This window comes from Exiguobacterium sp., from assembly GCF_020832205.1.
Classification (GTDB): domain Bacteria; phylum Bacillota; class Bacilli; order Exiguobacteriales; family Exiguobacteriaceae; genus Exiguobacterium.
The window spans coordinates 1-113,815 of the sequence record NZ_JAFIFD010000013.1 but is presented as its reverse complement, the minus strand read 5'-3'; the positions used below and the strand labels follow the sequence as shown (position 1 = coordinate 113,815).

At 52.0% G+C, this 113,815-nt stretch carries 122 protein-coding genes, 3 tRNA genes and 1 other annotated feature (1 of these 126 cut by a window edge); of the genes, 79 read left to right on the top strand and 46 right to left on the bottom strand.

From position 1 onward, the window contains the following. The 6 genes from JJU47_RS02775 to JJU47_RS02750 all read left to right on the top strand — a co-directional run. Positions 1 to 474 carry the 3' portion of a TetR/AcrR family transcriptional regulator gene (locus JJU47_RS02775; protein ID WP_228616011.1) on the top strand. The gene continues 105 nt to the left of window position 1, outside the view, so the window shows 474 of its 579 coding nt (coding positions 106-579); its start codon lies beyond the left edge, outside the window; its stop codon occupies positions 472 to 474. 11 nt (positions 475 to 485) lie between these two features. Continuing rightward, positions 486 to 815, top strand: a complete 330-nt coding sequence (locus tag JJU47_RS02770; RefSeq protein WP_228616111.1) for a DMT family transporter — start codon at positions 486 to 488, stop codon at positions 813 to 815. After that, positions 812 to 1,126, top strand: a complete 315-nt coding sequence (locus JJU47_RS02765; protein WP_228616010.1) for a DMT family transporter — start codon at positions 812 to 814, stop codon at positions 1,124 to 1,126. The genes JJU47_RS02770 and JJU47_RS02765 overlap by 4 nt, the downstream gene beginning before the upstream one ends. 67 nt (positions 1,127 to 1,193) lie before the next feature. Further along, positions 1,194 to 1,751: a GNAT family N-acetyltransferase gene (locus JJU47_RS02760; RefSeq protein ID WP_228616009.1), complete on the top strand. Its 558-nt coding sequence runs from the start codon at positions 1,194 to 1,196 to the stop codon at positions 1,749 to 1,751. Positions 1,752 to 1,837: 86 nt separating this feature from the next. Continuing rightward, positions 1,838 to 1,910, top strand: a tRNA-Val gene (locus JJU47_RS02755). Between the two features lie 159 nt (positions 1,911 to 2,069). Further along, a complete protein-coding gene (locus JJU47_RS02750; protein ID WP_228616008.1) occupies positions 2,070 to 2,774 on the top strand; it encodes a DUF554 domain-containing protein in 705 nt (234 codons plus the stop codon). Between the two features lie 119 nt (positions 2,775 to 2,893). On the opposite strand, the gene JJU47_RS02745 is transcribed toward JJU47_RS02750, so the two are convergent. Continuing rightward, positions 2,894 to 3,691: a pyrroline-5-carboxylate reductase family protein gene (locus tag JJU47_RS02745; RefSeq protein ID WP_228616007.1), complete on the bottom strand. Its 798-nt coding sequence runs from the start codon at positions 3,689 to 3,691 to the stop codon at positions 2,894 to 2,896. 209 nt (positions 3,692 to 3,900) lie between these two features. Between JJU47_RS02745 and yidD the strand changes: the two genes are divergently transcribed. Next, on the top strand, positions 3,901 to 4,170 hold the full coding sequence (gene yidD / locus JJU47_RS02740) for a membrane protein insertion efficiency factor YidD (RefSeq protein ID WP_228616006.1): 270 nt from the start codon (positions 3,901 to 3,903) through the stop codon (positions 4,168 to 4,170). A 130-nt stretch (positions 4,171 to 4,300) separates the two neighbouring features. After that, positions 4,301 to 5,659, top strand: coding sequence for an alanine/glycine:cation symporter family protein (locus tag JJU47_RS02735; RefSeq protein WP_228616005.1), 1,359 nt, complete (start codon positions 4,301 to 4,303; stop codon positions 5,657 to 5,659). 18 nt (positions 5,660 to 5,677) lie between these two features. Here the strand turns inward: JJU47_RS02735 and JJU47_RS02730 are convergent, their stop codons facing one another. Further along, positions 5,678 to 6,037, bottom strand: a complete 360-nt coding sequence (locus JJU47_RS02730; protein ID WP_228616004.1) for a potassium channel family protein — start codon at positions 6,035 to 6,037, stop codon at positions 5,678 to 5,680. Positions 6,038 to 6,120: 83 nt separating this feature from the next. Here JJU47_RS02730 and cypC point away from each other — a divergent pair, with 83 nt between their 5' ends. Further along, a complete protein-coding gene (gene cypC / locus JJU47_RS02725; protein ID WP_228616003.1) occupies positions 6,121 to 7,362 on the top strand; it encodes a CYP152 family fatty-acid peroxygenase CypC in 1,242 nt (413 codons plus the stop codon). A 26-nt stretch (positions 7,363 to 7,388) separates the two neighbouring features. Here the strand turns inward: cypC and JJU47_RS02720 are convergent, their stop codons facing one another. Continuing rightward, positions 7,389 to 8,138 carry a sugar nucleotide-binding protein gene (locus tag JJU47_RS02720; protein ID WP_228616002.1) on the bottom strand — a complete coding sequence of 250 codons (750 nt, stop codon included), beginning with the start codon at positions 8,136 to 8,138 and terminating at the stop codon, positions 7,389 to 7,391. Positions 8,139 to 8,236: 98 nt separating this feature from the next. On the opposite strand from JJU47_RS02720, the gene JJU47_RS02715 reads away from it, so the two are divergent. Together JJU47_RS02715 and JJU47_RS02710 are read left to right on the top strand one after the other, a co-directional pair. Next, positions 8,237 to 8,791 carry a GNAT family N-acetyltransferase gene (locus tag JJU47_RS02715; protein WP_228616001.1) on the top strand — a complete coding sequence of 185 codons (555 nt, stop codon included), beginning with the start codon at positions 8,237 to 8,239 and terminating at the stop codon, positions 8,789 to 8,791. 109 nt (positions 8,792 to 8,900) lie between these two features. Further along, complete coding sequence (locus JJU47_RS02710) at positions 8,901 to 9,710, top strand: DUF368 domain-containing protein (protein ID WP_228616000.1); 810 nt, start codon at positions 8,901 to 8,903, stop codon at positions 9,708 to 9,710. Between the two features lie 48 nt (positions 9,711 to 9,758). Here the strand turns inward: JJU47_RS02710 and JJU47_RS02705 are convergent, their stop codons facing one another. Next, complete coding sequence (locus tag JJU47_RS02705; RefSeq protein WP_228615999.1) at positions 9,759 to 10,313, bottom strand: methyltransferase family protein; 555 nt, start codon at positions 10,311 to 10,313, stop codon at positions 9,759 to 9,761. Positions 10,314 to 10,461: 148 nt separating this feature from the next. Beyond that, positions 10,462 to 11,301, bottom strand: coding sequence for an ABC transporter ATP-binding protein (locus tag JJU47_RS02700; RefSeq protein ID WP_228615998.1), 840 nt, complete (start codon positions 11,299 to 11,301; stop codon positions 10,462 to 10,464). Between the two features lie 186 nt (positions 11,302 to 11,487). Between JJU47_RS02700 and JJU47_RS02695 the strand changes: the two genes are divergently transcribed. Continuing rightward, positions 11,488 to 12,537, top strand: a complete 1,050-nt coding sequence (locus JJU47_RS02695; RefSeq protein ID WP_228615997.1) for an NAD(P)/FAD-dependent oxidoreductase — start codon at positions 11,488 to 11,490, stop codon at positions 12,535 to 12,537. A gap of 9 nt (positions 12,538 to 12,546) precedes the next feature. On the opposite strand, the gene JJU47_RS02690 is transcribed toward JJU47_RS02695, so the two are convergent. Next, positions 12,547 to 12,960 carry a VOC family protein gene (locus tag JJU47_RS02690; RefSeq protein ID WP_228615996.1) on the bottom strand — a complete coding sequence of 138 codons (414 nt, stop codon included), beginning with the start codon at positions 12,958 to 12,960 and terminating at the stop codon, positions 12,547 to 12,549. A gap of 102 nt (positions 12,961 to 13,062) precedes the next feature. Between JJU47_RS02690 and JJU47_RS02685 the strand changes: the two genes are divergently transcribed. Next, positions 13,063 to 13,434, top strand: coding sequence for a hypothetical protein (locus tag JJU47_RS02685; RefSeq protein ID WP_228615995.1), 372 nt, complete (start codon positions 13,063 to 13,065; stop codon positions 13,432 to 13,434). A gap of 61 nt (positions 13,435 to 13,495) precedes the next feature. Here JJU47_RS02685 and JJU47_RS02680 read toward each other — a convergent pair whose 3' ends face one another. Continuing rightward, the gene (locus JJU47_RS02680; RefSeq protein ID WP_228615994.1) at positions 13,496 to 14,371 is read right to left on the bottom strand and encodes a hypothetical protein; all 876 of its coding nucleotides are present in this window, start codon (positions 14,369 to 14,371) and stop codon (positions 13,496 to 13,498) included. A 330-nt stretch (positions 14,372 to 14,701) separates the two neighbouring features. On the opposite strand from JJU47_RS02680, the gene JJU47_RS02675 reads away from it, so the two are divergent. Continuing rightward, a complete protein-coding gene (locus JJU47_RS02675) occupies positions 14,702 to 14,923 on the top strand; it encodes a hypothetical protein (protein WP_228615993.1) in 222 nt (73 codons plus the stop codon). 245 nt (positions 14,924 to 15,168) lie between these two features. Here the strand turns inward: JJU47_RS02675 and JJU47_RS02670 are convergent, their stop codons facing one another. Continuing rightward, positions 15,169 to 16,083 carry a hypothetical protein gene (locus JJU47_RS02670; RefSeq protein WP_228615992.1) on the bottom strand — a complete coding sequence of 305 codons (915 nt, stop codon included), beginning with the start codon at positions 16,081 to 16,083 and terminating at the stop codon, positions 15,169 to 15,171. A 199-nt stretch (positions 16,084 to 16,282) separates the two neighbouring features. Here JJU47_RS02670 and JJU47_RS02665 point away from each other — a divergent pair, with 199 nt between their 5' ends. The 3 genes from JJU47_RS02665 (at position 16,283) to JJU47_RS02655 (ending at position 18,542) form a co-directional block, all read left to right on the top strand. Next, positions 16,283 to 17,521: an LCP family protein gene (locus tag JJU47_RS02665; RefSeq protein ID WP_228615991.1), complete on the top strand. Its 1,239-nt coding sequence runs from the start codon at positions 16,283 to 16,285 to the stop codon at positions 17,519 to 17,521. A 79-nt stretch (positions 17,522 to 17,600) separates the two neighbouring features. Further along, a complete protein-coding gene (locus JJU47_RS02660) occupies positions 17,601 to 18,305 on the top strand; it encodes an SDR family oxidoreductase (RefSeq protein WP_228615990.1) in 705 nt (234 codons plus the stop codon). Between the two features lie 18 nt (positions 18,306 to 18,323). Further along, entirely contained in the window at positions 18,324 to 18,542 is a 219-nt protein-coding gene (locus tag JJU47_RS02655) for a PspC domain-containing protein (RefSeq protein WP_228615989.1), read from the top strand. Between the two features lie 35 nt (positions 18,543 to 18,577). Here JJU47_RS02655 and JJU47_RS02650 read toward each other — a convergent pair whose 3' ends face one another. Continuing rightward, positions 18,578 to 19,435: an aldose 1-epimerase family protein gene (locus JJU47_RS02650; RefSeq protein ID WP_228615988.1), complete on the bottom strand. Its 858-nt coding sequence runs from the start codon at positions 19,433 to 19,435 to the stop codon at positions 18,578 to 18,580. Between the two features lie 73 nt (positions 19,436 to 19,508). On the opposite strand from JJU47_RS02650, the gene JJU47_RS02645 reads away from it, so the two are divergent. Further along, positions 19,509 to 20,060 (top strand): TlpA family protein disulfide reductase, encoded by a 552-nt coding sequence (locus JJU47_RS02645; protein WP_228615987.1) that lies wholly within the window; start codon positions 19,509 to 19,511, stop codon positions 20,058 to 20,060. 41 nt (positions 20,061 to 20,101) lie between these two features. Here JJU47_RS02645 and JJU47_RS02640 read toward each other — a convergent pair whose 3' ends face one another. The 4 genes from JJU47_RS02640 to JJU47_RS02625 all read right to left on the bottom strand — a co-directional run bounded on the left by JJU47_RS02640 (position 20,102) and on the right by JJU47_RS02625 (position 21,829). Next, complete coding sequence (locus JJU47_RS02640; RefSeq protein WP_016508383.1) at positions 20,102 to 20,308, bottom strand: DUF3006 domain-containing protein; 207 nt, start codon at positions 20,306 to 20,308, stop codon at positions 20,102 to 20,104. Positions 20,309 to 20,699: 391 nt separating this feature from the next. Beyond that, on the bottom strand, positions 20,700 to 21,500 hold the full coding sequence (locus JJU47_RS02635) for an MBL fold metallo-hydrolase (protein ID WP_228615986.1): 801 nt from the start codon (positions 21,498 to 21,500) through the stop codon (positions 20,700 to 20,702). 165 nt (positions 21,501 to 21,665) lie between these two features. Then, positions 21,666 to 21,739: transfer RNA gene (locus JJU47_RS02630), tRNA-Gly, on the bottom strand. Between the two features lie 16 nt (positions 21,740 to 21,755). Further along, positions 21,756 to 21,829, bottom strand: a tRNA-Gly gene (locus JJU47_RS02625). A 123-nt stretch (positions 21,830 to 21,952) separates the two neighbouring features. On the opposite strand from JJU47_RS02625, the gene JJU47_RS02620 reads away from it, so the two are divergent. The 3 genes from JJU47_RS02620 to JJU47_RS02610 are packed head-to-tail and all read left to right on the top strand — an operon-like array spanning position 21,953 to position 23,285. Then, positions 21,953 to 22,318, top strand: coding sequence for a hypothetical protein (locus tag JJU47_RS02620; RefSeq protein ID WP_228615985.1), 366 nt, complete (start codon positions 21,953 to 21,955; stop codon positions 22,316 to 22,318). A gap of 2 nt (positions 22,319 to 22,320) precedes the next feature. Continuing rightward, entirely contained in the window at positions 22,321 to 22,875 is a 555-nt protein-coding gene (locus JJU47_RS02615) for a hypothetical protein (protein WP_228615984.1), read from the top strand. Then, positions 22,872 to 23,285 carry a hypothetical protein gene (locus JJU47_RS02610; protein ID WP_228615983.1) on the top strand — a complete coding sequence of 138 codons (414 nt, stop codon included), beginning with the start codon at positions 22,872 to 22,874 and terminating at the stop codon, positions 23,283 to 23,285. Before JJU47_RS02615 ends, JJU47_RS02610 begins: the two co-directional genes overlap by 4 nt. A 39-nt stretch (positions 23,286 to 23,324) precedes the next feature. Here the strand turns inward: JJU47_RS02610 and JJU47_RS02605 are convergent, their stop codons facing one another. The 3 genes from JJU47_RS02605 to JJU47_RS02595 form a co-directional block, all read right to left on the bottom strand. Then, a complete protein-coding gene (locus JJU47_RS02605) occupies positions 23,325 to 25,883 on the bottom strand; it encodes an SH3 domain-containing protein (protein WP_228615982.1) in 2,559 nt (852 codons plus the stop codon). Between the two features lie 168 nt (positions 25,884 to 26,051). After that, positions 26,052 to 26,981 (bottom strand): alpha/beta fold hydrolase, encoded by a 930-nt coding sequence (locus JJU47_RS02600; protein ID WP_228615981.1) that lies wholly within the window; start codon positions 26,979 to 26,981, stop codon positions 26,052 to 26,054. Positions 26,982 to 26,998: 17 nt separating this feature from the next. After that, positions 26,999 to 28,684, bottom strand: coding sequence for a formate--tetrahydrofolate ligase (locus tag JJU47_RS02595; protein WP_228615980.1), 1,686 nt, complete (start codon positions 28,682 to 28,684; stop codon positions 26,999 to 27,001). Between the two features lie 243 nt (positions 28,685 to 28,927). On the opposite strand from JJU47_RS02595, the gene JJU47_RS02590 reads away from it, so the two are divergent. The 25 genes from JJU47_RS02590 to JJU47_RS02470 all read left to right on the top strand — a co-directional run bounded on the left by JJU47_RS02590 (position 28,928) and on the right by JJU47_RS02470 (position 54,157). Beyond that, positions 28,928 to 29,833, top strand: a complete 906-nt coding sequence (locus JJU47_RS02590; protein WP_409630017.1) for a carbohydrate ABC transporter permease — start codon at positions 28,928 to 28,930, stop codon at positions 29,831 to 29,833. Next, positions 29,830 to 30,735, top strand: coding sequence for a carbohydrate ABC transporter permease (locus JJU47_RS02585; RefSeq protein WP_228615979.1), 906 nt, complete (start codon positions 29,830 to 29,832; stop codon positions 30,733 to 30,735). The genes JJU47_RS02590 and JJU47_RS02585 overlap by 4 nt, the downstream gene beginning before the upstream one ends. A gap of 106 nt (positions 30,736 to 30,841) precedes the next feature. Further along, positions 30,842 to 31,083, top strand: a binding site (T-box leader). Positions 31,084 to 31,150: 67 nt separating this feature from the next. Continuing rightward, positions 31,151 to 32,131, top strand: a complete 981-nt coding sequence (asnA, locus tag JJU47_RS02580; protein WP_228615978.1) for an aspartate--ammonia ligase — start codon at positions 31,151 to 31,153, stop codon at positions 32,129 to 32,131. A 191-nt stretch (positions 32,132 to 32,322) separates the two neighbouring features. Beyond that, positions 32,323 to 33,618, top strand: a complete 1,296-nt coding sequence (locus JJU47_RS02575; RefSeq protein WP_228615977.1) for an ABC transporter substrate-binding protein — start codon at positions 32,323 to 32,325, stop codon at positions 33,616 to 33,618. A gap of 146 nt (positions 33,619 to 33,764) precedes the next feature. Continuing rightward, the gene (locus JJU47_RS02570) at positions 33,765 to 34,940 is read left to right on the top strand and encodes a right-handed parallel beta-helix repeat-containing protein (protein WP_228615976.1); all 1,176 of its coding nucleotides are present in this window, start codon (positions 33,765 to 33,767) and stop codon (positions 34,938 to 34,940) included. Beyond that, entirely contained in the window at positions 34,937 to 35,500 is a 564-nt protein-coding gene (locus JJU47_RS02565; protein WP_228615975.1) for a nitrous oxide reductase accessory protein NosL, read from the top strand. Before JJU47_RS02570 ends, JJU47_RS02565 begins: the two co-directional genes overlap by 4 nt. 3 nt (positions 35,501 to 35,503) lie before the next feature. Further along, a complete protein-coding gene (locus JJU47_RS02560; RefSeq protein WP_228615974.1) occupies positions 35,504 to 36,298 on the top strand; it encodes an ABC transporter permease in 795 nt (264 codons plus the stop codon). Further along, the gene (locus tag JJU47_RS02555) at positions 36,291 to 37,007 is read left to right on the top strand and encodes an ABC transporter ATP-binding protein (RefSeq protein WP_228615973.1); all 717 of its coding nucleotides are present in this window, start codon (positions 36,291 to 36,293) and stop codon (positions 37,005 to 37,007) included. Before JJU47_RS02560 ends, JJU47_RS02555 begins: the two co-directional genes overlap by 8 nt. Before the next feature lie 63 nt (positions 37,008 to 37,070). Continuing rightward, entirely contained in the window at positions 37,071 to 38,531 is a 1,461-nt protein-coding gene (locus tag JJU47_RS02550; RefSeq protein WP_228615972.1) for an MDR family MFS transporter, read from the top strand. 36 nt (positions 38,532 to 38,567) lie between these two features. Continuing rightward, positions 38,568 to 39,668, top strand: a complete 1,101-nt coding sequence (locus JJU47_RS02545) for a PQQ-dependent sugar dehydrogenase (RefSeq protein WP_228615971.1) — start codon at positions 38,568 to 38,570, stop codon at positions 39,666 to 39,668. 95 nt (positions 39,669 to 39,763) lie between these two features. Beyond that, entirely contained in the window at positions 39,764 to 40,972 is a 1,209-nt protein-coding gene (locus tag JJU47_RS02540; RefSeq protein WP_228615970.1) for a M48 family metallopeptidase, read from the top strand. Between the two features lie 94 nt (positions 40,973 to 41,066). Beyond that, a complete protein-coding gene (locus JJU47_RS02535; RefSeq protein WP_228615969.1) occupies positions 41,067 to 42,824 on the top strand; it encodes a sensor histidine kinase in 1,758 nt (585 codons plus the stop codon). Further along, on the top strand, positions 42,821 to 43,528 hold the full coding sequence (locus JJU47_RS02530; protein ID WP_228615968.1) for a response regulator transcription factor: 708 nt from the start codon (positions 42,821 to 42,823) through the stop codon (positions 43,526 to 43,528). Before JJU47_RS02535 ends, JJU47_RS02530 begins: the two co-directional genes overlap by 4 nt. Positions 43,529 to 43,543: 15 nt before the next feature. Then, on the top strand, positions 43,544 to 44,257 hold the full coding sequence (gene deoD, locus JJU47_RS02525; RefSeq protein ID WP_024371664.1) for a purine-nucleoside phosphorylase: 714 nt from the start codon (positions 43,544 to 43,546) through the stop codon (positions 44,255 to 44,257). 142 nt (positions 44,258 to 44,399) lie between these two features. After that, positions 44,400 to 45,566 carry an MFS transporter gene (locus JJU47_RS02520; RefSeq protein WP_228615967.1) on the top strand — a complete coding sequence of 389 codons (1,167 nt, stop codon included), beginning with the start codon at positions 44,400 to 44,402 and terminating at the stop codon, positions 45,564 to 45,566. A 103-nt stretch (positions 45,567 to 45,669) separates the two neighbouring features. After that, the gene (locus tag JJU47_RS02515; RefSeq protein ID WP_228615966.1) at positions 45,670 to 47,055 is read left to right on the top strand and encodes an aldehyde dehydrogenase; all 1,386 of its coding nucleotides are present in this window, start codon (positions 45,670 to 45,672) and stop codon (positions 47,053 to 47,055) included. A gap of 164 nt (positions 47,056 to 47,219) precedes the next feature. After that, entirely contained in the window at positions 47,220 to 47,933 is a 714-nt protein-coding gene (locus tag JJU47_RS02510) for a Crp/Fnr family transcriptional regulator (RefSeq protein ID WP_228615965.1), read from the top strand. Between the two features lie 187 nt (positions 47,934 to 48,120). Continuing rightward, entirely contained in the window at positions 48,121 to 48,240 is a 120-nt protein-coding gene (locus JJU47_RS02505) for a cytochrome c oxidase subunit 2A (protein ID WP_228615964.1), read from the top strand. A gap of 24 nt (positions 48,241 to 48,264) precedes the next feature. Next, positions 48,265 to 48,735, top strand: a complete 471-nt coding sequence (locus JJU47_RS02500; protein ID WP_228615963.1) for a cytochrome c oxidase subunit II — start codon at positions 48,265 to 48,267, stop codon at positions 48,733 to 48,735. Between the two features lie 2 nt (positions 48,736 to 48,737). Continuing rightward, positions 48,738 to 50,423, top strand: coding sequence for a b(o/a)3-type cytochrome-c oxidase subunit 1 (locus JJU47_RS02495; protein WP_228615962.1), 1,686 nt, complete (start codon positions 48,738 to 48,740; stop codon positions 50,421 to 50,423). 51 nt (positions 50,424 to 50,474) lie between these two features. Then, positions 50,475 to 51,080: a kinase gene (locus JJU47_RS02490; protein ID WP_228615961.1), complete on the top strand. Its 606-nt coding sequence runs from the start codon at positions 50,475 to 50,477 to the stop codon at positions 51,078 to 51,080. 133 nt (positions 51,081 to 51,213) lie between these two features. Next, positions 51,214 to 51,606: a GntR family transcriptional regulator gene (locus tag JJU47_RS02485; protein WP_228615960.1), complete on the top strand. Its 393-nt coding sequence runs from the start codon at positions 51,214 to 51,216 to the stop codon at positions 51,604 to 51,606. Beyond that, entirely contained in the window at positions 51,584 to 52,264 is a 681-nt protein-coding gene (locus tag JJU47_RS02480) for an ABC transporter ATP-binding protein (RefSeq protein WP_228615959.1), read from the top strand. Before JJU47_RS02485 ends, JJU47_RS02480 begins: the two co-directional genes overlap by 23 nt. Next, complete coding sequence (locus JJU47_RS02475) at positions 52,261 to 53,064, top strand: hypothetical protein (RefSeq protein WP_228615958.1); 804 nt, start codon at positions 52,261 to 52,263, stop codon at positions 53,062 to 53,064. The genes JJU47_RS02480 and JJU47_RS02475 overlap by 4 nt, the downstream gene beginning before the upstream one ends. A 10-nt stretch (positions 53,065 to 53,074) precedes the next feature. Further along, complete coding sequence (locus tag JJU47_RS02470; protein WP_228615957.1) at positions 53,075 to 54,157, top strand: hypothetical protein; 1,083 nt, start codon at positions 53,075 to 53,077, stop codon at positions 54,155 to 54,157. Between the two features lie 31 nt (positions 54,158 to 54,188). Here the strand turns inward: JJU47_RS02470 and JJU47_RS02465 are convergent, their stop codons facing one another. The 3 genes from JJU47_RS02465 to JJU47_RS02455 are packed head-to-tail and all read right to left on the bottom strand — an operon-like array spanning position 54,189 to position 56,470. After that, entirely contained in the window at positions 54,189 to 54,830 is a 642-nt protein-coding gene (locus JJU47_RS02465; RefSeq protein WP_228615956.1) for a hypothetical protein, read from the bottom strand. Then, positions 54,827 to 55,993, bottom strand: coding sequence for a DEAD/DEAH box helicase (locus tag JJU47_RS02460; protein ID WP_228615955.1), 1,167 nt, complete (start codon positions 55,991 to 55,993; stop codon positions 54,827 to 54,829). Before JJU47_RS02460 ends, JJU47_RS02465 begins: the two co-directional genes overlap by 4 nt. Before the next feature lie 54 nt (positions 55,994 to 56,047). Then, the gene (locus tag JJU47_RS02455; RefSeq protein ID WP_228615954.1) at positions 56,048 to 56,470 is read right to left on the bottom strand and encodes a hypothetical protein; all 423 of its coding nucleotides are present in this window, start codon (positions 56,468 to 56,470) and stop codon (positions 56,048 to 56,050) included. Between the two features lie 361 nt (positions 56,471 to 56,831). On the opposite strand from JJU47_RS02455, the gene pflB reads away from it, so the two are divergent. Beyond that, positions 56,832 to 59,078, top strand: a complete 2,247-nt coding sequence (gene pflB, locus JJU47_RS02450) for a formate C-acetyltransferase (protein ID WP_228615953.1) — start codon at positions 56,832 to 56,834, stop codon at positions 59,076 to 59,078. Between the two features lie 59 nt (positions 59,079 to 59,137). Further along, the gene (pflA, locus tag JJU47_RS02445; RefSeq protein ID WP_021067805.1) at positions 59,138 to 59,854 is read left to right on the top strand and encodes a pyruvate formate-lyase-activating protein; all 717 of its coding nucleotides are present in this window, start codon (positions 59,138 to 59,140) and stop codon (positions 59,852 to 59,854) included. Between the two features lie 37 nt (positions 59,855 to 59,891). On the opposite strand, the gene JJU47_RS02440 is transcribed toward pflA, so the two are convergent. Both JJU47_RS02440 and rsgA read right to left on the bottom strand, forming a co-directional pair. Further along, entirely contained in the window at positions 59,892 to 61,118 is a 1,227-nt protein-coding gene (locus JJU47_RS02440) for an NAD(P)-dependent malic enzyme (protein WP_228615952.1), read from the bottom strand. A 208-nt stretch (positions 61,119 to 61,326) separates the two neighbouring features. Further along, positions 61,327 to 62,298 (bottom strand): ribosome small subunit-dependent GTPase A, encoded by a 972-nt coding sequence (gene rsgA / locus JJU47_RS02435; protein WP_228615951.1) that lies wholly within the window; start codon positions 62,296 to 62,298, stop codon positions 61,327 to 61,329. Positions 62,299 to 62,542: 244 nt separating this feature from the next. Here rsgA and JJU47_RS02430 point away from each other — a divergent pair, with 244 nt between their 5' ends. From JJU47_RS02430 to JJU47_RS02405, 6 genes are all read left to right on the top strand, one after another. Beyond that, positions 62,543 to 62,926, top strand: a complete 384-nt coding sequence (locus tag JJU47_RS02430; RefSeq protein ID WP_228615950.1) for a lmo0954 family membrane protein — start codon at positions 62,543 to 62,545, stop codon at positions 62,924 to 62,926. A gap of 22 nt (positions 62,927 to 62,948) precedes the next feature. After that, a complete protein-coding gene (locus tag JJU47_RS02425; protein WP_228615949.1) occupies positions 62,949 to 63,593 on the top strand; it encodes a PspA/IM30 family protein in 645 nt (214 codons plus the stop codon). An 86-nt stretch (positions 63,594 to 63,679) separates the two neighbouring features. Beyond that, entirely contained in the window at positions 63,680 to 64,372 is a 693-nt protein-coding gene (gene liaF, locus JJU47_RS02420; RefSeq protein WP_228615948.1) for a cell wall-active antibiotics response protein LiaF, read from the top strand. After that, a complete protein-coding gene (locus JJU47_RS02415) occupies positions 64,369 to 65,397 on the top strand; it encodes a sensor histidine kinase (RefSeq protein WP_228615947.1) in 1,029 nt (342 codons plus the stop codon). Before liaF ends, JJU47_RS02415 begins: the two co-directional genes overlap by 4 nt. After that, complete coding sequence (locus tag JJU47_RS02410) at positions 65,394 to 66,026, top strand: response regulator (protein ID WP_228615946.1); 633 nt, start codon at positions 65,394 to 65,396, stop codon at positions 66,024 to 66,026. The genes JJU47_RS02415 and JJU47_RS02410 overlap by 4 nt, the downstream gene beginning before the upstream one ends. Before the next feature lie 15 nt (positions 66,027 to 66,041). Then, positions 66,042 to 66,587 carry a GNAT family N-acetyltransferase gene (locus JJU47_RS02405; RefSeq protein ID WP_228615945.1) on the top strand — a complete coding sequence of 182 codons (546 nt, stop codon included), beginning with the start codon at positions 66,042 to 66,044 and terminating at the stop codon, positions 66,585 to 66,587. Between the two features lie 9 nt (positions 66,588 to 66,596). Here the strand turns inward: JJU47_RS02405 and JJU47_RS02400 are convergent, their stop codons facing one another. The 5 genes from JJU47_RS02400 to JJU47_RS02380 form a co-directional block, all read right to left on the bottom strand. Continuing rightward, a complete protein-coding gene (locus JJU47_RS02400) occupies positions 66,597 to 68,486 on the bottom strand; it encodes an ABC-F family ATP-binding cassette domain-containing protein (protein WP_228615944.1) in 1,890 nt (629 codons plus the stop codon). Continuing rightward, a complete protein-coding gene (locus tag JJU47_RS02395) occupies positions 68,483 to 69,184 on the bottom strand; it encodes a lysophospholipid acyltransferase family protein (RefSeq protein ID WP_228615943.1) in 702 nt (233 codons plus the stop codon). Before JJU47_RS02395 ends, JJU47_RS02400 begins: the two co-directional genes overlap by 4 nt. An 82-nt stretch (positions 69,185 to 69,266) precedes the next feature. After that, on the bottom strand, positions 69,267 to 69,527 hold the full coding sequence (locus tag JJU47_RS02390; RefSeq protein ID WP_228615942.1) for a hypothetical protein: 261 nt from the start codon (positions 69,525 to 69,527) through the stop codon (positions 69,267 to 69,269). An 86-nt stretch (positions 69,528 to 69,613) separates the two neighbouring features. Next, complete coding sequence (locus JJU47_RS02385) at positions 69,614 to 69,856, bottom strand: hypothetical protein (protein ID WP_228615941.1); 243 nt, start codon at positions 69,854 to 69,856, stop codon at positions 69,614 to 69,616. A 127-nt stretch (positions 69,857 to 69,983) separates the two neighbouring features. Next, on the bottom strand, positions 69,984 to 70,133 hold the full coding sequence (locus tag JJU47_RS02380; protein WP_167331252.1) for a hypothetical protein: 150 nt from the start codon (positions 70,131 to 70,133) through the stop codon (positions 69,984 to 69,986). A gap of 287 nt (positions 70,134 to 70,420) precedes the next feature. Here JJU47_RS02380 and JJU47_RS02375 point away from each other — a divergent pair, with 287 nt between their 5' ends. The 5 genes from JJU47_RS02375 (at position 70,421) to map (ending at position 75,293) form a co-directional block, all read left to right on the top strand. After that, positions 70,421 to 71,272: a CvfB family protein gene (locus JJU47_RS02375; protein WP_228615940.1), complete on the top strand. Its 852-nt coding sequence runs from the start codon at positions 70,421 to 70,423 to the stop codon at positions 71,270 to 71,272. Positions 71,273 to 71,435: 163 nt separating this feature from the next. Further along, complete coding sequence (gene cshA, locus JJU47_RS02370) at positions 71,436 to 72,944, top strand: degradosome RNA helicase CshA (protein WP_483298115.1); 1,509 nt, start codon at positions 71,436 to 71,438, stop codon at positions 72,942 to 72,944. 101 nt (positions 72,945 to 73,045) lie between these two features. After that, positions 73,046 to 73,297 (top strand): hypothetical protein, encoded by a 252-nt coding sequence (locus JJU47_RS02365; RefSeq protein ID WP_024371634.1) that lies wholly within the window; start codon positions 73,046 to 73,048, stop codon positions 73,295 to 73,297. 41 nt (positions 73,298 to 73,338) lie between these two features. Then, positions 73,339 to 74,529 (top strand): EAL-associated domain-containing protein, encoded by a 1,191-nt coding sequence (locus tag JJU47_RS02360; protein ID WP_228615938.1) that lies wholly within the window; start codon positions 73,339 to 73,341, stop codon positions 74,527 to 74,529. A 14-nt stretch (positions 74,530 to 74,543) separates the two neighbouring features. After that, positions 74,544 to 75,293 carry a type I methionyl aminopeptidase gene (gene map, locus JJU47_RS02355; protein ID WP_228615937.1) on the top strand — a complete coding sequence of 250 codons (750 nt, stop codon included), beginning with the start codon at positions 74,544 to 74,546 and terminating at the stop codon, positions 75,291 to 75,293. A 38-nt stretch (positions 75,294 to 75,331) separates the two neighbouring features. Here the strand turns inward: map and menC are convergent, their stop codons facing one another. From menC to JJU47_RS02325, 6 genes are read right to left on the bottom strand one after another with little or no spacing between them, the layout of a single operon-like run. After that, positions 75,332 to 76,399 carry an o-succinylbenzoate synthase gene (gene menC, locus JJU47_RS02350; RefSeq protein ID WP_228615936.1) on the bottom strand — a complete coding sequence of 356 codons (1,068 nt, stop codon included), beginning with the start codon at positions 76,397 to 76,399 and terminating at the stop codon, positions 75,332 to 75,334. Beyond that, on the bottom strand, positions 76,383 to 77,750 hold the full coding sequence (gene menE, locus JJU47_RS02345; protein ID WP_228615935.1) for an o-succinylbenzoate--CoA ligase: 1,368 nt from the start codon (positions 77,748 to 77,750) through the stop codon (positions 76,383 to 76,385). The genes menC and menE overlap by 17 nt, the downstream gene beginning before the upstream one ends. A 49-nt stretch (positions 77,751 to 77,799) precedes the next feature. Then, positions 77,800 to 78,624, bottom strand: a complete 825-nt coding sequence (gene menB / locus JJU47_RS02340) for a 1,4-dihydroxy-2-naphthoyl-CoA synthase (protein WP_034803849.1) — start codon at positions 78,622 to 78,624, stop codon at positions 77,800 to 77,802. Beyond that, a complete protein-coding gene (locus JJU47_RS02335) occupies positions 78,625 to 79,404 on the bottom strand; it encodes an alpha/beta fold hydrolase (protein ID WP_228615934.1) in 780 nt (259 codons plus the stop codon). Then, positions 79,401 to 81,050, bottom strand: a complete 1,650-nt coding sequence (gene menD, locus JJU47_RS02330; protein ID WP_228615933.1) for a 2-succinyl-5-enolpyruvyl-6-hydroxy-3-cyclohexene-1-carboxylic-acid synthase — start codon at positions 81,048 to 81,050, stop codon at positions 79,401 to 79,403. Before menD ends, JJU47_RS02335 begins: the two co-directional genes overlap by 4 nt. Next, a complete protein-coding gene (locus JJU47_RS02325; RefSeq protein WP_228615932.1) occupies positions 81,047 to 82,432 on the bottom strand; it encodes an isochorismate synthase in 1,386 nt (461 codons plus the stop codon). The genes menD and JJU47_RS02325 overlap by 4 nt, the downstream gene beginning before the upstream one ends. A gap of 165 nt (positions 82,433 to 82,597) precedes the next feature. Here JJU47_RS02325 and JJU47_RS02320 point away from each other — a divergent pair, with 165 nt between their 5' ends. After that, complete coding sequence (locus JJU47_RS02320; RefSeq protein WP_228615931.1) at positions 82,598 to 83,497, top strand: 1,4-dihydroxy-2-naphthoate polyprenyltransferase; 900 nt, start codon at positions 82,598 to 82,600, stop codon at positions 83,495 to 83,497. An 18-nt stretch (positions 83,498 to 83,515) separates the two neighbouring features. Further along, complete coding sequence (locus JJU47_RS02315; RefSeq protein ID WP_228615930.1) at positions 83,516 to 84,067, top strand: beta-class carbonic anhydrase; 552 nt, start codon at positions 83,516 to 83,518, stop codon at positions 84,065 to 84,067. A 49-nt stretch (positions 84,068 to 84,116) separates the two neighbouring features. On the opposite strand, the gene JJU47_RS02310 is transcribed toward JJU47_RS02315, so the two are convergent. The 5 genes from JJU47_RS02310 to JJU47_RS02290 form a co-directional block, all read right to left on the bottom strand. Beyond that, on the bottom strand, positions 84,117 to 85,061 hold the full coding sequence (locus tag JJU47_RS02310; protein ID WP_228615929.1) for a YihY/virulence factor BrkB family protein: 945 nt from the start codon (positions 85,059 to 85,061) through the stop codon (positions 84,117 to 84,119). Positions 85,062 to 85,128: 67 nt separating this feature from the next. Then, positions 85,129 to 85,275 carry a hypothetical protein gene (locus JJU47_RS02305; protein WP_228615928.1) on the bottom strand — a complete coding sequence of 49 codons (147 nt, stop codon included), beginning with the start codon at positions 85,273 to 85,275 and terminating at the stop codon, positions 85,129 to 85,131. A gap of 27 nt (positions 85,276 to 85,302) precedes the next feature. Then, positions 85,303 to 85,566 carry an NUDIX domain-containing protein gene (locus JJU47_RS02300; protein WP_228615927.1) on the bottom strand — a complete coding sequence of 88 codons (264 nt, stop codon included), beginning with the start codon at positions 85,564 to 85,566 and terminating at the stop codon, positions 85,303 to 85,305. A gap of 66 nt (positions 85,567 to 85,632) precedes the next feature. Next, positions 85,633 to 86,559, bottom strand: coding sequence for a carbohydrate kinase family protein (locus tag JJU47_RS02295; protein WP_228615926.1), 927 nt, complete (start codon positions 86,557 to 86,559; stop codon positions 85,633 to 85,635). Between the two features lie 117 nt (positions 86,560 to 86,676). After that, a complete protein-coding gene (locus JJU47_RS02290; protein ID WP_228615925.1) occupies positions 86,677 to 88,584 on the bottom strand; it encodes a heavy metal translocating P-type ATPase in 1,908 nt (635 codons plus the stop codon). Between the two features lie 195 nt (positions 88,585 to 88,779). Between JJU47_RS02290 and JJU47_RS02285 the strand changes: the two genes are divergently transcribed. Beyond that, positions 88,780 to 89,715 carry a DMT family transporter gene (locus JJU47_RS02285; protein WP_228615924.1) on the top strand — a complete coding sequence of 312 codons (936 nt, stop codon included), beginning with the start codon at positions 88,780 to 88,782 and terminating at the stop codon, positions 89,713 to 89,715. Positions 89,716 to 89,848: 133 nt separating this feature from the next. Further along, positions 89,849 to 90,151 carry a hypothetical protein gene (locus tag JJU47_RS02280; RefSeq protein ID WP_228615923.1) on the top strand — a complete coding sequence of 101 codons (303 nt, stop codon included), beginning with the start codon at positions 89,849 to 89,851 and terminating at the stop codon, positions 90,149 to 90,151. A gap of 38 nt (positions 90,152 to 90,189) precedes the next feature. Here the strand turns inward: JJU47_RS02280 and JJU47_RS02275 are convergent, their stop codons facing one another. Genes JJU47_RS02275 through yfkAB form a run of 3 tightly spaced genes read right to left on the bottom strand, consistent with a single transcriptional unit; the run spans position 90,190 to position 92,728 of the window. Next, positions 90,190 to 91,332 carry an MFS transporter gene (locus JJU47_RS02275; RefSeq protein ID WP_228615922.1) on the bottom strand — a complete coding sequence of 381 codons (1,143 nt, stop codon included), beginning with the start codon at positions 91,330 to 91,332 and terminating at the stop codon, positions 90,190 to 90,192. 41 nt (positions 91,333 to 91,373) lie between these two features. Beyond that, positions 91,374 to 91,568, bottom strand: coding sequence for a hypothetical protein (locus JJU47_RS02270; protein WP_024371616.1), 195 nt, complete (start codon positions 91,566 to 91,568; stop codon positions 91,374 to 91,376). 53 nt (positions 91,569 to 91,621) lie between these two features. Further along, entirely contained in the window at positions 91,622 to 92,728 is a 1,107-nt protein-coding gene (gene yfkAB / locus JJU47_RS02265) for a radical SAM/CxCxxxxC motif protein YfkAB (RefSeq protein WP_228615921.1), read from the bottom strand. An 85-nt stretch (positions 92,729 to 92,813) separates the two neighbouring features. On the opposite strand from yfkAB, the gene JJU47_RS02260 reads away from it, so the two are divergent. From JJU47_RS02260 to JJU47_RS02250, 3 genes are all read left to right on the top strand, one after another. Then, positions 92,814 to 93,023, top strand: coding sequence for a hypothetical protein (locus JJU47_RS02260; protein WP_228615920.1), 210 nt, complete (start codon positions 92,814 to 92,816; stop codon positions 93,021 to 93,023). Beyond that, on the top strand, positions 93,020 to 94,396 hold the full coding sequence (gene rlmD / locus JJU47_RS02255) for a 23S rRNA (uracil(1939)-C(5))-methyltransferase RlmD (protein WP_228615919.1): 1,377 nt from the start codon (positions 93,020 to 93,022) through the stop codon (positions 94,394 to 94,396). The genes JJU47_RS02260 and rlmD overlap by 4 nt, the downstream gene beginning before the upstream one ends. A gap of 92 nt (positions 94,397 to 94,488) precedes the next feature. Then, on the top strand, positions 94,489 to 94,896 hold the full coding sequence (locus JJU47_RS02250; RefSeq protein WP_366511928.1) for a cytidine deaminase: 408 nt from the start codon (positions 94,489 to 94,491) through the stop codon (positions 94,894 to 94,896). A 32-nt stretch (positions 94,897 to 94,928) separates the two neighbouring features. Here JJU47_RS02250 and JJU47_RS02245 read toward each other — a convergent pair whose 3' ends face one another. Then, complete coding sequence (locus JJU47_RS02245) at positions 94,929 to 95,135, bottom strand: hypothetical protein (RefSeq protein ID WP_228615917.1); 207 nt, start codon at positions 95,133 to 95,135, stop codon at positions 94,929 to 94,931. A gap of 125 nt (positions 95,136 to 95,260) precedes the next feature. Here JJU47_RS02245 and JJU47_RS02240 point away from each other — a divergent pair, with 125 nt between their 5' ends. Beyond that, positions 95,261 to 95,548 (top strand): hypothetical protein, encoded by a 288-nt coding sequence (locus tag JJU47_RS02240; protein ID WP_228615916.1) that lies wholly within the window; start codon positions 95,261 to 95,263, stop codon positions 95,546 to 95,548. A gap of 24 nt (positions 95,549 to 95,572) precedes the next feature. Here the strand turns inward: JJU47_RS02240 and JJU47_RS02235 are convergent, their stop codons facing one another. The 5 genes from JJU47_RS02235 to JJU47_RS02215 form a co-directional block, all read right to left on the bottom strand. Then, positions 95,573 to 96,964, bottom strand: a complete 1,392-nt coding sequence (locus JJU47_RS02235; RefSeq protein ID WP_228615915.1) for a sensor histidine kinase — start codon at positions 96,962 to 96,964, stop codon at positions 95,573 to 95,575. Beyond that, a complete protein-coding gene (locus JJU47_RS02230; RefSeq protein ID WP_228615914.1) occupies positions 96,961 to 97,650 on the bottom strand; it encodes a response regulator transcription factor in 690 nt (229 codons plus the stop codon). Before JJU47_RS02230 ends, JJU47_RS02235 begins: the two co-directional genes overlap by 4 nt. Positions 97,651 to 97,818: 168 nt before the next feature. Next, positions 97,819 to 98,385, bottom strand: coding sequence for a GNAT family N-acetyltransferase (locus JJU47_RS02225; protein ID WP_228615913.1), 567 nt, complete (start codon positions 98,383 to 98,385; stop codon positions 97,819 to 97,821). Between the two features lie 177 nt (positions 98,386 to 98,562). Continuing rightward, positions 98,563 to 99,717 (bottom strand): amidohydrolase, encoded by a 1,155-nt coding sequence (locus JJU47_RS02220; protein WP_228615912.1) that lies wholly within the window; start codon positions 99,715 to 99,717, stop codon positions 98,563 to 98,565. Between the two features lie 16 nt (positions 99,718 to 99,733). Next, positions 99,734 to 100,642: a TIGR01777 family oxidoreductase gene (locus tag JJU47_RS02215; RefSeq protein WP_228615911.1), complete on the bottom strand. Its 909-nt coding sequence runs from the start codon at positions 100,640 to 100,642 to the stop codon at positions 99,734 to 99,736. 156 nt (positions 100,643 to 100,798) lie between these two features. On the opposite strand from JJU47_RS02215, the gene recX reads away from it, so the two are divergent. The 12 genes from recX (at position 100,799) to JJU47_RS02155 (ending at position 113,739) form a co-directional block, all read left to right on the top strand. Further along, a complete protein-coding gene (recX, locus tag JJU47_RS02210; RefSeq protein WP_228615910.1) occupies positions 100,799 to 101,611 on the top strand; it encodes a recombination regulator RecX in 813 nt (270 codons plus the stop codon). Positions 101,612 to 101,660: 49 nt separating this feature from the next. Next, positions 101,661 to 103,301: an L-lactate permease gene (locus tag JJU47_RS02205; RefSeq protein WP_228615909.1), complete on the top strand. Its 1,641-nt coding sequence runs from the start codon at positions 101,661 to 101,663 to the stop codon at positions 103,299 to 103,301. Positions 103,302 to 103,617: 316 nt separating this feature from the next. Further along, positions 103,618 to 105,342: an ABC transporter ATP-binding protein gene (locus JJU47_RS02200; RefSeq protein WP_228615908.1), complete on the top strand. Its 1,725-nt coding sequence runs from the start codon at positions 103,618 to 103,620 to the stop codon at positions 105,340 to 105,342. A 23-nt stretch (positions 105,343 to 105,365) separates the two neighbouring features. Further along, positions 105,366 to 107,411: an ABC transporter ATP-binding protein gene (locus JJU47_RS02195; protein ID WP_228615907.1), complete on the top strand. Its 2,046-nt coding sequence runs from the start codon at positions 105,366 to 105,368 to the stop codon at positions 107,409 to 107,411. Between the two features lie 13 nt (positions 107,412 to 107,424). Beyond that, a complete protein-coding gene (locus JJU47_RS02190; RefSeq protein ID WP_228615906.1) occupies positions 107,425 to 108,600 on the top strand; it encodes an RtcB family protein in 1,176 nt (391 codons plus the stop codon). Positions 108,601 to 108,668: 68 nt separating this feature from the next. Beyond that, complete coding sequence (locus JJU47_RS02185; RefSeq protein WP_228615905.1) at positions 108,669 to 108,983, top strand: YfhH family protein; 315 nt, start codon at positions 108,669 to 108,671, stop codon at positions 108,981 to 108,983. Then, positions 108,980 to 109,249: a YfhJ family protein gene (locus JJU47_RS02180; protein WP_228615904.1), complete on the top strand. Its 270-nt coding sequence runs from the start codon at positions 108,980 to 108,982 to the stop codon at positions 109,247 to 109,249. The genes JJU47_RS02185 and JJU47_RS02180 overlap by 4 nt, the downstream gene beginning before the upstream one ends. A 161-nt stretch (positions 109,250 to 109,410) precedes the next feature. Continuing rightward, on the top strand, positions 109,411 to 109,950 hold the full coding sequence (locus tag JJU47_RS02175; RefSeq protein ID WP_228615903.1) for a helix-turn-helix domain-containing protein: 540 nt from the start codon (positions 109,411 to 109,413) through the stop codon (positions 109,948 to 109,950). A 16-nt stretch (positions 109,951 to 109,966) separates the two neighbouring features. Further along, positions 109,967 to 111,073, top strand: a complete 1,107-nt coding sequence (locus tag JJU47_RS02170; protein WP_228615902.1) for an ABC transporter ATP-binding protein — start codon at positions 109,967 to 109,969, stop codon at positions 111,071 to 111,073. Then, complete coding sequence (locus JJU47_RS02165) at positions 111,060 to 111,881, top strand: ABC transporter permease (protein ID WP_228615901.1); 822 nt, start codon at positions 111,060 to 111,062, stop codon at positions 111,879 to 111,881. The genes JJU47_RS02170 and JJU47_RS02165 overlap by 14 nt, the downstream gene beginning before the upstream one ends. Then, the gene (locus JJU47_RS02160) at positions 111,878 to 112,672 is read left to right on the top strand and encodes an ABC transporter permease (protein WP_228615900.1); all 795 of its coding nucleotides are present in this window, start codon (positions 111,878 to 111,880) and stop codon (positions 112,670 to 112,672) included. Before JJU47_RS02165 ends, JJU47_RS02160 begins: the two co-directional genes overlap by 4 nt. Beyond that, positions 112,669 to 113,739, top strand: coding sequence for an ABC transporter substrate-binding protein (locus JJU47_RS02155; protein WP_228615899.1), 1,071 nt, complete (start codon positions 112,669 to 112,671; stop codon positions 113,737 to 113,739). The genes JJU47_RS02160 and JJU47_RS02155 overlap by 4 nt, the downstream gene beginning before the upstream one ends. Positions 113,740 to 113,815 lie beyond the last annotated feature (76 nt).

Below are 113,815 nucleotides of genomic sequence, written 5' to 3'. Positions count from 1 at the left end.
AAAGCGTCGCTTTATGCGCATATCGAAGGGAAAGAACAGCTATTCAAACAAGTTGTCCAAGAGATGGCCGGACGATATGAGCGGGTGTGGATGGGAGCACGAGAGGCGTCGGCCGGCGCCCCGCCGCTCGAACGGATTGAGGCAATCGTGAACGCGCTCATTCGCTTCTTTGAAGAAGAGGAGACGTGGATGCTGACGAAACGAATGTTGCTCGTGCCACCGCCCGAGTTAAGACCGTTCATCGAGGAGACGCTCGGGACAGTCGAGATCGCTCTCCAAGCGTTCGAGAAAGAGCAATTTCGTCTCGCCATGGAGCATGGGGATTTGCCCGAACAGTCACTAGACGACATTTACGACGCGTATTACTGCTTTTTGGACGGTGCACTCGTCTCGCTTTTCACGTTCGAGACGAACCGGGCCGCCCGGCAACGCGCTGCCTTTAAAATTTTCAAGAAAGGAGTCGGTTGGACATGAGACGAGATCAACTGGCATGGCTCTGGCTCGTTTTGGCTGGATTGTTAGAGATCGTCTGGGCGACGACGATGAAACTGTCGAACGGCTTCACGGTCCTCGGACCGACGGTGATCACCATCGTTTTACTCATTTTGAGCTTCGGCTTGTTGGCGCTATCGTTCCGTGTGTTACCAGCTGGGACGGGCTACGCTGTTTTCACAGGCATTGGCGCTGTCGGTACAGTCATTGTCGGCAACATATTATTTGATGAAGCGCTCACCGGCATGAAGCTTGTCTTTATTGGAACACTGTTAATTGGTGTGATCGGATTGAAACAAGTGACGGGAGGTGAGACGGCATGAGTTGGACGTTTTTAATTGGAGCAGGGCTTGCTGAAATGCTCGCTGTCTTCTTCATGGGAAAATCAAAAGGCTATCAAATATTTAAATGGTCCGTGTTGTCGATTGTGACGTTCTCACTTAGTTTTTATTTACTGTCGCGCTCGCTCGAGACGTTGCCGCTCGGATTGGCCTACTCGATTTGGGTCGGCATCGGTGCGGCAGGCGGTGTCATCCTCGGCATGCTTTACTTGAACGAATCGACGGACCGGTGGCGGATTTTCTTTTTAATTCTCATCATCGGGAGCGTCGTCGGCTTAAAAGTCATCGCCTGAACAGGATTGAACTCTTTCTAGAACGGGAATTAATGAGTAAAGACTGTGAACGAAAGGGGCGGGAATGATGAAACATGTCGAATTACAATCTGAGCGTCTACGGCTTGAACCATATACGATTGAAGACTTTTATTTCGTCAAATCGTTGCTTCAAGATCCACGGGTGATGCGGTTTATTAGTCCGGACGGAAAACCGTTCACGGATGAGCAGACGATCGAATGGTTCGAACGACAGTTGAAGCGGTATAAGACGGGGCGTCAGACGGGGTTACTCAAATTGATGAGGCATGAAAGTGACAATCCGATTGGCCATGCCGGCACGCTGTTACACGAGCTCGACGGAAATATCGAACTCGAGGTCGGCTACTGGTTGGCGCCGAAGCATTGGCACATGGGTTACGGCCGGGAAGCGGCGGCCCGGCTCATGCAACATGCGTTCGAGGAAGGGGAGAAAGAAATTATCTCGCTCATCCACCCGGACAACGTGCCATCGCAACGTGTGGCCAAAGCGAACGGACTCCATTGGGACAGGGATACGGAATACGAGGGGATGATCGTATCGGTATATGCCGGTGACTTAGAGCGTCTTTGCCGACATATTCAACGCCAGGAAATGTCGCGTTAAAAAAAATAAAAAAACTTTTAAAAAACAGTTGCCAAGGCATTAGTTTCTTGATATATTAATAGTGTCCTTAAGAGAGGACACGACCTGATTCTGTAGCTCAGCTGGGAGAGCGCTACCTTGACAGGGTAGAGGTCGCTGGTTCGAGCCCAGTCAGAATCACTTGGGTGCCAAACCCGATGCGAAACCCATAGGAACGTGGGTTTCCGCGAAGCCACTTCTTGCGAGAAGTGGCTCTTTTTTTTGTTCTTTTTTCAATTGACATACGATGGAACAGATTGGTATATTGCTTTCAATACATAATGAAACGGGGAATGCAGGATGGTGTTGTTAGGGACGGTCGTCAACGCGGCATTGATTGTCGTCGGGACGTTGTTCGGTCTTCTGTTCCACCGGATTCCGGAGCGGATGAAAGAGACGGTCACGGCCGCGATCGGACTAGCCGTCGTGCTGCTCGGCGTTCAAATGGGACTGAAGAGTGAAAACTTTTTAATTGTGATCGGGAGTCTCGTCGCGGGCGCTGCGCTCGGGGAATGGTGGAAGCTTGATGAGAAGCTGAACGAAATTGGCTATCAATTGGAGCGGAAAATCGGCGGCAACCGGAAGTCGAGCATCGCGGAAGGGTTCGTCACAGCGACGCTCATTTTTGTCATCGGGGCGATGGCGGTCATCGGAGCGCTCGACAGCGGACTGCGCGGCGATCATGATGTCCTTTACACGAAAGGAATGATCGACGGGTTCACCGCACTCGTCCTTAGCTCTTCGCTCGGCATCGGCGTCATGTTCTCTGCCGTGCCGGTCTTACTCTACCAAGGGGCGATCGCGCTTCTCGCCATCCAGATCATGAAGTTTATCCCAGAGACGCTCATGGATAGCTTCATTTTGGAGATGACGGCGACCGGCGGTGTCATGATCGTCGCCATCGGCTTGAATTTGGTCGGGATCACGAGAATACGAGTGGCGAACTTGTTGCCTGGCATTTTGATGGTGGCGCTCGTCGTGACCGTGTTACATCTGCTTTCTTAAAAACGGACGAGCCGCATTTGCGAGCCCGTCCGTTTTTGCTTGTCATTTCCTTCGCCCGCGTCGTTTAGAAGTGGAAGTGTTCGCGCCTAATTTTAATAAAAAAAGAGCGTAAGCATCGCTTACACTCTTTCGATTGATGTGTCGACCGGTTCGTGGTCTTCTTTCGCGCTTTCACGCAACGCCGAGGACATAACGCCGGACAAGTCGCGAGCACGCAGTACACCGACACCGCGATCGGTCGGTCCTCCTGGAGCGGCTACGTCCGCAATCAATTCTTCGGTTTGACGCGATTCGTGAAGTAAAAGTTCGGCCGAACCTTTCATCGCTTGAGCGACGATTTGTCGGGCCGTCGCCTCGTCAAAGCCGGCTTCGGTCAAGACTGGTGTCATCGACCCGACAATCTCATAGAAGAACGCGGGGCTGCAACCGGCGGCTGCCATGAAAGCAGACATCGTCTTCGCGTCCGTCACGGCTGTTCGGCCGACACGTTCAAATAGAGCGATCGCGGTCGTGCGCACAGACTCGTCCGTCTCTGGTCCGAACCAAAGTCCTGTCATCCCGTCGCGGAATGCGACGGGTGTGTTCGGCATCGCGCACACGGCTGGAAGCCCTGAAGCGGCCTCGAGTTCCGCCGGCTCGATATGGGCCGCGACCGAGACGAGAAGCGGGCTTTTCCAAGTTTGCGAGCGCACATACGGGAGTACGCCGTCCGGCTGCATCGCGAGGACGACGACGTCATAGGCGTTGACATCTTCTGTGTCGACAATTTGCACACCGAGTTCGTCGCGTAACTGTTCCAACCGGACTTTATCGCTCCGGTTCGTCATCGTGATGGATTCAGGAGAGAGACCGGAGTCGATCCAACCTCGGACGAGGGCCTCGCTCATTGATCCTGCTCCTACCATTAATAGATTCATTTTCGTCACCTCTTCATATAGATTCGGTCTAGTACATGGTGCCTATCATAACAAATGTTTCGCTGAATATCGCCTATCGTGCTCAAATTGTAAAAGAAAGGAAATACTTAAAAGGATGAGCATGCGACGAAAAGACGGGAGCGACGGAAGTGACAGATTGGTGTTGACGAGCTATGATGGCAGTAAAATAAGCGAGCGAGGCGAATAATTTGAAACGAATCTTAGTGCGCGGAATCCAAGGCTATCAGCGCTTCATTTCACCATTAAAGCCCCCGACGTGTCGATTTTATCCGACCTGTTCCCATTACGGGATTGAAGCAATCGAGAAACACGGGGCGGTCAAAGGCGGATATTTGACGACTCGTCGTCTCATGCGGTGCCAACCGTTTCACCCGGGCGGCTTAGACTATGTGCCGGACGAGTTTGACTGGAAAGCGCCACTGCAACGAGAAAAGCCCCCATCACAGCGAGACGTCTAATCGGCGGCTCGCTGTTTTATATACAGAAGAAGCAGAAGCGCTTTGTTTTAGTACAATACTTTTGACAATGTTCCAAGTATTCTGAAAAAATAGAGATGTACAACTACATACGGGGAAAGGGGATTTCAGCATGAGTCAATCGTTCAGTGAACTTATCGGTACGATTTCAGACTTTGTGTGGGGACCGCCGCTGTTAATATTGCTTGTGGGGACAGGCGTATATTTGACAGTTCGTCTTGGTGGACTTCAAATCACAAAATTGCCTTACGCATTAAAGCTCGCCTTCTCAAAAAATCAAGACAAGACGTCTCGGGGGGACATCAGTCACTTTCAGGCACTGATGACCGCTCTCGCGGCGACCGTCGGTACGGGGAATATCGTCGGTGTCGCTACGGCTGTCGTGCTCGGGGGACCGGGCGCGATCGTTTGGATGTGGCTATCCGGCTTCTTTGGGATGGCGACGAAATATGCCGAGGCCGTGCTCGCCGTCAAATACCGGGTGACCGATGAACGGGGACAGATGGCCGGAGGCCCGATGTACTATTTGGAACGCGGGCTGAAACAACGCTGGCTCGCCGTGTTGTTCGCCGCTTTCGCCTCGCTCGCGGCGTTTGGGATCGGGAACGGGGTACAGACAAACTCGGTCGCCTTGGCGCTCAAGTCGACGTTTGATGTGCCGCTGTACGTGTCGGGAATTTTAGTGATGGTGTTCACGGGCGCCGTCATTCTCGGAGGGGTCAAATCAATCGGGCGCGTCGTCAGTTTCTTCGTCCCGCTTATGATCATCTTCTATTTAGGCAGCGGTCTCGTGATCATGGTCATGAACTACACGCTCATCCCGGATGCGATCGCGCTCATCTTCAGCAGCACGTTCAGCGCGGAAGCGATCGGCGGCGGAGCCATCGGTGCGGCCATCCGTTACGGTGTCGCACGTGGTGTCTTCTCGAACGAGGCGGGTCTTGGCTCAGCACCGATTGCGGCAGCGGCCGCGAAAACGGATATGCCGGGACGGCAAGCGCTCGTTTCGATGACGCAAGTGTTCCTCGATACATTGATCGTCTGTTCGATCACGGGGATCACCCTCGTCATGGGCGGACAAATCGGTTCCGGGCTTGAAGGCGTCGATTTGACGGCGGCTACGTTCGAGCAGTTCCTCGGACCGTTCGGCCGGTATGTTGTCACCATCGGCCTCGTCATGTTCGCGTATTCGACCGTGCTCGGCTGGTCGTATTACGGAGAACGGTCGATTCACTACTTGTTTGGACAGAAGTCGATCATTCCGTATCGGATCGCGTTCGTCCTCGTCGCGGGTCTTGGCGCCATGACAACGAACCTCAACTTGGTGTGGGCGCTCTCGGACGTGTTCAACGGCTTGATGGCCATCCCGAACTTGATCGGTCTGTTGTTCTTGTCGGGTGTCGTCATCGCCGAGACGAAACGGTTCAATCAGCAGCTCGCTCTCGAAAACCGCAATCGAAAGGCGTCATGACGCACGAACGCCACCTTCCTATTCGGACGGTGGCGTTTTTTTCTTTCTCACTTCTTCGAGGCGGGCCTGTTGCAAGTGATTGAACACTTGGGTGACAAAGCCGACCATGATGCCGACGCCTGTGATGACGTAGCCGATCGTAAACACTTTCCCGAGGTCTGTCGACGGCACGAAATCACCGTAGCCGATCGTCGTGAGCGTGATGACGCTGAAATAGAGCGCGTCGAGCCAGCGCATCTCTTCGAATCGAGAATAAAACAACGTACCGGAAATGACCGTAAGGGCAGCGAGGCTGAACAGCACTTGAAACTCCGGTTCTTTTAAGCCGCGCCAGATGCCGCGAAACATGCGCCGGAACGTCAAAATGAATGAGAGCATTAGACCACTCCTTTCTCATATAGGTTTGTTCGTGAAGGAGGAGGGAACATCCTTTATAGTCTATCAAAGAAAGGGTGAAGGAAATGGCAAAACCGATACCTAAAGAACAAGGGCTCGATCACAGCCTCGATTTCTTACGGGAGGGCTATCATTTCGTCCCGAACCGCCGTAAAGGGTTTCAATCGAACATATTTGAAACGAGGTTGCTCGGGGAGCGGGCCATCTGTTTAGGAGGAGAAGACGGGGCTGAACTGTTCTATGATGCCGAACGCTTTGTGCGCGAGGATGCGGCGCCGAAGCGGCTCCTTAAGACGTTATTCGGTGAGGACGGGGTCCAGACGCTTGATGGACCAGCCCACACGCACCGCAAACGGATGTTCATGTCGCTCATGTTCCCGGAAAACATCGACCGGTTGACGCGGCTCGTCGGTCGTGAATGGGAACGCGCCCTCGACCGCGCCACTGGAGAGACCGTCTTATACGGCACGTCCCAGCAAGTGCTCATGCGCGCCGTCTGTGAGTGGGCAGGTGTCCCGCTCGCCGAAGAAGAAGTCGAGAAGCGCACGGATGAGATGCGTTTGTTGTTCGAATCGGGAACGGCGCTAGGACCGAAACACTTCCGGGGACGTCAGGCCCGTTCCTCGGCCGAAGCGTGGGTGCGGGAGATGGTCGAAGAAGTACGGACGAACCGATTGTTGCCGAACGAGAACACGGCGTTATATGAGTTTTCATGGCATCGCGACGAAACCGGGGAGTTGTTGCCGGCTGATGTCGTTGCCGTAGAAGTGATCAATATTTTGCGGCCGACCGTGGCGGTTTCGATTTATGTCCTCTTTACCGTGCTCGCGCTCCATCAATTCCCGGAAGCGCGCGCGAAGCTTGCTGACGGTACGGTCGATCCAACGTGGTTCGTGCAAGAGGTCCGTCGCTTCTATCCATTTTTCCCGGTGACTGCAGCCCGAGTGAAAGACGATTTTGAATGGGAAGGTTACTCGTTCGAACGCGGGACGCTCGTTTTGCTCGACTTGTATGGGACGAATCACGACCCTGCACATTGGGACGAGCCCGAGCAGTTCTGGCCGGAACGGTTCAAAGATTGGAAAGAAAGTCCGTTCACGTTCATTCCTCAAGGCGGGGGCGATACAGACTTCGGGCATCGCTGTGCCGGTGAGCATGTGACGATCGCCATCATGAAAGAGACGATCGACGTCTTCTTGAACCGCTATCGTTTTGCCGTGCCGCCTCAAGATTTGAGCTATAGTTTTGTCGATTTGCCGAGTCTGCCGAAGAGTAAACTCGTGTTGGAAGAGATTGAACGTCGGTAAGAAAATGAACCACCCGCACGGGTGGTTCATTTTCTATGAAGCGCTAATCGTTTTGTGATCGGTTGAATGGTGATATTCGTATCGACCATGCGGTTGTCCCGTTTCGGTTCGTCGGCTCGTTCGATGCGCCACGGACGATCGTGATGTTCGGCGAGGGCTGAGGCGATGTCGTAAAGTGAGTGGCTCGTATTCCCATTTAATTGATACAGGCCAGGGCCTCGTTTCGTCAAAATGTTGAACAGTGCCTCGGCCGTGTCTTCTAAGAACGAGCACGAAGGATACCAATGGGTGCTCGCCACGATGACGCCTTTTTGCGCCATCTCGGTCTCGAAATAGTCCATCATATTGTTGGAACCGGCGGCGTCCCCGATCTGCCAGCCAAGGCGAACGATTTGGGCACCAGGATTGTTCCGGGCGATCACTTGCTCGCACGTCCGCTTGTACGACCCGTAATCGTCTTCGGCGTCAGGCGGGGTGTCCGGTGTGATGGGACCGGTCACATGATCCGAAAAGACAGAGACGGTGCTCGTAAAGAGGAAAGGGATGCCATACTCGCCGCATAGTCGTGCCAGTGTCCCGGCCCACTCGACGGGGCCCATCCCGATATGAAGAAAGTAATCAGGACGGGTCGATTCAATGAAATCGCGCATCTCGTTTTCGTTCGACGTGGATACTTTTGTCCGGTCCCATGCGACGGGTTCGATCCCGTGGCGCTGTAACGCGGCCGCGACGACGGGGGCGACGGTTCCGTTCATGCCTGTCAAAATAGCTTTCATATATCTTCCTCCCTTTTGTTTGTATCATCCCACACTTCGCGAGTAGACAAACCAACTCTTTTCTAGATTGTGCTAAACTGGGAAGTGGAGGAGATCATATGAATATTCGACAAGCAAAACCGACCGACCGTCACACGGTAGCCCCTCTCGTCTATGCGGCGATTCATGACATTGCCTATTCGCTCACGGGCGCGACCGAACAAGCAGACGTCTTGGAGCGGCTCGCGATGTGGGTCGGCCGTCCGGCCAATCGATTGAGTTATGAAAACATTTGGGTCGCGGACGTCGACGATACGATCGCGGGCATCATTATCGCCTATCCGGGCAAAGCGGCTACTGCCTTAGATGAACCGATTCAACGTTGGTTGCAACAAGCCGGACAAACCGGACAACTCGATACCGAGACAGAAGGAGACGTATTGTACATCGACTCGGTCGCGGTCGACACCCGATTTGGCGGGCGCGGCATCGGGACGAACTTGATTCAACACGTGATCGGTCATGCCCGCGCATCCGGCATTCCGGCCGTCACACTGAACGTCGACCAGTCCAATCCGGCCGCGGCTCGACTGTACGAACGACTCGGTTTTCGAAAAAAGAAAGAAATAGTTATTTCGGGCGGTCGATTCGACTACATGGCGCTCGAAGTATGAGAACGGACGAAAGTCCGTTTTTTCGGTCTTGAATCCGATGCAAGGATTGACGTTCTCGGCTATACTAAATGCTTGAACTGAACTAGCGAACAAAGGAGCTTACGCATTTATGGAATGGAAAAATATATTGCGCGGCATGGCGATGGGGACGAGTGATTTGATTCCTGGCGTCAGCGGCGGTACGATTGCAGTCATTTTAGGGATTTATGACCGGTTGATCGAGGCGGTCAGCGGCGTGTTCAGCCGGCATTGGAAGAAACATATCGCATTTCTTATCCCGCTCGCCATCGGAATGGGCGGGGCGATTTTAGGCCTTAGCCGAGTAATCGAATTTTTATTGCTGAACTACCATGCCCCGACACAGTTTTTCTTTATCGGCTTGATTTTAGGGATCATCCCGCTCTTGTTGTTTGAATTCAAGTCACGGGCAACGATGCGACCGGTCCACATTGTCGCGATGATCATTGGTACGATTCTCGTCGCGAGCATGGCCATTATCAAACCGGCGGACACGGCGGTGATCACCGATGTGACGGCGGGGACGGCGGTCCTCTTGTTCTTCTCAGGGTGGCTTGGCAGTATGGCGATGTTGTTGCCCGGTATTAGCGGTTCGTTCGTCTTGTTGTTGATTGGTGTCTACCCGACGGTCATCAGCGCGTTATCGAACTTGAACCTGCTCATCATCGGACTCGTCGGTCTCGGTGTCGCCGTCGGCTTTATCGTCAGCAGTAAAGTGATTCGTCACTTGCTCGCAAACTACCCAGGTATGACGTTCTCGGTCATTCTCGGTCTCGTCATCGGCTCGCTTGCCGTTGTCTTCCCGGGATTGCCGGAGTCGACGGTGATGTGGGTGCTCAGTACGTTGTCATTCTTGGCCGGCTTCGTCATCGTTCGATTGCTCGGTCGTTTCTCTGCGTAAAATAAAGACGCGATTCTCGTCACATGGACGGGAATCGCGTCTTTTTCGCTAGTAGATGAAGGGAATCAAACGTTTCCGCGCCTTGGCCCATATCGTATAGGCGTTGCCGAAGTGCGCGGTCAACATATGCTCCTCGATCCGGATGCGCCACAACAGTGCCGCCGCCATCGCGATCGTTCCGATGGCCGCCAAGTAGATCGTACTGAAAAAAAGAGCGAAGCCGAACGTGATGAACAGTAGGCCAGTATAAAGAGGATGTCTCAAAAAACGATACGGCCCCGTGCTGACAATCTCATCGGTAGGACGCACGACAACGTGACGGGTGAACTGATGACGCAAGTGGGCGATGCCCCAATAGCGGAGGGCGACGCCGGCTATGTAACTACCGAGCCCGGCGAATCGTAAAAGCATGTCTTGACGGTGCTCGGTCAAGACGGAAAGACCAAGTGAACTCGCGAATACGGTCACCATGACGAACGAGACGACATAGAAGCTCACGTGCTCACTTCGGCCCCCGTTTGTGTCCTCCCGATTGCGATAGCGCCACATCTCATAGAGCCAGGCAATCGAAGTGAGGACGAATAATCCATCGAGCCAATCCATAACAACTCCCCTTCCCATACTTTTCATTTCATACCCTTGTCTCGCTGCTGAAAAACGCGGGTCGGACAACGGATGTGTCTTCCTCTTCAACTTGTTCTACGAACGATCGAAAAGACCCTGCCTGAGCAACTGTCAGACAGGGTTTACATCAGGCATGGAGGAAAACGTCAGAGCGAACCGTCTCGTTTGTGTCGGCTGCATCGTCTTTTATCAAATGGTACGTGAGGCACATCGGCTTCTCGGTACGCGGGTCGCGTCCAATGATCGCATCGATGTGAAACACTTGGCGGAGAACGAGCGGACAGATGACTTCTTCGGCCGAACCGGTCGCCAACACTTCACCGTCTTTCATCGCCACGATATGATCGGCGAACCGGGCCGCTTGGTTCAAGTCATGCAACACCATTACAATCGTCCGGCCCTGCTCCCGGTTAAGTGTCTCGAGAAGCTCGAGCACTTCGAGTTGATGTGCCAAATCGAGATACGTTGTCGGCTCATCCAAGAAAATCAAGTCGGTTTCTTGTGCAAGTGCCATCGCGATCCATACCCGTTGCCGTTGTCCGCCGGAAAGGGCGTCGACGCTTCGGTCTTTATAAGCGAGAGTACCGGTCACATGCAGTGCCCAGTCAATGACCTCATGGTCGTGCTTGGATAAGCGTCCAAATCCGGATTGGTAAGGGAAGCGACCGTAAGCGACGAGCTCCCCGACGGTCAAACCGCCGGCGCCTTCAGGTGTCTGAGGGAGAATCGCCATTTTTTTCGCGATGTCTTTCGTCTTACATTTGGCGATGTCGGCTCCGTCCAAATGAACGGACCCGTTCGAAGGGGAGAGAATCCGTGTCATCGCTTTGAGCAGCGTCGATTTGCCACAACCGTTCGGGCCGATGATGGTCGTGATCTGGTTGTCGGGAATCGACAAGCTAAGCTGTTTCACAATCGTCTTGTCGCCGTAACCGACCTCGATGTCTGTTGTATGTATGCGTGACATGTGGATTCTCCTCTCTCAAGTGCCGAATGTGATAATGATTCTCAATGTCGTACTCACTATAGCAAGCGCTTCACTTTCTGTCAATCTTTAGTTAGAGAGAAAACGGATTGTGATTCGGAAGAATTCGAGGTATAGTGGATGAGAATGATAATCAATGGCGGTCGGTTGAAACGGAGGATGAGGGCATTGAATAAACAAGACATATATGACGTAACGATCATCGGCGGAGGTCCAGCCGGATTGTACGCGGCATTTTACAGCGGGTTACGCGGCATGAAGACGAAGTTGATCGAATTTCAACCCCATCTCGGCGGCAAGATCCATGTCTATCCAGAGAAGATGATTTGGGACGTCGGCGGCGTCACACCGACGACAGGGGCAAGGCTCATCGAACAATTGGTAGAGCAAGGCCTCACGTTCGATCCGACTGTCGTACTCGGAGAAAAAATCGAGTCGATGGTAAAAGACGATGACGGTCATTTCATTTTAGATGGCACGAACGGTCGTCACGTCTCAAAGACGGTCATCGTCGCGACTGGCAGCGGGATTTTACAACCGCAAAAAATCGAGATCAGCGGCGCCGAGCGGTTTGAAGTTTCGAATCTGCATTATACGGTCAAGTCGCTCATGCGCTTCAAAGGCAAGACCGTGCTCATTTCCGGGGGAGGCAACAGCGCCATCGACTGGGCAAACGAACTCGAACCGATCGCCGAACGCGTCATTTTGACGTATCGAAAAGAAGAGCTCAAAGGACACGAGTCGCAAGTGGACAAGTTGTTATGCGGCCGCGTCGATTGCCGTCTCTCGACTCGCATCAACGATTTAGTCTCACGGGATGGTCGGACCATCCATGCCGTCGAACTTGTCGACTGCGTCACGGGAGCGAGTGACATCATTGAAGTCGACGAAGTCGTCATCAACCACGGCTACGAACAAGACACGTCGCTTCTCGGCGACAGTGAACTTCAAGTTGAGATGGTCGACGGATTTTATGTGTCGGGGAACGTAAAAAGTGAATCGTCCGTACCGGGTCTATACGCAGCCGGAGATATTTTGACGCATGAAGGAAAAGTCCATCTGATTGCCGGAGCATTCCAAGACGCGGCCAATGCGGTGAACAGCGCTAAGACGTTCATCGATCCAGAAGCGACAAAAACAGCGATGGTGTCTTCACATAACGAACGGCTAAAAGCGAAGAACCGAGCCATCATTGAACAGACAATGACAAAGCAGTGAGGAAGCCCCTCACTGCTTTGTTTGTGGATAGTCACAGAGTTCGACGATGACGCCGCCTGAATGACGCGGGTCCATGTAAATGAGACGCCGGCCTTTTGCTGTCGTTCTGAATGTATCTTCCAAAAAGGTGATGCCGTCTTGTTTGAGCGCGTCCATCGATTGCTCTAGATCGTCGACCCGGTAAGCGATATGATGGACACCTTTGCCGCGTGCTTTCATGAAGCGGGCGATGGGGCTTGTTGGACTGGTCGGTAACAACAGCTCGATCACGTCCTCTCCGACATGGATGACGGCAATCTCTGTCTCTACGCCGACCGCCGTATTCGTATATCGGTCAACGAGCTTTCCTTGTAAGACAGTCGTGTAAAACGAAATCGCCTCGTCTAAATCGCGGACGGCGATTCCGGTATGGTCAATATGCATATCAATCCCTCCTCTCGCTCTAGTTTGCCTAAACTTGAACAAAATGTCACTTCACAACGATTTAGCGTTATCCGATATACTAAGAGAGGGAGGGACGGCGGAATGAACGGAAAGATCACTCTTGGATTGATCAGCGCATTCGCGCTGGTGTCATTTGTGTTTGGACTCTCACTTGCGACGTTTGTCGATTATCGAATCAATGAAGAACAAGTCGTGCTTGAACGACTGACGACTCATAAAAAGATTGGACCAACAGAAATCCTTTCGACCGAGGTGGATTTCCATTTGAACGGATCGAATTATGCCCTTCGCTTCGCAGATGAACCGCACATCACGTATTGGTTCAGTGTGGACGACCGGAAGATTCAATTCGAGCGGATCGCCTCACTCGACCCGCGTGACGTCGGGCTACGGACCGCCTTGTTCGAAGAGATGCCTCCACTGGCCATGGAATCGACAACTGCCGCTGAATGAAGAAAAGCACCCATCGGACGTATCTTTTCAATCGAAAAGAACGAATCGACGGGCGCTTTTTTTAAATGGAGTAAGAGACGGCGGGGATGATTTCAGTCGTCATCGTATAGAAGGTGGATTGTTTAGAAGCCGCGCCTTGTTTGATGATGGCAAACTGTAGTTCTGGCTGAAGAGAAGTGACGGTCAACCGCAGTTGCCGCGATGGTTTTAAATATTTATGGAACGTACGTTGTAAAAATGAAATCGCATCTTGCATGACGTCGTCTCCGCCAAATATATGGATTTCATGAACGTTGACATCTTGTTCACCGATTCGTGCGCGTAAAACCCCGACAGGTTTTCCGTCGTGATGGAGCGTGTAACATACGTGGCCGCGTTCGATGTGGCGGTGTAACCGCTCTTTCGACATCGGTAAAATGTCTGATAAGACGTGGGCGTAAAGGTTACGGTGACCTAACCACGTGGAGTAGTTGTTCGCTTCGACGAGGGTGAGTGACCAGTTGTCGTATCCGTCTTTTTCATAAGGCATCAACGGCAACACATAGTTTACCGACTCATGGTAAGCTGTAAAACCAAGCGATTGGAATAATTGCAATTTGTCTTGGTCCTGATGTTGTTTGACTTGCAACAAAACGGCCGTTTCGTGGATCGTCTCGCGGCTTAACTGATTGAAAAGTCGATCGACCAAACCTTGGAAGACATGGCGATCGCGATACGCCTCGTGACGGAGAAGAATCGATCGTTTGCCTTCATAGTCCATGCGTTCAGCCGTGATGGCTGCGACTGGGTTTTCTCCTTCGAACGCTGTGTAAAGATGATGAGAGGCCGGGATGCTAAGGATGATCGGGTCATCCGTTAGATCGTATAACTTTCTGACTGCCAAACGGTGTTTCATGTTCAATTGCCGGGCCTCTAAAAAAGTGATGGTGCGTTTCAAAGGGATTCCTTCTTTCTTTTTTTATGTATGGTACCCTTAAATTGTAAGCGCTACCATAAGATAAAGATAATGTTAAAATAATGAACAATTATTGGGATTTACAGGTATTATTTAAGTCTTATAGCACCGCTTAAGATTAAAAATTGTAGGTCTAAAGTCATGTTAGGAAGTTGAATTCCCTAAATTCCGGATGAAGAATCATGAAAAGAGTGGTCGGCACGTGTACATGTGATATTTATCCACATCGGTGAAAAGAACAGGATCACCGACGGAATGTGTATGGTTAGGCATGCTATACTAGTACCAATGAATTCAAATAAGAGGTGTGTCATGAAATACGTATTAGCTGTTATGTTGACCGTTTTGCTCTCGGGCGCTCCGATGATCACGTATGCCGAAACGGATCCGGTCGTCGTGCATGAAAATGTACTCGTCGATAAAGAAGTCGAATTGTATGACGGTTTTCGCTCCCCGAACGAGATGGTGTTCATCTTTATTTTCATCGTCCTTTTGTCTGTCATCGGGCTAGGCGTCATTAACGCAATCGAATAACGTGAAAACGTTCACAAAAATGCAATATGTAAGACGGAAGCGGTTACAAATTTCTTTTATACTAAAGGAGTAGGAACGAAGTTCTGCACCAACTTCAATCCTCTTTTCAGATGAACACCCCTCGTTCATATCATGTTTTGGAGTCTGGCGATTGCAATCGCGGGCTCCCTTTTTTATGTCATAAAAAAATCCCCGATAGGGAAAACAGATGTTTTCTTTCATCCGTCTACCTATTGGGGAGCGTATTAAAATGGGATTCGTTTTTCTTTGGCAAGGCGGCGCAGACGCTTCGTCTCGTCAATATGACCGCGGCTTTCAAGTAAATCGATATAGACTTGAAACGGTTCAGACCGATGAGAGAAGAAAGGGATATATTCGGCGAACAGTTTCTGTTCAGCCTCGGATAAACGTCCCCGCTCAACGAGCAGTTCAAGCTCAAGCATTTTTAATGCTTGGTAGTCTTCAAGCGCTTGGTCGTCGCCGTACGATTTCGCTAACGTCCGGTCGCAAAGCGAGATGACACGTCGGTGGAAGAGGGACCATTCGGACGGGGTGAACGGCTGGGCCAATAAAGTCGAGAGCAGATCGATTCGGGTCGAGTCGACGTCTTTTGGGATGTGAAGCGCGGTGTAGAGGGAGCGATCGATCCAAACATCAGACGTCGGTGCGTCGAGACGATAGTAGTGGATGAGTTGCGTGAGCATGACCTTTTGGGAGAGTTTCAGTAAACGAAACGGATCGCTCGTCGTAAAGAGCGGTTCTTCCCCGGCTGAAGAAGAAAGTAATAAAAACATCTCTTCGTACATCGTGCGTGCCTCGGCATCGTTCTCGGCATAGTATGTCAAATCGCGAATGATTTTCTTGGCGTGGATATACCAATTTTTTTGATCTCGTTCGCTCATGACTTGATTTGGCAGCAGATACAGTTGGTCGTATGCGAGTTCGACGAAACGCTCTGCAAGGACGATCGTCTGCGAGAGCGAATGCCGCTCGTCTGACGACTTTTGCTCTTTATAACGCGTGAACTGACCGAGCATAAAATCAATTTCTTTTTCTTCGATCACGTTTTTCGGGATATGTCGATACATCTCCACGATGATGTCACGTAACGTTGATTCGCCATATTGCTCCAACAACATGCGTAACTTCCCAATGCGCATTTGCTCTCCCTCCTTTCGAGAGGACGGTGAACTGTCTGCCTTCACGGTGATAGGCAGACACCAATTATTATTCCTTTCCCGGTTTTCATTTGAAACAATCCTGGCGACTCATGCTTAAGACGGATTTTTGCCTGATTCATTGTCAGAATGGGATCAGTCCGTGATAATAGAAGAAAATCTAAAGGTAGAGGTAATCCATATGAATGAAGAACAACGGTTGTCGCGTGTCGAACGGCGGAAGCGTGAGCTCGAACGAGCTGAAGAGAGAACACACGATGAACAAATAGATGACCGAATTGATGAAGGGAGTACGGGGGAAGCGACATCTCCTTCGTCACGAGATGAAGACGATTCGTCTGACCACCCGTTTTTAGATCAATCACGTTCGGGGCAACAGGCAAAGTCGACGGACCGGCAAAAACAAAACCAGAAGCAAAAGCAGACGGTCCGTGCCCCGAAACCGAAATGGGCATTGCCAATCGGTAAGAAGCGGCGGCGTAAGCGCGAGGACAGTCCCTCTGAACCGCGCCCTAAAGAATCGATCAATCGGGAATCGAGACGGGAAGCAGCCCCTCCGCGCGAAAAACCAGTGAAAGAAAAACGGAAGCGACGCGGGTGGAAAGGAAAGTTCCTCCTTCTCCTGTTACTATTCTTTGTCGTCGCCGGTTATTTGGCATCGAACCCGTTTACGTTTTTAGTTATGGGCAGTGACGCCCGTGTCGGTGAATCGGTGTCCGGGTCACGAACGGACTCGTTGCAGTTGATCGAGTTTGTTCCGCGCTCACGCACGGTCCAAAACGTATCGATTCCTCGGGACACGTATACGGCCATCCCGTGTGAGCCGGATCGCGAAGGGGACAAGATTACCCATGCGTTCGCGTATGGAGGCGCTACTTGCACGGTCGGAGCAGTCGAAGGACTGACCGAGGCGTCGGTCGACGGACAAGTCGTGATCACGTTCGAAACGTTTATGGAATTGATCGACACGGTCGGCGGCGTCAACGTGACGGCGACACACTCTTTTAGCGAGAAAGGGTTCAACCAAACGTATGAGTACACGGAAGGCGTCTCATATTCCATGGACGGCGATATGGCCCTCGCTTACGCAAGACACCGAAAGTCTGATACGGACGGGGCCCGCTCGAATCGCCAGACGGAAGTCATGGCAGCGGTCGCGGATAAATTGGCGAGTCCTTCGGGCTGGGCGAAAATCCCGGCCACCTATCGTTTCATGAAAAATGAAATGGGACTCGAGATGAACCCGCTCCAGATGGCGTCAGTCGGTTTGACGATGTTGCTGAAGCCGGACGTGAATAAAATGCAAGTAGAAGGTCAAGATGCATATATCAATAACGTCTATTACTATCAACCGACTGAAGCGAGTGTTCAAGCGATTCGTGACGCCCTTGATTTGACGATGTGGGGAACGGTGAGATAATTTCCGGAAACGGGTTTGATTCCTTTCGGAAAGAGGAATTTTAATCAAATGAACTACTCTTTTGAGGAGGGAAATTTGAATGAAAGTCTTAGTCATTGGAGCAACCGGAAAGATTGGGAAACGCGTCTTGAAAAGTTTGGCGAAAACTCACCAAGTGACCGCTTTAATTCGTTATCCTGAACTGCAAGCAGAGTATGAGAAGATGGGTGCGCGTGTGTTGACGGTTGACGTCGAGAAAGAGTTGGAGAAAAAAATCCACGAAGCGACAGCTGGACAAGATGCGGTCATCGTTGCCGCAACGGCCGGTGCTGAAGGGGCGAGCAAGGAAATCGAGCTACTTGACCGAAATGTCGCGATGAAGGCGATTGACGCCGCGAAGAAAGAACGTGTGCGCCACGTCGTCCTACTGAGTGCTTACGGGGCCGACCAACCAAACGCCGCTCCGAAAGAGTTGTTCAACTTTTTGTCAGCAAACAACGCAGCCGATGAGTATATCGAACATAGCGGTTTAAACTATACAATCATTTGCCCAGTGACCATTGTCGAAGGAGCAGGGAAAGGTTCGATTGAAGCGTCAGAAGATTTAAGTGATGCCAAAGGCGCGACCATCTCGGAGACGGACGTCGCCACGGTCATCGCTGCCGCGCTCGACAACCGCGGTTTATACGGCCGGCGAATTGAGATTATGTCCGGCAGCACACCAATCAATGAGGCGCTCGACTTCGATAGCCGGGGCGAAGCCGCGACGGCTGGCCGGACGACGCTCCGACGACCACAACGATAAAGGGAGGGACTAGCTTTGATGGAACGAAAACTGTATAAAGATCCGTCTGATCAAATGATTGCCGGTGTCTGTTCCGGGCTCGGGAAATACCTTGGAGTCGATGTGACGCTCATGCGTATTATTTTCGTCGTCCTCGCCTTGTTCGGAGGCCCAGGTATCCTCATCTATATCGTTTTGGCCATCGTCATGAAAAAACCGCCTTCAGAATATGAGGCGGAACAAGAAAGTCGTTTTTAACACGTTGGGCTGACCGCACATAGGTCAGCCCTTTTTCACGTTTCGAGATAAAGCGTGTACGTGGCTTCGAACGTCTCGTTCGGTGCCAGCAACTGCATATCTTCTTTCTGACGAATATCTTTGCGATGGCCGGTATAGTCGGCATGTCCGAACCACGGTTCGAGACAGACGAACGGCGCGTCTGATTTTGGTGGCGACCAAATCCCGAAGTGCGTGAAGGACGGGCATTCCATGACGATGGCGCGACCTGTCGGCTCATGTCGCAGCGCGGCGTACTCGACATTCTCGAAGATGAGCGCGTCTTGATCAAAGAGCGAGTGAGTGAGGGGGATGTAGCGACGTTCCCCGAGTGGTTGATACGCTCCCGTCAAATAAGGTCCTTCGAGCAACAGTCTGTCGAGCGGACGCGTCTCACCAAAATCAATCGTGTAGTCCTCGAACGCACCGCCCGCAAACGGGATGTTAAAGGCAGGATGGCCGCCGATGCTAAATGGAAGTGGCACGTCATCCCGGTTATGAACGTGATAGGTGATCGTCAATTCTTCTCCGATCAATCGGTACTCCACAAACAGTTCGAACTGAAACGGGTAATGGGTACGTGTCTCAGTCGTAGCCTGAAGTTTGAAGCGAGCATGTGTGTCGGATGATGCAACGAGCTCGAACAGCTCATCGCGGGCGAAACCGTGCTGACTCATCGTATACGTCGATCCGTCGTAAAGGTAACGGTCGTCGAGGAGTCGGCCGACGAACGGGAACAAGATCGGTGCCTGGCGTCCCCAATACGTCGGGTCGCCTTGCCAGAGCAACTCGGTCCCGAAAACTTCCCAGCTTGTCAGTTCCGCCCCTTGTGCTTTTAAAGTTACGTTCACGTTTTCATTATGAAGATGAATCATATATTACTCTCCTTTGAACGAATATGATAAGTTAAGTTTAGAAATGTATCGTACAGACGACAAGGGGTAAATGATGAGAGTTCATAAACTATTCGTTGGATTGGTCATGATGGCGCTCGTCGCCGGATTGGCTTACAAAGGCTATGAAGAATATAAGGCGAGCCGAGAAACAGAGCCGGTCAGCATCGCTGGGGACGCTTCCGTGCTTGGCGGTCTCGAAGTTGGTCAACGAGCGCCGGCCTTCGAGCTTGAGACGATTGAAGGCGAAACCGTCGCCTTGTCCGATTATGCGGGAGAACAAGTCGTGTTAAACTTTTGGGCGTCTTGGTGCCCGCCGTGCCGGGAGGAACTGCCCGAATTGATCGCGTTCGGCGAGGAAACCGGAATCCCGGTGCTCGGTGTGAACGTCACAAAAAATGAACGCCGGGGCAAAGCAGACGTCGAAGCGTTTTTGACTGAAGTACCGGTCAGCTTTCCTGTACTGCTAGACGAAGCCGGAGTGGTCGAGAAGACGTACCGGGTCGTGGCGTTGCCGACGACGTACGTAATCGCGACGGACGGCCGGATCACGGCTAAACAAATCGGACCGGTTGACTTTCAGTGGCTGCATGAAGAGACGGACTGAACGTACAAAGACAGACTGGAAATGAACCGGTCTGTCTTTGTTTATTTTTTATAATGTTGTTTAATCAGCGCATCGAAATTCGGTGTCATGTCTTCTTCGAGGTAATAGTGGTGATTATCTCGAATGATCGTATCGCCAACACGTGCTTCTGATGGCAAGAATCGTCTCGGGATAAAACTTGAGCCGTTGTTCCAACGTAGCACGGCATATTTCCCTTCGACCCGCACCAACGTGCCATACTTAATCATACCTCTTCCTCCTCAACGAACAGCTTTCTGTCTCTTTTATTCTTATAGAGTGTATTCCCACATTCCACAAAACCTACACATATTTAACGAGGGCTACACAGAAAGAGGTGAAGCGAAAGCAAGCTATAAATGTGAAGAAAGTTTGAAGAAAACGCTTTCTTTTCAGAACGGTTTCTACTATAATAAAAACACGGGGTGATTATGACGAATTTGTGAACAATGGGGGTACGGTCAATGTTTTCAACAGCCATGATAGGATTGCTCGCGCTGACAGGCGTGACGATTTTTGGGATTGACCGTATGTTCACGGTCCGCTCAGAACGCGTCACAAAGAAATAGTTTTACATAGGGGGGATCGCAACGTCTTGGGGAGACGTTGCGATTTTTTTTATTAATAATCTTGGCGGCGCGCTTCGCGTTCCCGCATTTTTTGTTCGACGTGTTCTCGATTACGCTCATGGACGCGGTCGAAGAAGGCATGCTCCGGCCATAACTTGGACCAGATGCGCTCCTCCGGCAAGGCGAGAATGTATTCTTCGGCCGCACTGAGCCGTTCGATCATTTTACTGCGATCATCGCAGACGTCACCGTGACCTGGGACGAGCCAGCGGATTTCATGCTCATAGACGGCCGTCTGCAATTTTTGGAGTGATTCGACGTAGTCTTCTGCGTCATGCTCGATAAAAGGCGGTTCGATATTTGAACCATAGTCTCCGCACAAGAGCAGCTTCAGTGGTTCGACGACGAGAGACATATGGGTCAACTCGTGACCAGGTGTCAAATAGAACGTGATTGGGGTAGAACCGAGCTCGAGCGTGCCATCTTCAGCGATGATCAGATCGACGGCTGGCTTATGAATCGGCCGATTGATATAGTTCTGTTCGTAAAACGACTGAATCTCCCGCAATTGGTCATCCGAGTTTGCCTCGACGAACGCCTTCGAGGCGATCACGGTCGCGTCAGGAAACGCGTAGGCTCCGATGATGTGGTCGTAGTGATGATGGGTGTAGATGACGTATAACTTCTTTCCGTCCCGGGCTAGCTCGATGTCGCGCCGAATCATCGCGACTTCTTCGGGCAACCAGTTCGGGTCGACCAGAATAAGGCTCTCCTCGGTAAAAATCAATGTCGATGTCGTGCGCATGAGGGCACTCTCATAAACGGTAAACGGTTGTAGGCGAACTTGGATCACGGATCATCCCTCCTCATTGTCTATCTGTCTTTTCCCGAATTTGCACCGCATATGCGTTATTGCGGAAAACAAAAAAGCAGAAAGTCGAGAGACTTTCTGCTTTTAGCATGATGTGCATCATGCGGTTATGTGTGCGAGAAAAACTCTCGCGTATATGTTGAAATTTGGAGCGGGTGAAGAGAATCGAACTCTCGTCATCAGCTTGGAAGGCTGAGGTTTTACCATTAAACTACACCCGCAGTGTGAATATTAAAATGGAGCGGGTGAAGGGAATCGAACCCTCGTCATCAGCTTGGAAGGCTGAGGTTTTACCATTAAACTACACCCGCGAAACGCTTAACGTTACGATAAATATAATAGCATAGGAATTTGTGTTTGCAAACCCTTTTTTGCAAAAACATTGGTTGTTACGGAAGAGGTTATCTTGCTAAGATAATAGAAGAGGGGAGTGGATGGGCGTGAGCGAACGAAAATCGTATTTGCAGATGATGAGCGAAGGGTTTCGAATGATGAAACAAGCGAAAGAAGTCGAGCAGACGGTCACTTTGCGACAATGGACATTTTCGTTTCGGTATGACAAGGGCTGGACGGTCATTTTACGTACCGATCGCCTCAAGTGGGTCGGACGGCCTGCAGAACAGTTCAGCATCGAGCCGGCTCAAGTGCAGCTAGGTGACTTGTCCTTGCACCGGCATGTCGAGTCAAACGAGGTACGTTTGAAGATCGAGGAAGAATGGGGAATTGAAAGTAAGGTCGTCTGTGACGAGGACGAGTGGGGTCGATTCGTCGAGACGCTCAAACAATTGAAGGGGGAGTAGTCGTGAGTGGAGAAAGGCTGTATCGGATTGAAGCGGAAGCCCGAGGCATCGCCTGGAAAGCCCGCGTATTGACCGGCATACAACGATTCCGCTTCTTTAAAGGGGAATTGCTCGCACCGACTGAACGCCCGTACGTCGTTTTGAGCATCTCGCAAGACGCAGGGGTGCTACCTGATTTGATCGAAACGGACATGGGCGTATTGTTGATCCATGATCGAATCGGTCCCATTTTGATGAACCTTTGTCCTTATGATATCCAACTCGTCCGGGTCGAATTGCATACGACGACTGGTAAAACAGACGAATACTCCGCGCTAAACGTGTTGAGACGGTTTGAAATCGAACAGATGGAAGACTCGGGAGAGTATCGGCCGCTCAGCCCAGACCGACTATATTTTCTCTCGAACCAAACGGTGCGCATGAATTTATTCGGGCATATGATCGCCCAAGATGTAAACAGCCAGCGCCTTTATGTGACCGAGCGACTGAAGTATGCGCTCCAAGCAAGAATGGTGACCGGCTTAGCTTTTAAGAAGACGAAGGAGCAGACGGCATGAAAGAATACGAAATCGATGGATGGATTCGTTTGACGTATCCAGAACACTTTGAATACAACGAGGAAGAAGATCACGTCAGCTTCTACTCGGTCGAATTAGACGCCCAAGGGACGCTACAAATGTCCATCTATGAAGCAGAGACAGAGCAGGCGCCCGAGGATGCGGCGCTACAAGAATTGAACACGTTTTTAGGCGAATTTCCGATTGAAGTCAAAGTCGCACCGAGTGTGACCGATCAGTCGGCTGGGATGACGACGGCTTATGCGAGCGGGATTGAAGACGGCATGCATTTGGACGTCTGGTCACTCACGGACGGGAAACGTCTCTTGTTCTTGACGTACGTCGCGGACAAGATGACCGATGAAAAGTTAGAAGTTGAAGCGATCGTCGATTCGATCGAGTGGACATGAAAAGAGACACGAAGCCGGATGGCTCGTGTCTCTTGTTTGTTATTGGAACTTTGGTACGTCGAAGTGAAGCGTGTAAGAGTCAAGTGTTTGGTACGTCTGATAAATCCGTGCCGTTTGTTTCGTTGCCCATCCGATGTCTGTCGCGTACTGATGTACGCCTGGGTTAGCCGGATTGAAACGCATCTTATAAAGCGTGTTTTGTTTGTAGGTCGGATGGTTGATATAGCTTGCACCAATCCAATATGCGCCTCCAACAATGGCTGCTTCAGGACTGAACCATTTTTGTTCAAAAGCAAACTTTGCACCGGTCGCGAGCGGGCTGCTATCTACTGCTTGAATGCCGTACATGTTGTAGACGGTAGCGGCAACCGGTCGTTCCGGATGAATCCGAGTACCACTCGAGTTGATGAGTGCATTTCCGTCTTTATCGACAGGAACCCCTTGGGCAAGAACAGATTTTCCATGGCCTGTTTCGTGAACAGCGTGAGAGAGCAAGTAAATCTCGTTAATGCTGTATTGGTTTGCAGCGTTAATGAATGCTTGTCCTTGATTCGTTAGAGTGCCAGTATTCACAAGTACTTTATTCAACGTAGACGCAGTCGTTCCAGCACTCTTTGATAAATCAAGAAACTGATAGAACGCCTGAGAATTTTGATCGAAATTATTCGGGTTTACAAACGGTTCGAGATCCGTAACAGAAGCTCGACGCCACACATTATCAAATATCCGGATATTATGACCTGCAGGGCGGCGATATGAAACCGTATAGTAAGTACCTGTCTGGCCAGTGATTGTGACAGTCTCCCCAGGATTGATTTGACCATATGCGTGCGATGTCAAACTCGGTTGACTAAGGATATTCGCGGCACCCACAACCGAGCTCGGTGTGACAAAACCAGTCATAGAGCCATATTTGACCCGATACCAAACAGCGGTCCCAACAACTTGTCGATCTACATACTCGATGTTCGTCCCGTTAGGTATTGTTGCGAGCGTGGTTGAAGTTGAAGAAGCAGACATTTTAAGTGCAGTTCCAATTCCAGAAATGACTCGAAGTTGATTGTTCACGATGGTCCCTGTGTTTCCGTTTACGCTCACCCAAGCGCGTGGTAAATAGGCTGGGGCGTTACGGTATGCATCTGTTTGACCAAACTGAGCGACTTGTCGTTCAGCCATGGTACGCAAAGAGATTGGATAAGATGTATGAGATACGACCCGTTGGATTCCTGTAACTGGAGGCGTTGTCGTGACTGGTGTCGTATAACTCAGGTGAATGTAACCCCCAGCTAGATTACCGCTTGTCAACAGCCCCCAAGTCGTATTGGACACTGGTTTTACTGACACAACGGTTCCAGTTGTTAATTTTCCAAGTTCTTTACTATCTGTTGTAGCTCTTTCGCGAACATTCAATGTGGCGTTATTTGGGACGTTTACGCGGACTTGCTGTTCAATTTCATACTCTTCAACTGGAGGAGGAGTTTCTGAAAGATCCCAAGCAGCGGAGTAACCAACAATACCTTTATAAGAGATTTTAAACCAAGTTCCATTTGCTCCATGTTTCGAGTAATAGTTCACCTCGGCCCCTTTAGGGATTTTTGCGGCGATTGCAGAGGATGAAATCGTAGAAACATGAAGATTAGTCTCTTTGTTTGTGAAAAGTGATTTTGTAGGTTGGACATCCGTCGAATCTACTGAAAGATTCCATTTAGCCATATAACCAGTAGTATTACCAAATTTCACTTCATACCAAGTACCGTTTTGACCATGGGGTTTAACATAACTCACTTTTGTCCCTGGAGATAGTTCACTTAGAATTTTTGAAGAAGAAAAAGGTTGAGAATGAAATGGTGCTTGTTTGATAACAAATAATTCGTTTTTAGTAATATCTGCTTTTGCAACATAACCTAACTGACCGCGATATTCTATTCTATACCAGGTATTATTCGCTCCATGAGTAGAAACCACTTTAACTGGTTCATTTTTCTTAACATTATAAATTATTGGCGCTGTTCTAGAAAAATTGGTATGCATGTTAGTATTTCGTAAAACAATTTGTTCGGAATCTAAACTAGCATTGTTTGTTGTTGAGTTTGTAGTTAATCCTGTTTTTGTAAGATATGAGGCAGCCACATAGCCTGTATGAGTCCCAAATTTAATTCGATACCATGTTCCATTTGCACCATGAGTAGATATGTATTCTACTTTACTATTTTTGGGGATTGTAGTGATAATATTAGCTGTTCTTGCATAATTAACTCTCAGATGAAGGTTGTCTGTGGTAATGTAGCTTTCTTTACTAGTTGAAGTCGATATTGCTTGTTTTTTGAGTGTCAGATAACTCGAAGAAACATATCGTCTTTGCCCATTAAAATTTATTTCGGACCAGTTGTTGCTTGTGGAATAAACTTGTACTTTTGTTCCTTGTGTCAACTTGCCGACGATTGATGAAGATGTCGAAGTAGAGGAACGTACGTTCAAAATAGAGGTATTTACGGTTCCTTCGTATGTTGCTGCGTATGACTGAGTCGGGACGATCGTGCTGAGCACAGTGCTCGAGACGAGAACGGCCACGCTGAGTCTTGTCATCGTTGGTTTCAATGTGTTACCCCTTTCGATCCATGTGAATCTATACAGAATTAGTGTTATTTATAGTGTGCGGTCTAAGTATAGCGTACAGAAAAAATGGAAAGAAGATGAAAACTTTCAAAAAAGGTAAATGATTTAGAATAGGTATGTATGAATATGGTAAAAAGAAAAAACCTCCAGTTAGTAGGAGGTTTTTCCATGAGGTGTTGATGTCAATTGTAGCATCCAGGCCGTGATGTCGTTCCACACTTCTTCTCGTTGTTTTTCCCTTAGCACTTCATGGCGGGCCCCGTCGTATGATAAAACGGTCAGCTCGACATCGGCTGAACGATAATTCCGGACGATCCCGGATAAGCCTTCTCCATCGCTGACAACCGGATCGTCAGCTCCAACGACGAAGAGCAGCGGGAGCGATTTTGGATGCTCGTGAATCCGAGGGAGAGAGGTGACGTCGAGGGAAGCGCTCGTCACTTCGTACAGGTAACCAAGCGTCGGCAATCCGCCGCAGTTCTCATCATTGAGATAAGAAGCGACTTCTTCTGGATCGCTCGAAATCCAATCGCTCTCCGTCTTGGCGGGCAAAAATTTCAAATTATAACGACCGAACAACAAGCGCTCGAAGAAACATGACGGATAGTCACTTCCTTTCCGTCGCATTGCGGCATCGATGGCGAAGCGGCCGATTCGGCCTACGACGCCCGATCCAGGGGGCGGGGAGATGGCGACGACGCCAGCTAACCGGTGGCCCATGACTTGGCCGAGCCGCCGTGAGAGTAGTGAACCGAAGCTATGACCGAGAACGAATGTCGGCAACGTCCCCCCATGATGTTCAATAAGCGTCATCGCATCATCGACCATTTGATTAAATCCTTCTTTTGGAAGTAAATGAGCGTACGTCTCCTGCGTCCGAGCGAGCGCTCCCGCACCACGCATATCACAAACATATACATTGAATCCATTTTCTGCTAAAAACTGTGCAAACTCGAAGTAGCGTTCATGATGTTCAAGCATCCCGTGGAACAAGAAACAATCGGCGATCGCATTAGCCGCGGGAACGGTCAGCACGTGAGTGCGATAACCGTCCGCATACGTATATTCTGTGACGTTCAAGCTCATCCCTCCCAAATTTAAAATAGACCGATCGCGTTACCTGTCTCATCGATGCCCATGTTGAGTGCGGCCGGCTGCTTCGGCAACCCGGGCATCGTCAACACGTTGCCCGTCAAAGCGACGAGGAAACCTGCGCCGACAGACGGTTTCAATTCGCGGACCGTCACGTTGAACCCTTCTTGATATCCGAGTTTCGTCGGGTCGTCCGACAGTGAGAACGGCGTCTTCGCCATACAAATCGGCAGGTCAGCCCACCCGTTCGCGACGATTTGAGCCATTTGTTTTTTGGCCATCGCCGTAAACGTGACTTCGCCCGCACCGTATACTTCGCGAGCAATCGTCGTGATCTTTGCTTCGATCGAGTCGGTCAGTTCATAGAGTGGTGTGAGCGCGGCTTCGTTCGATTCGACCACTTCAATGACGGCTTCGGCAAGCGCTTCCCCGCCTCGACCGCCGCTCGCCCAAACCTCGCTCAAAGCGACGCGGATGTGTTGTGCCTCACACCAATCGAGGACGGCGGCGAGTTCTTCATCTGTGTCTGAATTGAACCGATTGAGTGCGACGACAGCGGGCAACCCTAGCTTCGCCATCGTATCGACATGTTTGGCGAGAAGTCGAAGTCCCGTTTTGACCGCCTCGACGTTCTCGACATGGAGAGCGTCTTTGGCGACACCGCCATGCATTTTGAGTGCCCGGACCGTTGCGACGAGGACGACGGCGTCCGGATTTAAACTGCCGATCCGTGATTTGATGTGACAGAATTTCTCGGCACCGAGATCCGCCCCGAATCCAGCTTCTGTGACGACGTATTCACCGAGTTTTAAAGCCGTTTTTGTCGCGATGAGCGAGTTGCACCCGTGGGCGATGTTCGCGAACGGGCCGCCATGAACGAGCGCCGGCGTCTGCTCGAGCGTTTGTACCAAGTTCGGTTTGAACGCTTCTTTCAACAGGAGCGTGGCCGCCCCGGCCGCGCCGATTTGCTCGGCCGTGACAGGCTCGTTGTTGCGGTCATAGGCGACGACGATTCGTTTGATTCGTGCTTCTAAGTCGGCGAGCGAGTCAGCGAGGCAGAGGATCGCCATAATTTCCGAGGCAACGGTAATATCGAATCCGTCTTCACGCGGTACTCCGTGAACCGGGCCACCGAGGCCGATCGTGACGTGACGGAGGGCACGGTCGTTCAAGTCGAGGACGCGTTTCCAGACAATCTTTCGGACGTCGATACCGAGGTCGTTCCCTTGATGGAGATGATTGTCGAGCATGGCGCTGATCGTGTTATGGGCTGACGTGATGGCGTGCATGTCGCCTGTGAAATGAAGATTGATATCTTCCATCGGCAGCACTTGGCTGAAACCACCCCCGGCAGCTCCACCTTTTAACCCCATCGTCGGACCGAGAGACGGTTCGCGAAGACAGACGATCGCTTGTTTGTCGAGGCGATTCAATGCTTGGCCGAGGCCGACCGTCACCGTCGATTTTCCTTCGCCCGCTGGCGTTGGGTTGATCGCGGTGACGAGGACGAGTTTCCCGTCTGTCCGGGTCTTCACGTTGTCTAGCAGGTCAAATGATAATTTTGCTTTATATTTGCCGTAGAGGTCGAGGTCGTCCTCGTGCAGGCCAAGTTTTTCGGCCACTTGTTTGATCGGGAGCATCTCAGCTTGTTGGGCAATCGTCAGGTCAGTTAACGGCTTAATCGTCGTCATGTACAAAATCCCTCCACTTTCGAACGTTTTATTAAAAAAACATCTTCTTCATTCGTGAATCGAGCCTGAATGGTCATCAATTCTCTAATCTTTATCGGCTCGTTCGTATTGTCATTGAGTTTATCATAACGTATCGCTATGTAGAATTCATCAAAGAAGTTCAATATATTCCACCCATTCCGTCAAATGTATCCGTTTTCATAAAGCGGTATGAGATGTAAGTTGATAGTGGAGGCGATCAACATGACAGAAACAACGAAACGAATGAAACGTAGACGGAATTGGAAGAAGCCAGCGAGTTTTGTCGCATTTGTCGGACCGGCTTTTTTAGCGTTCGTGGCTATCGTGCTCATTCCATTTTTTAACGGGATTTATTACAGTTTCACCGATTGGAACGGAGTGACCGGACAATTGAATTTTGTCGGCCTCGACAACTACCATCGATTGTTGTTTGAAGACGCTCAGTTCCGCTCGTCGTTTTGGATTACGACAAAATACACGCTCGTAGCTGTACTGCTCACGAACATCGTCGGATTTTCGCTCGCTTTGCTTTTGACGATGAACATTAAGACACGGAATCTCTTGCGGACCGTATTTTTCATGCCGAACTTGATTGGTGGGCTGATCCTCGGCTTCATTTGGCAGTTCATCTACGTGAAAGGGTTTGAATCGATCGGGGCGTTGACCGGGTGGAGCCTGTTCGAGCTCCCGTGGCTCGGAGATGCCCAGACAGCGTTTTGGGGCATCGTCATCGTCGCGATTTGGCAAGGAGGCGGCTACGTCATGGTCATCTATATCGCGGCGCTGCAGAACGTCCCGACCGATTTGCTTGAGGCGGCGAGAATCGATGGGGCGAATCGGTTGAAAATGCTTCGTCACATCACGCTCCCGATGATCATGCCATCGATTACGATTTGTCTGTTTCTGACGATTTCGTGGTCGTTCAAAGTGTTCGACACGAACTTGTCGCTCACGAACGGGGGACCGTTCAAATCGACCGAAATGCTCGCTTTGAACATCTACACGGAGTCGTTCGTGAATAACAATTACGGCCTCGGTTCGGCGAAAGCGGTCATCTTCTTCCTCGTCGTCGCGGCCATCACCGTCACACAAGTGTACTTGACGAAAAAACGGGAGGTGGAGGCATGACGACAGAAAAAGTGACACACGTTGAATCAAAACTTGATCAAGCGCCAAGACAGTTATTGCCTCAACGAAAATTGAAGACGGGCGGATATACGGCCGGGCTCGGACTCATTGAGTTGATCGCGATTTTGCTTGGATTGCTGTATCTCGTCCCGTTCTATTACGTCATCGTCAACTCGTTCAAGTCGATCACGGAAATTTATACGAACACGTCGGCGCTTCCGAGCGTCTGGCTCTCATCGAATTATACCGAGGCGTGGGAAGCGATGAACTATGGACGGGTCTTCTTCAACTCGCTCCTCATCACGGCCGGGGCGAACGTACTCATCGTCATCTTCACATCGATGGCGGCATGGAAACTCGTCCGGACGAAACATTGGATATCGACCGTCATCTTCTTCTTGTTCGTCGCGGCGATGGTCATCCCGTTTCAATCCATCATGATTCCGCTCGTCAAAGTATCGAGCATACTCGGGCTGCTGAACAGTCATTGGGGACTGATGATCATGTATCTCGGCTTCGGTTCGGGCATCTCGGTGTTCTTGTATCACGGTTTTATGAAGTCCATTCCGGAAGAGATCGAAGAAGCGGCCATCATCGACGGTTGCTCGACATGGGGTGTGTTTTGGCGCATCGTCTTCCCGTTGTTGAAGCCGATTACAGTGACGATTGTCATTTTGAACAGTCTATGGATTTGGAACGATTTTCTGTTACCTTCACTTGTCCTCCGAGACATCGAACTGCGAACGATCCCGCTCGCGACGTTCTATTTCTTCGGGCAATATACGAAACAATGGGATTTGGCACTCGCTGGTTTAGTCCTTGGGATCGTCCCGCTCCTCCTCTTCTTTTTCGGTATGCAAAAGCATATCATCAAAGGGATCACGAGCGGTTCGATCAAATAACCCTTCCCAAGGGATCTCCCCCGTCCGCTACACGGGGGAGAATTTTTTTTTGAGAAAGGTGTTGACATTCGTCTGAATATTTATAATAATTGGGTCAATTCAATTGTGAACGACATTGAAAGGACGAGTACACAGAAGACGTAAGCAAAGCGAGCCGGGGGCGGTGAGAGCCCGGTCTGAAATCTCTGTCGAAGAACCTCCTGGAGTCGCTACCCGAAAGCTTTGCAAGTAGACGTAGCCGGACCGTTCCCCGTTATCGGAACTACGAGATGTTCGTCTCGAAAAAGTGAGTAGATTCGTCTACTAATTTGGGTGGCACCGCGGAGCTTGAAGCCTTCCGTCCCATAGTCCATGGGATTGGAGGGCTTTTTTCTATTGCTCCGTCCCAAATATCCCACAATTGGAGGAAGACAAAATGACAACAGCAACAAGCATGATGAAGGAAAGACAACAGGCGATCACGACGGTAAAGGCAACGTTCGAAGAGAAGTTCAGCACGGCGCTCGGCCTCACGCAAGTCCAAGCTCCATTGTTCGTCACGTCAGCGAGCGGGGTGAACGATCATTTGAACGGGGTGGAACGCATCATTCAGTTCGATACTCAATATCCGGGCCACGAGCTCGAAATCGTCCAGTCGCTCGCGAAATGGAAGCGGGAAGCGCTCGGTCGTTATGGATTTGAGGTCGGTGAAGGTCTTTACACACAAATGCGCGCCATCCGTCGTGATGAAGAGCTCGATGCGACGCACTCGCTTCACGTCGATCAGTGGGACTGGGAGCGCGTCATCGCCCGTGAAGAGCGCACGACCGAGTATTTGAAAGCGACCGTTGAATCGATTTATGCGGCTCTTCTCGAAACGGAGAAGACGGTCGAGGCGACATACGGCATCGAAGCGATTCTTCCGGAAGCGATTCATTTCATCACGAGTCAAGAGCTCGAAGACACGTACCCGACGCTTTCTTCAAAAGATCGTGAAAGCGCGATTTGTAAAGAGTATGGTGCAGTGTTCATCTCACAAATTGGCGGTGCGCTCGCTTCTGGTGAGAAACATGACGGACGTGCGGCTGACTACGATGACTGGTCACTCAACGGCGATATTCTCGTTTGGCATCCGGAGCTCGAGTCAGCGTTCGAGTTGTCATCGATGGGTATTCGTGTCGACGAAGCGGCACTCGCTGCCCAACTCGAGATTGCCGATGCAGAAGAAAAACGGAAGTATCCGTTCCATCAAGCCGTTCTTGAAGGGCGCTTGCCGCTTACAATCGGCGGTGGAATCGGACAGTCCCGTGTCGCGATGTACTTGCTCCGGGCCCGTCACATCGGTGAAGTCCAGTCGTCGGTTTGGCCGGCTGAAATGGTCACGGCGTGTGAAGAAGCCGGCATCAGCTTGTTGTAATGTAATTCATACTATATAGAAGAAACTCGTCACCAGGACTTTCATTTATGGAAGTCCTGGTTTTCTGTGCAACATTTTCCACCCTACACGTCAATTTTGACACCTACATATTGGAAGCGTTTTCATTTACAGTAATAGTGTACTTATTGGATGGATGGCAAAAACAATCCGACATCAAGGGAGGAATTAGAATGAAGCGTAAATGGAGATTGTCGACAGCCGTCATGACAGCAGGGATGGTGTTGACGCTTGCGGCGTGCGGAGGCGGTTCGCTAACGGAAGAAGAAGGATCGAAAGATGCGAACGCAGACAGCGGTGACAAAAAAGAAGTGACGTTGAACGTCTTCCAGTTCAAAGCGGAGATTGCCAAAGACCTCGAAGCAATGGCCAAAGAATACGAAGAAGAGACAGGCGTCAAAGTGACTGTCCAAACGGTTGGGGGCGGTGCCGACTACGGGGCAGCGTTAAAATCTCAGTTCGCGTCAGGTAACGAACCGGATATCTTCAATAACGGTGGTTTCACGGAAGCGCAGACTTGGAAAGACAAGCTCGAAGACCTGTCGAGTGAGAAGTGGGTCGGCGATTTGAGTGATGTCGCGAAAGAACCGATGACGATGGACGGAAAATTGTATGGAATGCCGATGAACCTCGAAGGATATGGATTCATCTACAATAAAGCGTTGTTTGAGAAAGCCGGTATTAGCGAGTTGCCGAAGACGCTCTCGGAATTAACCGAGGCGGCAGAGAAACTGGATCAGGCGGGCATCACCCCGTTCTCAATCGGTTATGCAGAATTTTGGATTCTAGGTATCCACTTGCTCAACATTCCGATGGCACAACAAGATGATCCGGACGCATTCATCCAAGCGCTTAACGACAATCAAGCAAAATTTGAGGACAATGAACAGTTCCAACAGTTCTTAAAATTATTCGACCTCACGATCAAATACGGAAACAAAAACTCGCTCACGACAGACTACAACACACAAGTCACACAGTTCGCCCAAGGTGAGACGGCGATGCTGCAACAAGGCAACTGGGCGCAGCAGATGATTCTTGACGTGAACCCGGACATCGAGATGGGCTTCGTTCCGATTCCGATCAATGATGACAAAGAGAAGATGGACCGCTTGCCGGTCGGCGTCCCGAACAACTGGGTCGTCAACAAGAACTCGCAGTATAAAGAAGAAGCGAAAGATTTCCTCGAGTGGATGGCGACATCTGAAACAGGCCAAGACTACATGGTCAATAAGTTCAAGTTCATCCCGGCGTTCAAATCGATTGAAGCGAACGACCTTGGACCGCTTGCCGACGATATTCTCGCCTATTCGAATGAAGGCAAGACGATCTCATGGAACTGGTTCAAGTATCCGGACGGTGCGGTCAATGAATATGGGGCATTGATGCAAGCATATGTCGGCGGTCAAAAGACTGGGGATGAGATGCTTCAAGACTTCACAAAAGTATGGATGGACAAAGCGAAATAAACCTTAGCACGAACGGCAAAATGACCCCTTTGCCGTTTGTGTTTTTTTTATGAAGAAATTGTCACAGGAATCCCATATAAACAACACACATACCCCCTTGGGTTTTCGTACAATATGTTCTGTAAGCGGTTCAACAAGGAGGGGTTATGAAACGATACGTATGGATTGTCGCGTTGCTCATGTTGGCGACGCCTGTCGGGGCAGAGGAAGACATGGAAACCGTTCAGCTTGAAGCGCCGATCGTCATCAAATCGAATGAGACGTTCGACGGTTCTGGAAAACGTTTCGTCAGTTGCGACCAAGCTGCGTTTCAAATGGAAGGGACAGGGGCGTTGCTTGAAAACGTGACGATTGAGCAGTGCGGGCAAGCAGAAGTCCCCGCCATTGAGGTGACGGGGTTAGGACATCAATTGATTGACGTATCCGTTCAAGGTGCCGGGATAAAAGTCGCGAACAGTTACGGCGTCCGTCTTGTTCGTCCGCTGATCGTCGGGAATGGAAGAGCCGAAGGCATCTCGCTGTTCGACAGTGAGGCGTGTGTCGTGATTGGAGCGATCATCCGTCACGCGCGAGACGGGATTTACGTGGAAAACGGTTCGATGCATCAGATGACGCGTCCGCTCGTGACGGACTCACGATATGGGATTCATCTCATGTTCCCAAAAGACGTCGTCATCAGTTCTCCAAACCTTCACGGCAATGGAGCGGGGGCGATGATCATGGGAACAGAACGCGTCCGTATCGAGAACGGTCAAATTCACGATCAAACTGGCGCGACGGCGACTGGGATCATGTTGTTTGAAGCACTCGAGACGACCGTCCGTGCGAACGCGATTTTTGGAAACCGGGTCGGTCTCTACGCTGAAAAGTCGGATTGGACGCTCATCTATGACAACGGCATCAACGGGAACGACATCGGTTTGCGCTTCAAGCGGGCAAACGAAATGACGATGGAAGGAAACGATTTGACGGGAAACCGCTATCCGGTCCTCTCGTTCGAGTCGGCACATAACGACGTCAAAGGAAATGATTGGGGCGGACAGACGCTTGACGTGACCGGCGACGGCTTAAGTGATCTTCCGTTCCGGTCCGACCCTTATCTGTACTTATTGGCAGATACATACGAAGCGCTCGAACTGTTGTACGGTTCACCGGGACTGACCGTACTCGAACATGTGCTTCGCAGTCCCGATGACGTCGTCCTCACAGATGTCGGCCCTCGTGTCGAGACGAAACACGCCACATGGAACGGGTCGGTCGGAGCGGTCGTGATGAGCAGTTTAATGATTTTATTATGGGGATTTGGGAGGAAACGATTATGAAGACGTATAAAAAGATGACAGGATTACTTGCCGTCACGGGCTTAACACTTGCACTAGGTGCTTGTTCGAACGCCTCGGCCGAGCCGTTTGACGTGACATGGGGCGAGACCGAGTGTGAAGTGTGCAACATGAAAGTCATGGACGAACAGTTCGCCGCTGAAGCGATCATGACGAACGGGAAAGGGTACGCCTTCGATGACATCGGTTGCTTAATGCGCGACTGGTACCCTGAACAGAAAGAAGCCGACATCGCGGCGCTGTACGTGAAAGACTATCAGACGAAAGATTGGATCGAACTTGAAGACGGGACGTTCGTCTATGACAAAGCGTCGAAGACACCGATGGCTTATAACATTTTGTCATTCGCCGAAGCGGCTGATGCGGAAGCTTACGTGGACGAGAACGGCGGCACGGTGATGGAGTTCGCTGATTTAAAAGAGCACACGTGGGAACGCGGAGAAATGAAGGAGCATAAGAAGATGCACTCCGATGATGAGGCAGAAGCGGACGAGATGAGCGACGCCCACTCGGAATCATCTTCTGACGGTCATGGGCACTAAGTGATGTTTTGGCGAATGGAATGGTCGCGAGCGCTGCGCCAAAAGGAGAGTTACGCCTTCCTCATCGCCTGGCTGTTCACACTCGTCTTGCTCGGGGGACTCGGACAGGCGCTGCCGGTGGCGACGGTGTATACGAACATCAATGCGACGCTCGTGACGGTGATCGGTCTCGTGTTGCCGCTCTTCGTCTTGTTGACGACGTCGCTCAAGTGGGCGAATGAACGTGAATCGAAGCGCCTGCGCCTTCTTTCGACATATCCGATTGCGATGGGCCGGATCGTCTTCGTGCGATATAGCGCCTTCCTGGCTGCGCAAGCAATCGTCATCACGCTCGCTTTCTCGCTTGCCTCGTTTCTCGTCGACTTGTCGTTTGAGGGGTGGCTCACGTTATGGGGGTATGCCATCGGGCTCACCGCTTATGCGGCAGGGATTGGCACGTTGATTGGAGTGGTGGGACGCACTCGGCTTCGCGCGGTGCTCTTTTCTTTCATGTTTTGGGTCGTCATGATTTTACTTTGGCCAACGCTTCTTGTGGCGACGCTGACGTGGTTACCGTACGGTACTCAAGCGAATGCGATGGTAGGGCTTCTCTATTTGAATGGATTCGAACTGTTGCGTGTCTGGGTGAGCGCCGTCTCGTCCGCGCCAGACTTGTTCGGGGCAATCTATGAGACGTTTATCGGTTGGCTCAGTCAACCGCTCGGTGCCGTCTCCGTCGTGATTGCGATTGGCAGCGTCATCCTGTTCATGCTGATTGGGGCGACGTTCACGTTACGTCAGGAGGGACGCTATGATTGAATTGAAACAAGTCGGGAAACGTTATGGATCGACTTGGTCGCTCCATCCGCTCGATGGGACGATTGAGGCCGGACATGTCGTTGCCTTATGTGGCAGCAACGGTGCCGGGAAGTCGACCCTTCTCAATTTGATGAACGGCACGATTACCCCGAGTGTCGGCCACATCTCTTTAAACGGAAAGACGACACGCCGTCGCAGCGGGTTCAATCAAACGTTTGGCTACATGCCAGACGATTTCGCGTTCGACCCGTCTTGGACGGTCAAAGAGACGTATGTCTATTACGCTCTGCTCCAACGAGTGAAGCCGGACGTGTCGTTGTTACGGCGCGTCGGACTCGAAGATAAGATGGGGCAACGGGTCGGGGAACTGTCGAAAGGAATGCGGCAACGGCTGTTGTTGGCTCAAGCACTCGTCACGACACCCGATATTTTGTTGCTCGACGAGCCGACGAATGGACTCGACCCGCTATGGATGCGTTCCTTGAGTCAGCTGTTGCGCGAGGAGGCGGACCGGGGGGCGACGATTGTCTTGTCGACGCATCAGCTGGACGTCGCCGCGATGTTAGCCGATGAAGTATGGGTGCTCGAAACCGGTCACCTCGTCGGCCGAGTCGTCGTTCATGATGAAACCGCGTACGACGAAATTCGTCGATTCTTTTTTGGGATAGAAGTTGATGCTTGTCAAACGGGCGTCTCTCGCACAAAATAATAGACAGTTGAAGTGGCGTACGGAACCTACCGGCGCCACTATTTTGTTGGGGAGATGAATCGAATGAGAAAGAATGTCACGATCGCCTTACTGTTGGCGACGTTTTTAGCGGCGATTGAAGGGACGGTCGTTTCCGTCGCAACACCGGTCATCGCGAGCGATTTGAACGGAGCGGCACTCGTCAGTTGGGTGTTTGCGTCATATTTACTATTCACCGCCGTATCGACACCCATTTACGGGAAAGTCGCTGACTTGTTCGGACGTAAGCGCGTCTTATTGTTTGGAATCGGTTTGTTCACGATCGCGTCGCTTCTGTGTGGACTCGCCGGGTCGATGGAACAACTCATCATTTTCAGGGCGCTCCAAGGTCTTGGGGCCGGGGCGGTCTTGCCGATCTCGATGACGATTATCGGCGATTTATATAAATATGAAGAACGCGGGAAAATCCAGGGGATCTTGAGTGCCGTCTGGGGCGTGTCCGGTGTGCTCGGACCGGTCATCGGCGGTTTCTTGGTCGAAACGTTATCGTGGCGCTACGTGTTTCTATTGAACGTACCGTTCGCGCTCTTATCATTTTTAATGATTGTCGTCTTCTACAAAGAAAAAGTGACAGAGACGACAGAACGGATCGATGTCAAAGGTGCCTTCTTGTTTGCCGGTGGAACGTCAGCTTTCTTGTACGCCCTCATCACGTTCAGTGAGACGAACGTGTGGACGGTGCCGGTCATCGTCAGCGGAATCGTCAGTCTCGGTCTACTGACAAGTTTCTTCATGTCGGAACGTCGGGCCACGACGCCGCTATTGCCGCTGGATTTGCTGAAACAACCGATCATCGCCTCGATCAATGGGGCCGTCTTCTTCGCGGCGTGGGTGCTCGTGTCCATGTCGGCGTACATTCCGATTTGGGCGCAAGCCGTCCTCGGAAAGTCAGCGACAGAGGCAGGATTCATGCTCATGCCGCTCTCGGTGGCGTGGACGTTTACGTCGATCATCGGAGGCCGGACGCTCGGGGCGGCGTCACCGCGGCGGCGTGCTGTTACGGGAATGAGCCTCTTGCTGATCGGGACGATCGTCTTGACGCTTCTCACGCAGTCGAGTCCGGACGTATTCGTCTATCTCGCCGTCGCTATCATCGGCGTCGGATTCGGACTGTCCCAACCGATGTTCATCGTCGTGTTGCAGACGGTCGTCTCGTATCGTCAACGAGGCACGGCCACAGCGGCGAATTCATTTTTAAGCACGGTCGGCCAGACGCTCGGGGTCGCCATTTTCGGTGCGGTATTCAACTTTATCGTCTTGAGCGGATTCCGAAACGACGAAGTGTTGAGTGGTGCCTCACTCGAATCGTTCTTCAACCGGGCCGCGAGTGCGGCGCTTGACGAGAACGTCCGCTTGCAAGGAGAACAATTGATTGCGAACGGACTGAACACTGTCTTCGTTGGAGCGGCACTCGCAGCGTTTATCGCCCTCTTGATCGCACTGCGCTTGCCCGCTCGCCCACCAGAACCTTCACGTGACAACTGAAGTCGCGGTATGATGGGGGAAAGGGAGGCGGTCAAATTGAAACGATGGATCCTACTCTTGTCTCTCGTCTTCGTCGCCGGATGTGCGTCCGAACCGACAGAAGACGCCATACAAGAAGAAACACCGGTCGAAGAGGCGCCTGATCAGACGGATGAAGAAGGCGGACAGACAGAGGAATCGACGGAAGAACGTTTGTCGATCGGGACGAGCGAAGCGGTCGCCAGACAACTGGATGTACCGTGGTCGATTGCGAGAACAGAAGACGGCTGGCTCGTCTCAGAACGAGGTGGCACGATCGCGGTCATTGACGCAGACGGGAACGTGGACCGGCAACCGGTCGAGTTGACCGAGGAAGTGCTCGAGATCGGGGAAGGCGGGCTCCTTGGGTTGGCGCTGACAGATGACTTCGATACGTCCCGCCAACTATATGCCTACCATACGTACGGGACGCCCGGAGACGTTAAAAATCGTGTCGTCGAGCTGACGTGGGACGGCGAACGGTTTGAAGAGACGAACATCGTACTCGAGGACATCCCCGGCGCCCAGTTCCATAACGGCGGACGTTTGCTCCTCGATGATGACAGACTCTGGGTCACGACCGGCGATGCACTCGTGCCGGATCTCGCCCAAGATGAGACGTCACTTGCTGGGAAAATTTTGCGAATTCCATTGTCGGGAGAAGGCAACCCGGTCGACTGGATTTACTCTTCAGGTCACCGCAACCCACAAGGGCTATCGCTTACCGACGGCGTCCTCTATGCGAGTGAACACGGTGCGTCCGGTCACGATGAAGTGAATATCATCGAACGAGGCAAAAACTACGGATGGCCACTCATCGAGGCAGACGAGACCGGCGACGGATTAGAGACACCTTGGTTCGAAGTCGGACCGACGTCGTGGGCCCCGTCCGGTATCATCTCGGATGAGCGCTACGTCTATATGGCGACGTTACGCGGTAATCGACTCGTCGCCCTTGACCGGGAGACGAGAGACGTGACCCCGGTCGTCGAAGACAAAGGCCGAATCCGTGACGTCTGGCTCGAAGGAGACCGTCTGTATTACATTACGAACAATACGGATGGGCGAGGCAATCCCGGCTCTGAAGACGATCAATTGTATAGCGTGACCATTCGATAGAAACTGACGATGTATCAGTTTCTATTTTTTTGTTGCTTTTTAGAAAGTGGACGCTATAATTATGTTGTTAATTGGAAAATGAAGGGGAATATTACGTGAATCAAACAAAACTTATCCATAAGCACGAAAACTTGTATTTCGGCTTGCTCGTCGCCTCGAGCGTGATGACAATTCTTTTAGCCATCGTCTTGACGATCGCACCGCTCGGCTTCTTTTTAGTGATCATCGGCTTCATCGTGTCGTTTTCGATGTTCGCCCACTGGATTCAAATCGGCTATATCCGGACGAACGGGGTCAAAGTGACGGAACATCAATTCACTGATTTGTATGAGACGTATCAACGCGTCGGGCAAGGCATGGGCATCCGCCTATTGCCGGACGTCTACATCTTGCAAGCCGGGGGCATCTTGAACGCGTTTGCGACACGGTTCTTCCAAAAGAATATGATCATTTTGTATTCAGACATCGTCGAATTGTCACGGAACGGTCAAGTGAAAGAAGTCGAGTTCATTATCGCCCATGAACTGGCACATATCCGTCGCAACCATGTTCAAAAGCAATGGCTCGTCTTGCTCGGCAATGTCGTCCCGTTTCTCGGGGCGGCATACTCACGGGCTTGCGAATATACGTGCGACCGAATGGCGGCTCACTATATTCAAGACGAAACGGCAGCGAAACAGGCGCTTACCGTCCTCGCTGTCGGCGGCACGCTCGCCAAGGAAGTGAACGAGTTCGATTATTTACAAGAAGCGAGCCGCGAGAACGGCTTTATCGCCAAGTACAGCGAGCTCATTTCGACACACCCGACGTTACCGAAACGGATCGCCGCCATCGCTACGGCAGCCGGCGAAGTGAATGTGCCGGTATTCAAGACGGCCGGATACGTCAAAGCTTCGATCATCGGAACAATTGCCATGACGGTCGTGTTGAACGGGGCCCTCATCGCGTGGCTCGTCATGAGCGACGGGTTCACTAGCCTCGCCTCGCCGTCGTTTGGCGGAGGATTCGCCGGTACGATGTCGGAAGAGCCGCTCCAACAGTTGACGTATGACAACGCGGGTGCGGACGCGATCCGCAAAGAGTTGGCGAACGGGGCAGACGTCAACATGCAAGACAGTTATGGCGACACACCGCTTCATAACTTGTTATACAACGATGGAATGGATTATGAATCGTTGGTGCTGTTGCTCGAAAGCGGAGCCGATGTCACCATCGAGAACGACGACGGGATGACACCAATCGATGTGGCGAAAGATTGGAGCCATGAGTTTGGCATCGTCCAACTCCTTCGCTCGTATGAATGAACGATTGACTTAGCCTTTGAAAGCAAAGGGCTAAGTTTTTTTATGTGTTATTGCAAGCGTTTGCATAGACCGTGATATAATCAAGTCGGGAGGGATGACGGTGAATAGCATTCGAACGAAACTGACAGGGATGATCGCGTTGACGATCATTGTCCCAGTCATTTTAGCGACGATCGTTTCCTACTGGTACGTGAAAGACCGCGAGCGTGAACGCGGTCTCCAACTGACCGAGTGGTCGCTCGAGCGGGGGACGTTGCAGTTTGAACGATACATATCTGATTTGAGTCGTCTCCCGACGAGCTTGTATGCCAATCGGGACGTGCTCGACATTTTAGAGTACGGTCCCGGGTTGTCGCTCGAACAGACCGAACTTGAAGTCCGTCGGGCACTTCTCGGGATGTATTTATCCCGTGAGGATGTCGCGCAAATTCAATTGCTCATTCTCGAGGACATGGACTCGTTCGCGGCGTACAAAATGAAAGTGTCCCCGCGTTCGAAAAAAGAGCCGAGTGTCATTCAACAGCAATTATTGAAAAATGAGGAGAGCCGCGTCTTGCTAGAGGCATCACATCCGCTCGTCCCGTATCATGACTTCGGTCCGCTCGTCTCAGAAGAAGACGTCGTCACGCTCCACTTCCGTCTTGATAAAATCGAGACGGACAAGCCGCTCGCCATCCTGTCGATTGATATTCCGGAAGACATTTTTATCGGTCAGCTGGCGTCACTTCAAAACAACCCGGACGAGAGTCTATGGTTTGTCGGGGCGGGTGACCAAGTGTTCGCCCACCTCGGTGAGGAGGCGATACCGGACACGTTGGCGCCGACGTCGGTGTCGAGTGACGGAAAGCACCATCGGATCATCAAGTCGTTCGAGTTCGAGAATCAACACTTTTACGTCGGGAAATCGATTCCGGACCGCTTATTGACCGAACCGGCCTCACGGACGTCATTTATCATTTTTGTCGTCGGGGTCGTTTCGCTCATCTTGGCGCTCATCGGTGCTACGTACGCATCGATCCGTCTGACGACGCCGATCAAGACGCTCACATCAAACATTTGGCGGATCGAGCAAGGGGATATGACGGTCTCGTTTGATTCCCTCGGAAATGACGAGTTCGGGGTGCTCGGCCGTCAATTCAAACGAATGATCGAGCGAATTGATGACTTGATTCAACGGGAATATCGTCTCGCGCTTGAAAACCGCACGAACGAGCTGCGGGCACTCCAGGCGCAGACGAACCCTCATTTCTTGTTCAACGCCTTACAGTCGATCGGCACGCTCGCATTGAAAGGGGACGGCAAGACGGTGTATCGCTTGATCACCCAGCTCTCCTCGATGATGCGCTATACGATGCATCCGGATGAATCGATGGTGATGCTGAAAAAAGAAGTCGATCATTTGAACTCTTACGTTCGGTTGCAACACGTGCGCTTCCCTGACCAGTTCGTTGTCGAAGTGGATGTCCCAGAATCACTAACGAACTTGATCGTTCCGAAAATGATTTTGCAGCCGCTCGCGGAGAATTTTTTCAAGCACGGCTTTGAACGCGACGGGGCGTCGACGTCCAATCGCTTCACGCTTCGCATCCGTCAACATGGGGACCAACTCGTCATCCGTTGTGAGAACAGCGGCCGGCTCATCCCGCAGAATGAGTTGGAGGCGTTACAGGAACGGATTGAACAGTCGTCGGGTCCGTTAAATGGGGCGGAAGGCACCGGTTTAAAGAACATTCGGGATCGACTCATGTTAAACTATAATCGGGAGGCTGAATTTATGTTGGCTACACCAGAGACAGGCGGATTCCGCATCGTCATGCGCTTTCCGGCCGTTAAGGAGGCAGATGCGTCATGACAAAAGTATTGATTGTCGACGATGAGTCACCGGTACGGGAAGCGGTCAAGTTGCTCGGGGAATGGGAGCGGCTCGGCGTCACGAACGTGATGGAAGCGAGCGACGGAGAGGAAGCGAAAGCAATCATCGTCAAAGAACGTCCGGCACTCGTCTTATCAGATATTCAAATGCCGCGTTGCAACGGGATTGAGTTGATGGAATGGGTGCATCAAGAAGCAGAATCGACGAAACTGATCGTCTTGACCGGGTATGACGAATATTCATACATGCGGCGGGCGATTCAGCTCGGAAGTTTCGATTACTTGCTGAAGCCGATCGATCCGGACGTTTTGAACGATACGCTCGAACGCGCCCTCATCGATGTGCGTCCGACAGAGGACGACCCGATTTTACAAATCGGCGCCTATATCGAACGTCACTATGCGGAAGAACTGAGCCTGCAAGGAATGAGTGAGCGCTTTTATTTGAGTCGCGAATACATATCGCGGCGCTTCAAGCAGCAGTATGGCGTCAACTTATCAGAGTACTTGCTCTCGATTCGCATGCTCGAGGCCAAACGTCTCCTTGAGACGAGTAGACAACGTATTTACGAAGTCGCCCAAGCGGTTGGCTTTTCGGATGACAAGTACTTCCGGAAAGTCTTCAAAAAACAAATTGGTGTTACCCCGAATGAATATCGGGAACAATACCAACGACAACCTTAAAGGAGGAAATGAATCATGAGTGTACACATTGGGGCACAAGAAGGACAAATTGCAGAAACGGTATTACTTCCAGGAGATCCGCTTCGCGCGAAATACATCGCCGAGACGTTTCTAGAAGACGTTGAACTGTACAACGAAGTCCGCGGCATGTACGGTTTCACGGGCACATATAAAGGAAAGCGCATCTCTGTTCAAGGGACAGGAATGGGTGTCCCATCGATGTCGATTTACGTGAACGAGTTGATCATGTCATACGGCGCGAAAAACTTGATCCGTGTCGGGACGGCCGGCGGAATTCAAGAAGACGTCAAAGTTCGCGACGTCGTCATCGCAATGAGCGCGTCGAGTGAGATGGGACAAAACCGTGTCCGTTTTGACGGCATGGATTACGCACCGACTGCGACGTTCGACCTCCTACATCGCGCCTATATGAACGCAGAAAAAGCGGGGATCCCGGTGAAAGTCGGACAAATCTTCACAGCCGACCAATTCTATCAAGACGACTTCCACCACTTCAAGAAATGGGCGGACTTCGGTTGCCTCGCGATCGAAATGGAAGCGGCAGGGCTTTACACGCTTGCAGCAAAACATAAAGTCAACGCGTTGACGATTCTCACGATCTCGGACCACTTGTTGACAGGCGAAGAGACGACATCAGAAGAGCGTCAATCGACGTTCGACGAGATGATCCGTGTCGCTCTCGACACAGCGGTCGAAGTCACGAACTAAACATGTAAACTCCCTGCGAACAGTTCCGTTTGTAGGGAGTTTTTGTGTCGGTGTGCCGTGTCGTCTATACAAAATCGAGACGTCAAGCTAGACTGAAGCTGAAAACTTAGTCCATCGTGACTGAGCCGAGGAGTTGAACCGCTTGAACAAGACGTCTGCATTCGTCATCTATAGTATCGTCTTTTTTGCTTTTTTTGATTTGTTCGCCCAACTGCCCGTCATGAGCACGTTCGCCACTTCGGTCGGTGCGACGCCTTTCCTTGCCGGTGTGGTTATCGCCATCTACTCGTTATCGAACACGTTCGGTAACATTTTGTCTGGGGTGTGGACCGATAAGGCGGGCCCGTTTCATATTTTACTCGCCGGTCTCGTCTTGTCGAGTCTGAGTCTCTTGACGTATCACGTCGTCGAAACGCCGACGACATTACTCGTTGTACGGGTCGTCCACGGATTCGTCGCCGGCCTCATCGTTCCGGCCGCATTCACGCTATCGGCCAATTTGACCGCCGCCAATCGGCAAGGGAAGAAAGTCGCCCTCACGGGGAGTTTTGTTGGACTCGCTGCTATCCTCGGTCCGGCGTTTAGCGGAATCATGGCGAGCCGGACGTCGGTCCCGGTCGTGTTTTCGTTCGTCGCGTTTTATGGGTTGGCCGTTGCACTGCTCGCTTTAGTCGTTTTACGGCAGCTGCGTCTGACCGAAAAACGGATCGACACAGAGGAACACCCGGTTTCCGATGCGTTGCAACGCGACGTGTTGAAAGCGTACATCGGTGCATTTTTGCTCATGTTCTCGCAAGGTGCGCTCGCTTATTTATTGCCTCTGTACGTTCAAGCGCTCGGTTATGATTCTCGGTTGAGCGGCACACTGTTGAGCACGTTCGGGATTGTCGCCGTCCTCGTCTTTGTGTTACCGACGAACCGGGTATTCGATCGTATCGAACCGACGAAACTAGCCGCGCTCGGAATCACGATTCTCGGCGTGAGTCAGTTGCTCATCGGCACTTCTGACAGTGCCGGCGCGCTTTACAGTGTCCTCGCGTTTTATGGCGTCGGATTCGCCATCTTGTTCCCGGCCATCAATACGCTATTGATCAAAGCGACAAACCGCGCCAATCGCGGTAAGTCATACGGTTACTTCTATGCTTTCTTCTCTCTAGGGACGGTCGTCGGGTCGGCTTTTCTCGGCTGGCTCACGATTCCGTTAACGAATAAGTTCACTGTGACAGGGATTGTCTTGCTCGGGTCAGGAGTTGCGTTTTTCGCTTTCGCGCAGATGAGAAAGCGGTTGTTATCACCAAAGTCAGAGTGATATGAGGCGGTTGTTCACCTGTTCTGAGAAGGTTCAAAATGGTCGAGGGTGAGCCGAGAGTGATAAGATGGAGACAGCGTTATCAATCAAGGGGGGAACCTTCATGCTCGCACCAATCGAACAATTGACGATCGAGGAATTAGTTCAGAAGCAACGTCGTTTCTTCAAGACACAAGCGACGAAGTCGTTAGCTTTCCGTCTTAGCATGCTGACGTTTTTGAAAGAGTCGATTAAACATTACGAGGCGGAAATCATCGAGGCGTTGCAAACGGATTTGAACAAATCGGAACTCGACGCCTTCACGACCGAGATCGGCTTCGTATATGATGAGATCACGCGGACGAGCCGAGAGTTGAAACGGTGGATGCGCCCGAAACGAGTGAGAGGCGCGGCCATCCACTTAGGGACGAAGAGCGAGATCACGTATGAACCGTACGGCACGGTGTTGATTATCGCCCCATGGAATTATCCGTTCCAACTCGCGATGGCTCCGCTCATCGGAGCGATTGCAGCCGGCAACACGGCCGTCGTGAAGCCATCGGAACTCACGCCGAACGTGGCGCGTATGATCACGACCGTTCTCGAACGGGCGTTCACAGACCGTTACGTCGTCAGTATCGAAGGCGATAAAGACGTGGCGACGGCACTGCTCGCCGAAAAATGGGGGCATATTTTCTTCACCGGCTCGACCGGGGTCGGAAAAGTCGTCATGGAAGCGGCAGCGAAGCAGTTGACGCCGGTCACACTCGAACTCGGAGGGAAATCCCCGGCCATCGTCCATGAAGATGCCGCCATCGATGTGGCAGCGAAACGGATCGCCTGGGGCAAATGGATGAACGCCGGGCAGACATGTGTCGCACCGGACTATGTCCTCGTTCACGAATCGCGCCGGGACGAGTTTCTCGAGGCGGTCAAACGAGAGGCGTTCACGATGTTCGGCAACGGTGTCGGCACGAAACGGTTCACGCGCATTGTCAACACGACCCACTTCGACCGCCTAGCCGGTTATTTAGCGGAAGGGGACATTTTCTTTGGCGGTGAGACCGATCGTGACAACTTGAAGATCGCGCCGACCGTGATGACGGATGTTGATGAATCGGCGAACGTCATGAAAGACGAGATCTTCGGCCCGATCCTTCCTGTCTTGACGTATCGAGATTTGGACGAGGCGATCGAATTCGTATCGGCGCGTCCGCATCCGCTCGCCCTGTATCTGTTCACCGAGTCTAAGGCGGTCGAACAAAAGACGTTTAAACATCTCTCGTTCGGAGGCGGATGTGTCAATGACGTCCTCATGCATTTGACGAACCCGAACTTGCCGTTTGGCGGAGTCGGCGACAGTGGGATGGGTGCTTATCACGGACGCTACAGTTTCGAGACGTTCAGCCATGCCAAATCGATTTTACGAAATACGACGAAGTATGATTTGCCGATTCGTTATCCGAACTTCAAAGCAGCCGAGACGTTAATTCGTCTCGTTTATCGATAATTGTTGAGACTGTAGCTTAGCTGCAGTCTTTTTTTCTGGAAAAATAGAAGATTGTTTGAAATGTCACATACTTTTGTGATGAAACGTCCTCTTCTCCTGTATAATAAACCCATACAATGAACGTACGAGACATTCAAGTGAATGAACGATGGAGGGAGCAGGAAATGATGTCGACGAAATGTGGCACGACGCAACCGAACAGTTTTATCTTCTCAGATGAGACGAAACAGCTGTTGCTCGGGATGATGACGACGCAAGTTTATCCGAAAGCGAGCATCGTCTGTTGGGAAGGCGAGAAATGTGACAAGTTCTTTTATATAAAGAGTGGTTCGGTCAAATTTACAAAGATCACGAAAAAAGGCAATCCGCTCGTCATGTTCTTATTCGGGTCGGATGACTTCTTCGGAGAGTTCGACATCGTCGAATCCTATCCGAGCTCCTATAGCATTGAGACGACCGAGGAGAGTGTTATCGGGACCCTTTCAAAACAAGAACTTGAAACGCTCATGCAGCAGGATATCCGGTTCGCGGGTGAGATTATCCGTTGGACGTCGATGATGCGGAAACATTCGGAGATGAAAGTGCGTGACCTTCTCCTTTACGGGAAACCTGGCGCGCTCGCCTCGACGTTGCTCCGGATGGCTGCGATGCACGGTGTCGAAGAAGACGGGGCAATCGTCATTCCGAGACATCCGTCCGATGGTGAGCTCGGTCAACTGATCGGGGCCCCGCGGGAGACGGTCAATCGCTTGATGAGTCAATGGCGCAAAGATGGCGTCTTGACGACGTCTTCAAACACGATCGCAATCCATGACCTCGAGTTTCTAAAAGAACTATGCCACTGTGAAGGTTGCCCGGCTGGGATTTGCCGATTATAACTGGAGCTAAACCGTCTCTTCGGGAGGCGGTTTTTTGTATGGCTTCCTTTATGATTTGTGAACTTTATGTGTGTAAACTACGCAAAAATGATGTGATTGTCACTTTTGAAGTGATAAAAGTCACATATTAATGTTGGCTCAATCTCATACAATGAAGATGGAAATTACAGCGAAAGGGGTCTTTCACGTGGATAAGAACGGTGGACAAGAACCAGATTTGAAAGGAACATTTACATCGGTCATGATCGTCGCGGGTGTCATCATCGCCATGTGGTCATCGGTCTTTTATTTATTCGTCACACGATAACAAAAACGAAAGGAGTCGCTCACGTTGCATATTCATAAACTTGAAAAATATTGGTTAGTGTTTGGCATCATCTTATTGGCCGTGTTTTTGGCCGTCCTCGGCGTATCCGCGTTCGCAGCTGGCAACCAACCGGCGTCAGACGCCGACTTGGTCGACCCGGCGAAAGTACATCAGACGGCACCGTTCGATAACCCTGGTCTTCACAAAATCGGGGACAACGAGTATGAACTCGTCATGGTCGCCCAGGCGTTCACGTTCACGCCAGGTAATGTCGAGATTCCGAAAGGCGCAAAAGTGACGTTCCTCGTCACGTCACCTGACGTCGTTCACGGCTTTCAGCTCGTCGGTACGCCCGTCAACATGATGGTCGTCCCGGGACATATCAACTCGCTCACGTATACGTTCAAGGAAACGGGAGAGTTCTTGATCCTTTGCAATGAATACTGCGGTACGGGCCATCACATGATGGCGACTAAAATTAAGGTGGTGGAGTAAACATGAATGACGTCGCTTCAAAGTTGAAACAATGGGAAATGGAACGGGGCGTGCCCGTGCCGAGTATCGGTGTGAAAGAGGCTAGGCTCGCTTACGCCCACGTCGTCATCTCGGTGCTCGCCGTCTTGATTGGTGCTTTGGCAGGACTCATGCAGACGCTCATTCGGACAGGCATCATCCCGGAAGTGTTCGGCTACTATCAACTATTGACCGCCCATGGGATCATGCTCGGTCTCGTCTTCACGACGATGTTTATCATCGGTCTTCTTTATGCGTTGCTTGCCAAGTCGTTCGGTCGGTTCGAATCATTCCCGACACGCGTCGCTTGGCTCGGTTTCTGGATGATTATCGCCGGGGCCGTGCTCGTTACCATCATGGTGCTCGCCAATAAGGCGACGGTGCTATATACGTTTTACGCACCGCTCATGGCCGATCCGATCTTCTATGTCGGCCTCGTCCTCTTCGTCGTCGGTACATGGTTGTCAGCGTTCGCGATGTTCCGGATGTACGCCGACTACAAGCGGGAACATCCAGGGGTTCATCCGCCGCTTCCGGCCTACATGAGCATCATGACGATGCTCCTTTGGGTCATCGCCACACTCGGTGTCGCCGGGACGATTCTTTTCCAACTTCTCCCGCTCTCACTCGGGTGGAAAGATACGGTCGGGATCGAGTTGTCACGGACGCTCTTCTGGTACTTCGGCCACCCGCTCGTCTATTTTTGGCTCATGCCAGCCTATATCGTCTGGTATACGGTCGTGCCGAAAGTCATCGGCGGTAAGATTTTCTCGGACGCGCTCGCTCGGATGGCGTTCCTGTTGTTCTTGTTGTTCTCGTTCCCGGTCGGTTTCCACCACCAGTTGACGGAACCTGGCATCGACCCGTTTTGGAAGTTCGTCCAAGTCATCTTGACGTTCCTCGTCGTCATCCCGTCGTTCATGACGGCGTTCTCGCTGTTCGCGACGTTTGAACTGCGAGGTCGGGCGCTCGGTGCCCGTGGACTGTTCGGTTGGGTGAAAAAGATGCCTTACGGCGATGTTCGTTTCCTCGCACCTTTCGTCGGCATGTTGTTCTTCATCCCGGCCGGTGCCGGCGGAATCATCAATGCGTCGCACCAATTGAATGCGATGGTCCATAACACGCTTTGGGTCACCGGTCACTTCCACATCACGGTCGGTACGGCCGTCGCCTTGACGTTCTTCGGGACAGCATACTGGCTCGTGCCGGTGTTGCGTGGCCGTGTGCTCACGAAAGCGATGAACCGTCTCGGTTTGATCCAAGCAGGTACATGGGCGTTCGGAATGTCGATCATGTCGTACGCGATGCACATCTCCGGGCTCCAAGGGAACCCGCGTCGGACCGGTCCGGCGACGTACTTCTCGGACGCGCTCACACGCGAATGGATCCCGTACCATATGGCAATGGCAATCGGAGGGACGATCCTCTTGATCTCGGTGCTCATCTTCGTTTACTCGATGTTCAACCTGTCGTTCCTCGCGCCGAAAGGGGAAGAAGAGTTCCCGCTCGCCGAGACAGAAGAAGCTGCGATGGAGACACCGCGTTTCTTCGAGAACTGGAAGTTATGGATCACCGTGACGTTCGTCTTGATCGCGTTCGCGTATACGGTCCCGATTTGGCACTTGATTGAAAGTGCGCCGCCGGGAGCGCGCGGCTGGGTGCTCTGGTAAACTGAAGTCAGCCCTTGCGGCTGACTTTTTTTGTTAGGGAGAGATGAAAGGATGGAGACACTGAAAGAGACTCTTCGGGACGCGTACGCCAAGCGCCCGCCGGACCGACCGTATGTCGTGGCGATCGACGGATTGAGCGGTGCCGGGAAGACGACACTCGTCGAGCAGTTACAAGCCATTGCACCAAATGAGTTGGTGTTACATATCGACGACTTCATCGTCGAGCGGACACGGCGCTACGAGACCGGTGAGCCTGAGGCGGTGGAGTATTATGCGCTCCAATGGGACGTCGATCTGCTCGTGAAGATGTTGTTCGAACCGTTGTCACGTGGCGAAAGTCGTCTCACGCTGCCGTACTACGATCGTGACGAAGATCAGATTGTCACGAGAACAATCGAGGTTGCTGAAGACGCGCTCGTCCTTATCGAAGGAATCTTTTTATTGCGAGACGAGTGGCGTCCACATTTTGATTACGTCGTCTATCTCGACTGTCCTCGAGAGGTCCGATATAAGCGGGTATTGAATCGCGATACGTATATCGGGGACATGTCGGAGCGGCTTGCCAAATACGAGCGTCGCTATTGGCCGGGAGAAGCCCATTACTTGAAAGCGGTCAACCCGAAAGCTAAGGCCGATCACGTCGTTCGATTTGAGTGACGCATCCATTTACAGGTGGATGCGTTTTTGTTTTGGATGGTTTTGACAAATAGTTATTGACACCCAAGTGTATTACGGTAATAATACAGTCAGATAGTGTATTAGTCGCATCATACACTTAGAGAGGTGGCCTATGATCATTCAATTCAACACGAGAGCCCCCGTCTATATCCAAGTCGTCGATTACTTCAAAAAGAAGATGGCGTTAGGAGAACTACAGGCGGGCGAAGAGATGCCGTCGCGGCGAGAACTCGCGACCGAACTGAAAATCAATCCGAACACCGTCCAAAAGGCGTTCAAAGAGATGGAGGAACAACAATTGATTACGACCGAACGGAACCGTCCGAGCCGCGTGACGACGGATGAACACGTATTGACACGGATCCGCACCGAGCTCGTCGATGAGGCGATCGCCGTTTTCGTCGAATCGATTCAAGAACTCGACGTCACGATGGATGAACTCGTCGATAAAATTAAACAACAATACGGGGAGGGGAATCTCGATGATCGAAGTACTGGGAGTTAAAAAACGTTACCGCAAAAAACAAGTCATCGAAGACGTGTCGTTCACGGCAAATAAAGGTGAGATCACGTGCCTGATCGGCTTGAACGGGACCGGGAAATCGACGATTTTAAAAGGCATCATGGGACTGACCCCGTTCGATCGCGGCACGGTACTGATTGATGGCAAGCCGCTCGATTTGAATCGCGTCGCGTTCGTACCGGACCATTCGACGTTCCCGATCCATTTCACGATCGAGCAGTGCGAGGCGTTCATGCGCGATTTTTATCCGAAGTTCGATTCAAAACTATTCGCCCGTCTCGTCGACGAGTTCAAGCTGTTCCCAGAGGACAAGTTGAACGAGCTGTCGAAAGGGACGCTCGCGAAAGTGAACTTGGCGCTCGGCATCGCGCAAGACCCGGACTACTTATTGCTCGACGAACCGTTCTCCGGCATCGACGTGTTCTCGAAAGAACAGATCGTCCAATTATTTTCCAGTGATGTGATGGAAAACCGGGGTGTGTTGATCACGACGCACGAGATAGAAGACATCGAATACTTGGTCGACAAGGCCGTCATGTTGAATCGGGGACGAATCGTCCGTGAGTTCGACGTCGAGGACGTCCGCTTCATCCATGGGAAATCGATTGTCGACGTCATGAGAGAGGAGTACGGGGCATGAACGTGTTGAAACTGATCAGTTGGGAGCTTGATCGCGTAAAAAAATCCTATTTGATATTAGTTGGTATACTGTTGCTGCTGCAATTCGGCTGGCTAGGTGCTTTCTTATGGAGGCAGACTGCTACATATGAACAGATGAGACTAGAAGGTATGACGGGTTATACGGTCTCGTTCCTACATTACCTCGGGAGCACTGTGTTTACTCTTTCGGTTGGTGTCGCAATCGTCGCGATGATTTTTTTCAGCGTATGGATTTGGTATCGCGATTTCCAAGGGCGCGGCACGTTTATGATGCGGCTGTTGACGATACCGACGGGGAGAATGGAGCTGTTTGTTGCGAAGTTTGTGACGGTCATGATGCTCATTTTAGGCTTGTTCGCGATTCAATGGATGGCACTGCTTTTGCAATATCAACTGTTCACTGCTTGGCTGAACGCCAAAATGATTCCGCTTCAAGGATCGTTCGAGATGGCGATACAATTCGATTATCTTGCCATCATGTATCCAGAGAGCGGATTTAACTTCCTCGTGCATCAGGTGCTAATCGGATTTGTCGTGCTCGCACTCTTCACGTTCGTTTTAGTGGAGCGGGGTCTATGGCAACGGACGCTTTGGTCACCGCTCTTGGCGATTTGTGTAGTGAGCGGTTTGCTCGCGTTGCCGACTTTTCTGATTATTTATTTTGATCGCTATTTGTTTATGGATGAACAGATTGGACTGTTCGGTTTAGCCTTGATCGGGATGGTCTTCGGGCTGACGTTGCTAAGCCGTCGCTTCCTTTCAAAAAAAATGAGTGTGTGAGGTGAATCGCATGAAACGAATGGTGAACGTGGTCGCCTTAGGTGTGATTATTACGGCAGGGCTCGCCACATATGCCGTCAGCGGGACAGAAAGTGGGACGGATTGGTCACTCCAAGTCGAATCCAATAAAAAAGTGTGGGAAAATCGTATCGTTCGAGTCGCTAAAGATCAGCCTTATACGCAGATCAATGTGACATTGAATGGGAGCACCTCCTCGCATAAGGGAAGTTACTTCGAGCAGCTCCTCGATTTTCGAACGAATTTCGGGGAAGACTCTCGATCGTTCAAACGAGCGCTGAAACAGTTGGATTATGCGCAACGCATTTGGACGACGGATGGGGAGATGGCGATCGGCCAAAAAGATCGTGATACGTTAGTGTTGCTCAAATCAAAAGACGGTAAGGAAGTAGACGTTACCGAGTTTAAACAGGCACGAGAGATATTAGAAAGTGGTTGGAAGGGCTTCTATGTTTATGACGGTAAAGTCCACCTGCTATACGATCAAAACTATGAAACGACGAACCATCACGTGGCGACGTTCGATGAATCGACGAAGACGTTCGTCACGCAAAAGGTTGATCGGTCCAAGACGTTGATCGGAGGAGTCGTGGGGGCGGAATGGTCATGGTATCCGTCTGCGTATCAAGGTCAAGTGGCGACGGACAACCGCTATATTCCGATTCGGGCGACGGCACTTGAGACGTTGCAAGAAGATACGGGTGAGGAGTATACGTCAGAAATGGATTTACCGGGATTATTTGTCTATGATGCCAAAGAAAACAAAGTAGTGACAGTGAACCAATCGGAAGAATTGCAAGGTATGCTGTTCAAAGGTCAGGAGTATCGTGCGATTCGATCGGACAGAACGGAATTGATTATTGATTTGAACTCGTTAGAGCAGACGACTCGCCAAGTCATTCAAGGTACAGTCGGGTCAATCACTTATATCGATCAGTTAATCTATCATGTCCTTCCAACGACAGAAGGGGCAATGTTAGAAGTATACGATGAAGAGGACATGGTGTCGCGTGCTTCCATAAAAGCTGAGGGAGTCAGCGGACAGACGGCGAATCAACAGTACTATGTTTACTAATACAAAAACGGAGAGGCAGCTGCCTCTCCGTTTATTTTAATGGTTTCGGGACGATGATCCCTTCTTCTAAATCGAGCAACAAGTCGATCAGCTCCGCGCAAAACTCTGGGAACTGGTCGAGAAACGCCCCGGGACCGACTTCATCGGTGAAGTCGACATATAAGTCCGAGACATTGCCGGCCATTTTCGCCGGGAGGGCGAGAAACGCCGACCCGAAACGCCAGCTGCCGCGGATATCGAGTAGTTTCCCGAGCATCACATCGCCTGGCTCCCGTACTTCTGGGAGAGTGACGATATACGTCTCTTTCGTCTCCCAGTCACGCAGTCCATCCTCAGTCACTTCAAAGACGGAACAACGCGGGACGGCGAGACCGCGAAGCGCATGATAGAGTGCCGGCGACATGTCCGCCTTATGGTCCGCCAAGTAGCGGCCGTGCGGTGTCATTCCGTCCTCATCCGTCTCAAAGAAGACGGCCCAGTCGATGAACAGGTCACGGAACAGCTCGGCGTCTTTTAAGTGCCATGTGCCTTCCGAGGCGATTTCTTGAATGTAGTTCGTCCACTGCGTGCTTCGTGCGAGTGCCGCTTGCTCATACAATTTCTTCAGCTCGGCCAGCAATTCGGACTCTTCCACGAGCAACGGGAATGGAATCACTTTCCGGTCTTTTTTCATCGGCGCGGTCCTCGCTTGTTCGCGGGACGTTTGACGACCGGGGGTTTATCTTCGATTCGCTTCTCAATGACATCGCCACGGTAAATTTCGAGCTCTTTCAATTCGACACCGAGTTGACGGGCGAATGATTTCAAATGTTTCAAGTCCTCATCGGTCACGAGTGAGAGGACGGTACCGGCCGCATTCCCGCGTGCCGTCCGACCCGAACGGTGGATGAAGTCGTCAATCGACTCCGGCAAATCAAAGTGGACGACGTGCGTCACTTCTTCGATGTCGAGGCCGCGAGCGGCAAGGCCGGTCGTGATGAGGAGCGGATACTCGCCTTTGCGGAATTCACGGAGCGTCTCGACACGCTCGCGTTTTCCTTTCAAGCTGTCGAGCATGCGATAGTTCACGTTCATCTTCTCGAGCTCACCTTTTAATGGCGGTAAGAACGAGCGGTTGTTGATGAAAGCGAGCGCTTTGACACCGTCGACGTGAGACAGGCGGCGAAGCAATTCTGGCTTATAGCGGCGTGTCGTCAACATATAGCCATACGTCACTTGAGCACTTACTGCGCGTTCGATCTTGATGTGGACCGGCTCTGGTAAGAACGGGGCAGCCCATGCTTGGAGCGTATCCGTCAACGTCGCCGATACGAGGGCGATTTGACGATCCGATGCCGTATGCTTGATGATCCGTTCGGCCGCTTCTGTCAAACCGCTGTCGATGATTTGATCGGCTTCATCGATCACGATCGTATGCGTCTCGTGTAGTTTTAACTTTTTCTTATCGATCAATTCGACGAGACGACCCGGCGTGCCAACGATCAAATGAGGTTTTTTCTTTAAGCGGTCGATTTGGCGCTTCAGTTCGACGCCACCGATGAACGAGGCGATCCGAACGTCACCTTTCTCGGTGAAACGTTGTGCCACCGTCTGGATTTGCATGACGAGTTCACGTGTCGGCGCGACGATGACGACTTGAATCCGGTCGTTCGAGGCGTCGATTTTTTCGATAGCGGGTAAAAGGTAAGCGAGTGTTTTACCCGTTCCTGTCGGCGCTTCGATCGTGACGTCTTTTCCTTCTAATAGGGGCGGGAACGCTTCCGCCTGGACCGGCATCGGTTCCGTAAAGCCAAGGCGTTGCCAAGCTTCGTTAATAAATGGTTTTGTAAAGTTCATATCAGTTCTCCTTATCATTGGGCAAAAACAAAGGAAGCATAAGCGCTCCCTGTCTCAAATATAACGAACATGTTCAGTATCACCGTCGAACGAGGAGCGAAGCGTTTGTGTGTACGTCTGGCCGTCTTCGAGGAGTTTGATGTGCACATCGACCCCGTCAGCCGTTCGATCCACACCTTCGATTGTGAATCCTTGATAGACGCGGTACTGTAATTCTGAAACGAGTTGCTCATACGGTTTCAATTCTGGGTGCGCCGCCACTACGACGATAGGACGGGAAATCAATGCCACGAGCAAGTGATCGCGGTAATCGATGAAATCCTCGTTCTCGATGTCGTCATCAAAGCGAATCCAAAATCCTGCGTCTTCAAATTCTGTGATAAAACCGTCACGTTGCTCGCCGGCTGCCTCCACTTTGAGAGAGACACGGTCTCCGGTCTTCAAGTCGTGCTCGGTAGTCAATGGTTCATACGTCATGGGAAGAACCCCTTCCTCTTCTACAATGTTCTGCCTTCATTGTGTCCGATAACGGTCAAAAATTCAAGTTCTATCCCTGTACTGTGAGTTACATCACTATAAAAACTGTGTAAATCGTCACAGAACGATAAAAATGATACAGATTACAGAAAAATGATGGTCTATAAGCCTTGAGCTGTTTCATATCTATGTTAATTTAAAGTATAACAGTAATTAAAGCGCTTACAAGAAAGGCGATATACCAACGTTCATAAGATTGTTACAACTTTCACAAGAATGTAAAACATAATGTTCACGTTTTCACGTACACTCATATTATAGAAAGCAGGCAGTTATCTCAACTTATGAGGAGTGACCCACAATGGCAACCGAAATTAAATCAGCCTGGTCAGGATTTGTACCTGGGCAGTGGACGAATGAAGTGAACGTCGGTGAGTTTATTCGTTTGAACCGACACGAGTATACAGGAGACGACGCGTTCTTGGTCGGACCGACAGAGGCGACGAATCGCCTTTGGGGACATGTGATGGAACTGACAAAACAAGAGCGGGAGCGTGGCGGCGTATGGGACGTTGATCAACACACGCCATCGACGATCATTTCACACGGGCCAGGATACTTAGACAAAGAACTTGAAAAAGTTGTCGGTGTCCAGACGGATGAACCGTTCAAACGTTCGATTCACCCGAACGGCGGGATTCGCATGGTCGATGCTGCGCTCGAGTCGTACGGTTTTGAACCGGACAAAGAGATCACGAAGATTTATTCGGATATTCGGAAGACGCACAACCAAGGTGTGTTCGATGCGTATACGCCTGAAATGCGTGCTGCACGTAAGTCAGGGATCATCACAGGTCTTCCGGACGCTTATGGCCGGGGTCGCATCATCGGTGACTATCGCCGCGTGGCACTCTATGGAATCGACTTCTTGATCGCTGAGCGTAAAAAAGACTTGGCCAACCGAGGCGGCTTCTTATCAGAATCAGATATTCGCGACCGCGAAGAGATGTCTGAACAGCTCCGTGCCCTGCAAGAGTTGAAACAACTTGGCGCGGCATACGGGTTCGATCTCGGTCGTCCGGCGGAGAACACGCAAGAAGCCTATCAGTGGGTGTATCTCGCTTACCTTGCTGCTGTCAAAGAGCAAAACGGGGCAGCGATGTCACTCGGACGTGTCTCGACGTTCCTCGACGTGTACGCGGAGCGGGATATCGAAGCGGGTCGTTTGACAGAATCAGACGTCCAAGAGATCGTCGACCACTTCATCATGAAACTCCGTATCGTCAAATTCTTACGGACACCTGACTATAACGAATTGTTCTCTGGTGACCCGACTTGGGTGACAGAATCAATCGGCGGCATGAGTGAAGACGGCCGCTCGAACGTGACGAAGAGTTCGTTCCGTTTCCTTCACTCGCTCACAAACCTCGGACCGGCACCAGAACCGAACTTGACGGTGCTCTGGTCGACGAAGTTACCGGAAGGATTCAAACAGTATTGCGCGAAGATGTCGATTGAGACGTCAGCGATCCAATATGAAAATGATGACCTCATGCTCCCTGAATTCGGCGACGATTACGGCATCGCCTGCTGTGTGTCACCGATGAAAATCGGCAAACAAATGCAGTTCTTCGGTGCCCGTGCCAACATGGCGAAAGCACTCCTCTACAGCATGAACGGTGGCCGCGATGAGAAGAGCGGCGAGCAAATCGCACCGGCTTGGGAGATGAACACAGAAGACGTGCTCACGTATGAAAAAGTATACGCCGACTTCGACCGGACGCTCGACTGGCTCGCAGAACTTTACGTCAACACGCTCAACGTCATCCACTTCATGCATGACAAATACGCGTACGAACGCATCGAGATGGCGCTTCACGACCCAGAAATCTTGCGGACGATGGCATGCGGAATCGCTGGCCTCTCGGTCACAGCGGATAGTCTCTCGGCCATCAAGTACGCGACAGTCAAGCCGGTTCGTAACGAAGCTGGCATCGCCGTCGACTTTGAAACGGAAGGCGATTTCCCGAAATTCGGAAACAATGACGACCGCGTCGACGCGATTGCCGTCGAACTCGTTGAGTCGTTCATGGAAAAAGTCCGGAAGCACAAAACATACCGTGACGCGCTTCATACGCAATCGGTCTTGACGATCACGTCGAACGTCGTCTACGGCAAGAAAACGGGTAACACACCGGACGGTCGTCGTTCCGGCGAACCGTTCGCACCAGGTGCGAACCCGATGCACGGCCGCGATACGAAAGGTGCGGCAGCCTCGCTCTCATCAGTCGCGAAGCTTCCGTTCGAACATGCGCAAGACGGCATCTCTTACACGTTCTCGATCGTGCCGAAAGCACTCGGGAAAGAAGACGTCGCTCGTGAACTCAACTTGGCTGCTCTTCTTGACGGCTATATGGGCGGCGAGCATAAAGGACATCACTTAAACGTTAACGTCTTCAACCGTGAGACGTTGCTCGATGCGATGGAACATCCGGAAGAATATCCACAGCTCACGATCCGCGTTTCAGGCTACGCCGTCAACTTCATCAAGTTGACACGCGAGCAACAGATCGACGTCATCAACCGTACGTTCCACGGTTCACTGTAAGCAGTTAAGGCTTGGCGGCCTTCATCTGAAGGCCGCTCATTCGTTAGGAGGTCATTTCGATGACAATGGGATATGTACACTCGGTCGAATCGTTTGGAACCGTTGACGGCCCGGGAATTCGTTTTATCGTCTTTTTGCAAGGTTGTGCGCTCCGCTGTTTGTATTGCCACAACGCTGATACGTGGGATTTTAAAAAGAATAACCATCGTTCGGCCGAGGACGTCATTCAAGAAGCGCTCAGCTATCGTCCGTTCATGGAGGCGTCAAAAGGCGGCATCACGATTTCAGGGGGCGACCCGCTCGCACAGCCAGAGTTTTTAGAAGCGCTGTTACGTGAAGCGAAAAAACACGGTCTCCACACGACGCTCGATACGTCGGGTGCCCTGCGTCCTCCTAACTTGGATGCGATTTTAGACCATACCGACCTCGTGTTGCTCGATATTAAACATATCGATGATGACATGTGCAAGAAACTGACAGGACGGAGCAACGTCAACACGCTCGCGCTTGCCGAACATCTGTCCGAGCGCGGAACAAAAATGTGGATTCGCCACGTCCTTGTCCCCGAATGGACGCTCGACGAAGGGGCGCTTCGGCGCACGGCAGCGTTCATTCAAAAACTCGATCACGTCGAGAAAGTCGAGATTTTACCGTATCACGAGATGGGTGTCTACAAGTGGGAGGCGCTCGGTCTCGACTATCCGTTAAAAGGAATCAAACCACCGACGACGGAAGAAGTCGAGTGGGCAGAAGGAATCTTGCAAGGTACAGTCTAACAAAACTGCGCAGTCCCAAGGGGGCTGCGCAGTTTTGTCATAGATGTTTATCGCTCACGTGTCGGCGGATGGCGTCTTCATCGAGCGGACGCTTGGCGACTCCCGTCTCGACGGCGGCTCTCGCGACAGCAACAGCGACGGCGGGAGCGACCCGTTCATCGAACGGGCTCGGGATGACGATCCCGCTCGCTAAATCTTCATCGGTCAACAAGTCGGCGATCGCATGGACGGCCGCTTCTTTCATTTCTTCATTGATTTCCGTCGCGCGCACGTCGAGCGCACCGCGGAATATACCAGGGAAGGCGAGGACGTTGTTCACTTGGTTCGGAAAATCAGAGCGTCCTGTCGCGACGACACGGGCGCCTGCATCCGTCGCGAGGTCCGGCATGATCTCCGGGATCGGGTTCGCGAGGGCGAAGATGATCGGCTCTGTCGCCATCGAGCGCACCATATGTTCCGTGACGGCACCGGCCGCTGAGACACCGATGAAGACGTCGGCGCCCTCGAGGACGTCGGCGAGGGTACCGACATGGAGTTTCCGGTTCGTCGCTAGTGCGATTTGGTCTTTGAACGGATTCATTCCTTCGATGCGTCCTTCGTAAATCGCACCTTTCGTGTCACAGATGACGAGGTCTTCGACGCCAAAGCGCTTCAACAGCTTGGCGATGGCAATCCCGGCGGCGCCGGCGCCGTTCATGACGACACGGAGTTCAGGCATCGTTTTATCCGTCAATCGTAACGCGTTGACGAGCCCGGCCAAGACGACGATGGCCGTTCCGTGCTGATCGTCATGAAAGACCGGAATCGGGAGTGTCTGTTTCAAACGGGCCTCGATCTCAAAACATTCAGGTGCTTTAATATCCTCTAGATTGACGGCACCGAACGTCGGTGCGAGCAGTTCGACCGTCCGGACAATCTCGTCGACGTCGTGCGTATCGAGACAAATCGGGAACGCGTCGACTCCGGCAAAACTTTTGAACAAGACGGCTTTTCCTTCCATGACCGGGAGGGCGGCCTCTGGTCCGATGTTACCAAGGCCGAGTACGGCGCTTCCGTCCGATACGACGGCGACGGTGTTGGCGCGGAGCGTATAGTCGTAAGACAGTTCTTTATTTTCAGCGATGCGGCGACAAGGCTCGGCTACCCCTGGTGAGTAGGCGAGACTGAGTGCTTCTTTCGAGTCGACGTCGACTTTCGGTGTCGTTTCTAATTTACCGTGGTGCAAAGCGTGCATCTCAAGTGCGCGTTCGTTCAATGTTTTCATAAGTCTCTCCCTATGTCCAAGCGAATTTTTATCTGTCACAACACGAATTCATTGTAACGAAGAAACCGCTTTCTTTCGAGGGTTTTGCCTACATTTGACGGAACGATTTCTGAACGATTGTTCACAAATGTTGGATTGCTAATAGGACTTGATGATATAAAGGTCAGAAATAAAGGAAGCTGCGAATCATTTCGCAACTTCCTCGTCGTCAACTTTTCATTTTTCGCTTTTTCTTCTCGGCGAGGCGGGCCGCTTCGGCTTGCCGCTTCTCGGCGTAGCGGAGCTCTCGTTCGAGCTTGACGAAGCTTTGATGGCGTTTCGCGTCGAGTGTCCCGGCCTCGATCGCGTGCCGGACCGAGCACCCCGGTTCGTTCCCATGCGAGCAATCGCGGAAGCGGCACGTATCGGCGAGCGCCTCGATATCTCGAAACGTCTCATCGAGATGGTCGGCGCCGTCCCAAAGTCCGAACTCGCGCATCCCCGGTGTGTCGATGACAAATAGGCCATCGAGGGCGAACAAGGCGCGGTGTGTCGTCGTGTGCTTGCCTCGCTCGTCGCTCTCACGAACGTCTTGGGTCGCGGCAATCGTCTCGCCGGCGAGCGCGTTCGTCAGTGACGATTTCCCGACACCGGATGAACCGACGAGGACGATCGTGCTCCCATTCGGCAACGCGTTGCGTAATGCGTCGATTCCATTCCCCGTGACCGAACTGACGGGGAACACGTCGACGCCAGGCACAGTCAACGTGAGGTCTGAGACGAGGCCACCGACGTCCTCGACTTGATCCGACTTCGTCAAGACGATGAGCGGCGTGGCTCCGGTTTCCCACGCGGCGAGCGAATAGCGTTCGAGCCGGCGCAGATTGAAATCGTGCCCGCACGCCATCGTGATCAAAATATAGTCGACGTTCGCGCAGATCAATTGTTCGCGCGTCTCGTTGCCGGCGGCTGCCCGTGACAGGACAGTGCGCCGTTCAAGGAGACGCCGAATCACGCCTTGCCCATGCTCGCGAACGGTAAATTCGACAAAATCGCCGATGACCGGGTAGTCACGTTCACTCTCGGCTTCATGGCGAAATTTTCCGGTGACGCTGCATGTGAACGTCCCGTTTTCGGTCGTGACCGTGTACATATGTTGGAACTGTGCCGTGACACGTCCCGTTGTTGTCGTTTGATTCAAGTAGAATCCTCCCTTTAGTAGTGGAGGACAGTCGCCCTCCGATTGGCTGACAAAGTGTGTACTGCGATCGATGTGGTGCTCATAAAACATCATCCTTTCGTTGTTCGATACGTTTACTGTACCACATTTTCTGACAACGCTATCATCTCGGTCTTCAGACCGAGGGAAAACGGGCCTTCCGCTCGTCGCCATATAAAAAATAACGTATTATGATAAGAGTGTACTTAACGAGGAGGGATGACAGATGAATCGCCAGGTGAAGCAAGTGCTGTTCATCGTGGCCGCGATCTCTTTAGTTCTCGTTCTAATCGGCTTTTTACCAAATATGATCTTATTTGGTTTGGGGGCGCTCTTAGCACTGTGGGCTGGAGTCAGATTCATGGCCGTGACACATGTCGGCGCAAAAATCGGTTACGGCATACTCGCCGTGGTCGGAATCATTACTGTGTTGTCGAATATTTGGGCGTTGATCGGAATTTTGGTGGCATGGGTGCTGTTTAAAGGGTATATGATGTATGCCAACCAAAAGCGGGATGTCGAGATTTTTAATGCGGACGGGTCGCGTGCTAGTCGCAGCAGTTTTCAATCGTTCGATCAAGTTTGGCAAAAGTTTGTAAACCGTCGCTAAGATTCACAAGGAGGATATTATGATGAAGACACCATTTGACCAGTTTCGTGATTTAGCTAACGAGTTGACGAAAGAGCTATCGAAAGAAATGAAGAAGTATCAAGACAAAGAGGCACCGCGCACGAGCGGGGAAGCCGAATTAAATCGTCACATCCGGGGCGCTGAAAAAGAAGCGTTGTCGGTCGAACGTCTCGTCGAGCGTCAAAAAGCGTTGCTTGAAGAATTGGCGACAAAACGAGATGACGCCAAACAGATGGCCGACAAGCGTTACGAGCAAACAGAACTGGCGAAAAAAGCGGGCGAAGAAAAGCTTGCTGAACGGGCCGCGCTCGAGTCGAAACATTACGGAGAACAGTACCGTTACTTCGAAGGCTTGATTGATGAAGGAACGCGTGAACTCGATGCCCTCGAACGTCGGGCACTTGAGATGCGTCTTAAACTCGATGAGATGCAAAACAAACGTTACGAGTTTGCGATGCGTCAAAACATGGATATGTTGAAAGGTGCACTCGATCAAATCTTCGGGGCGGACACGTCAAAATCGCATCCGTTCACAGAAGAGGAAGAGAAGAAAGAGTCAGCTCCAGAAGAATCAGTTGATTCTGTGGATGAGGATGACTTCGAAGCAAAACTGAAAGAACTCGAGCGTCGTTTCAAGCAAGACTGACGCAACGGTTCAGCGATGGTCCGAGATGAAGTCGGGCCATCGCTTCTTTGCTTCATTGTACATATCGTGAGAGAGGAGGAAGCAGAGTGGAGCGTTGGAACACACGACAAATTATCGGATTCATGATCATTTTATTTGCCATCGGCCTATTCATCGATATCGTGACAGGCGGCAACAGCATTTTGTTCAGTATGATTTTACCGCTGCTCCTGCTTTATATCGGCCGTCGATTCAGTCGGAAAGGGAACCAGCCGGTCAGTTATGTCTTTTATGGCATCGGCGGGATCATGCTTATCGGACTCATCTTTTCGTCAGCTGCGTTCGGATTCGTCTTGTCGGGACTGTTGCTCATGTTCGGATATCGGTTATATAAAAATCGGCCGTTGGAGTCGAACCGTTTCCGCTCGCACATCCGCCAAGAGCAGGCGTTTTCATTCGGCACGAAAGAGTCGGGACATTACGTGTTGCAAGACACGAATGAATTTTTCTTGCTCCGCGATGTCGAGATGGATTTGTCGCGCGCCATCATCCCGGAAGGCGAGACGTTCCTACTGTTGAACGGACTAGCGGGGGACGTCCGAATCCTCATTCCGGCCGGTTACGACTACTCGATTGATGCCTCGATCGGCTTTGGGAAAATTCAAGTCGACGAATCGAATTATTCGCCCGTCTTCAACCGCCGTTTCTATACAGCATCTGACGACTATCAGACGGCGACACGAAAAGTGCGCATTCATATCGTGCTCATGAGCGGAAGCGTCGAGGTGATGACCGTATGAAAAAAGACTCGTATCCGAGGACGGTCGTCTGGCATCAATTATTTAGCAGTCTGTTGACGGCACTGTTCGTCACGACAGCGTTTTTAATAGGTGACTCGACTTCACTTCGAGATTTGTTCACACGTGAAGAAGGGTTGCCTTTCGGTGTGTCTATCCTCGTCATCGCCGTCCTGATCGGGAGTGTGTTCGGGGTCGGCTCTTATTTTTACTTACGTCGCGATTTTCGTGAGGTCGCGAACGCCTTATGGAAGTTGGAAAATCAAAAAGAGATCACGTTCCGCCCGCTGTCACCGTATCGTGACACGCTCGAGCGGATCGTCCGCATCAGTAAACAACGGACCGAGATGGTCGAGGTCGCGAAACGCGTCGGAGACCGTCCTGTGAGCGTTGAAGAAGCGCGCAGTGAGGCGGTCGTCGAAGAACGGCGCCGTGTCGCCCGCGAGCTGCACGACTCGGTCAGCCAACAATTGTACGCCATCTCGATGATGACGACGGCGGCAAAGCAGACAATTAACATGAAGCCAGACCTTGCGGCTAAACAAATCGAGCAAGTCGAGGTGATGGCACAAACAGCCCAAGCGGAGATGCGCTCGCTTCTCTTGCAATTGCGACCCGTCGAACTAGAAGGAATGACGTTAAAGACCGGGATTGAACGGTTGTTAGAAGAACTGTCCCGCAAACAGTCGACCGAGCTCGTCTGGCGTCTCGAAGAAGTGCATCTGTCGCGTCATACGGAAAACGAGTTGTTCCGCATCGTTCAAGAAGCGATCAGCAACACACTCCGACATGCGAAGGCGAAACGACTAGAGATCGAGATGCGGACCGTGCAACAGACGGTCATTTTGAAAATCAATGACGACGGCATCGGTTTTAATGTCGACGATACACAAGTCGCCTCTTATGGCTTACAATCGATAAGAGAGAGAACGGCCGAGGTCGGCGGAACACTCCGTCTCGTCAGTGTGCCTGGTGTCGGGACTCAGATCGAAGTGCGTGTGAAACAACAAGTGGAGGGATTGGAATGATTCGAGTCGTATTAATTGATGACCATGAGATGGTCCGGGCTGGTGTCTCGGCTTTCTTATCGACGCAACCTGACATCGAGGTCGTCGGGGAGGCTTCGGACGGCGCGACTGGTGCCGAGCTCGCGATCGCTGAGAAACCGGACGTCGTCTTGATGGACCTCGTCATGGAACCGGTCGATGGGGTCGAGTCGACGAAACGCATTAAAGCGAGTTGGAAAGAAGCGAAAATCTTAGTCGTCACGAGTTTCCTAGACGACGAAAAAGTATATCCGGTCATCGAGGCCGGTGCGATGAGTTACGTGTTGAAGACGGCGAACGCGAACGAGATTGCGGACGCAATCCGCCAAACGGCGGCTGGGAATCCGGTCATGGCCGCCCAAGTGACCGGCAAGATGCTCGAGCGTCTTCGTCATCCGGAGGCGACGCTCCACGAGAGTCTGACAGCAAGAGAGCGAGAGATCTTACAACTCATGGCTGAAGGAAAAGCAAACCAAGTCATCGCCGATGAACTCTACATCTCCCTCAAAACGGTAAAGACACACGTCTCGAACATTTTGACGAAGCTGGACGTGTACGACCGGACGCAGGCGGTCGTCTATGCGTTTCAACATAATCTAGTCAGTAAATAACGAGGGGGCGCCGGAATGATTCCGACACTTGAGACAGAACGGTTGTGGTTGCGGCCGCTCGAAGCTGCCGATGCGGAGCGATTGTTCCATATCTTTTCCGATATGGATGTCTTACGCCACTATGGGATGGAGCCGCATGTGTCCATTGAAGAGACGGAACAGATGGTGGCAAGTATGCTCGAAGGGATGCGAACGGGGGCGGTCATCCGTTGGGGGATCGTCCGAAAAGACGGTCCCGGTGTGATTGGCACAATCGGTTTTCATAACCGAGCCCCGCGGCATCGGCGGGCAGAAGTCGGTTATGAGCTTCATCCCTCCTATTGGCGAAACGGTTACGCCACGGAGGCGTTGCAAGCCGCCTTGACTTATGCGACGCACACCGCTGAGATTGAACGGGTCGGGGCGGTCGTTTATACGGAGAACGTCGCATCGCAACGGATGCTCGAGCAAAATGGTTTCTGTCGTGAAGGGTTGCTCCGACGATACATGCGACAAGGGGAACAAGTGCACGACGTCTACATGTACGGCTATACAGACGAAAAGCAGGATCACGAGGCGTGATCCTGCTTTTTAGCGTTTCTGGGCTTGCATTTGTTCATCGATTTCTGACAAGTACTCCCATCGCTCCATTTTCGCGTCGAGCGCGGCTTTCAATGTCTCGATCTCCGCGTATACCTCGTTTACTTTGCCGATGTCACTCCCGGCTACGGCGAGGCGAGCTTCAGCTGCTTCGATGTCGCTCTCGAGCTGGGCGATGTCGTCTTCGATCGACTCCCACTCTTTTTGTTCTTTGAACGTGAATTTAATGACGTCCGTTTTCACTCGTTCTTTCTTTTCTTTCGGTTCTTTCTTCGCTTGAACTTTCGTCTCTTCGAGCGATGCCAAGTAGTCGCTGTATTCGGCATGGTAGACATTGATCACGCCGTCTTCGAACGCGATGAGCTGTCCGGCGATACGGTCTAGGAAATAGCGGTCGTGACTGACAGCGATGACCGTCCCCGGGAACGACTCCAAATAGTCCTCAAGGACAGATAACGTCTCCGTGTCGAGGTCGTTCGTCGGTTCATCCAAAAACAATACGTTCGGCTCATCCATCAAAATACGGAGAAGAACGAGGCGGCGTTTCTCCCCGCCCGATAATTTGGCGATCGGCTTGTATTGGGCGTCTGGTGTGAACAAGAACCGCTCGAGCATTTGGCTCGCCGTGATCGACTCGCCGTCCGGCGTGTGAATGACTTGAGCGACTCGTTCGATTTCGTCGATGACGCGTCGTGACGTATCTTCGAATTCGACTTGTTGTCCGTAATAGCCGAGGTGCACCGTCTCTCCGTGCACGACCGTACCGGACGTCGGATCGATTCGTTTGGCGAGCAAGTTCATGAGCGTCGTCTTTCCGCTTCCGTTCGGACCGACGATGCCGTAGCGCTCGCGGCGGCCGAACAACCAACTGAATTGTCGGATGATCGGGGTGTCGTCATACTGGAACGACAATGCGTCGACGTCGATGACTTTCTTCCCGAGGCGGCGGGATCCGACCGATACGTCGAGCGTCTCGTCTTCAGCGAGCGTCTCTTGATGTTTCAAATCCTCGACACGCTGGATCCGGGCTTTCTGTTTCGTCGTCCGCGCTTTGGCGCCGCGGCGAAGCCATGCAAGCTCGCGCCGTAAAATGTTTTGTCGTTTTTGTTCCATTGAGTGGGTCCGTGCTTTTCGCTCGGCTCGTTTCTCGAGAAACAATTCGTAGTTTCCGTCGTAGAAGTAACTCGTCCCGTCGGCGATTTCTAAAATGTGATTTGTGACTCGATTCAAGAAGTAGCGGTCATGGGTGATGAGCAGAATGGCTCCCCGATAATCCGCTAGAACGGTCTCGAGCCATGCGATCGTATCGGCGTCAAGTTCGTTCGTCGGCTCGTCGAGTAACAAGAGGTCGGCTTCATCGAGCAGGGCAGCGGCCAAGGCGACGCGCTTTTGTTGCCCGCCGGACAACGAACTGACTTCAGCCGTCACGTCCGGAAGGCCGAGCCGGTTCAAGATCGACTTCAATTTCGCCTCGGTCTCCCAGGCGTCGGCCGCGTCGACCGCTTGCTGGGCTTTCATAAAGCGCTCCAGTTGTTGTTCACTCGAAGGATCTGTCTCGAGCTGTTGACGGGCGCGTTCGTATCCTTTGAGCGCTTGGACGGACGGCGTATCGCTCGTGAATAAAGCGTCTAAGATGGTCTGTCCGGCGGCGAATTCGACCGTCTGCGTCAAATAGCGGATGCGATAGTCGTTCGGATGTTGCATCGTACCGCGATCGGCCGTCTCGACGCCGGCGATAATTTTCATGAACGTTGATTTACCGGATCCGTTGACGCCGATGATACCGATGCGGTCACCCGGGTGAATCGTCATCGTGACATCGTCGAATAACACTTTGTCGGCGAATTCTTTATGAATGCCTTCGATTGCAAGTAAACTCATGTCAACTCTCCTTCAACGATTTGGCGGATGGCGGCTTCAACGGTCGCGGCGATTTCTTTGTTTGCGATGTCGGCCGGGTCGATCGCAGGCAAGAACGTCACATCGACAACGCCCGGTTTGATCCGATTGGTCGTCTCGAGCAAATGATGGCTCCCTTGAATGGCGACCGGAACGATTTTTGCTCCGCTCGACGTCGCCAGTGTCAAACTGCCGGCTTTGAACTCTTTGATCGGTCCGCCTTTTGAACGCGTCCCTTCTGGGAAAATGATGATGGACTGTCCAGACTTGATCGTCTCGACACCAGAGCGGATCGCCTTGATTGATTGGCGGCGGTCACTGCGGTCGATAAAGATACAGCCCATCAATTCCATCCAACGGGGGATGATCGGGAACTTTTGGACTTCGATTTTCGAGATGAATGCTTTCGGATGTTTCGTCGCCGTGATCATAATCGGGACATCGAAATTCCCTTGGTGATTGGCGACGTAGACGACCGGCTCATTCGGGATGTGCTCTTGTCCGTGAACCCGGACTTTCGCTCCGGCAACCTTCAATAGAAAGCTTGCCCAATGATAAGCGATGCCTTGCACGTAGCCGTATCGTTCCGGCGTCTCGAGTTTTTTTGCCTTGTTCATAAAAGGCAACGTGACGGGCAGTACTGCGAAAAATGAAAAAAACCAAACAGCGGTGCGAATCATAGGTGTATCTCCTTTCAGTGTAGCGCGCAATAAGAAAGAGTCTTCTTCTCGCACGGAGAATCCGACTCTTCGGCATGAAACCTTATTCCCAGAAGCGAGAATCGCTTTCCTCTTCTTCTTCCTCGAGTTCGAACGTAATTCGTTTATTCACCGGGTCGACGACAAAATAGGCACCGTCCTGTTCGATGCTTTTAATTTGCATCGCCTGGTCGCTCCCGATTTCAAGGGTGAGCCGAATGTGGTTGTCCCCGTCGACGAGCAGGATGCCATCTTCCTTCAGCCAAAGCTCCATGACCGGTGAGTAACGTAATAACCATTCGTTCGATAAGGGGATTTCGTTCATACGTGTATGTGCCTCCTACGGTTCAAATCCGTTTTGCGATCTACTATCTTCACTAGAATAACAAAACTGACCGCGGAAGACGAGCGTTATGTAGAGCGTTTACGCGAACTCGAGTGCATCCGCGCGACGATCCGATTGATCCGTTTTTGATCCCGACGTTCCTTCAACAGGACGTTCGTTTGGGAAACGAGTTGCTTTAACGAGGATAGTCCCATCGCGAGCAGGGCTGCGAACAAGAAAGTCCCGATCGGATCTTTGAAAAAACCGGTTTGGAACGAGACGGACAGACCGACGACCGAGAGAATCGTGGCGAGAAAGTAAAATAGCATGAGTGGCTCTTCCTTTCCGAATGGATTCAAATAAACCCCGAACGTTATGTTCGTTCGACAACTGGATGAAAAATCCCTTTTTCTGTCGAACAAAAGAAAAAAACGCCTTCTCCATATGAGAGGCGTTTCACTCTTGGACCATCGTGACGGAAGACGACACGTTCGTATCGACACCGTTCGAAAAAATAAAGCTGAGTGAAGCGAGAAGGGCGAAGAACGTAATCAACAGTCCCTTCATGAAACGTTTCGCAAAAGAGCGAGATTGAACATCAAACATTTTATATCCCCCGTTCGGCCATGGCTGAAACCTAATTCTTAAACAACACTCCTTTCATAATAACGTTTTCAAAAAGTGGATACTAGATGGAAAATCGCCGTTCACGAAATTGTCATAACATTGTAACGATTAGACGGCCTCGTTTTTAATTTTAGCGCCGCTTCGACTCAACCTCGTTCACAAAACGTTCACATATCGTTGGAGCGAGAAAAACGAACGTGATATGATTAGGAACGTGTGTAGGTAGGTATACTGACAGTAATAGAAGAAAAAAGGATGTGGATTATATGGCATTACGTGCAGGAGAAGTAGTAGATTTAGTTGCGGAACGTTCAGCTGACTTTGGCGTGTTTATCGGTAACGGCCGCGAAGAAGTGTTGCTCCATCGAAAAGAACAAACAGAAGAAGTAGCGGTCGGACAGACGGTGCGTGTCTTCTTATATCACGATTCTGAAGGACGTCTCGCTTCAACGATGACGATTCCGAACGTGACGTTTGACGACTATGAGTGGTTTGAAGTGACCGGCGTACGTTACAACACCGGCGTGTTCGTGAACATCGGGATTCAAAAAGACGTGCTCGTCTCACTCGACGACCTTCCGGAAAATCGATCGTACTGGCCGAAAGAAGGCGACAAGTTATGCGTGCGTTTGAAGTATGACCAAAAAAGTCGTCTTTTAGGCGAACCGGCGCATTATGCGTATTTGAACTTGCTCGCACGTCCCGCGAAAGAGGAGTGGGGCAACCAAGAAGTTCAGGCGATCGTCGTCAACAAACGGGAAGTCGGCGTCAACGTCTGGGTCGAGAACGAATCGCTCGGCTTCTTGCATGAAGCTGAGATGACACGTTGGCCACGACTCGGTGAACAACTGACGGTTCGCGTAACGCAAGTGAAGCAAGACGGGACGGTCCTCGTTTCGATGAAGCCGCGTGCGTATGAAGCGATCGACGGCGATGCGGGCAGTATCCTCTCTTATATTGAAGAACGCGGGGGCCAGATGCCTTACGGGGATAAGACAGCTCCTGATGTCATCGACCGTGAATTCGGGATGAGTAAAGCGGCGTTCAAACGGGCGCTCGGAAAGTTATTGAAAGAAAAGCAGGTTGAAAAGCTCGACAACGGGTATAAATTGAAATAAGATTACTCATGCCAAGGCGGCTATGAAAAGTTTTAGAATGTATTTCTTTCATTTTAGAAACAAATACGTTATAGTTAGTAAAGTTGACTACGAGGAAACATTGAAAGAACGTCTGTAGAACTAAACCTCAGACGTTTTTTGTATGAACAAAGGAGAATATAATTTGACAAAATTCCAAGATTTACAGTTAAGTGAAGCATTAGTAAAAGGTGTACTCAAAATGGGCTTCGAAGAAGCGACACCGATCCAAGCTGAGACAATTCCTGTCGCACTCACAGGAGTGGACGTATTAGGACAAGCACAAACAGGTACAGGGAAAACAGCAGCTTTCGGTATTCCGACAATTGAGCGAATCGATCCAAAGGCGCGTCAAGTCCAAGCACTCGTTCTTGCACCGACACGTGAACTTGCGATTCAAGTTGCAGAAGAATTGAACAAAATCGGTGAGGCGAAGCGCGTATACGCCCTCCCAGTTTACGGTGGTCAACAAATCGACCGCCAAATCCGCGGCTTGAAAAAGAACCCACAAATCGTCGTTGCGACACCAGGACGTCTCATGGACCACATGAAACGCAAGACGATCAAACTCGACGAGATCCAAACGGTCATCTTGGACGAGGCGGATGAAATGCTCAACATGGGCTTTGTAGAAGATATCGAGATGATTTTGAAAGGCCTACCGGCTGAACGTCAAACACTTCTCTTCTCTGCTACAATGCCACCGCAAATCAAGAAGATTGCTGAGCGCTTCATGAAGTCGCCAACGATCATCAAAGTAAAAGCGAAGGAAATGACAGTTGAAAACATCAACCAACAGTTCCTCGAATTGCGCGAAGGCCAAAAATTCGATACGCTTTGCCGTTTGATCGACATCGACTCGCCAGAACTCAGCATCATCTTCGCTCGTACTAAGAAACGTGTTGACGAAGTGACAGAAGCACTCATCAAGCGTGGTTACACGGCTGATGGTCTTCACGGTGACTTGACACAGTCTAAACGTGACCAAGTTATCCGTCGTTTCAAAAACGGCACGATCGACATCTTGGTCGCGACAGACGTAGCGGCACGTGGTCTTGATATCACAGGTGTCACACACGTTTACAACTTCGATGTCCCACAAGACCCGGAAAGCTACGTGCACCGGATCGGACGTACAGGCCGTGCTGGTAAAACAGGTACTGCCCTTACGTTCATCACGCCACGTGAATTCGGCCAAGTGAAAGCAATCGAACGCGTAACGAACAAGAAAATGAACCGTCGTCACGTACCGACAATCTCAGAAGTGCTTGAAGGCAACCAAAAGCAAACGGCTGAAGAATTGATCGAACGTGTTCAAGCGGGTGATTTCAAAGCTTACACGCAACTTGCGACTGAGCTTCTTGAAGAGTACGAAGCAGTCGAGCTTCTTGCGGCGGCACTTCGTGGATTGACGAAAGAGCCAGATTCAACTCCGGTTGAAATCTCGTATGCAGAGCCAGTACGCGTCAAGCGTCAAGGTGGACGTAACGACCGTGGTGGCTACCGTGGCAATCGCAGCGGCGGCGGAGAACGTCGTGGCGGCGGCGACCGTGGTGGACGCAGCGGTGGCGGCGGTGGATACCGTGGCAAACGCACTGGTGGCGACGACCGTCGTCGCTCGGACGACCGTGGCCCACGCCGTCCACGTGACTAATCAATAACGAAAAACCGCATTTCCTTAAGTGGATTTGCGGTTTTTTTTTTGGTGTCATGCTACACTTGATGAGTAGAGATGGAAGGATGAGGTGTCAACGGATGGTAGAACTAAGTTTCGGTCTCGTCATACTATTGGTATGTGTATTGGCGTTGAAGCCGATCGTATCAAAGACGGACCGACCTAATTTTCGATATATCCCCGTGGCGACATTACTGTTCGGCGCGATGATTTGGCTCGTCATGGCCATCGGCGTCGGCGGGAAGATGGGTATCGGGTACGGTGTGATGAGTATTGTGTATTTCATTGCTTGTTTCGGTGCCTATATGTATGTGCATACACGAGCGAGCTGAAACCGGCTCGCTTTCTTATTTTGAAAATATAAGATGAGGTGATGAGTGTGGATGCAGTGGACGTGATGATGAATCCGGATGAAGTCGAAGTGACGTATGAACCGATTCTAGGAGCCGCCACGTTTCAAGTGGAAGGCTATATGGTACATGGTCAGTTCAGAGGAGACTCGCTCACGCCATTCTTTTATGACGACGACGTGCCGGTCGAATATCAACTTGATATCGCCAAGCGGATGGAGCGGATTGCCGCAGAGAAACTACGCGATGCGAAGCAGTTCGTGACGTTCCGTTGTCGGGCGGAATGGATTCTCGAGGAAGGGGGCGAAGCGTTTTTAGCCCCGTTACACGAATTGAACTTCCCGCTTCATCGCATTTATGTGACGATCCAAGGGACCGACCTCGTCGACGTCTCCAGGTTGTCACGCGTCGTCCAATATTATCGGTCATACGGTGTGAAAATCGCGCTCGACTTTGCCGAGTCGACGAGTATCGAGGATATTATGGCCATCGCACCGGAACTCCTGCTCGTTGATTTAGGGACGATGGTCGAGAAAAAGACGTTGTCGGTGACGTATCCGCAAATGCTTCAGACGATGGAGTATATTGCCTCAAGACTCGGGGCCCCGCTACTTTATAAGTCGATCGACCACGTCGGTCAGCTGCGCTACGCCTGGCAGCACGGCGGACGTTATTATATGGGCGGATTGCTCGGACGAAGGACGGAGACCCCCGAACAAGAAACGAACGGGATGAGCGTCTTGACCCAGGAAGTCCCGTCATTCTTCCTTCACGACCAAGAGCGCTTGCGCCGTTTATACGAGCTTGAGTTTGACTTACATCGTCAAATCCAAGAACTCGTCCAGACAGGGAAATGGTCGAAAGACAAAAAAGACGAATGGCTCCTGCATATCGCCGCGAAACTAGAAGGGATGTTCGTCCGTTACTATTTGACCGACCGAACCGGGTTTCAGACGAGCGCGAACATCTATCAAGCGGACGCGAAATGGAAAGTCGACAACACGTATCGTGGCTACAACTGGAGTTTTCGTCCATACTTCATTCAAACGATGGCGGCGATGAGTGTCCGCGGACGCGGTTATTTGTCCGAGGATTATCGCGACTTCAGTTCGAACGAAGTGACACGAACGTTCAGCTATCCGCTTCCGGACGGTATGTTCTTGTTTGCGGATTTATCCGAAGAGTACTTATATCAAAACCGATTATTAGATTGAAAGAGGGATGAATGATGCTTGACTATGATTATGACGCTTTACGGGAAATTGGACGGATCGTCGCGTTGGCCCGTGATGAGATGGCGAAAGCCGTCACGCCGGGAATGACGACGAAACAACTGGATGAGATCGGACAGCGAATTTTGGAAGCTGAAGGTGCCGCCTCGGCGCCGATCACGATGTACGAGTTCCCAGGTTACACGTGTATCTCCGTCAATGAAGTGGCGGCGCACGGTATTCCTGGAGAACTTGTCATCGAAGACGGGGATCTTGTGAACATCGACGTATCCGCTGTGAAAGACGGCTATTATGCGGACACGGGCCGGACGGTTATCGCGGGTACGCCAAAATCGTCACAGCACGAACGTCTCGTCGAAGTATCGCTCACCTCGCTCGAGGCCGGTCTGAGCAAAGTCAAAGCCGGGACGAAAGTCAACCAAATCGGGAAAGCGATCTATGCGGACGCGCGCAAAAATGGATTCACCGTCATCCGTAACTTGGCCGGACATGGCCTCGGGCGGACGCTGCACGGGGAACCGGAGTCCATCTCGAACTACTATAACCGGGAAGAGAACGACATTTTAAAAGTCGGTCAAGTGATCGCCGTCGAGACGTTCATCTCGACGAAAGACGAGGTCGTCTATCAATCAGAAGAAGATGGCTGGTCACTCTTCACGCCTAACAATAGCTTCGTATCGCAATTTGAACATACCGTCGTCGTGACAGAGGACGGTTATGAAGTGTTGACGGGTTCGTTCCGTTGAATGGAAAAAGCAGATGACTGAAAAGTCACCTGCTTTTTTTATATGAGTTGAATCGTCTGTTCGGCCAATCGTTGAACTGTTTTTAAGCACGGCGATGGCTGGTCCGGGATGATGAGCTTGCCGTTTTCGACTTCGAGCGGAGTGTCGAGCAAATCCGTCTCGAAATAAGCGCTCGTCCCGGCCATGTCGGCCGGATACGCCGCACCGCTCAGCGAGGCGAAGAGAAGGGTATGGTAGCGCCCGATCGAGGATTCATACATTCCACCGACCCAGTACGGCACTCCGCTTTGGCGCATGGCGAGCGCCTCGGTCAATCCGCCGATGCGGGCCGGTTTAATATTGATGATGCGCCCGGCGTCTAAACGTCGCATCGTTTCGACATCTTCATGCGATGAGATCGATTCATCTAGACAGATCGGTGTCGTCAGCTTGGATTGCAGGTCAGCGGATGCGACCCAATGTCCGCTCGGATACGGTTGTTCGATCATGAGCAGCCGTTGCGCATCCAACTGTTCGAACCACGCCAACGATTGGTCGCGGGCACTTCCATTCAAATCGATCATGAGCGGGGCATCCGGGAACACCGTTCGAACTTCATTCAATGCCTGGAGCAAATCATCCGGTGCCGCTTTCAGCTTGATCCGTTCGAATCCGTCTGTGAGCGCCTGCTCAATCGATTTCATCGTCTGGGTCAACAAGCCGATGCCGATCGTTCGCCCGCAAGCGACCGTGTCGCCCGCCCCGAGCAGCTGTTTCAACGACACGTTCTGGCGGACGGCCTCAATCTCCCATAGCGCATGTTCCCACATCGCTTTCGCCATCGGGTGTCCGATGATGGAGCGGACGGACGTGGCGAACGATTGCGGGGTGACCGCATGCCCGTCTATCAGTTTGGCGATCAATGCCGACACGTCAAGCGTCGAACGGACGGTCTCTGACGTATACCAAGGCGTCTCAAAGGCGACGCCTTCCCCGTAACCGACGGCCCCGTCTTTCGTCTCGAGCCGGAGAATGACGGTCCGTCTCGTCGAGAGGACGGAATGAGCGGTCACGATCGGGTGTTTGAACGTCAGAGGAACGACGTATAAATCAGCTCGTTGAATCATAGGCGGTCTCCTTTAAACGATGGCGCATCAGCTTCCCGTTCGCGTTGCGAGGCAGTTCGTCGACGGTGATGAACGCTTTCGGATGTTTGTAACTGGCGAGGTGGTCGTGGAGAAGGCGCTTGACTTCCTCGGGGTCATACGTCCCGACGATATAGGCGACGGGAACGGCGCCCCATGTCGAGTCGGCTTTTCCGGCGACACCGACATCTAGAATGCCGGGACAGCGGCGGAGCACGCTCTCGATTTCGGCGGGATAGACGTTCTCACCGCCAGAGATGATCAAATCGCTTCGGCGGTCTTGAACGAACAAATAGCCGTCTTTCAACATGCCGAGATCCCCGGTCCGCCAATAACCGTCTGGCGTCCACGTGTCGGCCTCCGGCTCGTTATAGTAACCGGGGGTGACGGTTGGACCTTTCACTTCGATTTCTCCGTCCGCATTGATCCGGATTCGCGTCGGTGAAATGGCTCGTCCACTCGACCCGAGATGGACGAGTGCCTCGGACGGAAGCAGCGTCGCTACTTGCGAACACGTCTCGGTCATCCCGTACGTCTGGGCGATCGGCAATTGCCGGCGCTCAGCCTCTTCGAGAAGCGGTTTTGGCACCGGGCCGCCTCCGACGAGGATGACTCGCAACGCGTGGCGGGACAGCCCGGCTGCAAGCAAGCGATCGAGCATGACGGCGACGAGCGATACGTGTGTGATCTGTTCGTGTTCGATCAGTTCACATGTGCGGGTCACATCGAATCTCGGTTCGACGTAGAGCGCCGACCCGAAGATGGCAGAGCGATAGACTTGGGCGAGTCCGCTCATATGGAACAGCGGGGTGACGACGAGCATCCGGTCGGACGCCTCGTAACCGAGGTGAATCCGGGCCGTTTCTGCGCTCGCTTTATGGTTTCCGTACGTCTGTCGTACGGCTTTGGACCGACCGGTCGTCCCGGAAGTGAACATGAGTGACATGACCTCATCTGGGCGCCACGTATGTCGCTCAGTGAGCCCGGCTTCGCCGCGTGTCGTCACGTGGACTTGCGGGAGCGTGAAGTCGAGCGGTTCGTCGACGAGCAACAAATCGACGTCTGCCGTCAGGAGTTGGGTCTCGAGTTCGCTCCGTGTCAATCGCGTGTTCAAAGGCACGAGCACTTTTCCGAGTGACTGGACCGCGTGAATGGCGATGACGTAGTCGGCGCTGTTCGCCGCGTACAGCCCGATGTGCCGCGCGTCTCCAGCGACTTCTCGCATATGAAGAGCCAGTCGGGCGCTCTCGTCAGCGAGTTCGCCCCACGTCAAACGCCGTTGTGGTGTGACGAGGGCGATGGCATCGCTCGGATGGTTCGTTAAATCGTTCATGATTGTCACCTCCAAAAAAAGAGTAGCGAAATCGCTACTCTGTTACGGTTTACGGGAAACGCGGGAATTGACCGAAGTCCGGGTCGCGTTTTTCTTTGAACGCGTCGCGTCCTTCTTTTGCTTCGTCTGTCGTGTAGTAGAGAAGCGTCGCATCTCCAGCGAGCTGTTGAAGACCGGCGAGGCCATCCGTGTCGGCGTTCATTGCTGCTTTCAAGAAACGGAGCGCCGTCGGTGAGTGTTGCAAAATCTCTTGGCACCACTGAATCGTCTCGGCTTCGAGCTGTTCGAGCGGGACGACCGTGTTGACAAGTCCCATGTCGAGCGCTTCTTGCGCGTCGTATTGACGGCAGAGGTACCAAATTTCACGGGCTTTCTTATGGCCGATGATGCGCGCCAAGTAACCTGATCCGTATCCAGCGTCGAACGATCCGACTTTTGGTCCGGTTTGTCCGAAACGGGCGTTGTCAGCGGCAATCGTCAAGTCGCAGACGACGTGTAACACATGTCCGCCTCCGATGGCGAATCCGGCGACCATGGCGATGACCGGTTTTGGGATGACGCGAATCAAACGTTGAAGGTCGAGGACGTTCAAACGTGGAATCTCATCGTCGCCGACATAACCGCCGTGACCGCGAACTTTTTGGTCTCCGCCTGAGCAGAACGCTTTTTCGCCTTCACCTGTCAAGATGATGACGCCGACTTCTTTGTCGTCGCGCGCGCGGGCGAACGCGTCGATCAATTCGTTGACCGTGAGCGGACGGAAAGCGTTCCGCACTTCCGGACGGTTGATGGTGATTTTGGCGATCCCGTTCCACTTCTCATATTTAATGTCTTCATACGTACGGACCGATGTCCAGTTTGCTACTGATTCCATTTAATTTCCCCCTAAAATCAATTTCTCTATCATTGTACCAAATTGTTGGGCGTTCTCGATATGTGGAGCATGGCCTGCAGCCGAAATTTCGTGAATGTGAACGAGCGGATGTGCGTCGCTCATCTGTTTCGCGATTGCTTTGAACTTCAAGTCATGTTCCCCGACGATCAAATCGGTGCGAGGCAAGCGGTCTAGAGCCCGCCAAAGTGACGGCATGCTGCCGGTCCCGATGGCGCGGAGACTGCTTGCGAGTGCTGATGGACTTTGCGCTAAGCGCTCGGGACGAAGCGAAGCGCGCATCTCGGCTGTCTGATGCCAGAGCGGGAGCTGTTCCCAACGATCGACGAACGCTTCGATGCCAGCTTGTTCGATGAATGCTGCAAGTTGCGCATCTTGAATGCGACGTTCTTTACGCTCTTGTGAGAGACGGAGCCCGGGTGTCGTGCTAATGCCGATGAAGTGTTCGACGCGACGGTCGCAGATGGCGAGTGTCATGCCGATGCGCCCCCCGAGCGAATAGCCGATGACCGTCCAAGGGCGGTCGTCTGTATCGAGAATGGCGGCAAGGTCGCGCACTTGTTGACTCATGTGCAAGCGTCCGAGTTCAGCATGTGCCGTTTGGCCGTGGGCGAGGAGCGACGGGGCGACGAGGCGGACCGGAAGATTCGGGAAGCGTGTCAGCCAATCTGCCCTTCCGGTGAAGCCGTGTAACAACAAGACCGGTCGGCCTTGCCCCCGTTCAAGCACTTCGTAGGCGACATCGCGGATGCGACGAATCATGTGCCGTTCTCCAATGTGAGGCGGTCACAGATGGATGCCGTCCATTCTCGATGCGCCAAGACGTTCGCGGCCCGGTCGGATGGAAACTCGATCAAGTGCACACCTGTCTCGATGGCATCCCGGACGTCTTCCGGTCGCTCGACTAAACGGTACGTCAATCCGTACGTTTCAGCGAAGCCCCGGATGTTCAAGTCGAGCGGAGTGCCATACAAGTCCTCGAACATTTGCGGCTCGATGGCTGCTTGAGGCAAGAACGAAAAGATTCCGCCGCCGTTATTGTTGACGATGACGACCGAGAACGATCCCGGTTGCGATTTAAGTAGCTGCAAAGCGTTGCTGTCATGGTAAAACGCTAAATCTCCGATGAGGAGGGCCGCTTTATCTGTGTCGTAGCAAGCGCCAAGCGCGCTTGAAAGAATTCCGTCGATGCCGTTCGCACCGCGATTGGCGAGCACTTCGACCGCTTGTCCGGATGCAAGCGTCGTATCGATGTCGCGGATCGGCATACTGTTGCTGACGAAGAGTCGGTCAATCGATGTCTCAAGCAAGTGGCGCGCCAAAGCGCTTTCGCCGCGGAGCCCGTGTTTCGCCGACTCGCTGACGCGTTCGAACGTCAGGAAGCGATCGGCGTAACGCGCGTCGGACGGACTGTCGAAGGCGGCCAAGTAATCGCGCGCGTCCCCGTAGACGACGGTCGCGAGACTTGACGGGTCACGAAACGATCCGGGCTGATCGATGACGACTTGTGCCGTTCCGTCGAGCCATTGGTTCAATCGTTTCGACACCGGGGCGGCGCCGAAGCGGACGATCGCATCCGGCAACCATTCGCTGGAATGTTCACTCGCGAGCCACGTGTCATAGTTGACACACACTCCTTCAAATCGGCGCATCCCGCTGAGCGGATCGGCGAAGAGAGGGATGTGATAAGCGGTCGCTGTCGCATGAATCGACGGAAGCCATTCAGCTGGCGTGCCTGGTCCGACGACGAAAGCGATCCGATCGACCGCGACTGTCTGCTTGAAACGCGTCAAATCGTGTTGGACCGGCCGCGCGTAAGCGACTTCGTACGTTTCCGGAGTAGCATCGAGAAGTGATGTCAACTGCTCGATGTCTGGTAATAAAGGTTCGCGGAACGGCACATTCAGATGAACCGGTCCGAGCGGGGCTTGCAAGCTGAGGCGGACGATCCGACCGACGCTCTGTCCCATGAAACGGTGCGCTTTTGCGTCCGGAACCGGCAAGTCGAGGCTCGTCTTCACGTGCTCACCGTAAAGGCGCACTTGGTCGATGGCTTGCGGGGCGCCGACGTTTCGCAACTCGTGCGGCCGATCGGTCGTCAAGACGATGAGCGGCAATTGAGAGATATACGCCTCGGCGACCGCAGGGAAGTAGTTGGTGGCGGCCGTGCCGCTCGTGCAAATCAAGGCGACCGGACGAATCGTCTCAGTCGAGCGCGTCAGACCGAGGGCGAAGAAAGCGGCCGAGCGTTCGTCGACGATGATATGGTGGCGGACGTGTGGATGCAAATATGCGGCCATAGCGAGCGGTGTCGACCGTGAACCCGGGCTGATGACGACGTCATGCACGCCTTGTTCGACGAGCTGATTCACCATGTGGGCGACCCATGCAGTTAACGTGTCGTTCATGACGGATTGCCTCCTGGGGCGACGGTATGGAAACCGAGCGCTTGCTTGACGGGACTCAATTTCATCTCGGTCTCTTCTAATTCTGATTCGAGTTCAGACTCTTGGACGATTCCACAGCCTGCATACATGGCGACAAACTGATGGTGGACGAGTGCGGACCTGATGGCGACGACGAACTCGCCCTCGCCGTCGGTGTTCAACCAACCGAACGGGGAACCGTACCAACCGCGGTCGAATCGTTCAATCTCACGTAGCAAACGAACAGACATCCGTTTCGGGGACCCCCCGAGTGCTGGCGTCGGATGAAGCGATTCAATGATGGACAAAATCGAAGCGTTCGTATCGAGCGTCGCTTGGATCGGCGTGTGCAAATGATAAACAGAACGCGTTTCTAGGACTTGGGGCGACTCAGGTGCTTTGATGGTGGCGGCGTAAGGGCTGAGCGCATTTTTTATGGCTTTCACGACGATTTGATGTTCTTCTAAGTTCTTACGGTCGTGAAGCAACTGCGCTTTCGCGATCTCGGCCTCGCTGTCCGTGTCAGGCCGTTTCATCGTACCGGCGATGGCGGCCGTCTCGATGTAAGGACCTTGTTTTTTTAGCAACCGTTCCGGCGTGGCACCGAAAAAACCGATTTCTCGTTTCGGTTGATATAAGAATACGTAGCTCCCGAGCTGTTGATCCGATAAGTGACGGAGTGTCTGCGCGAACGGGAACGCCTCATCTGACGTTTGATAAATTTCTTCACGGGCGATGACGATCTTTTCAACTTTTTCTTCGTTAATATATTGCTTCGCTTGTTGGAAGCTTGATTTAAAGTGGTCGACGCCGTCTTTCACTTGCGAATAGGTAGGTGTTTCGACGTCAGGTGCGTGTAGCGCATTGAACTGCGCCAGCTGATCGGCCAATTGGATCAAATATTGCTCCACGGAACGATTGGCTGACACGAGCGTCGACACGGTCAGCGTATGTTTGTCACCGAGACGGCGGTATAAAAATTTAGGGACGACGAGAGATGCTTCTCCGAACGCTTCCCACATGTTTTTTTGCGGGCGGACGAACGTGTCGAATGAAAATCCGGAGAACGCGTAAATCGTCGCATCGACGTCACGGCGGTGCAAGCTCCAGTCGTATTGGAGCCGCTGAAACCGTTCCGGTCCGGAGGCGCTTAAGACGAGCGCGTCGGCGCAGCCGAGCATCTCGAGTGTCCGGTCGGGTGAAGTGAAATAATAATGTGATGTCTCTGTATTTTGAATAATATGAAACGCGTCGAACGAAGGGATCTCCCACGTGTACGATGCGAGGACAGGTCGTTGCCATGCGCGCGCACGTTTATGGGCCTGTTCGATTCGTTGTTTAATGTGTGTTTGAGTATCTGGCATGAACGAAAAGCCTCCTCAATCCAATAGAATTCTCATCTTTTAGTGTATCATGACTTGACGGCTGAACTGTCCGTCAAATGCTCGGAAATGGGCGGGACAGTTTCAAGCAGCGGGCATTGACAGATTTTTTTACGTAGACGTAAACTAACGAAGGGAGGGAAAGAAATGAAACAGAGAGAAAAAGGCGCATATTGGCGCATGATTCGTCCGCATACGCTGACGGCAAGTTTTATCCCGGTGCTACTCGGGACGTTCATTGTCATCGGCGAGGTCGAATTGAAGTGGGGGCTGTTTATGGCGATGCTCATCGCCTCGGTCTTGATTCAAATCGCAACGAACTTGTTCAATGAATATTACGACTACAAACGCGGGCTCGACCACGAAGGCTCGATTGGGATCGGGGGTTCGATCGTCCGTGACGGCTTTACGCCGGGGCAAGTGCTCGCAATCGCCCTCGGAATGTACGGTATTGCCGCCGCGCTCGGCTTGTACATCGCCGCGTCGACGAGCTGGCATCTATTATGGATCGGGGCGCTGTCGATGGTTGTTGGCTATTTGTATACGGGCGGTCCGTTGCCGATTGCCTATACCCCGTTCGGCGAACTCGTTGCCGGAGTGTTCATGGGTTACGTGATCATCGGCATTTCGGGTTACATCCAAATTGGCATGGTGACGACAGAGCTGCTCATCGTTTCATTCCCGATGGCGTTGTTGATCGGTGCGATCTTACTTGCCAACAACATCCGAGATTTGGATAACGACAAAGAGAACGGCCGACGGACGATCGCGTGTCTCGTCGGACATCGTCGGGCTGTGCTCGTCTTGGCAGGTTTTTTCGTGGCGGCATTGGTCGGGATTCTCGTCGGTGTATTTGTGTATGGCGTGACGCCGTGGGTGTTGCTGTCGCTCTTCACGGTTCCGCTCATGATTCGCGCAGTGAAGCGGTTTTGGGTGAAACGCGAACCGGTTGAATTGATGCCGGCGATGGCGATGACAGCGAAAGTCAACACACTGTTCGGGGCGTGGATGGTCATCGGTCTGATGGTCGCCCGCTTGATCGCATAACGTAAAGGAGTGGGGAAAATGTCAGTCGTTAAAGAAATGTTAGCGTTCAACGAACGATTCGTGACGGAAAAACAGTACGAGCAGTTCGTATCCGATAAGTTTCCAGATAAAAAAATCGTCATTTTGACGTGTATGGACACACGATTGACAGCTTTATTGCCACAGGCGCTCGGACTGAAAAACGGGGACGCCAAAATCATTAAAAATGCAGGGGCCGTTCTATCGCATCCGTTCGGTTCGGTCATGCGTTCGATTCTCGTCGCGTTATATGCGCTCGGGGCGGAGGAAGTGATCGTCGTCGGACATTATGACTGCGGGATGGCCGCCATCGATCCGAATGCGGTCATCGCTGAGATGGAGCGCCGGGGGATCGACCCTCAGACGCTTCAAACGCTCAAAGCGTCCGGCATGGACTTGGAGAAGTGGCTGCATGGATTCGATTCGGTCGAGGCGAACGTTGTGAACTCGGTCAGCTTGATTAAAAATCATCCGCTCTTGCCGCCAGAGACGAACGTTCACGGGTTTGTGATCGATCCCGGGACAGGTCGCCTCGACGTCGTCGAAGTGTGATAAACGATAGAAAACGGGCGGACTCGCAAGAGTCCGCCCGTGTTTTGAGTCATCCGTATGTGTTGATCGGGATGTCTTTATAATCATCGTCCGAGTCTTTCGACTTGGACTTTTTGTTTTTCTTATAGTTGCGCTCGTATTCCTGTTCACTTGGTGACTTGAAGAATTTCATCCACGTGGCGTTGATCTCGGAACCGATTAAGATGATCATGCCGGTCAACTGGAGCCACAAGAGCGTCACGATAATTCCGCCGAGCGATCCGTACGTCGAATCGTAGTTTCCGAAGTTCGACACGTACAGACTGAAGCCGAGTGAGACGAGTTGCCACGTGATGACCCCGAAAATGGCGCCCGGAATCGTACTTTTCCAAAACACGTGTTGCTGAGGCGCGATTTTATAAAAAATCGACAATGTCAAAATCAAGATGACCGTCGTCAACGCGTAGCGGAACACATTGATCAAGACGACCTCGGCTCCGCTGACGGGAATGAACTGGGTGACGAACGAGATGATTTGAGAGCCGAAGACGTTCGAGACGATGAGGAGCAATACACCGACACCGAGTAGGAACGTCAAACCGAGGGCGATTCCTTTACTGACAAAGAATTTGCGCTCATTGTCTTCGCCGTATGCGTGAATCGCCATGTTGATCAACCGTTCGACCCCTTTCGAGGCCGACCAGATCGCTAAAATCGCACCGATGGAGAGGAGCCCGCCGCGCGGTTCCCCGAGCGCTTCAAAAATTCCTGACAAGAACTCGGTCGCGGCCGCACCTGGGGCCAGGTTGTTCAACTGTTCTTGGAACGACGCCTGTGTGATGTCAAAGAACGACAGTAAGGCGAGGATAAAGATGATTCCTGGGAAGATTGACAAAAACCAAAAAAAAGCGAGCGTCGCACCAAAATCTTGGACGTTGTGCTCTTTAAACCGGCGAAGTAGCTCTTTCCCAAACGCGAGCCAATTCTTTTTATCTTTCACTTCTTTCGTGTCCATAGCATACCTCCTGAACGTTATCGTTAGAAACCATCTTCCCGCTTTGTCAGGAGGTTACACCATGAATTCAGTCTTCGGCCAATGTTTTATCGTAAAAACGCTCTTTGTTTTGGCTGAGCAGTTCTGCGAGGGAAGGTGGACGGACCGGAAGATGGCTAAGCGCACTCCGTTTGATCCACATCGGCGTGTAGGATCCTTCCGTTTGTTCGGCCACGAACTCTTCACCGGTCCCGGTGCCGAATTACCCGCCAGTGACGCGAGCCCAGTAGTAAGGGTTCAATTCACCGTTGAAAGCGACGAGGGCGGCGACGCCTTCGAGTTCGACGTGTACGCCGAGTTCTTCATACGCTTCGCGCACGGCAGTCTCTTCGGTCGTGTGTCCATATTCGACGCCACCGCCGGGAAAGACGTAGTATAAGACGTCCTGTTTTTCGCGTCGAATCAAGGCGACTTCATCATGCTCGTTGAGGAGAATAATGGCGCTTCGTTGTTTTGTTCTAACCAATGGAATCATTCCTTTCGATTGTGAGGCGAGAACAAAACGCATCGACGCGATGGCCGATGCGTTTTGTCAGTCTCGTGTAGGCTGTTCAAGTGATGCGTACATGTCAGGTGTCAATCCATTGTCGTGCGAGGCGATGACTTTTCCGGCGACGCGCATTCCGAGACGGAGGGCGTCTTCGATCGAGTGATGCTTCATCAGTTCGGAAATGACGGCTGAGAAGAAAGAATCTCCCGCGCCTGTCGAGTCAGCGACTTTCACTTTCGTCGTTGGTACATGACCTTGCTCGTTCGTACGAAGGTCGACATAGACGGCGCCGAGCTCGCTCATCGTGACGATTGTGAGCGGGGCGCCTTTCATGGCGAGTACTTCAGCGACGCGGAGGGCATCGTCAACCGTGACGATCGACATGTCCGAAAGGATCTCGGCTTCTTCACGGCTGCAGATGAAGCCTGTGAATCCTTGGAGCAAATGACGATTGCGTTCGATGACCGAGAGATGACCGCACACGCCGTACAGCGGGAGCTTCATCTCGCGGCAAAGTTCAATCGTTTCGTTCAAGACGTTGACCGATAAGTCGAGGTCAATGGCGACGGCTTCGCTCTCGGCGAATACCGTATCGATGCGACGGAGGATGCATTGTTCCATCATCGCCTCATCCGGCTGTTTCGAGATGGACGTCTGAAGGTCACCGTTGTTGTCCATGACTGCGAGCCACATGCCCATACCGTTGTCTTCAAGCAAGTCGACGTGGTCGACGTTGACGTTCAAACCACGGAGCTCTTCGAGTACACCCATTCCGATTTGATCGTTCGTCACAGTCGAGACGAAACGGACATCGTTTCCGAGGACGCCTAAATTTTGAGCGACATTACGACCGGTACCACCGTTTGAGAATGTAATATCACCGACGTTTTTCGCATCTTTATGGAGCGGGGCGAACGAGGTCCCTTTAATATCGACAAATACTTTGCCGATCACTGCAATCGTATTCATAACTTGTACCACCTTTAGCCATTCTGCCTTCTATTTCGGTCTGCTAGACACATTGTTTCCATTATAGCGAAATCGACAATTGCTTTCAATGACGGTTTCGTGACTTGTCGAAATTTGTCAGTCCCACGAAGAGCTGAGCAGCCGGAGACCGTTCAAGATGACGAGGATCGTCGAGCCTTCATGCCCGACGACGGCGAACGGCATGACGAGCAGTTCGAAAATATTCGTCACGATCAAGACGAGGATGACGCCGAGAGCGAAGACGACGTTTTGTAAGACGATCCGGTTCAACTTGCGCGACTGTTCGATCGCCGAGCTTAAACGGACAAGGTCGTTTTTCATGAGGACGACGTCTGCCGTCTCGAGCGCCGCGTCCGTTCCTTCCCCCATAGCGATGCCGACGTCTGCCGTGGCGAGAGCGGGAGCGTCGTTAATGCCGTCACCAATCATTCCGATCGAACCGTACTCTGCCTTCAACAACTTGATTTGTTCGACTTTCTCATCCGGCAGACACTCGGCGATATAGCGGGTCAAACCCGCTTCTGACGCGATGGCCCGTCCCGTCGCCTCATTGTCGCCGGTGATCATGATCGTTTCGATCCCGAGGCGGTTCAAACGCTCAATCGCTTGTTTTGCTTCCGGCCGCAACGTGTCGCGGAGGGCGAAAGCCCCGAGGGTGTGGGTTTCGTCACTGATGAAGACGAGCGTATGGCCGGCTTCTTTCAATTGTTCGACTTCGTCAGGGAAAAAGTCACCGCTCGCATCTGCGAATTTTTGTTTGCCGACCCGGTATGTGACGCCGTCAATCATTGCCTCGATGCCTGAACCGGTGACGTCTTTAAACTGCTCCATCGTACCGGTATGTTTGCCCGTGAACTGCACGAGCGCCTCGGCGAGCGGGTGCATCGAGTGCTCTTCGATCAAACTGACGATACGGTACACGTCAGCTTGGCTGAAGTTTGGGTGAAGCAGTACGGTCTGCACTTCGGGTTTTCCGATTGTGAGCGTGCCGGTCTTGTCGAAAGCGATCGCTTTGAGCCGACCCATGTTTTCGATATGGACGCCGCCTTTGAACAAGATGCCGTGTTTGGCTGACGAAGCGATGGCGGCCAGAGCGGCCGGAGTGATCGCTGCGACGAGCGCGCAAGGAGAAGCGACGACGAGAAGGATCATCCCGCGATAGATGCTCGTCTCGAGCGACCAAGGAGTGAAAATCGGTCCGAGCAAAATGATGGCCGCGACGGAGAACAAGACGACTTGGACGTAACGTCCTTCATACCGGTCGATGAACTGAGCGGACGGTGACTTTTCTTCCTGCGCTTGTTGGACCATTTGAATGATTTTCTGGAACAGCGTCTCTGTAGCGAGTTTTGTCACTTCGAGCGTCAAAACACCGTTCAAGTTCACGCTTGAACCGAAGACTTCGTCCCCGACGTTGCGGTCGACCGGGATGGATTCACCTGTGATCGCGGCTTCCTCGATTGAGGCACTGCCGCTCAAAATCCGACCGTCGACCGGGATTCGTTCCCCGGGGCGGACATAAATCCGGTCCCCGACCGACAGTTCGTCGATATGCACGACATCTAAACCGCCATCATCGTTGAAGCGTGTCGCTTGTTCCGGTTGCAGTTCCATCAGCGATTCGAGGGCGCGCTCGTTCTTGTTCAACGTGTACGTCTCGAGCGCACCTGACAAGGCGAAGATGAAGATGAGGATGGCGCCTTCCATCCAATAGCCGATGGAAGCGGCCCCGATCGCGGCGATGATCATCAACAGCTCGACGTTCAGCGAACGTGTTTCCCACGTGTCGGTCAATCCTTCCTTTGCTTTGGCGTAGCCGCCGATTAAAAAGGCGGTCAAGTAGAGGGTGACGTGAATCCAAGAAGCTCCAACTTGTCTTTCGGCGATATATGCGAGTACAATCAATACACCGCTGATGAGCGCCATGATGAGCTCGATATGTTCGAACCAACTTGCCCGTTTGAAGACGTGGCTTTTTTCGTGTGTGACCGTTGATGTGTTCATGAGGCACCTCTTTCTAATTGAGAATATATATCATTCAAATGATAATGAATGAGGATGATTATCATTATATTTCACCTGTTTTAGGCCTTTTTAAGGTTTCTCGTCTCTTCCTTATTTATAATGATTATCATGTAAGTTCATTTTATCATGGAATAGAACAACTCACAAACTAAAAGATTAAGGAGATTTCGTGTCATGCCCAACTTCTTTCAACGACCTTGGACCGTTACGTTATTGGCGTTGCTTAATACGTTTTTATGGGGAAGCGCCTTCCCGTTCATTAAACTGAGCTACGAGGAACTTGAGATCGGGGCGGATGAGTACGGACAACAATTGATTTTTGCCGGCGAACGTTTCTTACTCGCTGGATTGTTGCTTTTGTTGATCAGTCGGACGGTCTTTAAACGGCCGATCCATTTGACGGTCGAACGCGTGAAAGCGTACGCCCATCTCGGTGCGTTTTTGACGTTTTTACAGTACTTGTTCTTTTATGTCGGCTTGTCACTGTCGACGGGGGTGCAAGGTTCGATCATCGCCGGGTCGACCTCGTTCTTCCAAATGGCGCTTGCTCATTTCCGTTATGAAGACGACCGGTTGAACCGCTTGAAAGGAATCGCGCTCACACTCGGGTTCTCGGGTATCGTCATCGCCAACTGGCCGTCCGCGAGTTCGGAGATCGGTTTTGGAGTTGGGGAAGTGCTGCTCATTATGGCCATGATTTCAGGGGCGTTCGGTAACTTGATTGCAAAAGATTACTCGCGTAACCATGACGTCGCACCGATGACGGCTTGGGCAATGGTCATTGGCTCGGTCGGGTTGCTCGTCGTCGGCATGGTTCTCGACCCGAGCGGCATCTTCTTGCCATACACGATGAAAACTTACCTGTTCTTGCTCTACTTGGCTCTTCTATCCGCAATCGGGTTCACGTTATGGAACACGCTCATGAAACATAATCCGGTCAGCCGGGTGTCGCTCTATATGTTCTTTGTTCCCTTATTCGGAGTAGTGTTATCGAGTATCATGCTCGGAGAGACAATTCCGTGGAACGCACTCATCGGATTGTTGTTCGTCATTTCGGGAATTTACTTATCGACGTACTTTCAAGGACGTAAACGGTCTGTGAGTAAATGAGATGGAGGCGCGGTTGACGGAATTGTGTTCTCATGGCAAAATATATTAAAAATTCTGAATTCTTTCAGTTCACTGTCAGTCTTCGTCGTAAAGACTTGCGTACACAGATTGGTAAAGGAAGGAGGAAGAGAACGTGACTAGAAACCATATTGTCCGCAACATACTCGTCTCGCGTCAGCCGCGTGATGAGTACGTCAAGTACGTGATGAAGTGCGTGAGTCGGGGGTTGAAGGAACACCATGATCAGGTGGATGCGCGCGCCGTGAGGCAAGGCGACGACATTCAGACGAAATGGCAAATCAACGATCGGGTCATCGAGGTGACGCTCAAGTCGGACGTGTTGGCCACACTTGAGACAGAACCGTTCGCGCTCGATGAAGTATTCATTCAGGCGTTCGAGCGAAATGACGTACGCGTTGGTCCGGCGAGAGAATAAACGACAAGGGATGGTGCTCCGGCGAGCGCCATCCCTTTTTAGATGTCAATCGGTTTGGCTTTGGCCGCGAACAGGCTGACAGCGAGGATGCCGAGAATGAGTGCATACATGAGGAAGTACACTTCTTTTGGCAAACTGATCCAAAACGCCCCGATCATCGGGCCGCTGATCGACCCGACGCTGAACGCGATGCTGTAAAGCATGTTCCCGGTCGGCAACAACGAGCGTGGCAACACCTCGGTCATATGGGCGAGTCCGAGCGAGTAGGTTGAACCGAGTCCGGCACCTGCTAAAGCAAACAAGACGAGCAGCCATATGTAATGGTCGACGGCCAAATTCGCGAGTGCGAACAAGATCGTACCGAGCGTCAAAACGATTTGCAGGATGCGTTTCTTCCCGAAATGGTCGGCGAGACGCCCGAGCGGGAGCTGCACGATGATGGAGGCGACGATGAACGTCGTGATGAGCGTACTCGTCTGGGCGAGCCCGATGTCGTTTCGCACAGTGAAAATAGGTAAGTTCGCGTTCAAGCTGGCTTCAAGAAATCCGTATGTAAACGCAGGGAGCAACGTGTAACCTGCCCCGACGAAGACGAGGCGAATTCTGCCTGTCGAATCGGTCTTTACTTTCTCGGCTTCAGGGAAGTCATTATCGACTCTAAAGATTAAAAAGAGAGACGCGAGACAGAAGAAGATCAACACGAGGAACGGCAGCCAAAAGTGAACGTCGACGAGCGGTGCGATGAGCGGACCGACGGCAAAGCCGAGGCTGAAAGACATACCGTAATACGCCATCGCCCGGCCTAGGCTCCGTTTCTCGCTCACAGACGTCACCCACACTTGCGAGCCGTAATGGAGCGCGGAATCCCCAAAACCGATGACGAAGCGCAGGATGGCCCAAGATAACAGCGTTGGCCATAACGGCAAGAAAAACGTGGCGAACGCCGTTAAGACGATCCCTAACACAATCGTCGGGCGAAACCCGTGTTTGCGGACGAAACGCTCTAAGAGCGGCGCCGATACGATGACACCGAGATAGAGCATCGTGGCGTTTAGTCCGTTCAGCCACGCCGGGTTGCCATCGCGTTCAATGAGCGTCGACAACAGCGGGATGAGGGCACCTTGAATCAAACCAGAAATAAATACGATGAGCAATAAAATCGAAAAACGAAACCGCTGCATAGTTCACCTCATCTTTACATAGTAAAAAGCTGAGAAGGTTCTCAGCTTTTTGTTTCGTCGATTGGTTGGGAGAGATGGTTCAAATGTAAGAGCTCGTCGTCCCAACTGCCTTGACTGAAGACTTCATCACGGTCTACTTTGTCTGAAACGAATGCGGCTGTCAATAAGATGCTGAGCACACCACCGAAGATGATGATGGCCATGACGGTTATCATGAATACATAGATCGCTGTCATCTTTACACACCTCGATTCAGTTTAGATACTAAATATTTCCCCTTGCGAAGGAATTAAAACGGTTCGGCGACACGTTCTCGGAAGTCGACGTTCGGATAATAGGCTTGCTTAACGAGCGCGTTCGGACCGAGGCATTTGACGGCTGGACAATGGCACGATAACGAGGCGTTCAGTGCGCTATTCGTCCACGTCTCATACGCTTCTTGGAACGAAGTGTCATAAAGTGTCCCGAGCGATCCGAGCTCGTCGCCGAAATCGGTGACGATGATCTCGCCGTCGAATATGTTCGTGTTCAGGCGCGATCGTCCGTCCGGGTCGTTTCGAACCGTGACGTTTTTTGCTTCGTGGAGCCGCTTTAACAGCGCACGGTCTTCTGGAGCGTCCGAGCAGGCATAAAACGGCAACGTCCCGAATAACATCCAGACGTTTTCATCGCGCACATCGAGCAGATCGTGGATGGCTTGGCGAATGTCCGGGAGCGAGGCCGATTCGAGCGCGCTCGCGAAGTCGGCAGGGTACATCGGGTGCACCTCCATACGCTGACAGCCGAGCGAGACGATTTCTTCATGAATCTCCTTCAAATGAGGAATCGTCCGTTTGTTGAGCATCGTCTCGGCCGATACGATGATGCCTTCTGACGTGAGCGCCCGGGCGTTCGCTTTCATCGTCTGGAGCATCTTCAAACGCGCCTCTTCACTCGGTTTTCGGTCCATCATCGCAAAACCGCCTTCTAAAAAGTCGGCGTCCGTTCCCCAGTTGTGGGAAATGTGCAAAACGTCGAGGTAAGGGGTAATAAGATGATAGCGAGACAACGGGAGTGTCAAGTTCGAGTTGATTTGAGTCCGGGCCCCGCGTTCTTTCGCGTAGCGAAGGAGCGGGACGACGTAGTTTCGGACCGACTTCATCGACAGCATCGGCTCACCGCCGGTAATTGAAAATGCGCGCAAATGTTTAATCTCGTCGAGGCGGGAGATGAGCAGCTCGAGCGGCACTTCAGGGGTTTCGGTCTGGTCGAGCATATAGCCGACCGCACAATGCTCACAGCGCATGTTGCATAGTTTGGTCGTCGTCACTTCGACGTTCGAAAGGACGAGGCGACCGAACTCGGTTTGATCGAGGTATGCTTCCCACGGATCAAACGTTATCGAGATGTTTTCCATGTTGATTCCACCTTTTCATCTAGTCACACGAAATAGTATGCTATAATAACAACTCTTTGTCACGAACCAAAGGAGCGATCATGAGATGGGTAAATCACGCACAGATACGGCTGGAAAAATGAACGTATTAAAATCGAGAACGGAATTGCTCTGTCTATCAGTCAATACGTTGGACGAGTTCACGACGCCAGAAGATTTGCATCGCCTGCTAGCTGATATTGATTCCTTACGCGCGAAAGTCGTGCGTTACGCCAAAGATTTAGAACAAGGATCTCGAAAGGATGAAACACATTGAAACTGATCGTAGGAGATTACAAGAGCGTCACCGCTGAACGTCTTGGCATCAACGGGGAAGGGATTGCGACCATCAATCGAATGGTCGTCTTTATTCCGAACCTATTGCCAGGCGAAGAGGCGAAAGTGGAGATTACACGCGTCGAGCGCAACTATGCTGAGGCACGTGTCGTCAAGCGCGACAACGCTTCACCGGAACGGGTCAAGCCGCCGTGCCCGATTTACGACGAGTGCGGGGGCTGTCAGATTCAACATATGAGCGCCCGTTTGCAAATGGAGTATAAAGAAGAAATCGTGCGCAACGCGTTCCGTCAAAAGACGAAGCTGAACGTCGATAAGTCCGACATCCGTCCGACAAAAGGGATGGACGATCCTTGGTATTACCGGAACAAATCGCAGTTCCCGCTCAGCGTCCGTCGCGGCGAAATCGTATCGGGTCTGTATAAACCGAATTCGAACACACTCGTTCCGATTGAACACTGTATGGTCCAACAGCGCGACACGACGAACATCAACAACGCCATCGTCCGCATTTTGAACGAACTCGACATCCCGGTGTACGATGCGAGACGCGACACAGGCTTTGCCCGTACCGTCGTCGTCCGTTCAGGTTATAAGACGAACGACGTTCAAGTCGTCCTCGTCGTCGGCCATGAGGACGTGCCGGACTTAGACGAACTGAGCGAGCGGATTATGGCGCTTCCGAACGTCGTCTCGTTCCATTTGAATATCAATTCGAACCGTTCAGGCGTCATTTTCGGATATCGCACCGTGCATATCGCCGGGCAAGAGAAGATGGACGAGCAACTTGATGACGTCCATTACCACTTGTCGCCGCGCGCATTCTTCCAATTGAACCCGGCGCAGACCGAAGTCATGTACCGGGAAGTCGTCGAAGCGGCCGGTTTGACCGGCGAAGAACGTGTCATCGACGCGTACGCCGGCGTCGGTTCAATCGGGCTTTGGCTCGCTCCGCATGCCAAGGAAATTCGCGGAATGGAAGTCGTCCCGGAAGCGGTCGAGGATGCGAACGCGCACATGCGTGAAAATGGCTATAGCCACGCGACGTACGTCGAAGGCCGGGCCGAGCATTGGATTCCGCGTTGGGTGAAAGACGGATGGATTCCTGACGTCATCGTCGTCGACCCGCCACGTACCGGTGTGGACCACCAACTTTTAAACGCGATCATTTCTTCGAAAGCGCAACGACTCGTCTACGTGTCGTGTAACCCACAGACGCTCGCCCGTGACGCGGACCAACTTATGAAAGCCGGATACAAAGTGAACTACGTCCAGCCGTATGACATGTTCCCACAAACGGCGCACGTCGAATCGGTTGTCGTCTTTGAGAAAAAGAAAAAGAAAAAATATTGACGGGACGGTGAAAACGCTTGCTGAGAAAGCGTTTTCACGTTATAGTTCAGATGTCAGACTTCTTTTTATCAATAGAAGCGGAGGAACATCAGATGATCCCACATGAAAAAGTGCAAGAGCTCGTCCATAAAGCGATTGACGCACGGTCACGCGCCTATACACCTTATTCGAAGTTCAACGTCGGTGCAGTCGTCATCGATGAGACGGGAAAAGAAGTGTCAGGCTGTAACGTCGAGAACGCGTCTTACGGTTTGTCGATGTGTGCGGAACGGACCGCCATCTTCAAGGCCGTTTCGGAAGGCAGCAAGACGATCGAGACAGTCGTTGTCGTCGGTGACACGGATGGTCCGATCTCGCCGTGCGGCGCCTGCCGTCAAGTCATCGCCGAGTTTGCGAGTGACGACTTCACGTTGATTTTGGCCAACATGGCCGGAGACACGAAAGTGATGACAAAAGAAGAGATGCTCCCATACGGGTTCTCGCCAAAAGATTTAACATAATAAAGGATGCGGAACGAGTTCCGCATCCTTTATTATGTGTTGTCATATTTTTTCTCGCTAACCGAGTCGTCTTTTGAGTGTCGTTTTCGTTTCTCGTCTTTTACTTCTTGATTCAGTTCTTCGACTGGAATCGGGTCGACCGTTTCCATGCCTTCCTGGTCGAAGATGCTGTCTTTGTCCGTATTGACGGCGTCCGGGTTGTCGAACGGACGTTTTGACGGGTGTTCACGTTTTTTCATCCATGTCGCCTCCTTGTGTTGACTGTTATTCCACTTTCACAATTTATGTAAACGCTTTACGAAATGGTTTCGATTCGGAAGAACTGTGGAATTATCCGTACATAGTGACTAAGGAGGGGTAGTGTATGGATAAGAAAGTTTTAATGGGCATCGTGCTCGGCGTCGCAGGTGCAGCGCTCGTGGCACCGAAAGTGGCGGCCTTGTTGACACAAGACCGTGATGAGGACACATGGAGCAAGATGGACCGGATGGAGAGCGTCGACTCGGACAAGGATGAGGCCGAGGAAGGGCTCACGCAACTCGATTCGAATCACCGGGCCGAGTGGCAGGCAAACGGATTCCCGCAGACGCACGCTGAACGCGAGCGCCTCATGAACGAATCCGAAGAGTCTTTCCAAGGCAAAGACATATGAAAAAGGCAGCCGCGGCTGCCTTTTTCATATGTCGAACTCGTCGTCCGGCAATAACGGGAGACCGAGTGAGACCGTCGTCCCATGACCGACTTCCGACGTGAAGTGCATGGAGCCGCCGTGACGTTCCATAATATGTTTTGCGATAGCGAGACCGAGACCGGTGCCGCCGTCTTCTCGCGTCCGGGACTTGTTGACGCGGTAGAACCGTTCAGTCAACTTGTCGAGGTCTTCTTTCGGGATGCCTCTCCCTTCATCACGGATCTCGGTGATGGCATACCCTTCCTCGGCGAACGTCTTCACATGAATCGATTTGCCGGCGTCCGTGTAACGGAGGGCGTTGTCGAGCAAGTTCCCGACGACTTGCTCGAGGCGGTCGTGGTCACCGAGGATGATGAGTTCGAAATCGAGGTCCGTCTCGATGGCGACCCCTTTCGCATGGGCGATCGGTTCAAACCGGTAGAGCACGTCCTCGAGCACTTGCGAATAGACGACCGGCTCTTTCGTCATCGGATAAGAGTCGCGCTCGAGCTGGGCGAGGTCGAGCAAGTCGGTGACGAGGCGTTGCAATCGATTCGTCTCGTTTTCGATAATCTCGTAATACTGTTTCCGCGTCTTCTCATCAATCGATGGGTCTTGCAACATCTCCGTGTAGCCGCGGATGTAGGAGAGAGGGGTGCGGAGTTCGTGGCTGACGTTCGCCAAAAACTCTTTCCGTTGCTCTTCGACGAGACCGAGCGACTCGGCCATTCGGTTGAGCGTCTCGGCGAGCTCACCGATCTCATCGTCATAATAGATGGGAATGCGGTGTGTGAAGTCACCTTTGGCATACACTTGGGACGCCCGTTTCATCTGAATGAGGGGCTGAATGATCGTATCGATGATTTGAGTGCCGAAAATGAGCAAGTTGACGATCATCAACACGAGCAAAAACGTGATCATGAGTCGGATCGGCTGAAACGGCTCGCTGATTTTACTGAGCTCCATATAGAGGATGAGCGCGTTGTCGAGTTCACCGTCACGGATGAGCGGGAAGGCGGACATGAGAATATCGACATCCTCGGTCGGGTGCTTGCGGGTGACCGAGATGGCGTACCCGTCCTGGAGGCGTGCGAGGTCTTGCTCCCGTAGAAACGTCTTGCCCGAACCGAGACCATCTTCTTTGACGGAAGACAAGAACACTTTCGTCTCGGTCAGTTCGTTCGTGTACGTCATACTGTCCGAGAACGCGTCGGAGAACCCGTCGGCTTTGTAGATCGTGACGAGTTTCTCCCCGCGGTTGATCAGCAGCTCTTCTTGCGTCTGGATGTAGAACTTGTCGTACAAGTAAAACGTCATGATGATGAACACGAACGCGGAGAAGAGGCTGGCTGTCCAGATGGTAATCCAAATCCGCTTCCGGATCGTGTATTGCTTCATACGTTCGCCTCGAACTTATAGCCGATCCCCCAGACTGTTTGAATATAGCCGCCCGCTTCTCCGAGTTTGAGACGAAGCGTTTTAATGTGCGTATCGACCGTCCGGAGGTTGCCGTGGTACTCGGTCCCCCAAATCTGGTCGAGCAGTTGTTCCCGAGAGAACACTTTATCTTCGTTCGTGATGAACAAGTAAAGCAGGTCAAACTCTTTTCGAGTCAAGTTGACCGTTTTTCCTTTGACGCTGACGGCCCGGCCTTCAATGTCGATGGATAACACGCCGACGTCGAACGTCGCTTCTTGTTCTTTCGAGAAGTTGTGCGTCCGGCGAAGCGTCGCTTCAATACGGGCGAGCAACTCGCGTGGGCTGAACGGCTTGGTGATGTAGTCATCCGCACCGATTTTCAAGCCGTGGATCCGGTCGAGTTCTTCCGAACGTGCGGTGAGCATGATGATCGGGACGTTTGAGAACTCACGAATGCGCATGCATGCCGTGAGACCATCGAGTTCCGGCATCATGACATCGAGGAGGACGAGATGAAACGGCTGTGCTTTTAAAAGTTCGATCGCTTCGAGACCGTTTGTCGCGGTGACCGTCTCGTAGCCTTCCTTTTCTAAATTCGAAACGAGCAAATCCCGCATTTGTTCTTCATCATCGGTAACTAAGATACGAAACACTGGTTCTGACATGATTCATTCTCCTTTACAAAACAGTTAACAGGGCATGTGACAAATCCCTCATACTTCTATCATACCTATCTCTTCGAATTAGAACAGAAATATTCATTGGCGTAAAGTTGTCCTCACGCAATCCACACAAAAACGCCACAAAAAAGCCAATTCTTTGTCAGAATTGGCTTATGCTTCGAGTTGGGCCTCGTACGTATGGTCGAATTCAGGCGCATGAAGCGAGTGCAAATAGAGTTGGAAACTCGACTTCGACACTTCGTACAATACGTATTCGACTTCCCCTTGATTGATTTCGGCTAAAAGCTCCGAGCGAATATCATTGGCGCAAAACGCGTACGGCAATTTCTCGGCCGCGGCGATGGAACGCTCGTTCGATTTCCGGATTTTCAAAAACACACTTTCAATATCAAGCTCGAAGAACAGTTCGGAGAAGAACGTTTCTTTCGCGACTTGATTGTAACCTTTCCCGTGATACGGTTTGCCAAGCCACGTACCGAGGAATCCGTAGCCGGACTCCACATCGAACAAGCTGATCGTCCCGATTGGGGTACCAAACTCGTTCGTGATGGTGCGTGAGATGATGTTTCCTTGCTCTTCTAGCTCGATAATTTGCTTCGTGCTAAATAAAAACTCGTCAAAGTGGACCGTCTTTTGACGGACATACGGAAAGACATCTGGGTGTTGCATCAGTTCGAACAACTCCGCGCAGTCGGTGAGCTCACGAAATTTGAGCACCTTTACATTCCTCCTCCTATTTCAGACCGCTGAAGAATAGTCGTAACGAAAGCATACTTCTGGCTTCGCTGTTCGAACCGCCTTGGTTGCTTTATGAAGTTACAAGATAATTTTATATAGAATTTTTAAAAATGCAAGTAAATTATACGTAAAAACGCTTATGAAAAATAATGAAAATTAGTCCATCTCATGATGCGTTCTAGCACGCTCTGTCGCGTAGACGATTTGACCATCGACGATCGTCATAATCGGCTTTGACATATAGTCGAGCGGGAAGTGACTCCAGAGCACGAGGTCGGCATCTTTCCCGACTTCAAGCGACCCAACCCGGTCTGCGACACCGAGCGACTCGGCCGGGTGAATCGTGATGGCACGGAGGGCGACATCGACCGGCAAACCTTCACGCGCAGCGAGTCCGGCACATAGATTCAAGTATTGGACCGGGGTGTACGGGTGGTCGGTCGTGATCGATACGATCATGCCGTGCTCATGTAAGATGCGATACGTCTCCCATGTCTTGTTTTGAAGCTCGATTTTTGATTTTCGGGTGAACGTCGGCCCGACGGTGACGTGTTTCACGCCGAGTTCGCGTAACTTCTCGGCGACTAAGTGACCTTCTGTGCAATGCTCGATGCGGTAGTCGAGATCGAACTCTGCGGCGAAACGCACGACCGATAAAATATCGTCGGCACGGTGGGCATGGACGCGGACCGGCATCTTCCGGTCGAGAGCAAGCTGGATCATCTGGCTGCCGAACGTGCCAATCGTCTTCGTCGAGTCGACGGTACGGAACGCCTCGCGGAGAAGACCCATAATCCCCATCCTCGTTAAATCTCCCGTTTTCCCCATACTGTGAATGCGCTTCGGGTTTTCACCGAGAGCCATCTTGAGACCAGCGTAGCGTCGGAGAATCATATCTTCGATGAAACGTCCGTGCGTCTTGATGACGCTCGTGACACCGCCGATGACGTTCATGCTGCCGGGCATGACTTGGACGGCTGTTACGCCGGCCATGAGCGCCTCCTGGAAACCTTCGTCAAGCGGATAGACGCCGTCGATGGCACGGGCGTGTGGTGTCATTGCTTCGACCGTTTCATTGGCATCGTTACCGACTGAACCGGTCCCTTCATCATACAGACCGAGGTGTGTATGGGCGTCGATAAACCCTGGAAACAAGAAGTTGCCTTCCGCCTCGACGACGCTCTCGCCGTCCATCGGGTCGAGCAGTTCAGCCATCTCCACGATTTTCCCATCGCGGACGCGAAGGTCTCCGTAAAAATGGGGGGCGGTGATCGGATAAATATGGGCGTTGCGAATTAACAAATTACTCACGTGTCGTATGTCCTCCTCAAGTTAAATGTAACAGTTGTTTTAGCGCAGGCTCGAGCGTCTCATAGCGGAACTTGAACCCATGGTTGAGCGCTTTCGTCGGGACGACTTTCGCCCCTTCTAAGACGATGACACTCTTTTCACCGAGGGCGACCTTCATGAGCGGGGCCGGGGCGGGGAACCAATGGGGGCGGTGCATGACGCGGGCGATCGTCTGTCCGAACTCGTCCATCGTGACCGGGGTCGGCGCAGTCCCGTTGACAGGCCCTTCAATCGTGTCAGTCTCGATGATATGGACGAAGAGCCGGACGAGGTCGTCTAAATGAATCCACGGGACCCATTGCTCCCCAGATCCGATTCGGCCGCCTGCGCCGAACGTGTATGGCAACTTCATGAGCGGGAAAGCACCGCCGTCATTGGACAAGACGACGCCTGTCCGCATCAAGACGAGCCGGATGCCCATGTCTTTGATCGGGTCGGCCTCTTGTTCCCACAAGACGCAAACGTTCCCTAAGAAGTTTGTCCGATCCGGAAGCGGTGTCGACTCTGAGTAAGTGATCGACCGATCTTCTCCGTAAATCCCAATCGCCGAGCCGCTAATGACGACGCTTGGTTTTCGTTTCATATTTTTAATGATCCGGACGACTTCTTTCGTGCCGTCGATTCGACTTTGGAGGATGGCTTGCTTTTGTTTATGCGTCCATCGTCCATCGTTGATCGAGGCGCCTGCCAAATGGATGAACGCGTCCACGTCTTGGAGTGCGGTTTCGGGATGACTGTCTGGTGTCAACCATTCGACAAAGGAGATGCCCCCTTGCCGCGGGCGCGGATTACGCGTCAAGACGACGACTTGGTGGCCGGCTTCGGCGAGCGCACGGACGAGCGGGCGGCCAATGAGCCCGGTCCCGCCGGTGATTGCAATTTTCATAAAGTCTCCCTCCAGTATATTGAAGCGATTTCAAAACGGGTATGAGTCCCATAAAGCGGACCGTTCGTAGTAGTGAATACCCTTTCTTCTAACTTATCAAAAATCCTTCTCGAACGGGGAACGTGATATGTTAGAACTAGGAAAAGGAGGGTTTTTGTGAAAATTGCTAAATTTACGACGCAACAGAAGAACAAAGACCGCTTGAACGTCTTTGTCGAGAAAGAGGGGCGGGAAGAGTTCGCCTTTGCCATCGATGTCGATGTCTTCATCAAATACGGATTGACACGAGGCATGGAGCTCGAAGACAATTTTGTTCGTGACGTCCTCGAGGCAGAAGAACAACAGAAAGCATATAAAGCAGCCGTCAACTATTTGTCGTACCGAATGCGTTCCGTTTCAGAGGTGCATGACTATTTGATGAAGAAAGAAGTAAGCGAGTCCGCTATCAAACATGTCATCGAACGGTTAAAAGAACAACGCTACTTGAACGATGCCGAGTTCGCCAAAGCGTATGTTCAAACGAAGTTCAACACGAGCCCGAGCGGACCGATCAAAATCAAGCGCGAACTGACGCAGCTTCGGATCGACCCGAACACGATTGAAGACGTCATCGCATCGATTTCACACGAAGACCAGCTCGAAAAGGCCGGAAAGTTCGTGAAAAGGAAACAAATGGAAACAAATCGCCGTTCTGCCACAGAAGTGCAACAAAGAATTCAACAAACCCTAATGCAAAGGGGTTTCACGTTTGATATCATTTCAGAGGCGATTCATACGTTTTGGGAAAACGAGGATGAGGACGTCGAGCTTGCGGCCTGTCTGACACAAGCCGAAAAGTTGAATCGGAAGTATAGCAGTTACGATGCGTTTGAACGGAAACAGCGCATGAAGATGCAGCTTCGGCGCAAAGGGTTTCCGTACGATGTGATCGAACGTGCCTTAGAAAGGCTCGCGGAAGAACAATCGTAATGGGACATCGGTTTACGGTAGGGGATAAATCTGAAAAGGTGGGTCTACATTGACGATTTTCGAATGGATTACAGCACTGATGCCGATTGTGGCCGTGCTCGTCTTATTGGTCATTATGCGTTTACCGGCATCGGTTGCGATGCCGCTCTCGCTCGTGTTAACAGCACTTCTCGCTTTCTTCGTGTGGCAGCTAGATGTCACACAAATCACGGCAGCAATTTTACAAGGACTTGTCATCGCCATCACGGCCGCTTGGATCGTGTACGGTGCGATTGGAATGATGAATACGATGCGGGAAGGCGGCGGAATGAACGCCATCCGTTCCGGCTTCGTCACGATCACCCCGGACCCGCGAATCCAAGTGCTCATCGTCGGTTGGCTGTTCGTTTCGTTCATTGAAGGGGCATCAGGATTCGGGACGCCGGCCACGGTCGCGGCTCCGCTTCTCATCGCGCTCGGCTTTCCGCCGATTGCGGCCGTCGTCATCGCCTTGTCGGCCGATGTATCAGCCGTAACGTTCGGTGCGGTCGGGACGCCAGCTTTGATCGGAATCGGGAACGGTCTCTCGCTCGACGTGAGCCAGCCTGAGGCAATCGAATTTTTGACGAGTGTGGTCTTGCAGACGGTACTTATTGACATGGCCGTCGGGCTATTCATCCCGTTCATCTTGATTTTGATGCTGACGCGCTTCTTCAGTAAAGCAAAATCAGTGAAACCGGCATTCGAAGTATTGCCGATCGCGCTTGTCGCAGCACTCGTCTATAGCGTACCGGCCTATTTGTGGACGCTCGTCCTTGGCTTTGAGTTTGGTGGTATGCTCGGAGGCTTGACGGGCCTCGTCATCTTGGTCGCCATGGCGAAAAAAGGCATCCTGATGCCGAAGCGTGTATGGACGTTTGACGGTTATGTCGATGAGCTTGACGAGCCGCTAGAACAGCCGACCGTCAAGACAGGGAAGCGCGAACTTCCACAGTGGAAAGCTTGGGCGCCGTACTTGATTTTGACGATTTTCCTCATCTTGACACGGACGGTACCGTTCTTGAACGAATTGACGCGAAGCGTCCGCATCAACCTCCCTGATATTTTAGGAGTGACAGGCATCTCAACGTCATGGGAACCGTTCTACTCACCAGGCTTCATGTTCATCTTGACGATGATTGCGACGTTCTTCTTGCACAACATGAGCTGGTCACAAGTGGCGTCGGTGTTCAAATCGACGACGCTCGGAATCGGTGGAACGCTGATCACACTCGCAGCGTCGGTACCGATGGTTCGTATCTTCATCCACTCGGAGAACGGCGGAGCCGGTCTTGCGTCGATGCCGGTCGAACTCGCGACAGCAGCAGCCGATACGTTCGGCGGCGTCTGGCCGATCGTTGCACCGTGGATCGGGGCGCTCGGATCGTTCGTGTCTGGATCGGCCACGTTCTCGAACATGATGTTCTCGAGCTTGACGACGAGTGTCGCTGATTCGGTCGGAATGAGCGAGACGCTCGCCTTGTCGATGCAGATGGCAGGGGCGAACGCCGGGAACATGATTTGCGTCTTGAACGTTGTCGCCGTCGCCTCGGTCGCAGGTCTCCTCGGAAAAGAAGGAACGATTATCCGCTACACGCTCATGCCGATGATTTATTACGTCACGGCGACAGGGATTGTCGGTGTCATCCTTGCGACATTCTTCATGAACTAAAAGAAATTACAAAATCTTTACAAAATAATATTGACAATTTTCTGAACAGTCTGCTAAGGTTTTAGTAGATTTTAAAACTATGAAACGAGAGGAGCCAGCATGATGAAGTACATCACAACACTACAACGCACACACACAACATCATATGGCTACTCTTATTTGACTGCTTAAACGGGCAGCTGGATAGGGGTAGTGTCCTTTCCCTGACCATGCAAAAGACTGAAGACTGTCAAGCGCACTTCATCCGATTGGTTGCACAATCAGGTGAGGTGCGCTTTTTTGCGTGCATTGAAAGGACGAAAGGGGGAAATCAGTCGTGAAACTGATTAAACAATTGGATTGGTTTATTAAAAGACAAAAACGGACGTACATCATCGCCATCATCTTACTGATCATCACCGGGTTCGTCGATATGCTTCCGCCGTGGATCATCGGTCAGGCAATCGATGCGATCCGCGAAGGGAGTTTGACGACGGAACGGTTGATCGTTATCGTCGGGTCGTTGCTCAGTATCATGGTCTTATCGTACGTCATGTCGTATTTATGGATCGCTCGCCTGTTCGGCACGGCGTTCTTGCTCGAGAAAAAACTACGGGGACGCTTTTTCGGTCACTTGCTCCGTCAGACGCCGCGGTTTTATCAGCAACATCGCACGGGCGATTTGATGGCGCTCGCGACGAATGATTTGAAAGCGGTGGAACGGACGGCGGGGTTCGGTGTCATGACGCTCGTCGACTCGTTCAACATGACGCTCATCGCCCTCACCATCATGGGAGTGTTCATTGACTGGAAACTGACGCTCGCAGCACTGTTGCCGATGCCGCTCCTCGCTTGGTCGATGAACAAGCTCGGCCGACAAATCCACGCTCGCTTTACGGCGGCACAGGACGCTTTCGGAGACATGAACGACCAAGTCGTCGAGTCGATTTCAGGACTTCGCGTCGTCCGCTCGTTCGTCCAAGAAGAGGCGGATACGAAAAAGTTCGACACGATCACGGACGACGTCATGGCGAAAAACATGCACGTCGCTAAAATCGATGTCTTGTTCGAACCGGTCATCAAGTTACTCGTCGGACTCAGTTATTTGATCGGCCTGTCGTTCGGCACGTATCTCGTTTTCACGAATGACATCACGCTCGGACAGCTCGTCTCGTTCAACATTTATTTAGGGATGCTCATCTGGCCAATGTATGCGTTCGGGGAATTGATCAACGTCGTCCAACGTGGAACGGCGAGCCTTGAGCGGATCGAGGCCACGATGAACGAAGAGCCGGACGTCGTCTCGAGCGGTTCCGTCGAGATGGAGACGCCGGAGAAAATCACGTTCAAATCTCTTACGTTTGAGTACCCAGGGGCGAATCGTCCCTCGCTCGAGGACATCGTCTTACACGTTTCACGCGGCGAGACGATTGGAATCGTCGGACCGACCGGAGCTGGGAAGACGACGCTCTTGCGTCAGTTGATCCGTGAGTATCCGATCGATGACTCGCTTCTCATTAACGGTGTGCCGATCTCAGACATCAAACTTGAGACGGTACGGGGATGGAGCGGTTACGTGTCTCAAGAGCATCTCTTATTCTCGAAGACGGTACGTGACAACATCTTGTTCGGGTCGAACGAGGCGACGGAAGCCGAGCTTCAAACGGCGATCCGACTCGCTGCGTTCGACACGGACATCGAGCATTTAGAGAACGGGCTCGATACAGTCGTCGGCGAGCAAGGTGTCATGCTGTCGGGCGGACAGAAACAGCGTCTGTCGATTGCGCGTGCCTTGCTCAAAAATCCAGAAATTTTATTGCTCGACGACTCGCTCTCGGCGGTCGATGCGAAAACGGAAGCGCGCATCATTGACTCGGTACGCACGAGCCGGGCTGAACAGACGACGTTCATCGTCGCCCACAGATTGTCCGCCGTCGCCCATGCCGACCAGATTCTCGTCTTGCAAGACGGGCGCGTCACGGAACGCGGTACGCACGACCAACTGATGGAACGACGCGGTTGGTACTACGAACAATACGTTCGACAAGGAGAGACGGAGTAATCCGGGAAAAGGGGGAATCTCTCATGATCGATCAATATGAACTAGATCCAGTCCGCAGGAAAAAGACGATCCGCTCGCTCGTCGGCTATGCCAAACAAGTGAAGCGCTCGATTTTCCTCGGTCTGTTGTTACTCTTTTTAGCGGTCGGCGCGGAACTCGCGGGACCGTATATTGCCAAAATCATCATCGATGACCATATCGTCGCCATCGAGCGCGATTGGGTCCAAGTCGAATCGGGCGGAAGCGTCACGTTCGACGGAAATTCTTATGAGAAAGAACCGAGACTCGACGGTGAGCCGATCGTCCGTCCCGTCTCGATCGTCCAGACGGCAGAGGGATATTATCTCGTTCCCGACGCCGTCATGAGCGGCGGTATCCGGGAAGTTGACGGCGGTGTCCTCACGATCACACGAAGTGAGGAGACGGCGACGTACGAGAACATCGTCCCGCTCTCGTCGGCGGACGTGTTCCAGTTTTATGAGACGGATCTTCGGGCTGTGCTCACATTATCCGCCCTGTATATCGTCTTGCTTCTCATCGCGGCCGGATTGAACTGGGGGCAACAGATGCTCCTCCAACGTTCGGCCCACACGATTGTCAAGACGATGCGTCTCGACGTCATGCGGCACTTACAGACGATCCCGGTCCGTTACTTTGACCAGACCCCGATCGGAAAAATCGTCAGCCGGGTCACGAACGACACCGAGACGATTCGCGACTTGTATTTAGGCGTGCTCGCGCGCGTCTTCCAAAGTGTCGTCATGATGATCGGTGTCTTGATCGCCATGTTCTTCCTAGACGTGCGCCTCGGTCTCGTCTCGCTCATCATCATCCCGGTCGTCATCGTCTGGATCAAATTGTTCCAGCGTTTGTCGACCCGAAACAACTTCCGTGTCCGTGCGCTCGTCGCCGACATGAACGCCCAGTTGAATGAGAGCATTCAGACGATGCCAATCATCCAATCGTACGTGAAAGAAGACCTCGTGTATGACGAGTTCAACGAGAAGAACAGTGATAACTTCCAAACACGACGGAAGCTATTGAAACTCGATGCGCTCATGTCGCATAACTTAGTCAACTTCTTCCGCAACATGGCGCTCGCCCTCCTCATTTGGGTCGTCGGTGCACAGACACTCGGAACCGGCAGCGTGCTCACACTCGGGATTTTGTACGCGTACATCGATTACGTGTCACGAATCTTTGAGCCGGTGACGCAAATCATGAACCAGTTGTCACCATTGCAACAAGCGCTCGTCTCGGCCGACCGGATGTTCCAACTGCTCGACGAAGAAGGCGAAGACGTGTCCATGGAACGGATCCCGCGCTTCAAAGGAGAAGTCGAATTTAAAGATGTATCCTTTAGCTATGAGGCCGGAAAACCGGTGTTGCAACATATCGATATCCACGCATCGCCAGGCGAGACGATTGCCCTCGTCGGTCACACCGGCAGCGGCAAGAGTTCGATCATGAACTTGCTCATGCGGTTCTATGACCCGTCGGAAGGGACGCTCAACATCGACGGGATGGACGTGACGAAACTGCCGACGCAAGCCGTCCGTGACCATCTCGGCATCGTGTTGCAAGACCCGTTCCTCTTTACAGGATCGATTAAAACGAACGTGACGCTCGGTGACGAGACGATCTCAGACGAACGGATATGGCAAGCGTTGACCGCCGTCGGTGCCGACCGCTTCGTCAAACAGCTGCCACAAGGGCTTGACGAGCCGGTCATCGAGCGCGGTGCCTCGCTCTCGAGCGGGGAACGACAGCTGATCAGCTTCGCCCGTGCCCTCGTCTTCGATCCGGCCATCCTCGTCTTAGACGAGGCGACGGCGAGCGTCGACTCGGAGACGGAAGCGCTCATCCAAGAAGCGCTCAAGACACTCACGAAAGGGCGGACGACGTTTGTCATCGCCCACCGATTGTCGACGATTCGTGAAGCCGATCAAATCCTCGTTCTCGACCACGGTCACATCATTGAACGGGGTAACCATCAGTCGCTCATCGCCTTCGGTGGCGTTTACGCCCGGATGCATGAGTTGCAAAGCAAGCAACAAGCCATCAGTTGAGAAAGGAGTTCCTATGGAAATCATCGGAAAGTATAACCAAGCCAAAGTGTTCAATGAACGAATGGACGACGTGACGCGTTCGCAACTGCAAACGCTCGTCGACCAACCTTTCACAGAAGGCGCAACGATTCGAATCATGCCGGACATGCATGCGGGCAAAGGTTCGGTCGTCGGGACGACGATGACAATTCACGATAAAGTCGTGCCGAACCTCGTCGGTGTGGACCTCGGATGCGGGATGCTCTGCACGGAAATCAAGGCGAAGCGGATCGATTTTCAACGATTGGACGATGTCATCCGTCAACGCGTACCAAGCGGGATGAATATCCGAGACACAGCGCACGCTTATGCGGCGGCGCTCCCGTTAGAAGACGTCCGCGCCCCGTTCAAACTCGACCGCGCCTTGCGTTCCGTCGGGACACTCGGATCGGGTAACCACTTCATTGAAGTGAACGAAGACGGGGGACGGACGTTTCTCGTCATTCACTCCGGCTCACGTCATCTCGGCGTTCAAATCGCCGATCACTATCAACAGCGGGCCATCGAGCAGATGATGAGCACGGCGGACGTGAAACAAGAGATTGAACGTTTGAAAGCGGCCGGCCGAGAACGCGATATCCTGTCGTACCTCGAACAAGAAAAAGCGGCCCGCTCGAAGTTCCGTGACCTTGCCTACGTCGAAGGGGACGCGATGGAAGACTATATGCACGACGTCCGCATCGCGCAACAGTACGCGGCGGCCAACCGTCTCGCCATGACGGACGTCATTGTCGAGGCGATGAACTGGAACGTCGTCGATCAATTCGATACGGTGCACAACTATATCGACCACGAGGCGATGATTCTTAGAAAAGGGGCCATCTCGGCTAAGGACGGTGAGCGTGTCATCATCCCGATGAATATGCGCGACGGTTCGCTCATCTGTACCGGCAAAGGCAACCCGGATTGGAACTTCTCAGGACCTCACGGGGCGGGACGTGTCATGTCTCGTTCGGCGGCACGAAAACGCGTCGACTTCAATGAGTTCAAACAGACGATGAGAGGTGTCTGGTCGACATCTGTTCGGCCGTCGACGCTCGACGAGTCGCCGTTCGTCTATAAATCGATGAAAGAAATCGTCCGCTATATTGAACCGGCGGTGACGATCGATCAAGTGATCAAACCGCTATACAACTTCAAGGCGAACTGAACATTGTTTCAGTTTCGCCTTTTTCTTTTCTTTGGAAAATCTGATACGCTACAAGTGAGGTGAACGAAATGGAAAAACGATTGAGTGACTTATCGAAGTATGAGCTCGAACAAGAGATTCGGGCGCTCCATGAACGGAAGCGCAAAGCCGAGCAGATGGGGATGGTGAGCGAGATTGAAGTCGTGTTGCGTCGCATCGCCATCGCGGAAAGTTATTTGGTCGATCCGAAGTCGTTCAAACCAGGAACGACGTATATCGTCAACTATAACAATCGACCGTTCCGTTTGAAATTCGTCAACGGTGTCATGGGGTGGGGGACGTTTGAAGGTGAAGTGATGGAGCATGCGATTCCGCTCTCTGAGTTGTCGGAGGTGACGCCATGAACCGGTCTGAGCAGTATGAACGTCTGGCCAAGATTTTAAAAGAAAAGAACGACGTCCTCAGCGAGCTTGAAGCGTTGACGTGGGTCGAAGTGCTATGGGAGGATTTTGAAACGACGCTTGCCCGCGCCGGCGAACCGTATCCGGGAGAAGCGAAATCGTTTCAATACGTCGTCCAACAAATTGATGCGTACGGGCCCCAGTTGCATTTGTTCCAAACGAAAAACGAAAAATTCAAGCATCTGATGTCTAAACGCGACCTCCATTAAAATCACGCCGAATCGGCGTGATTTTTTACTTGAAAACATGATACAGTTGGTTATAATAAAAGTCGCTATTTGTTTGCTTTGTAGTTAAGTATTTATAAACTTTCTTTAGTTGGAATCATCTTTCACTAAACTTGCCGCAAAGTCGAAAGGAGGAACGCGACTTGGAAGTCGGTCAAAAAATGAAGCGTCTCCGTGTCAAAAACGGATTGACGCAAGAAGAGCTGGCGGAACGGACCGATTTGAGCAAAGGGTACATCTCGCAAATCGAACGGGATTTAAGCTCGCCCTCGCTCGAGACGCTCTTTGACTTGTTGGAAGTGCTCGGTTGTTCTCCGAAAGAGTTTTTCGATGAAGAGATCTTTCAAAAAGTCGTTTATACCGAGGACGACCGGACCGTTTACGTCGATGAGGAACGCAAGTACCGGACCGAGTGGCTGATCCCGGAATCGAATGAAAAAGAGATGGAGCCAATTTTACTGACGTTCTCTAAGCGCGGTGAATTTAAGCGGTACGAGCCTTCACGTGCGGAGACGTTCGTCTATGTCTTATCGGGACGGGTCGCTTTAAAGCTTGGGAATCACACGTATTTCGCCAAGGCGGGGGAAACCCTTTACTACGTCGCATCGGACTCGCACCAACTCGTCAACGATTACGAAGGTGAGAGTGAGTGTCTCGTTGTGGCGACACATTCATATTTATAAACAAGGAGGAAATGAGATGAACGAAGCAACGATTATCCGTTTTGACAACGTGTCGAAACGTTATGACGACACGGTCGTCTTAGAAAATATCAGTTTCGAGATTGAGCGAGGCAAGTTCTATACGTTGCTCGGACCGTCCGGCTGCGGGAAGACGACGATTCTCCGTCTGATCGCCGGATTTACCGAGGCTTCTCATGGAGACATTCACTTTGACGGGAAGCGGATCAATGACGTGCCGGCGAACAAACGTCAAGTGAACACGGTGTTTCAAGACTATGCCCTTTTCCCTCACTTGAACGTGTTCGAGAACGTCGCTTTCGGTCTTCGCATCAAGAAGATGAAGGAAGCAGAGATCAAGACGAAAGTCGAGCAGGCGCTCAAGTTCGTCAACTTGGTCGGCTACGAGTCACGAGAGATCGATGAGATGTCAGGCGGACAGCGCCAACGTGTCGCCATCGCCCGTGCCATCGTCAACGAGCCGGAAGTCATCTTGCTCGATGAACCGCTCTCGGCGCTCGATTTGAAACTGCGCACCGAGATGCAATATGAGCTTCGTGAACTTCAGCAACGTCTCGGCATCACGTTCATTTTCGTCACGCACGACCAAGAAGAAGCGCTCGCGATGTCGGATGAGATTTTCGTCATGAATCACGGACAGATCGTTCAAAGCGGGACGCCGACGGATATTTATGACGAACCGATCAACCGCTTTGTCGCCGACTTTATCGGTGAATCGAACATCGTTCCGGGCGTCATGCTCGAGGACAACGTCGTCACGTTCGCCGGCAAGACGTTCAACTGTGTCGACCAAGGGTTTGACCGCAACGAGAACGTAGAAGTCATCATTCGCCCCGAAGATTTAGAGATGACGTCGATGGACGCGGCAAAACTCGTCGTCGACGTCGATTCGCAACTGTTCCGTGGCGTCCATTATGAGATTTGCTGCTATGACGAAGAAGGAAACGAATGGCTCGTCCACTCGACGAAGAAATCGGTCGTCGGATCGAAAATCGGACTGACGTTCGACGAAGAAGCGATTCACGTTATGCGTCTAGGGGAGACGGAGGAAGAGTTTGACCGTCGCCTCGAATCGTACGAGGAGGTCGCCCATGAATCGAACTAGTCAAACGGCGAAGACGGTCTATTTGACGACATATTGGGTGTGGATCGCCCTGTTCGTCATCGCGCCGCTGTTCCTTGTCTTGTATTACTCGTTTTTTGATATCGAAGGAAATTTAAGTTTAGAGAACTACCGCAACTTCTTCACGCCGACGTATTTGACGATGACGCTGTCGTCGTTTTGGTACGCGTTTTTAATCACGTTCTTCTCGCTCCTCATCGGCTATCCGACGGCTTACTTGTTGACGAAGACGAAGCATAAACAGTTATGGTTGCTTCTCATCATCTTGCCGTCATGGATCAACCTGTTGTTGAAAGCATATGCGTTCCTTGGGATTTTCGGGACGTACGGAATCACGAACCAGTTTTTAGAGGCAATCGGGATCGGCACCCAGCAAATCCTGTTCACGGATTTCAGCTTCGTCTTCGTCTCGGTCTATATTTTTATTCCGTTCATGATTTTGCCCGTTTATAACGCCATCGAGAAACTGCCCCCGTCGCTCGTCTATGCGTCGCGCGATCTTGGTGCCTCGAACTGGACGACGTTCCGTCGTGTCATCTTCCCGTTGACGCTCGACGGCGTCAAATCCGGGATTCAAATCGTCTTTATCCCGGCGCTGTCCCTGTTCATGATCACTCGTCTCATTGCCGGGAACCGAGTCATCACGCTCGGGACGGCGATTGAACAACAATTCCTCGTCACGCAAAACTGGGGCATGGGCTCGACGATTGCCGTGTTCTTAATTCTTGCGATGGTGCTCGTCATGGTCATCACGCGTGACTGGGGTGCGAAAGGAGCGGTGCGTCGATGAAACGAAAAAAATTCAAATTGGCCAATCTCTATTTGATGGCGGTGTTCTTCATCCTGTACGCACCGATCCTGTACTTGGTCGTCTACTCGTTCAACAGCGGCGGCACGATGAGCGGATTCGAAGGTTTCACGCTCGAGTGGTATGAGTCACTCTTCACGGACACGCGTCTCCTCATCATCGTCTTGAATACGATCGTGATCGCGTTGCTCTCGGCGACGATTTCGACCGTACTCGGTGTCATCGGGGCGCTCGCCATTTACACGGCGAAACAAAAGTATACGAAGACGTCACTTCTGTCGCTCAACAACGTGTTGATTGTCAGCCCGGACGTCATCATCGGGGCGTCGTTCTTGATTTTGTTCACGATGCTTGGCATTCAACTCGGATTCTACTCGGTACTGTTGGCCCATATCGCCTTCTCGGTCCCGATCGTCGTCATCCTCGTGCTGCCTAAGTTGCAAGAGATGAGCCCGACGCTCATCGATGCGTCACGCGACCTCGGGGCGAGTACGTGGGATGTGCTCACGAAAGTCATCTTGCCGTATATCACACCGGGCATCTTCGCCGGTTTCTTCACGGCGCTCACCTATTCATTGGATGATTTCGCGGTCACGTTCTTCGTCACCGGCAACGGCTTCGCGACACTTGCCGTTGAGGTATATTCGCGTGCCCGTCAAGGGATCTCGCTTGAAATCAACGCCTTGTCGACGCTTCTGTTCTTGTTCACGCTCCTTCTCGTCATCGGGTATTATGTACTCGCGCGACGTGGGGCGAAGGAGGTAAGACGATGAAAAAATTAGTCATCATGTTGACGGCGCCAGTCGTCGTCAGTTTCGGGATCTTGTTTTGGATTTATCAAATCAACATGGCGCAGGGGTTCGGCGGGGACAATACGCTCGTCGTCTACAACTGGGGCGATTATATCGATGAAGAGTTGATTGATGAGTTTGAAGAAGAGACCGGATTGAAAGTCATCTATCAAACGTTCGACTCGAACGAGGCGATGCTGACGAAAATCCAGCAAGGCGGAACGGCCTACGATATTGCTGTCCCGTCGGATTATGCCATCAGCAAAATGATTGAGGACGATTTGCTCATCCCGATCGACTACACGCAACTCGAAAACTTCGATAATATCGACCCGCGTTTCCTCGACAAGTCGTTCGATCCGGGGAACACGTACTCGGTCCCATACTTTTGGGGGACGGTCGGCATCGTGTATAACCCGGAACTCGTAGACGGTGAGATCACGTCGTGGAACGACTTGTGGGACATGCCGCTCGAGAACGATATTTTGCTCGCGGACGGAACGCGCGAAGTGATGGGCTTCGGGCTCAATTCACTCGGTTACTCCCTCAATACGACTGACCGAGACGAGTTGCTCGAGGCCGAGAAGAAACTCGAGACGCTTTGGCCGAACATTAAAGCCATCGTCGGTGACGAGATCAAGATGCTCATGGCGAACCGCGAAGCCGCGGCTGCCGTCGTTTGGTCAGGTGATGCTTCGGAGATTATGTACGAGAACGAAGAGTTGACGTACGTCATCCCGGAAGAAGGGACGAATCTTTGGTTCGACAACCTCGTCATTCCGAGTACGGCTCAGAACGTCGAAGGGGCCCACCAGTTCATCGACTTCATGCTCGACGCTGAAATCGCGGCGCGCAATACGGATTACGTCGGTTATTCGACGCCGAACCAGGCCGCACTCGAATTTCTAGACGAAGAAGTCGTCACGGATGAGCGTTTCTACCCGTCGAGTGATGTGACGGATGAGCTCGAAGTATATGAGAACTTAGGAAAGCGGATGAACGCGTATTACAACGAGTTGTATTTGCGCTTCAAAATGCAGAGTAAATAAAAGAAGTCCCGCTCACCATGGTGGGCGGGACGTGGCATTGTGTATGGTGGCATTGTCGTTTAAGACTGTCGCAAAT

Coding starts and splice junctions, on each gene's coding strand:
- asnA (WP_228615978.1), top strand. CDS start 31,151: ATGACAACAGCAACAAGCATGATGAAGGAAAGACAACAGGCGATCACG.
- JJU47_RS02655 (WP_228615989.1), top strand. CDS start 18,324: ATGGAACGAAAACTGTATAAAGATCCGTCTGATCAAATGATTGCCGGT.
- JJU47_RS02665 (WP_228615991.1), top strand. CDS start 16,283: ATGAATGAAGAACAACGGTTGTCGCGTGTCGAACGGCGGAAGCGTGAG.
- JJU47_RS02645 (WP_228615987.1), top strand. CDS start 19,509: ATGAGAGTTCATAAACTATTCGTTGGATTGGTCATGATGGCGCTCGTC.
- JJU47_RS02475 (WP_228615958.1), top strand. CDS start 52,261: ATGAACGTGTTGAAACTGATCAGTTGGGAGCTTGATCGCGTAAAAAAA.
- JJU47_RS02700 (WP_228615998.1), bottom strand. CDS start 11,301: ATGTCACGCATACATACAACAGACATCGAGGTCGGTTACGGCGACAAG.
- JJU47_RS02675 (WP_228615993.1), top strand. CDS start 14,702: ATGAAATACGTATTAGCTGTTATGTTGACCGTTTTGCTCTCGGGCGCT.
- JJU47_RS02295 (WP_228615926.1), bottom strand. CDS start 86,559: ATGAATACGATTGCAGTGATCGGCAAAGTATTTGTCGATATTAAAGGG.
- JJU47_RS02195 (WP_228615907.1), top strand. CDS start 105,366: ATGATCGATCAATATGAACTAGATCCAGTCCGCAGGAAAAAGACGATC.
- JJU47_RS02485 (WP_228615960.1), top strand. CDS start 51,214: ATGATCATTCAATTCAACACGAGAGCCCCCGTCTATATCCAAGTCGTC.
- JJU47_RS02610 (WP_228615983.1), top strand. CDS start 22,872: ATGAAAGAATACGAAATCGATGGATGGATTCGTTTGACGTATCCAGAA.
- JJU47_RS02165 (WP_228615901.1), top strand. CDS start 111,060: ATGAATCGAACTAGTCAAACGGCGAAGACGGTCTATTTGACGACATAT.
- JJU47_RS02455 (WP_228615954.1), bottom strand. CDS start 56,470: ATGACGTATGAACCATTGACTACCGAGCACGACTTGAAGACCGGAGAC.
- JJU47_RS02400 (WP_228615944.1), bottom strand. CDS start 68,486: ATGAGTTTACTTGCAATCGAAGGCATTCATAAAGAATTCGCCGACAAA.
- JJU47_RS02415 (WP_228615947.1), top strand. CDS start 64,369: ATGAAAAAAGACTCGTATCCGAGGACGGTCGTCTGGCATCAATTATTT.
- JJU47_RS02765 (WP_228616010.1), top strand. CDS start 812: ATGAGTTGGACGTTTTTAATTGGAGCAGGGCTTGCTGAAATGCTCGCT.
- JJU47_RS02215 (WP_228615911.1), bottom strand. CDS start 100,642: ATGAAAATTGCAATCACCGGCGGGACCGGGCTCATTGGCCGCCCGCTC.
- JJU47_RS02470 (WP_228615957.1), top strand. CDS start 53,075: ATGAAACGAATGGTGAACGTGGTCGCCTTAGGTGTGATTATTACGGCA.
- JJU47_RS02290 (WP_228615925.1), bottom strand. CDS start 88,584: ATGAACACATCAACGGTCACACACGAAAAAAGCCACGTCTTCAAACGG.
- JJU47_RS02180 (WP_228615904.1), top strand. CDS start 108,980: ATGAACCGGTCTGAGCAGTATGAACGTCTGGCCAAGATTTTAAAAGAA.
- JJU47_RS02595 (WP_228615980.1), bottom strand. CDS start 28,684: ATGACGACGATTAAGCCGTTAACTGACCTGACGATTGCCCAACAAGCT.
- JJU47_RS02270 (WP_024371616.1), bottom strand. CDS start 91,568: ATGACAGCGATCTATGTATTCATGATAACCGTCATGGCCATCATCATC.
- JJU47_RS02230 (WP_228615914.1), bottom strand. CDS start 97,650: ATGTCAGAACCAGTGTTTCGTATCTTAGTTACCGATGATGAAGAACAA.
- JJU47_RS02440 (WP_228615952.1), bottom strand. CDS start 61,118: ATGAAAACATTGAACGAACGCGCACTTGAGATGCACGCTTTGCACCAC.
- JJU47_RS02735 (WP_228616005.1), top strand. CDS start 4,301: ATGAGTCAATCGTTCAGTGAACTTATCGGTACGATTTCAGACTTTGTG.
- menD (WP_228615933.1), bottom strand. CDS start 81,050: ATGAACGACACGTTAACTGCATGGGTCGCCCACATGGTGAATCAGCTC.
- JJU47_RS02155 (WP_228615899.1), top strand. CDS start 112,669: ATGAAAAAATTAGTCATCATGTTGACGGCGCCAGTCGTCGTCAGTTTC.
- JJU47_RS02710 (WP_228616000.1), top strand. CDS start 8,901: ATGGAATGGAAAAATATATTGCGCGGCATGGCGATGGGGACGAGTGAT.
- JJU47_RS02495 (WP_228615962.1), top strand. CDS start 48,738: ATGAATGACGTCGCTTCAAAGTTGAAACAATGGGAAATGGAACGGGGC.
- JJU47_RS02425 (WP_228615949.1), top strand. CDS start 62,949: ATGAAGACACCATTTGACCAGTTTCGTGATTTAGCTAACGAGTTGACG.
- menB (WP_034803849.1), bottom strand. CDS start 78,624: ATGGAATCAGTAGCAAACTGGACATCGGTCCGTACGTATGAAGACATT.
- JJU47_RS02460 (WP_228615955.1), bottom strand. CDS start 55,993: ATGAACTTTACAAAACCATTTATTAACGAAGCTTGGCAACGCCTTGGC.
- JJU47_RS02745 (WP_228616007.1), bottom strand. CDS start 3,691: ATGAATCTATTAATGGTAGGAGCAGGATCAATGAGCGAGGCCCTCGTC.
- JJU47_RS02690 (WP_228615996.1), bottom strand. CDS start 12,960: ATGCATATTGACCATACCGGAATCGCCGTCCGCGATTTAGACGAGGCG.
- JJU47_RS02315 (WP_228615930.1), top strand. CDS start 83,516: ATGTCAGTCGTTAAAGAAATGTTAGCGTTCAACGAACGATTCGTGACG.
- menC (WP_228615936.1), bottom strand. CDS start 76,399: ATGATTCAACGAGCTGATTTATACGTCGTTCCTCTGACGTTCAAACAC.
- JJU47_RS02465 (WP_228615956.1), bottom strand. CDS start 54,830: ATGAAAAAAGACCGGAAAGTGATTCCATTCCCGTTGCTCGTGGAAGAG.
- JJU47_RS02750 (WP_228616008.1), top strand. CDS start 2,070: ATGGTGTTGTTAGGGACGGTCGTCAACGCGGCATTGATTGTCGTCGGG.
- JJU47_RS02715 (WP_228616001.1), top strand. CDS start 8,237: ATGAATATTCGACAAGCAAAACCGACCGACCGTCACACGGTAGCCCCT.
- JJU47_RS02185 (WP_228615905.1), top strand. CDS start 108,669: ATGGAAAAACGATTGAGTGACTTATCGAAGTATGAGCTCGAACAAGAG.
- cypC (WP_228616003.1), top strand. CDS start 6,121: ATGGCAAAACCGATACCTAAAGAACAAGGGCTCGATCACAGCCTCGAT.
- JJU47_RS02670 (WP_228615992.1), bottom strand. CDS start 16,083: ATGCGCATTGGGAAGTTACGCATGTTGTTGGAGCAATATGGCGAATCA.
- JJU47_RS02590 (WP_409630017.1), top strand. CDS start 28,928: ATGACAGAAACAACGAAACGAATGAAACGTAGACGGAATTGGAAGAAG.
- JJU47_RS02160 (WP_228615900.1), top strand. CDS start 111,878: ATGAAACGAAAAAAATTCAAATTGGCCAATCTCTATTTGATGGCGGTG.
- JJU47_RS02535 (WP_228615969.1), top strand. CDS start 41,067: ATGACGGTGAATAGCATTCGAACGAAACTGACAGGGATGATCGCGTTG.
- JJU47_RS02640 (WP_016508383.1), bottom strand. CDS start 20,308: ATGATTAAGTATGGCACGTTGGTGCGGGTCGAAGGGAAATATGCCGTG.
- JJU47_RS02720 (WP_228616002.1), bottom strand. CDS start 8,138: ATGAAAGCTATTTTGACAGGCATGAACGGAACCGTCGCCCCCGTCGTC.
- JJU47_RS02285 (WP_228615924.1), top strand. CDS start 88,780: ATGCCCAACTTCTTTCAACGACCTTGGACCGTTACGTTATTGGCGTTG.
- JJU47_RS02760 (WP_228616009.1), top strand. CDS start 1,194: ATGAAACATGTCGAATTACAATCTGAGCGTCTACGGCTTGAACCATAT.
- JJU47_RS02565 (WP_228615975.1), top strand. CDS start 34,937: ATGAAGACGTATAAAAAGATGACAGGATTACTTGCCGTCACGGGCTTA.
- pflB (WP_228615953.1), top strand. CDS start 56,832: ATGGCAACCGAAATTAAATCAGCCTGGTCAGGATTTGTACCTGGGCAG.
- JJU47_RS02430 (WP_228615950.1), top strand. CDS start 62,543: ATGAATCGCCAGGTGAAGCAAGTGCTGTTCATCGTGGCCGCGATCTCT.
- JJU47_RS02560 (WP_228615974.1), top strand. CDS start 35,504: ATGTTTTGGCGAATGGAATGGTCGCGAGCGCTGCGCCAAAAGGAGAGT.
- JJU47_RS02405 (WP_228615945.1), top strand. CDS start 66,042: ATGATTCCGACACTTGAGACAGAACGGTTGTGGTTGCGGCCGCTCGAA.
- JJU47_RS02555 (WP_228615973.1), top strand. CDS start 36,291: ATGATTGAATTGAAACAAGTCGGGAAACGTTATGGATCGACTTGGTCG.
- JJU47_RS02490 (WP_228615961.1), top strand. CDS start 50,475: ATGGAGACACTGAAAGAGACTCTTCGGGACGCGTACGCCAAGCGCCCG.
- JJU47_RS02395 (WP_228615943.1), bottom strand. CDS start 69,184: ATGATTCGCACCGCTGTTTGGTTTTTTTCATTTTTCGCAGTACTGCCC.
- JJU47_RS02240 (WP_228615916.1), top strand. CDS start 95,261: ATGGATAAGAAAGTTTTAATGGGCATCGTGCTCGGCGTCGCAGGTGCA.
- JJU47_RS02335 (WP_228615934.1), bottom strand. CDS start 79,404: ATGATTCGTCGCATCCGCGATGTCGCCTACGAAGTGCTTGAACGGGGG.
- JJU47_RS02320 (WP_228615931.1), top strand. CDS start 82,598: ATGAAACAGAGAGAAAAAGGCGCATATTGGCGCATGATTCGTCCGCAT.
- JJU47_RS02570 (WP_228615976.1), top strand. CDS start 33,765: ATGAAACGATACGTATGGATTGTCGCGTTGCTCATGTTGGCGACGCCT.
- JJU47_RS02170 (WP_228615902.1), top strand. CDS start 109,967: ATGAACGAAGCAACGATTATCCGTTTTGACAACGTGTCGAAACGTTAT.
- JJU47_RS02390 (WP_228615942.1), bottom strand. CDS start 69,527: ATGAACGAAATCCCCTTATCGAACGAATGGTTATTACGTTACTCACCG.
- JJU47_RS02275 (WP_228615922.1), bottom strand. CDS start 91,332: ATGCAGCGGTTTCGTTTTTCGATTTTATTGCTCATCGTATTTATTTCT.
- yfkAB (WP_228615921.1), bottom strand. CDS start 92,728: ATGGAAAACATCTCGATAACGTTTGATCCGTGGGAAGCATACCTCGAT.
- pflA (WP_021067805.1), top strand. CDS start 59,138: ATGACAATGGGATATGTACACTCGGTCGAATCGTTTGGAACCGTTGAC.
- JJU47_RS02250 (WP_366511928.1), top strand. CDS start 94,489: ATGATCCCACATGAAAAAGTGCAAGAGCTCGTCCATAAAGCGATTGAC.
- JJU47_RS02365 (WP_024371634.1), top strand. CDS start 73,046: ATGGTAGAACTAAGTTTCGGTCTCGTCATACTATTGGTATGTGTATTG.
- JJU47_RS02685 (WP_228615995.1), top strand. CDS start 13,063: ATGAACGGAAAGATCACTCTTGGATTGATCAGCGCATTCGCGCTGGTG.
- JJU47_RS02515 (WP_228615966.1), top strand. CDS start 45,670: ATGCTCGCACCAATCGAACAATTGACGATCGAGGAATTAGTTCAGAAG.
- JJU47_RS02660 (WP_228615990.1), top strand. CDS start 17,601: ATGAAAGTCTTAGTCATTGGAGCAACCGGAAAGATTGGGAAACGCGTC.
- JJU47_RS02585 (WP_228615979.1), top strand. CDS start 29,830: ATGACGACAGAAAAAGTGACACACGTTGAATCAAAACTTGATCAAGCG.
- JJU47_RS02480 (WP_228615959.1), top strand. CDS start 51,584: ATGATCGAAGTACTGGGAGTTAAAAAACGTTACCGCAAAAAACAAGTC.
- JJU47_RS02510 (WP_228615965.1), top strand. CDS start 47,220: ATGATGTCGACGAAATGTGGCACGACGCAACCGAACAGTTTTATCTTC.
- JJU47_RS02245 (WP_228615917.1), bottom strand. CDS start 95,135: ATGAAAAAACGTGAACACCCGTCAAAACGTCCGTTCGACAACCCGGAC.
- JJU47_RS02190 (WP_228615906.1), top strand. CDS start 107,425: ATGGAAATCATCGGAAAGTATAACCAAGCCAAAGTGTTCAATGAACGA.
- JJU47_RS02360 (WP_228615938.1), top strand. CDS start 73,339: ATGAGTGTGGATGCAGTGGACGTGATGATGAATCCGGATGAAGTCGAA.
- deoD (WP_024371664.1), top strand. CDS start 43,544: ATGAGTGTACACATTGGGGCACAAGAAGGACAAATTGCAGAAACGGTA.
- JJU47_RS02325 (WP_228615932.1), bottom strand. CDS start 82,432: ATGCCAGATACTCAAACACACATTAAACAACGAATCGAACAGGCCCAT.
- JJU47_RS02310 (WP_228615929.1), bottom strand. CDS start 85,061: ATGGACACGAAAGAAGTGAAAGATAAAAAGAATTGGCTCGCGTTTGGG.
- JJU47_RS02410 (WP_228615946.1), top strand. CDS start 65,394: ATGATTCGAGTCGTATTAATTGATGACCATGAGATGGTCCGGGCTGGT.
- JJU47_RS02530 (WP_228615968.1), top strand. CDS start 42,821: ATGACAAAAGTATTGATTGTCGACGATGAGTCACCGGTACGGGAAGCG.
- JJU47_RS02575 (WP_228615977.1), top strand. CDS start 32,323: ATGAAGCGTAAATGGAGATTGTCGACAGCCGTCATGACAGCAGGGATG.
- JJU47_RS02650 (WP_228615988.1), bottom strand. CDS start 19,435: ATGATTCATCTTCATAATGAAAACGTGAACGTAACTTTAAAAGCACAA.
- JJU47_RS02705 (WP_228615999.1), bottom strand. CDS start 10,313: ATGGATTGGCTCGATGGATTATTCGTCCTCACTTCGATTGCCTGGCTC.
- JJU47_RS02235 (WP_228615915.1), bottom strand. CDS start 96,964: ATGAAGCAATACACGATCCGGAAGCGGATTTGGATTACCATCTGGACA.
- map (WP_228615937.1), top strand. CDS start 74,544: ATGCTTGACTATGATTATGACGCTTTACGGGAAATTGGACGGATCGTC.
- JJU47_RS02550 (WP_228615972.1), top strand. CDS start 37,071: ATGAGAAAGAATGTCACGATCGCCTTACTGTTGGCGACGTTTTTAGCG.
- JJU47_RS02380 (WP_167331252.1), bottom strand. CDS start 70,133: ATGTTTGATGTTCAATCTCGCTCTTTTGCGAAACGTTTCATGAAGGGA.
- JJU47_RS02620 (WP_228615985.1), top strand. CDS start 21,953: ATGGGCGTGAGCGAACGAAAATCGTATTTGCAGATGATGAGCGAAGGG.
- JJU47_RS02375 (WP_228615940.1), top strand. CDS start 70,421: ATGGCATTACGTGCAGGAGAAGTAGTAGATTTAGTTGCGGAACGTTCA.
- JJU47_RS02260 (WP_228615920.1), top strand. CDS start 92,814: ATGGGTAAATCACGCACAGATACGGCTGGAAAAATGAACGTATTAAAA.
- JJU47_RS02385 (WP_228615941.1), bottom strand. CDS start 69,856: ATGCTATTTTACTTTCTCGCCACGATTCTCTCGGTCGTCGGTCTGTCC.
- menE (WP_228615935.1), bottom strand. CDS start 77,750: ATGAACGATTTAACGAACCATCCGAGCGATGCCATCGCCCTCGTCACA.
- JJU47_RS02730 (WP_228616004.1), bottom strand. CDS start 6,037: ATGCTCTCATTCATTTTGACGTTCCGGCGCATGTTTCGCGGCATCTGG.